The sequence below is a fragment of the Mesorhizobium sp. P2_H9 genome (assembly GCF_056403215.1).
In genome coordinates this window covers 111149-222868 of the sequence record NZ_JBFUFX010000006.1, presented here as the reverse complement: position 1 = coordinate 222868, position 111720 = coordinate 111149, and the positions used below count along the sequence as shown (strand labels likewise).

At 63.8% G+C, this 111720-nt stretch carries 110 protein-coding genes, 1 tRNA gene and 2 pseudogenes (2 of these 113 only partly in view); 37 read left to right on the top strand and 76 right to left on the bottom strand.

Features of this window, described 5'->3' with window-relative positions:
• The 4 genes and pseudogenes from AC1DXN_RS13425 to AC1DXN_RS13410 all read right to left on the bottom strand — a co-directional run.
• A protein-coding gene (locus AC1DXN_RS13425) for a TPM domain-containing protein (protein WP_477270475.1) crosses the window boundary here: on the bottom strand, positions 1-814 show its 5' portion. The gene continues 92 nt to the left of window position 1, outside the view; the window shows 814 of its 906 coding nt (coding positions 1-814); the start codon lies at positions 812-814; the stop codon falls past the left edge of the window.
• Between the two features lie 3 nt (positions 815-817).
• A complete protein-coding gene (locus AC1DXN_RS13420; RefSeq protein WP_477271460.1) occupies positions 818-1588 on the bottom strand; it encodes a TPM domain-containing protein in 771 nt (256 codons plus the stop codon).
• An 85-nt stretch (positions 1589-1673) separates the two neighbouring features.
• Positions 1674-2255 (bottom strand): annotated as a pseudogene (locus AC1DXN_RS13415) (TPM domain-containing protein); the annotation flags it as partial.
• Positions 2200-2826 (bottom strand): LemA family protein, encoded by a 627-nt coding sequence (locus AC1DXN_RS13410; protein WP_477248822.1) that lies wholly within the window; start codon positions 2824-2826, stop codon positions 2200-2202. The pseudogene AC1DXN_RS13415 and the gene AC1DXN_RS13410, both read right to left, overlap by 56 nt.
• Positions 2827-2986: 160 nt before the next feature.
• On the opposite strand from AC1DXN_RS13410, the gene AC1DXN_RS13405 reads away from it, so the two are divergent.
• The 6 genes and pseudogenes from AC1DXN_RS13405 to AC1DXN_RS13380 all read left to right on the top strand — a co-directional run bounded on the left by AC1DXN_RS13405 (position 2987) and on the right by AC1DXN_RS13380 (position 8270).
• A complete protein-coding gene (locus AC1DXN_RS13405) occupies positions 2987-3238 on the top strand; it encodes a hypothetical protein (protein WP_477270473.1) in 252 nt (83 codons plus the stop codon).
• A 7-nt stretch (positions 3239-3245) separates the two neighbouring features.
• Positions 3246-4130 (top strand): pyridoxal kinase PdxY, encoded by an 885-nt coding sequence (gene pdxY / locus AC1DXN_RS13400; RefSeq protein WP_477270471.1) that lies wholly within the window; start codon positions 3246-3248, stop codon positions 4128-4130.
• Positions 4127-4882: pseudogene (locus AC1DXN_RS13395) on the top strand (DUF429 domain-containing protein). The gene pdxY and the pseudogene AC1DXN_RS13395 overlap by 4 nt, the downstream one beginning before the upstream one ends.
• Positions 4883-5043: 161 nt before the next feature.
• Entirely contained in the window at positions 5044-5688 is a 645-nt protein-coding gene (locus AC1DXN_RS13390) for a carbonic anhydrase (RefSeq protein WP_477270469.1), read from the top strand.
• A 10-nt stretch (positions 5689-5698) separates the two neighbouring features.
• Complete coding sequence (locus tag AC1DXN_RS13385) at positions 5699-6115, top strand: nuclear transport factor 2 family protein (RefSeq protein WP_477270467.1); 417 nt, start codon at positions 5699-5701, stop codon at positions 6113-6115.
• Positions 6116-6215: 100 nt separating this feature from the next.
• Positions 6216-8270 carry a M3 family metallopeptidase gene (locus AC1DXN_RS13380; RefSeq protein WP_477270465.1) on the top strand — a complete coding sequence of 685 codons (2055 nt, stop codon included), beginning with the start codon at positions 6216-6218 and terminating at the stop codon, positions 8268-8270.
• A gap of 170 nt (positions 8271-8440) precedes the next feature.
• Here AC1DXN_RS13380 and AC1DXN_RS13375 read toward each other — a convergent pair whose 3' ends face one another.
• The 4 genes from AC1DXN_RS13375 to AC1DXN_RS13360 all read right to left on the bottom strand — a co-directional run bounded on the left by AC1DXN_RS13375 (position 8441) and on the right by AC1DXN_RS13360 (position 12980).
• The gene (locus tag AC1DXN_RS13375) at positions 8441-9916 is read right to left on the bottom strand and encodes a M81 family metallopeptidase (protein ID WP_477270463.1); all 1476 of its coding nucleotides are present in this window, start codon (positions 9914-9916) and stop codon (positions 8441-8443) included.
• A gap of 23 nt (positions 9917-9939) precedes the next feature.
• On the bottom strand, positions 9940-10767 hold the full coding sequence (locus AC1DXN_RS13370; RefSeq protein WP_477270461.1) for a carbohydrate ABC transporter permease: 828 nt from the start codon (positions 10765-10767) through the stop codon (positions 9940-9942).
• Positions 10764-11633 carry a carbohydrate ABC transporter permease gene (locus tag AC1DXN_RS13365; RefSeq protein ID WP_477248813.1) on the bottom strand — a complete coding sequence of 290 codons (870 nt, stop codon included), beginning with the start codon at positions 11631-11633 and terminating at the stop codon, positions 10764-10766. Before AC1DXN_RS13365 ends, AC1DXN_RS13370 begins: the two co-directional genes overlap by 4 nt.
• A 111-nt stretch (positions 11634-11744) precedes the next feature.
• The gene (locus tag AC1DXN_RS13360) at positions 11745-12980 is read right to left on the bottom strand and encodes an ABC transporter substrate-binding protein (RefSeq protein WP_477270459.1); all 1236 of its coding nucleotides are present in this window, start codon (positions 12978-12980) and stop codon (positions 11745-11747) included.
• 233 nt (positions 12981-13213) lie between these two features.
• Here AC1DXN_RS13360 and AC1DXN_RS13355 point away from each other — a divergent pair, with 233 nt between their 5' ends.
• Genes AC1DXN_RS13355 through AC1DXN_RS13345 form a run of 3 tightly spaced genes read left to right on the top strand, consistent with a single transcriptional unit; the run spans position 13214 to position 15946 of the window.
• Complete coding sequence (locus tag AC1DXN_RS13355; RefSeq protein ID WP_477270457.1) at positions 13214-13984, top strand: SDR family NAD(P)-dependent oxidoreductase; 771 nt, start codon at positions 13214-13216, stop codon at positions 13982-13984.
• A gap of 2 nt (positions 13985-13986) precedes the next feature.
• Positions 13987-15054, top strand: coding sequence for an ABC transporter ATP-binding protein (locus tag AC1DXN_RS13350; protein WP_477270455.1), 1068 nt, complete (start codon positions 13987-13989; stop codon positions 15052-15054).
• Between the two features lie 10 nt (positions 15055-15064).
• Complete coding sequence (locus AC1DXN_RS13345) at positions 15065-15946, top strand: MurR/RpiR family transcriptional regulator (protein ID WP_477270453.1); 882 nt, start codon at positions 15065-15067, stop codon at positions 15944-15946.
• A gap of 258 nt (positions 15947-16204) precedes the next feature.
• Here AC1DXN_RS13345 and AC1DXN_RS13340 read toward each other — a convergent pair whose 3' ends face one another.
• Together AC1DXN_RS13340 and AC1DXN_RS13335 are read right to left on the bottom strand one after the other, a co-directional pair.
• Positions 16205-16534: a DUF167 family protein gene (locus AC1DXN_RS13340; RefSeq protein WP_477270451.1), complete on the bottom strand. Its 330-nt coding sequence runs from the start codon at positions 16532-16534 to the stop codon at positions 16205-16207.
• 3 nt (positions 16535-16537) lie between these two features.
• The gene (locus AC1DXN_RS13335; RefSeq protein WP_477248807.1) at positions 16538-16828 is read right to left on the bottom strand and encodes a YggT family protein; all 291 of its coding nucleotides are present in this window, start codon (positions 16826-16828) and stop codon (positions 16538-16540) included.
• 161 nt (positions 16829-16989) lie between these two features.
• Here AC1DXN_RS13335 and AC1DXN_RS13330 point away from each other — a divergent pair.
• A tRNA-Ala gene (locus tag AC1DXN_RS13330) sits at positions 16990-17065 on the top strand.
• A gap of 78 nt (positions 17066-17143) precedes the next feature.
• On the opposite strand, the gene AC1DXN_RS13325 is transcribed toward AC1DXN_RS13330, so the two are convergent.
• Positions 17144-18532 (bottom strand): multicopper oxidase family protein, encoded by a 1389-nt coding sequence (locus tag AC1DXN_RS13325; RefSeq protein ID WP_477270449.1) that lies wholly within the window; start codon positions 18530-18532, stop codon positions 17144-17146.
• Between the two features lie 148 nt (positions 18533-18680).
• Positions 18681-19289, bottom strand: coding sequence for a TetR/AcrR family transcriptional regulator (locus tag AC1DXN_RS13320; protein ID WP_477270447.1), 609 nt, complete (start codon positions 19287-19289; stop codon positions 18681-18683).
• A 108-nt stretch (positions 19290-19397) separates the two neighbouring features.
• Between AC1DXN_RS13320 and AC1DXN_RS13315 the strand changes: the two genes are divergently transcribed.
• The 3 genes from AC1DXN_RS13315 to AC1DXN_RS13305 all read left to right on the top strand — a co-directional run bounded on the left by AC1DXN_RS13315 (position 19398) and on the right by AC1DXN_RS13305 (position 23956).
• Positions 19398-20084 (top strand): PspA/IM30 family protein, encoded by a 687-nt coding sequence (locus AC1DXN_RS13315; RefSeq protein ID WP_477270446.1) that lies wholly within the window; start codon positions 19398-19400, stop codon positions 20082-20084.
• A 65-nt stretch (positions 20085-20149) separates the two neighbouring features.
• A complete protein-coding gene (locus AC1DXN_RS13310; protein ID WP_477270444.1) occupies positions 20150-20437 on the top strand; it encodes a YiaA/YiaB family inner membrane protein in 288 nt (95 codons plus the stop codon).
• Positions 20438-20530: 93 nt separating this feature from the next.
• A complete protein-coding gene (locus AC1DXN_RS13305) occupies positions 20531-23956 on the top strand; it encodes an acyl-[ACP]--phospholipid O-acyltransferase (RefSeq protein ID WP_477270442.1) in 3426 nt (1141 codons plus the stop codon).
• A gap of 47 nt (positions 23957-24003) precedes the next feature.
• Here the strand turns inward: AC1DXN_RS13305 and AC1DXN_RS13300 are convergent, their stop codons facing one another.
• Together AC1DXN_RS13300 and AC1DXN_RS13295 are read right to left on the bottom strand one after the other, a co-directional pair.
• Positions 24004-25215: a hypothetical protein gene (locus tag AC1DXN_RS13300; protein WP_477270440.1), complete on the bottom strand. Its 1212-nt coding sequence runs from the start codon at positions 25213-25215 to the stop codon at positions 24004-24006.
• Between the two features lie 46 nt (positions 25216-25261).
• Positions 25262-26212, bottom strand: a complete 951-nt coding sequence (locus tag AC1DXN_RS13295; RefSeq protein ID WP_477270438.1) for a GNAT family protein — start codon at positions 26210-26212, stop codon at positions 25262-25264.
• A 159-nt stretch (positions 26213-26371) separates the two neighbouring features.
• Between AC1DXN_RS13295 and AC1DXN_RS13290 the strand changes: the two genes are divergently transcribed.
• A complete protein-coding gene (locus AC1DXN_RS13290) occupies positions 26372-27055 on the top strand; it encodes a cysteine hydrolase family protein (protein WP_477270436.1) in 684 nt (227 codons plus the stop codon).
• Positions 27056-27066: 11 nt separating this feature from the next.
• Here AC1DXN_RS13290 and AC1DXN_RS13285 read toward each other — a convergent pair whose 3' ends face one another.
• The 14 genes from AC1DXN_RS13285 to AC1DXN_RS13220 form a co-directional block, all read right to left on the bottom strand.
• The gene (locus AC1DXN_RS13285) at positions 27067-28014 is read right to left on the bottom strand and encodes an LLM class flavin-dependent oxidoreductase (RefSeq protein ID WP_477271458.1); all 948 of its coding nucleotides are present in this window, start codon (positions 28012-28014) and stop codon (positions 27067-27069) included.
• 126 nt (positions 28015-28140) lie between these two features.
• Positions 28141-28296, bottom strand: a complete 156-nt coding sequence (locus tag AC1DXN_RS13280; RefSeq protein ID WP_258606328.1) for a hypothetical protein — start codon at positions 28294-28296, stop codon at positions 28141-28143.
• A gap of 166 nt (positions 28297-28462) precedes the next feature.
• Complete coding sequence (locus tag AC1DXN_RS13275) at positions 28463-29407, bottom strand: ABC transporter permease (protein WP_477270434.1); 945 nt, start codon at positions 29405-29407, stop codon at positions 28463-28465.
• Positions 29404-30459: an ABC transporter permease gene (locus tag AC1DXN_RS13270; protein ID WP_477270432.1), complete on the bottom strand. Its 1056-nt coding sequence runs from the start codon at positions 30457-30459 to the stop codon at positions 29404-29406. The genes AC1DXN_RS13275 and AC1DXN_RS13270 overlap by 4 nt, the downstream gene beginning before the upstream one ends.
• A gap of 291 nt (positions 30460-30750) precedes the next feature.
• The gene (locus AC1DXN_RS13265) at positions 30751-32262 is read right to left on the bottom strand and encodes an ABC transporter ATP-binding protein (RefSeq protein ID WP_477270431.1); all 1512 of its coding nucleotides are present in this window, start codon (positions 32260-32262) and stop codon (positions 30751-30753) included.
• Between the two features lie 159 nt (positions 32263-32421).
• Complete coding sequence (locus AC1DXN_RS13260) at positions 32422-33441, bottom strand: BMP family protein (protein WP_477270429.1); 1020 nt, start codon at positions 33439-33441, stop codon at positions 32422-32424.
• Between the two features lie 331 nt (positions 33442-33772).
• Positions 33773-35842: a 3-hydroxyacyl-CoA dehydrogenase NAD-binding domain-containing protein gene (locus tag AC1DXN_RS13255; protein ID WP_477270427.1), complete on the bottom strand. Its 2070-nt coding sequence runs from the start codon at positions 35840-35842 to the stop codon at positions 33773-33775.
• 122 nt (positions 35843-35964) lie between these two features.
• A complete protein-coding gene (locus tag AC1DXN_RS13250) occupies positions 35965-36912 on the bottom strand; it encodes an ABC transporter permease (RefSeq protein WP_477270424.1) in 948 nt (315 codons plus the stop codon).
• Position 36913: 1 nt separating this feature from the next.
• Positions 36914-37894, bottom strand: a complete 981-nt coding sequence (locus AC1DXN_RS13245) for an ABC transporter permease (RefSeq protein ID WP_477270422.1) — start codon at positions 37892-37894, stop codon at positions 36914-36916.
• Position 37895: 1 nt separating this feature from the next.
• Entirely contained in the window at positions 37896-39413 is a 1518-nt protein-coding gene (locus AC1DXN_RS13240) for an ATP-binding cassette domain-containing protein (protein ID WP_477270420.1), read from the bottom strand.
• A gap of 46 nt (positions 39414-39459) precedes the next feature.
• Positions 39460-40473 carry a substrate-binding domain-containing protein gene (locus AC1DXN_RS13235; RefSeq protein WP_477248787.1) on the bottom strand — a complete coding sequence of 338 codons (1014 nt, stop codon included), beginning with the start codon at positions 40471-40473 and terminating at the stop codon, positions 39460-39462.
• Between the two features lie 97 nt (positions 40474-40570).
• Positions 40571-41464 (bottom strand): SMP-30/gluconolactonase/LRE family protein, encoded by an 894-nt coding sequence (locus AC1DXN_RS13230; RefSeq protein ID WP_477421570.1) that lies wholly within the window; start codon positions 41462-41464, stop codon positions 40571-40573.
• Between the two features lie 179 nt (positions 41465-41643).
• Positions 41644-42384: a response regulator transcription factor gene (locus AC1DXN_RS13225; protein WP_477270416.1), complete on the bottom strand. Its 741-nt coding sequence runs from the start codon at positions 42382-42384 to the stop codon at positions 41644-41646.
• Positions 42384-43670, bottom strand: a complete 1287-nt coding sequence (locus AC1DXN_RS13220; RefSeq protein ID WP_477270414.1) for a sensor histidine kinase — start codon at positions 43668-43670, stop codon at positions 42384-42386. The genes AC1DXN_RS13225 and AC1DXN_RS13220 overlap by 1 nt, the downstream gene beginning before the upstream one ends.
• A gap of 232 nt (positions 43671-43902) precedes the next feature.
• Between AC1DXN_RS13220 and AC1DXN_RS13215 the strand changes: the two genes are divergently transcribed.
• The 7 genes from AC1DXN_RS13215 to AC1DXN_RS13185 all read left to right on the top strand — a co-directional run bounded on the left by AC1DXN_RS13215 (position 43903) and on the right by AC1DXN_RS13185 (position 52636).
• Positions 43903-46314, top strand: a complete 2412-nt coding sequence (locus AC1DXN_RS13215; RefSeq protein ID WP_477270412.1) for a glucan 1,4-alpha-glucosidase — start codon at positions 43903-43905, stop codon at positions 46312-46314.
• Positions 46315-46347: 33 nt separating this feature from the next.
• On the top strand, positions 46348-47364 hold the full coding sequence (gnd, locus tag AC1DXN_RS13210) for a phosphogluconate dehydrogenase (NAD(+)-dependent, decarboxylating) (RefSeq protein WP_477248782.1): 1017 nt from the start codon (positions 46348-46350) through the stop codon (positions 47362-47364).
• 22 nt (positions 47365-47386) lie between these two features.
• Positions 47387-48763, top strand: a complete 1377-nt coding sequence (zwf, locus tag AC1DXN_RS13205) for a glucose-6-phosphate dehydrogenase (RefSeq protein ID WP_477270410.1) — start codon at positions 47387-47389, stop codon at positions 48761-48763.
• Positions 48764-48780: 17 nt separating this feature from the next.
• A complete protein-coding gene (locus AC1DXN_RS13200; RefSeq protein ID WP_477270408.1) occupies positions 48781-49485 on the top strand; it encodes an ROK family protein in 705 nt (234 codons plus the stop codon).
• Between the two features lie 116 nt (positions 49486-49601).
• Positions 49602-50057, top strand: a complete 456-nt coding sequence (locus AC1DXN_RS13195; protein WP_477248779.1) for a Ros/MucR family transcriptional regulator — start codon at positions 49602-49604, stop codon at positions 50055-50057.
• An 80-nt stretch (positions 50058-50137) separates the two neighbouring features.
• The gene (locus AC1DXN_RS13190; protein ID WP_477270406.1) at positions 50138-51238 is read left to right on the top strand and encodes an aminotransferase class I/II-fold pyridoxal phosphate-dependent enzyme; all 1101 of its coding nucleotides are present in this window, start codon (positions 50138-50140) and stop codon (positions 51236-51238) included.
• Between the two features lie 159 nt (positions 51239-51397).
• A complete protein-coding gene (locus AC1DXN_RS13185; RefSeq protein WP_477270404.1) occupies positions 51398-52636 on the top strand; it encodes an MFS transporter in 1239 nt (412 codons plus the stop codon).
• 196 nt (positions 52637-52832) lie between these two features.
• Here AC1DXN_RS13185 and AC1DXN_RS13180 read toward each other — a convergent pair whose 3' ends face one another.
• The 3 genes from AC1DXN_RS13180 to AC1DXN_RS13170 all read right to left on the bottom strand — a co-directional run bounded on the left by AC1DXN_RS13180 (position 52833) and on the right by AC1DXN_RS13170 (position 54930).
• The gene (locus AC1DXN_RS13180) at positions 52833-53465 is read right to left on the bottom strand and encodes a class I SAM-dependent methyltransferase (protein ID WP_477248773.1); all 633 of its coding nucleotides are present in this window, start codon (positions 53463-53465) and stop codon (positions 52833-52835) included.
• 81 nt (positions 53466-53546) lie between these two features.
• On the bottom strand, positions 53547-54146 hold the full coding sequence (locus AC1DXN_RS13175) for an NADPH-dependent F420 reductase (protein ID WP_477270402.1): 600 nt from the start codon (positions 54144-54146) through the stop codon (positions 53547-53549).
• Positions 54147-54177: 31 nt separating this feature from the next.
• The gene (locus AC1DXN_RS13170) at positions 54178-54930 is read right to left on the bottom strand and encodes an SDR family NAD(P)-dependent oxidoreductase (protein ID WP_477270400.1); all 753 of its coding nucleotides are present in this window, start codon (positions 54928-54930) and stop codon (positions 54178-54180) included.
• Positions 54931-55148: 218 nt separating this feature from the next.
• On the opposite strand from AC1DXN_RS13170, the gene AC1DXN_RS13165 reads away from it, so the two are divergent.
• Positions 55149-56072, top strand: coding sequence for a LysR family transcriptional regulator (locus tag AC1DXN_RS13165; protein WP_477421568.1), 924 nt, complete (start codon positions 55149-55151; stop codon positions 56070-56072).
• A gap of 92 nt (positions 56073-56164) precedes the next feature.
• Here AC1DXN_RS13165 and AC1DXN_RS13160 read toward each other — a convergent pair whose 3' ends face one another.
• The 6 genes from AC1DXN_RS13160 to hemC all read right to left on the bottom strand — a co-directional run bounded on the left by AC1DXN_RS13160 (position 56165) and on the right by hemC (position 62234).
• Entirely contained in the window at positions 56165-56881 is a 717-nt protein-coding gene (locus tag AC1DXN_RS13160; protein ID WP_477270399.1) for a glutamine amidotransferase, read from the bottom strand.
• A 14-nt stretch (positions 56882-56895) separates the two neighbouring features.
• Complete coding sequence (locus tag AC1DXN_RS13155; protein WP_477421566.1) at positions 56896-57375, bottom strand: tellurite resistance TerB family protein; 480 nt, start codon at positions 57373-57375, stop codon at positions 56896-56898.
• 36 nt (positions 57376-57411) lie between these two features.
• Positions 57412-59022, bottom strand: a complete 1611-nt coding sequence (locus tag AC1DXN_RS13150) for a heme biosynthesis HemY N-terminal domain-containing protein (RefSeq protein ID WP_477270395.1) — start codon at positions 59020-59022, stop codon at positions 57412-57414.
• Between the two features lie 10 nt (positions 59023-59032).
• Positions 59033-60499, bottom strand: coding sequence for a COG4223 family protein (locus tag AC1DXN_RS13145; protein ID WP_477270393.1), 1467 nt, complete (start codon positions 60497-60499; stop codon positions 59033-59035).
• Between the two features lie 90 nt (positions 60500-60589).
• The gene (locus AC1DXN_RS13140) at positions 60590-61306 is read right to left on the bottom strand and encodes a uroporphyrinogen-III synthase (RefSeq protein WP_477270391.1); all 717 of its coding nucleotides are present in this window, start codon (positions 61304-61306) and stop codon (positions 60590-60592) included.
• A 1-nt stretch (position 61307) separates the two neighbouring features.
• Entirely contained in the window at positions 61308-62234 is a 927-nt protein-coding gene (gene hemC, locus AC1DXN_RS13135) for a hydroxymethylbilane synthase (protein WP_477270389.1), read from the bottom strand.
• Between the two features lie 102 nt (positions 62235-62336).
• On the opposite strand from hemC, the gene tsaD reads away from it, so the two are divergent.
• The 6 genes from tsaD (at position 62337) to AC1DXN_RS13105 (ending at position 66385) form a co-directional block, all read left to right on the top strand.
• Complete coding sequence (tsaD, locus tag AC1DXN_RS13130; protein WP_477271456.1) at positions 62337-63422, top strand: tRNA (adenosine(37)-N6)-threonylcarbamoyltransferase complex transferase subunit TsaD; 1086 nt, start codon at positions 62337-62339, stop codon at positions 63420-63422.
• Positions 63419-64420, top strand: coding sequence for an NAD(P)H-dependent glycerol-3-phosphate dehydrogenase (locus AC1DXN_RS13125; protein WP_477270387.1), 1002 nt, complete (start codon positions 63419-63421; stop codon positions 64418-64420). The genes tsaD and AC1DXN_RS13125 overlap by 4 nt, the downstream gene beginning before the upstream one ends.
• Positions 64421-64445: 25 nt before the next feature.
• The gene (locus AC1DXN_RS13120) at positions 64446-64742 is read left to right on the top strand and encodes a YciI-like protein (protein ID WP_477270385.1); all 297 of its coding nucleotides are present in this window, start codon (positions 64446-64448) and stop codon (positions 64740-64742) included.
• A gap of 35 nt (positions 64743-64777) precedes the next feature.
• Positions 64778-65203 (top strand): EVE domain-containing protein, encoded by a 426-nt coding sequence (locus tag AC1DXN_RS13115; protein ID WP_477270383.1) that lies wholly within the window; start codon positions 64778-64780, stop codon positions 65201-65203.
• On the top strand, positions 65158-65856 hold the full coding sequence (locus AC1DXN_RS13110) for a class I SAM-dependent methyltransferase (RefSeq protein ID WP_477270381.1): 699 nt from the start codon (positions 65158-65160) through the stop codon (positions 65854-65856). The genes AC1DXN_RS13115 and AC1DXN_RS13110 overlap by 46 nt, the downstream gene beginning before the upstream one ends.
• Positions 65857-65962: 106 nt before the next feature.
• Positions 65963-66385: a DUF1761 domain-containing protein gene (locus AC1DXN_RS13105; protein ID WP_477270379.1), complete on the top strand. Its 423-nt coding sequence runs from the start codon at positions 65963-65965 to the stop codon at positions 66383-66385.
• 37 nt (positions 66386-66422) lie between these two features.
• Here the strand turns inward: AC1DXN_RS13105 and gcvA are convergent, their stop codons facing one another.
• A complete protein-coding gene (gcvA, locus tag AC1DXN_RS13100; protein WP_477270377.1) occupies positions 66423-67373 on the bottom strand; it encodes a transcriptional regulator GcvA in 951 nt (316 codons plus the stop codon).
• A gap of 130 nt (positions 67374-67503) precedes the next feature.
• Between gcvA and AC1DXN_RS13095 the strand changes: the two genes are divergently transcribed.
• Complete coding sequence (locus tag AC1DXN_RS13095) at positions 67504-67755, top strand: hypothetical protein (RefSeq protein ID WP_477248757.1); 252 nt, start codon at positions 67504-67506, stop codon at positions 67753-67755.
• 76 nt (positions 67756-67831) lie between these two features.
• On the opposite strand, the gene AC1DXN_RS13090 is transcribed toward AC1DXN_RS13095, so the two are convergent.
• Positions 67832-68428 (bottom strand): L,D-transpeptidase family protein, encoded by a 597-nt coding sequence (locus AC1DXN_RS13090; protein WP_477270375.1) that lies wholly within the window; start codon positions 68426-68428, stop codon positions 67832-67834.
• An 84-nt stretch (positions 68429-68512) separates the two neighbouring features.
• Between AC1DXN_RS13090 and AC1DXN_RS13085 the strand changes: the two genes are divergently transcribed.
• Both AC1DXN_RS13085 and AC1DXN_RS13080 read left to right on the top strand, forming a co-directional pair.
• Positions 68513-69196, top strand: a complete 684-nt coding sequence (locus tag AC1DXN_RS13085) for a response regulator transcription factor (protein ID WP_477248755.1) — start codon at positions 68513-68515, stop codon at positions 69194-69196.
• Positions 69197-69480: 284 nt separating this feature from the next.
• Positions 69481-69936: a cyclic nucleotide-binding domain-containing protein gene (locus AC1DXN_RS13080; RefSeq protein ID WP_477248754.1), complete on the top strand. Its 456-nt coding sequence runs from the start codon at positions 69481-69483 to the stop codon at positions 69934-69936.
• A gap of 105 nt (positions 69937-70041) precedes the next feature.
• Here the strand turns inward: AC1DXN_RS13080 and AC1DXN_RS13075 are convergent, their stop codons facing one another.
• The 8 genes from AC1DXN_RS13075 to tesB all read right to left on the bottom strand — a co-directional run bounded on the left by AC1DXN_RS13075 (position 70042) and on the right by tesB (position 79071).
• Entirely contained in the window at positions 70042-70659 is a 618-nt protein-coding gene (locus tag AC1DXN_RS13075; protein WP_477270373.1) for a GNAT family N-acetyltransferase, read from the bottom strand.
• Between the two features lie 24 nt (positions 70660-70683).
• Positions 70684-71490 carry an exodeoxyribonuclease III gene (locus AC1DXN_RS13070; RefSeq protein WP_477270371.1) on the bottom strand — a complete coding sequence of 269 codons (807 nt, stop codon included), beginning with the start codon at positions 71488-71490 and terminating at the stop codon, positions 70684-70686.
• Positions 71491-71712: 222 nt separating this feature from the next.
• Positions 71713-72378, bottom strand: coding sequence for an outer membrane lipoprotein carrier protein LolA (locus tag AC1DXN_RS13065; protein WP_477270369.1), 666 nt, complete (start codon positions 72376-72378; stop codon positions 71713-71715).
• Positions 72379-72511: 133 nt separating this feature from the next.
• Positions 72512-75163 (bottom strand): FtsK/SpoIIIE family DNA translocase, encoded by a 2652-nt coding sequence (locus tag AC1DXN_RS13060; protein WP_477270367.1) that lies wholly within the window; start codon positions 75161-75163, stop codon positions 72512-72514.
• Positions 75164-75679: 516 nt separating this feature from the next.
• A complete protein-coding gene (locus AC1DXN_RS13055) occupies positions 75680-75955 on the bottom strand; it encodes a hypothetical protein (protein ID WP_477270365.1) in 276 nt (91 codons plus the stop codon).
• Positions 75956-76251: 296 nt separating this feature from the next.
• Positions 76252-77607 (bottom strand): ammonium transporter, encoded by a 1356-nt coding sequence (locus AC1DXN_RS13050; protein ID WP_477270363.1) that lies wholly within the window; start codon positions 77605-77607, stop codon positions 76252-76254.
• 31 nt (positions 77608-77638) lie between these two features.
• Positions 77639-77977 carry a P-II family nitrogen regulator gene (locus tag AC1DXN_RS13045; RefSeq protein WP_477248748.1) on the bottom strand — a complete coding sequence of 113 codons (339 nt, stop codon included), beginning with the start codon at positions 77975-77977 and terminating at the stop codon, positions 77639-77641.
• A gap of 218 nt (positions 77978-78195) precedes the next feature.
• Positions 78196-79071 carry an acyl-CoA thioesterase II gene (gene tesB / locus AC1DXN_RS13040; protein ID WP_477248747.1) on the bottom strand — a complete coding sequence of 292 codons (876 nt, stop codon included), beginning with the start codon at positions 79069-79071 and terminating at the stop codon, positions 78196-78198.
• A 275-nt stretch (positions 79072-79346) separates the two neighbouring features.
• Between tesB and AC1DXN_RS13035 the strand changes: the two genes are divergently transcribed.
• A complete protein-coding gene (locus AC1DXN_RS13035; RefSeq protein ID WP_477270361.1) occupies positions 79347-80609 on the top strand; it encodes a ubiquinone biosynthesis hydroxylase in 1263 nt (420 codons plus the stop codon).
• Between the two features lie 263 nt (positions 80610-80872).
• Here AC1DXN_RS13035 and AC1DXN_RS13030 read toward each other — a convergent pair whose 3' ends face one another.
• From AC1DXN_RS13030 to AC1DXN_RS13020, 3 genes are all read right to left on the bottom strand, one after another.
• Complete coding sequence (locus tag AC1DXN_RS13030) at positions 80873-81400, bottom strand: hypothetical protein (RefSeq protein ID WP_477270359.1); 528 nt, start codon at positions 81398-81400, stop codon at positions 80873-80875.
• Positions 81401-81536: 136 nt separating this feature from the next.
• Complete coding sequence (locus tag AC1DXN_RS13025; protein WP_477248744.1) at positions 81537-81893, bottom strand: YciI family protein; 357 nt, start codon at positions 81891-81893, stop codon at positions 81537-81539.
• Positions 81894-81896: 3 nt separating this feature from the next.
• Positions 81897-82112: a hypothetical protein gene (locus AC1DXN_RS13020; RefSeq protein ID WP_477270357.1), complete on the bottom strand. Its 216-nt coding sequence runs from the start codon at positions 82110-82112 to the stop codon at positions 81897-81899.
• Between the two features lie 223 nt (positions 82113-82335).
• Between AC1DXN_RS13020 and AC1DXN_RS13015 the strand changes: the two genes are divergently transcribed.
• On the top strand, positions 82336-82761 hold the full coding sequence (locus tag AC1DXN_RS13015; protein ID WP_477248742.1) for an OsmC family protein: 426 nt from the start codon (positions 82336-82338) through the stop codon (positions 82759-82761).
• 216 nt (positions 82762-82977) lie between these two features.
• On the opposite strand, the gene AC1DXN_RS13010 is transcribed toward AC1DXN_RS13015, so the two are convergent.
• The 7 genes from AC1DXN_RS13010 to AC1DXN_RS12980 all read right to left on the bottom strand — a co-directional run bounded on the left by AC1DXN_RS13010 (position 82978) and on the right by AC1DXN_RS12980 (position 88524).
• Entirely contained in the window at positions 82978-83607 is a 630-nt protein-coding gene (locus tag AC1DXN_RS13010) for a YceH family protein (protein ID WP_477270355.1), read from the bottom strand.
• 227 nt (positions 83608-83834) lie between these two features.
• The gene (locus AC1DXN_RS13005) at positions 83835-84614 is read right to left on the bottom strand and encodes a succinate dehydrogenase iron-sulfur subunit (RefSeq protein WP_477270354.1); all 780 of its coding nucleotides are present in this window, start codon (positions 84612-84614) and stop codon (positions 83835-83837) included.
• Positions 84614-85051: a DUF3052 domain-containing protein gene (locus tag AC1DXN_RS13000; RefSeq protein ID WP_477270353.1), complete on the bottom strand. Its 438-nt coding sequence runs from the start codon at positions 85049-85051 to the stop codon at positions 84614-84616. Before AC1DXN_RS13000 ends, AC1DXN_RS13005 begins: the two co-directional genes overlap by 1 nt.
• A 2-nt stretch (positions 85052-85053) precedes the next feature.
• Complete coding sequence (gene sdhA / locus AC1DXN_RS12995; protein ID WP_477270352.1) at positions 85054-86889, bottom strand: succinate dehydrogenase flavoprotein subunit; 1836 nt, start codon at positions 86887-86889, stop codon at positions 85054-85056.
• A gap of 2 nt (positions 86890-86891) precedes the next feature.
• On the bottom strand, positions 86892-87287 hold the full coding sequence (gene sdhD, locus AC1DXN_RS12990) for a succinate dehydrogenase, hydrophobic membrane anchor protein (RefSeq protein WP_477270350.1): 396 nt from the start codon (positions 87285-87287) through the stop codon (positions 86892-86894).
• A gap of 3 nt (positions 87288-87290) precedes the next feature.
• Complete coding sequence (gene sdhC, locus AC1DXN_RS12985; protein WP_477248736.1) at positions 87291-87695, bottom strand: succinate dehydrogenase, cytochrome b556 subunit; 405 nt, start codon at positions 87693-87695, stop codon at positions 87291-87293.
• A gap of 448 nt (positions 87696-88143) precedes the next feature.
• Positions 88144-88524, bottom strand: coding sequence for a hypothetical protein (locus AC1DXN_RS12980; protein ID WP_477248735.1), 381 nt, complete (start codon positions 88522-88524; stop codon positions 88144-88146).
• A 275-nt stretch (positions 88525-88799) separates the two neighbouring features.
• Here AC1DXN_RS12980 and AC1DXN_RS12975 point away from each other — a divergent pair, with 275 nt between their 5' ends.
• On the top strand, positions 88800-89168 hold the full coding sequence (locus AC1DXN_RS12975; RefSeq protein ID WP_477248734.1) for a hypothetical protein: 369 nt from the start codon (positions 88800-88802) through the stop codon (positions 89166-89168).
• 1 nt (position 89169) lies between these two features.
• Here AC1DXN_RS12975 and AC1DXN_RS12970 read toward each other — a convergent pair whose 3' ends face one another.
• The 10 genes from AC1DXN_RS12970 to rplS form a co-directional block, all read right to left on the bottom strand.
• Positions 89170-90366, bottom strand: coding sequence for a GGDEF domain-containing protein (locus tag AC1DXN_RS12970; protein ID WP_477270348.1), 1197 nt, complete (start codon positions 90364-90366; stop codon positions 89170-89172).
• Between the two features lie 144 nt (positions 90367-90510).
• On the bottom strand, positions 90511-91707 hold the full coding sequence (locus tag AC1DXN_RS12965) for a GGDEF domain-containing protein (protein ID WP_477270346.1): 1197 nt from the start codon (positions 91705-91707) through the stop codon (positions 90511-90513).
• Between the two features lie 404 nt (positions 91708-92111).
• Positions 92112-93521: a 3-isopropylmalate dehydratase large subunit gene (leuC, locus tag AC1DXN_RS12960; RefSeq protein WP_477270344.1), complete on the bottom strand. Its 1410-nt coding sequence runs from the start codon at positions 93519-93521 to the stop codon at positions 92112-92114.
• A gap of 427 nt (positions 93522-93948) precedes the next feature.
• Positions 93949-94584 (bottom strand): class I SAM-dependent DNA methyltransferase, encoded by a 636-nt coding sequence (locus AC1DXN_RS12955; RefSeq protein WP_477270342.1) that lies wholly within the window; start codon positions 94582-94584, stop codon positions 93949-93951.
• A gap of 57 nt (positions 94585-94641) precedes the next feature.
• A complete protein-coding gene (locus AC1DXN_RS12950) occupies positions 94642-95457 on the bottom strand; it encodes an amino acid ABC transporter permease (protein WP_477421564.1) in 816 nt (271 codons plus the stop codon).
• A 169-nt stretch (positions 95458-95626) separates the two neighbouring features.
• Positions 95627-96424: a transporter substrate-binding domain-containing protein gene (locus AC1DXN_RS12945; protein WP_477270338.1), complete on the bottom strand. Its 798-nt coding sequence runs from the start codon at positions 96422-96424 to the stop codon at positions 95627-95629.
• A gap of 185 nt (positions 96425-96609) precedes the next feature.
• Positions 96610-97434: a class I SAM-dependent methyltransferase gene (locus AC1DXN_RS12940; RefSeq protein ID WP_477270336.1), complete on the bottom strand. Its 825-nt coding sequence runs from the start codon at positions 97432-97434 to the stop codon at positions 96610-96612.
• 127 nt (positions 97435-97561) lie between these two features.
• On the bottom strand, positions 97562-98068 hold the full coding sequence (locus AC1DXN_RS12935; protein WP_477270334.1) for a MarR family winged helix-turn-helix transcriptional regulator: 507 nt from the start codon (positions 98066-98068) through the stop codon (positions 97562-97564).
• On the bottom strand, positions 98065-98499 hold the full coding sequence (locus AC1DXN_RS12930; protein WP_477270332.1) for an organic hydroperoxide resistance protein: 435 nt from the start codon (positions 98497-98499) through the stop codon (positions 98065-98067). The genes AC1DXN_RS12935 and AC1DXN_RS12930 overlap by 4 nt, the downstream gene beginning before the upstream one ends.
• 147 nt (positions 98500-98646) lie before the next feature.
• Entirely contained in the window at positions 98647-99186 is a 540-nt protein-coding gene (rplS, locus tag AC1DXN_RS12925) for a 50S ribosomal protein L19 (protein ID WP_477248724.1), read from the bottom strand.
• 327 nt (positions 99187-99513) lie between these two features.
• On the opposite strand from rplS, the gene AC1DXN_RS12920 reads away from it, so the two are divergent.
• Entirely contained in the window at positions 99514-100266 is a 753-nt protein-coding gene (locus tag AC1DXN_RS12920; protein WP_477270330.1) for a sulfite exporter TauE/SafE family protein, read from the top strand.
• 13 nt (positions 100267-100279) lie between these two features.
• Here AC1DXN_RS12920 and AC1DXN_RS12915 read toward each other — a convergent pair whose 3' ends face one another.
• From AC1DXN_RS12915 to rimM, 3 genes are all read right to left on the bottom strand, one after another.
• Positions 100280-100867 (bottom strand): hypothetical protein, encoded by a 588-nt coding sequence (locus AC1DXN_RS12915; protein WP_477270328.1) that lies wholly within the window; start codon positions 100865-100867, stop codon positions 100280-100282.
• A 136-nt stretch (positions 100868-101003) separates the two neighbouring features.
• Positions 101004-101699, bottom strand: coding sequence for a tRNA (guanosine(37)-N1)-methyltransferase TrmD (gene trmD / locus AC1DXN_RS12910; RefSeq protein ID WP_477270326.1), 696 nt, complete (start codon positions 101697-101699; stop codon positions 101004-101006).
• Positions 101696-102295 carry a ribosome maturation factor RimM gene (rimM, locus tag AC1DXN_RS12905; RefSeq protein ID WP_477270324.1) on the bottom strand — a complete coding sequence of 200 codons (600 nt, stop codon included), beginning with the start codon at positions 102293-102295 and terminating at the stop codon, positions 101696-101698. The genes trmD and rimM overlap by 4 nt, the downstream gene beginning before the upstream one ends.
• Positions 102296-102409: 114 nt before the next feature.
• Here rimM and AC1DXN_RS12900 point away from each other — a divergent pair, with 114 nt between their 5' ends.
• Positions 102410-103348, top strand: a complete 939-nt coding sequence (locus tag AC1DXN_RS12900; protein ID WP_477270322.1) for a tyrosine recombinase XerC — start codon at positions 102410-102412, stop codon at positions 103346-103348.
• A gap of 400 nt (positions 103349-103748) precedes the next feature.
• Entirely contained in the window at positions 103749-104819 is a 1071-nt protein-coding gene (locus AC1DXN_RS12895; protein WP_477270320.1) for a TraB/GumN family protein, read from the top strand.
• A gap of 23 nt (positions 104820-104842) precedes the next feature.
• On the opposite strand, the gene AC1DXN_RS12890 is transcribed toward AC1DXN_RS12895, so the two are convergent.
• The 6 genes from AC1DXN_RS12890 to AC1DXN_RS12865 all read right to left on the bottom strand — a co-directional run.
• On the bottom strand, positions 104843-105319 hold the full coding sequence (locus tag AC1DXN_RS12890; protein WP_477270318.1) for a DUF2867 domain-containing protein: 477 nt from the start codon (positions 105317-105319) through the stop codon (positions 104843-104845).
• 893 nt (positions 105320-106212) lie between these two features.
• On the bottom strand, positions 106213-107616 hold the full coding sequence (gene lpdA, locus AC1DXN_RS12885; protein ID WP_477270316.1) for a dihydrolipoyl dehydrogenase: 1404 nt from the start codon (positions 107614-107616) through the stop codon (positions 106213-106215).
• 88 nt (positions 107617-107704) lie between these two features.
• A complete protein-coding gene (locus AC1DXN_RS12880; protein WP_477270314.1) occupies positions 107705-108460 on the bottom strand; it encodes an SDR family oxidoreductase in 756 nt (251 codons plus the stop codon).
• The gene (locus AC1DXN_RS12875) at positions 108457-108975 is read right to left on the bottom strand and encodes a hypothetical protein (RefSeq protein WP_477270312.1); all 519 of its coding nucleotides are present in this window, start codon (positions 108973-108975) and stop codon (positions 108457-108459) included. Before AC1DXN_RS12875 ends, AC1DXN_RS12880 begins: the two co-directional genes overlap by 4 nt.
• 41 nt (positions 108976-109016) lie before the next feature.
• Entirely contained in the window at positions 109017-110303 is a 1287-nt protein-coding gene (odhB, locus tag AC1DXN_RS12870; protein ID WP_477270310.1) for a 2-oxoglutarate dehydrogenase complex dihydrolipoyllysine-residue succinyltransferase, read from the bottom strand.
• 48 nt (positions 110304-110351) lie between these two features.
• A protein-coding gene (locus AC1DXN_RS12865; RefSeq protein WP_477249482.1) for a 2-oxoglutarate dehydrogenase E1 component crosses the window boundary here: on the bottom strand, positions 110352-111720 show its 3' end. 1616 nt of this gene lie beyond the right edge of the window; 1369 of the gene's 2985 nt are visible here — the last part of the coding sequence; the start codon falls outside the window, past its right edge; it ends in the stop codon at positions 110352-110354.

Sequence of the window (111720 nt, the reverse complement as noted above, 5' to 3'; positions counted from 1 at the left end):
CCGAACTTCCTGATGACCATCCACTGCCCGACGACCAGCCGCTGCCTGACGACGAACCCGATGTCCATCTGCTGCCCGAGGACGACCCGCTCGGCCCGTGGCCGTAACGAAACGTCATGCCCAGCCATTTGTACACGCCCGGCGACAGCTTGGTGCCGAAAATTGGCGGCAGGAACGCCATCGCTAACCCGCCGAAGAACATCGTCGCCCACAGGATCAGGAACACCGTGACGATGGGATCGAGCGGCGTGCTGCCGTCGGCCGGGTTGCGCTTGCCGCGCGCTTCCAGCTCCTCCGGATTGCCTTCCAGCACCATGACCATGTCGTCGACGGCCTTGCTGATGCCGCCGGAAAAATCGCCGGCACGGAAGGCCGGCACCATGTCGTTTTCGATGATCAGCTTGGTATGCAGGTCGGTCAGCGTGCCTTCCAGGCCATAGCCGACCTCGATGCGCATCTTGCGGTCGTTCTTGGCCACCAGCAGAAGCACGCCATTGTTTTCGCCGCCCTGGCCGAGCTTCCAGAAACGGAACAGCCGGTTGGCGTAGGGTTCGATCTCTTCGCCATCGAGGCTGGATATCGTCGCCACGACGATCTGGTCGGAACCCTTTTTCTCGAAATCGGCGAGCTTCTGCGTCAGCGCCGCCTCGGTCGCGGCATCGATGATGTTGGCATTGTCGACGACACGACCGGTGAGAGCAGGCAGGTCGGCGGCAAAGGCCGAAAACAGCATTGCGACCATGGCCAACAAGGCGATGCCGATGATCGCTGCGAAGCGGTCGGATACTGGCCGATTGAAGGGTCCAGCTGTCATGCCCTACCAGCTCCCCGAGGAGCCGCCGCCACCGGACGAACCCCCACCCCCCGAAAAACCACCACCGCTTGAGCCCGACGACCATCCGCCGCCGCCCGAAGACCAGCCGCCGCTGGACGATCGCTTGTGTGGCTCGAAAGTCATGCCCAGCCAGCGATAGCGGCCAGGCCCCAGCTTCTGGCCAAAAATCGGCGGCAGAATGGAGGCCGCCATGCTGCCGAAGAAGATGATCGCCCAGATGCTGATGAAGACGGCGAAGAACAGATCGTCGGTGTTGATGGGCGGCTGCTGGTTGCGCTCGCCGCGTGCCTCCAGCTCCTCCGGATTGCCTTCCAGCACCATCACCATGTCGTCGACGGCTTTGCTGATACCGCCCGAGAAATCGCCGGCGCGGAAGGCCGGCACCATGTCGTTTTCGATGATCAGCTTGGTGTGCAGGTCGGTCAGCGTGCCTTCCAGGCCATAACCGACCTCGATGCGCATCTTGCGGTCGTTCGGCGCGACCAGCAGCAGGACACCGTTGTTTTCCTTTGCCTGGCCGAGTTTCCAGAAGCGAAACAGCCGGTTGGCGTAGGGTTCGATCTCCTCGCCGTCGAGACTGGATATCGTCGCCACGACGATTTGGTCGGAGCCTTTGGTCTCGAAGTCGGCAAGCTTCTGGGTCAGCGCCGCCTTGGTGCCGGCATCGATGATGCCGGCATTGTCGACGACGCGGCCGGTTAGGGCGGGCAGATCCGCGGCGAAAGCCGCGAAGCCAATGAGCAAGACCGCCATGGCCAACAAGGCGGCGCCTGTCAGGGTGACGAAATGGCGGTGCCGCGAGGGGCTGATGATGTATGCGGTCATGTCGTCACCTGCGGCCTTCCAGCACCATGACCATGTCGTCAACGGCTTTAGAAATGCCGCCGGAGAAATCGCCGGCGCGGAAGGCCGGCACCATGTCGTGTTCGATGATCCGTTTGCAGTGCAGATTAGTGAGCGTGCCTTCCAGCCCATAGCCGACCTCGATGCGCATCTTGCGATCGTTCAGCGCCACCAGCAACAGCACGCCGTTGTTCTCCTTCGCCGTGCCGAGTTTCCACAAACGGAACAGCCGGGTGGCATAGGGTTCGATCTCCTCGGCGTCGAGGCTGGGAATCGTGGCGACGACGATCTGGTCGGAGCTCTTTGTCTCGAAGTCGGCGAGCTTGCGGGTGAGTGCTGCCTCGGTCGCGGCATCGATGATGCCGGCATTGTCTACGACGCGCCCGGTGAGGGCGGGGAGATCGGCGGCGAAGGCGGTGAGGGGAAGGAAAAGGATGAAGAGCAAGAGCGCAACCGCGAGAATGCGAATGCGGTGCCGCCCCTCATCGGCCTGCAAAATCACCACAGATGGCCCCTGGCTGTCACCCGCCCTGCTTCGTCCCGAAATCGACCTTCGGCGGCTGCATCTTGTCTTCATCGACGGTGAAGTTGGCGAACGGCTCGTTGCTGCGGAACCAGAAGGTTGCCCACAGCACCGAGGGGAAGGTCTTCAGCGTCAGATTGTAATCCTTGACCGCCAGGATGTAGTCGCGCCGCGCCACGGCGATGCGGTTTTCGGTGCCTTCGAGTTGCGCCTGCAGCGCCAGGAAATTCTGGTTGGCCTTCAGGTCGGGATAGGCCTCGGACACCGCGATCAGCCGCGACAGCGCGCTCGTCAACCCCGCCTGGGCATCCTGGAACTTCTTGAGGGCTTCGGGATCCTTCAGTGTTTCCGGCGTCACCGTTATCTGCGTCGCCTTGGCGCGCGCTTCGACCACCGCGTCGAGCGTGTCCTTCTCATGCGCGGCATAGCCCTTGACCGTCTCGACCAGGTTGGGGATCAGGTCGGAGCGGCGCTGGTACTGGTTCAGCACCTCGCTCCACGCTGCCTTGGCGTTCTCCTCCGCCGTCGGGATGGTGTTGTAGCCGCAGCCGGCAAGCAGCGGCAGCACGACGGCCATCATCAGGAAAGCGGGCAAGGTCCGGAAGGAAAGGCGTTGGGCAAGCATGGTGTGGTCCCTCGGTAGAAGTTGCATGCGAAGCATTAGCACAATCTGCCGCCAAGAAAATGACCCCCAAGCAGCTGTCCCTGGCTCGTCTCATCCGCTCGCGAGCCCCTGTGATTGACCGCGCGAACACGCTAAGCTCGTGGTCAAACAGGACGGCATCATGGCGGAGCGCCACGACAATGACAGCGAATCGCGCCGCATTATCGAGCGCGTGGCGCGCGAGACCGACCCGGGCGGCACCTCGTTCATCGCACGGACCGCGAAGGGCGCGCGCGATCACGTCACCGCGGCGGACGCCGATCGGTCGGACCCGATCGAGGTCTGGGGCACCCGCATTGGCAGGGTGCTCGGGCTCCTCATCGCCATCGGCCTGTTGATCTGGCTCGTGTTCTACATCACCCAGGGCAGCTAGGAATTCCATGGACACCGAAAAACCCGACGCGCCGCGCGCGGTCATCGTCATTTCCAGCCATGTCGCTCGCGGTTCGGTCGGCAACCGCGCCGCCGTCTTTGCACTGGAGACGCTCGGCTTTCCGGTATGGGCGGTGCCGACCGTCATCCTGCCCTGGCATCCCGGCCATGGCAGGGCGACGCGCATCGTGCCGCCGCTGGACCAATTCAAAGCGCTGATGGCCGACCTCGAGCGCGCGCCGTGGCTGGGCGAGGTCGGCGCCGTGCTGTCGGGCTATCTCGGCGAGGCCGGCCAGGCCGACGCCGTCGCCTCGCTGGTGTCAGCGGTCAAGGCCAGGACGCCGGACGCCATCTACATCTGCGATCCGGTGATGGGCGATTCGGGCGGGCTCTACGTGCCTGAACCGACGGCAGCCGCCTTGCGCGACCGGCTGATGCCGATCGCCGACATCGCGACGCCCAACCGCTACGAGCTGGAATGGATGGCCGGTGCGCCGCTGCCCGATCTGAAATCGGCGATGGCGGCCGCCCTGCATGCCGGGCCGTCGACCATGCTGGTCACCTCGGCGCCGGCGATGATGGCCGGCGGCACCGGCAATCTGCTGATCAACGGCAACCAGGCGCTGCTGGCCGAACACCGGCTGATCGACAAGCCGCCGAACGGGCTCGGCGACCTGACGGCGGCCGTCTATCTCGCCCGCATCCTGTCCGGGCAACCGGCGGTCAAGGCGCTGCAATCGACCACGGCGGCGGTCTACGAGATTCTGGCGCGCACGGCCAAACGCGGCGGCGACGAACTGCAGCTCGAAACCGATGCCCAGAGCCTTTCGCACCCGATGGCGATGGTACAGCTTCGCCACCTCCTGCATCCGGGGCGAGACAAGAGGGCGTGACTTTTATCGGCGTCGACGGCTGCAAGGCCGGCTGGATCGCCGTCCGCCGCGATCCGGATGCATCACCGTCGGTCGCCGTTTTTCCGAGCTTTGCTGCGATGCTCGACGCACTACCCGCCGATGCGACGGTGGCCGTCGACATGCCGATCGGCCTGCCTGATTTCTCACAAAAAGGCGGGCGCGGACCGGAGGCGCTGGTGCGGCCCTTGCTCGGCGACAGGCAATCCAGCGTCTTTTCGATTCCGTCCCGCGCGGCGCTCTATGCCGACACCAGTGACTTCACCACCATCGAGGCCTGGTATGCGGCGCACCGCCGGGCCAGCGAGGTGGCCAAGGCCACATCCGATCCACCGCGGGGCGCTTCGATCCAGGCCTTTGGTATCTTTGCCAAGATCCGCGAGATCGACTAGCTGCTGATTTCGCACCCCGAATTGCGCGGCCGGGTGTTCGAATCGCATCCGGAAGTCGCCTTCTGCCGGCTGAACGGCGAACAGGCAATGTCCTTGCCGAAGAAGATCAAAGGCGCCGTCAATCCGGCCGGTATGGAAGAGCGCAAGGCGTTGCTCTGCCGGCATGGCTATGAAAAAGCCTTTCTTGACCAGGCGCCGCTGCGCGGTGCCGCCGCCGACGATTTTCTCGACGCGGCCGTGATGATGCTGATCGCCGGGCGCATCGCCAAGGGCGAAGCAAAGCCGTTCCCGGACCCACCGCTCGCCGACCGTTTCGGCATTCCGGTCGCCATCTGGGCATGAGCAGCATGCGTCCAATGCGAGCCGAGCCTTGCGTCCTGCATGGCACTTGCGACCCGGCCCTTCGCAATTCGGCATTGCTCGCGGCACCGTTTTGCCGTTAGAGCCATTCTAAACTGAAAACGAGCTGCCGCCTCCAACCCGGAAAGGCTCCCGCCCCGCCCATGCCCCATCTTCCCGATCACCTTCTCGCCGGCTATCGCAATTTCATGAGCGGCCGCTATCTCACCGAGAGCGGACGCTACCGCGCGCTGGCCCGCGAAGGCCAGGCCCCGGAAACCATGATCGTTGCCTGCTGCGACTCCCGCGCGGCGCCCGAAGCGATCTTCGACGCCGGGCCGGGTGAACTGTTCGTGCTGCGCAATGTCGGCAATCTGGTGCCGCCCTATGCGCCCGACGGCCAGTTCCACTCGACCTCGGCCGCACTCGAATTCGCCGTGCAGAGCCTCAAGGTCAAGAACATCGTCGTCATGGGCCATGGCCGCTGCGGCGGCATCCGCGCCGCGCTCGACACCACCTCGGCCCCTTTGTCGCCCGGCGACTTCATCGGCAAATGGATGAGCCTGATCGCTCCGGCGGCCGAAACCGTGTCTTCCAGCACCTTCATGACTGCGACCGAGCGCCAGACCGCGCTGGAGCGCATTTCGATCCGCTACTCGATCGCCAATCTCCGGACCTTTCCTTGCGTCTCCATCCTCGAGGGTAAGGGGCGTCTGTCCCTGCATGGCGCCTGGTTCGACATCTCGACCGGCGAGCTTTGGGTGATGAACAAGGAGACCGGTGACTTCGAGCGGCCGGAACTCTCATAGGAGGCGGCGCATGACGCGGAATTGCCGGTCGATCGCGTTCGCCATTGCCGCGCTGCTGTTTTCGATCGTTTCCGCCCGCGCCGATGAAGGCGCGATCATCGACCGCTGGTATTCGGCGCTGCTGGTCGCCGACCGCACCGAATTGTCGGACCTGCTTGCCGATGACGTCCAGATCAAGCTCGACGACCTCGGTGTCGTCCAGAACAAACAGGAATTCATCGCCTCCATCGACGACTGGCAAACCGCCGTCACCGGAGCGGCGATCCGGCACCGGATCGAGAAAACCGAGGCCGGCGTCACCTCGGTGATCGCCTGCTATGATTTCCCCAGCAATGACATGCTGATGCAGGAAACCTTCGCTATATCAGGCAACCGCATCACCGCCAGCTCGCAAGCCGCGCTCGCCGAAAGCTGCGAAGGCTACTGACGAAAACCTGACTGGTTGCGGTGTTGCGCGAAGCGAACCAGCGCCCTACATCGGTGATATCCCGCCTCACCCCCTTACTGCCAATCAGCGAAAGATACCCATGCCGTCCACAAAAGCAGTCGACCTCGCCGCTCATCCGCTGACCGCATGGCAAGGGCCGCTCGGCCTGCCCGATTTCTCCCGCATCGGCGACGATGATTTTGCGCCCGTCTTCGACGCCGCGCTGAAGGCGCATGAGGCCGAGATCGAAGCGATATCGGCCAACGCCGAGACGCCGACCATCGACAACACGCTGGCCGCGCTGGAGCTTGGCGGCGAGGCGCTCGACCGTGTCTCGTCGATCTTCTGGTGCCGGGCCGGCGCCCACACCAATGAAGCGATCCAGGCGCTGGAGCGAGACATCTCGCCAAAAATGTCCAGGCATTTCTCGGCGATCTCGATGAACGAGAGACTGTTTGCACGCATCGACGACCTCTACCAGCGGCGCGCTTCCCTGAAGCTCGATGCCGAAACGCTGCGGGTGCTGGAAAAGACATGGAAAGGCTTTGTCCGTTCCGGCGCCAAGCTCGACGCCGACGGCAAGAAGCGGCTGGCGACTATCAGCGAAGAACTGTCGTCGCTCGGCACCACTTTCGGCCAGAACGTGCTTGCCGACGAGCGCGACTGGGCGCTTTTCCTAGACGAGGCCGATCTTGCCGGCCTGCCGGATTTTGTGAAGAGCTCGATGGCCGAGGCTGCCGAGATGCGCGGCCAGAAGGGCCGTTACGCCGTCACTTTGTCGCGCTCGATCTATGAGCCGTTCTCGACCTTCTCCGAACGCCGCGACCTGCGCGAGATCGCCTTCCGCGCTTTCACCATGCGCGGCCAGAATGGCGGCGCCACCGACAACACCGCTGTGGTGCGCGACATGCTGAGACTGCGCGCCGAGAAGGCAAAGCTGCTCGGTTACGCGTCCTTCGCTGCCCTGAAGCTCGACGACACGATGGCCAAGACGCCTAAGGCGGTACACGCGCTGCTCGATCCGGTCTGGGAAAAGGCGTTGGAAAAGGCTGCCGCCGACCAGACCGAACTGCAGAGGCTGGCGCTTGCTGCCGGCAGCAACGAACAATTCGCCGCCTGGGACTGGCGCTTCTATCAGGAGAAACTGCGCGCCGAGAAATTCGCCTTCGACGAGGCGGAGCTGAAACCCTATTTGCAGCTCGAGCGCATCATCGACGCCTGCTTCGATGTGGCGACCAAATTGTTCGGCACCACCTTTGAGGAGAAGAAAGGCATTGCCGCCTGGCATCCAGACGCGCGCGTGTTCGTGGTGAAAAATGCCGATGGCAGCGAGCGCGGCCTGTTCCTCGCCGACTATTTCGCCCGGCCTTCAAAACGCTCGGGCGCCTGGATGAGCGCGCTGCAATCCGGCTATCATCTCGGCCACGGTTCGAAGCCGGTGATCTACAACATCATGAATTTCGCCAAGCCGCCGCTGGGCGAGCCGGCGCTGTTGTCAGTCGACGAAGCCAAGACCCTGTTCCATGAATTCGGCCACGCGCTGCACGGCATGCTGACCGACGTCACCTGGCCGTCGGTCGCCGGCACCTCGGTCAGCCGCGACTTCGTCGAACTGCCCTCGCAGCTCTACGAGCATTGGCTGACCGTGCCGGCGGTGCTGGAAAAGCACGCGCTGCACGTCAACACCGGCAAGCCGATGCCAAAAGCGCTACTCGACAAGATGCTGGCCGCGCGCACTTTCGGCGCCGGCTTCGCCACCGTCGAATTCACCGCCTCGGCGCTGATCGACATGGCCTATCACGCGCGGCCGAACGGCCCGGAAGAGCCGCTTCGTTTCGAAGCCGAAACGCTCGACAAGCTCGATATGCCCGACACCATCGCCATGCGCCACCGCACCCCGCATTTCGGCCATGTCTTTTCCGGTGACGGCTATTCGGCTGGCTACTATTCCTACATGTGGTCGGAAGTGCTCGACGCCGACGCTTTTGCCGCTTTCGAGGAGACCGGCGACCCCTTCAACCCGGCGCTGGCTGAGCGATTGAGGAAAAACATCTACGCCGCCGGTGGCTCGAAGGATCCGGAAGAACTCTACACGGCGTTTCGTGGCAAGATGCCGTCGCCGGAGGCGATGATGGTGAAGCGCGGGCTGGTGTAGCGCCGCGTAATCTCCCCCCTCGAGGGGGAGATGGCCGCAAAGCGGCCAGAGGGGGTCGGTCCGACCGGGCGCGACCTGCCGCGGCAGAAAAAGGGTTGGCACTCAACGCGAGGCGACCCCCTCTGTCGCCTTCGGCGACATCTCCCCCTCAAGGGGGGAGATTTGCTGCGTCACACCTTCCAAGGATCCGCTACCCGCGGCCAGATCGGCCGCGTCAGCTTCGTATAATTGGTCACCGCAGGATCGCTCGGATACGAACTCGGCGCCGAGACATAGATGATCTCGGAAGCGATCGGCGCGAAGCCGGCGTAGAAGTGATTGGTCGACTTCACCAGCAGGATGTCCTTGGCCAGCGGATCGACGCCGATGTTGGAAAAAATGTCCGGCTCGAAGGTCTGCGTGCGGTTGGTGTTGAGGATGATGTCGACCTCGGTGCCTTCGATGCGCACCAGCGCCGTCGGCCCGAGCGTCACGCGGCTCGGCCCAAAGCTCTGCCAGCCCTCTGCAACGGTCATCACCACCCGCACGCGGGCGTCGATCGGTTCGCCCGCCAGCGGTCCGGCCTTGCCGCCAAAGCGCAAATCGATGACGGCGCCCTCGCCGGCGGCCTGACAGAAGGTCACGGCGATCGGATCCCAGATCGTCGCCACGCCGATATTGTTCAGGCCACGTTCCAGCATGGCGCGCAGCACGACGGTGCCGTCGCCAGCCACGCCGCCGCCTGGATTGTCCCAGATGTCGGCGATGACCACCGGCCTGGCCGGATTTTGCACACGCACGGCCAGCGCGCGCTCGATGCCGTCACTGGTGTTCAGCATGGTCATCGCCGTCTCTTTGCGCATGGCGTAAAGCTCGCGCCCCAGCCTTTCCGCCAGCGCGTCGCCCTTGGCCTTGTCATTGTCGGTGACGACCAGGATGCGCGTGCCGACTTCCGCGACGTCGGCGGCCATGAAGCCATGGATGACCGAGACCGACAGCACGCCATCCTTGCCGTGCAAGGCTTTGATGCGGTCGACGAAGGAGCGCATTGGCTCGCGGCTGGTCGGCAGCACCTGGATCATGCGGCAGTCGAAGGTCGAGATGACGGGCTTGATCTCACCGCGCGCAGCGGCCAGGCCAAGCTCGACGACATGCTCGCCGCGTTCGTAGAAATCGGTGTGCGGGAATTCGAGGAAATAGGCGAGGATATTTGAGGCGGCGACGCGCTTCGGCGTCAGATGGCTGTGCGGGTCGAGTTCGGCCGCGATCACCACATCCGGGCCGACCATGGTGCGGACGCGTTCGAGCAAATCGCCCTCGCAATCGTCATAGCCTTGCGCCACCATGGCGCCATGCAGGCCGAGGATGACGGCGTCGACCGGAAGCGCTGCCTTGAGCTGGCCGAGGATTTCGTCGCGCAGCGCCTCGAAAGTCTGCCGCTGCACCAGCCCGCCCGGCTCGGCCCAGGTTGCGGTGCCTTCGATGACGATGAGCCCCTCTTGTGCCGCGCGCTTGCGCAAGGCGATGATCGGCGAGGAGCACAAAGTCGGCGTTTCCGGATGTTTGCCCGGCCCGGCGTAGAAAGCCATGTCGAACGAGGCCCGGTCGGTCGGCACCGGCGAAAATGTATTGGTTTCCGTCGCCAGCGAGGCAGTGAAGATGCGCATGAAAGCTCCGCAGTGAAGAACGGTTACTTGACGGCCCCGAGCGCCAGCCCCCGGACGAGGTAGCGCTGCAGCCAGATGAACAGGATCGCCACCGGCAAGGTCGCCAGCAGCGTGGCGGCCATCACATGGTGCCACTCGATCGTGTAGCGGCCGGCGACCAGCGAAAACACCTGGATCGGCAGCGTGTAGCTTTCCTGGCTGCGCAGCATGGTGAGCGCGACGACGAACTCGTTCCAGGCATTGATGAAAGTGAAGATGGCGGTCACCGCGATCGCCGGCAGGCACAGTGGCAGGAACACCTTGCGCAAGGTCAGCCAGCGGCCGGCACCCTCCATCCAGGACGCTTCCTCGAGATCGCGTGGGATGGTGTCGAAATAACTTTGCAGCATCCACACCGTGAAGGCGACGTTGAAGGCCATGTAGATGAAGCCGAGCGCCGTCGTCGATTCGATCAGGCCCCAGGCGGCCATCAGCCGGAACAGCCCGAGCACCAGCACGATCGGTGAAATCATCTGCGAAACCAGCAGAAACTGGCGCAAGGCTCCATAGCCGGCAAAGCGAAAGCGCGACATGGCATAGGCGGCGGGAACCGAGATCAGGATGGCGCCGACGGTGGCGATCACCGAGACATAGAGCGAGTTGGCAAGCGCCTGGCCGAAACCTGTCGCCACCCACATGTCGGAAAAGTTCGACCAGTGGAATTCGCTCGGCCACCAGGTCGGCGACAGCACCTCTTGCCGTGGCTTGACCGCGGTCAAGAACATCACGGCGAAGGGAAAGATCGTCACCACGATCAGCGGCGCCAGCAGCAGCCAGGCGATGATAGAACGCTTCAGCTTGCCGTTCTTCATGTGCGCTGCTCCCGCATCGCCAGCCTGACATAGATCATGGTGAAGACCAGCAATATGGCGAACATCACCAGCGACACCGCCGATGCTTCACCGAGCTTGCCGATGCGGAACGCCAGTTTGTAGAGGTGGGTGACCAATATGTCGGTGGAGTTGGCCGGCCCGCCTTGCGTCATCACCCAGATGATCGGGAAGGAATTGAAGACGTAGATGGTGTTGAGCACGATCGCGATGTTGATGAACGGTTTCAGCAGCGGGAAGGTGATCTCGCGAAACTGCTGCAGCGGCGTCGCCCCTTCGAGGGCCGCCGCCTCGTAGAGATCGTCTGATATCGAGGACAGGCCGCCAAGGAAGATCGTCGTCGTGAACGGCACCGTCACCAGGATGCCGATCAGCACCTGCATCGGAAAGGCCGTCTCGGCGCGCGCCAGCCACTGGATGTTCTCATGGATCAGGCCGAGCCCGATCAGCGCCGAGTTCAGCATGCCGCTTTCACCGTTCAGCGCCCAGCGCCAGACCACCGCCGTCATGGTCAGCGACACCGCCCAGGGCAGCATGATGATGACGCGGGCGAGGCCTCGGCCGTAGAAATCGGTGTTGAGGATCATCGCCACCGGAATGGACACCAGCTGCGCGCCACCGACGACCAGCACGGTCCACACGCCGGTGCGCCAGAGTGCTGCCAGGAAATCGGGATCGGCAAGGAAGGCGTGGTAGTTGGCAAGATTGTTGAAGTCGCGCAGCTGGCCGAAACGGCTGACATCATGGGTCGAGATCTGGATCAGGTCCCAGACCGGCCAGAAGATGACGACCGCCGCCAGGAACAGGCTGGGCAAGGTCAGGAGATAGGGCAAGAAACGATTTTGCATCGGCTGACCTGCGCCCTGGTGTGGCGATTGAGAGTCACATGCCAGGCGGGATGATGGAAAGGGGCGCGCCCCGATTGAGACAGGGCGCGCCGGGCGTCGGGAGAAAACGCCCTATTTCTTGAGCACGGCGTCGGCCTTGGCCGCCGCATCCTTCAACGCCGCTTCGGGCTCAACGTCGCCGAGATAGATCTTTTGCATGGCATCCGACGTGATCTGCGCGATCTCTTCCCAACCCGGGATGACCGGTGCGAAGCGGGCATCGGGCAGCAGCGCGGTGAACGCCGCCAGATCGGCATTGTTGACGTAGTAGTCCATCTTGGCCTCTTCCTTGTTCACCGGCAGGAAGCCTTCGCCTTGCGTGAACTTGGCGCGCTGTTCGGTGGTGAACAGGAAGTCGAGCAGTTTCCAGGCCTCGTCCTTGTTCTTCGAATTCTTGAACATGATGATGGAATCGGTGACGCCATAGGTGCCGCGCGCGCCGCTCGGCCCGGCGGGAATGGCGGCCACGCCGTATTTCAGGTTCGGCGCCTCGTCCTTGATCTGGTTGGACAGGAACGGCGCGGTGATCATCATGCCGACCTTGCCTTGCTTGAACAGGTTCTGCACGTCCTCGCGGTTGTTGGAGGTGACGCCCGGCTCGGTCAGGCCTTCATCGATCATCGACTTGTAGAGCTTGGCGGCTTCGAGCGCGCCGGGCGTGCTCAGGCCCGACGTGCCGTCCTTGTTGAGGATCTCGGTGCCCTGCGACCACATCGCATAGTAGTAATAGACGTCGGTCTCGATCTCCTTGCCCTGCAGGCCGAAACCGAAGGTGCCGGAGCCGAGCGCCTTGATCTTGCGCGCATCTTCCTGCAGCTCGGTCCAGGTTGCCGGCGGGTTGGCGATGCCGGCCTTCTCGAACAATTCCTTGTTGTAGTACATCGCCCGCGCCGAAGCGGCGATCGGCAGGCCGTAGGTCTTGCCGTCCATGATCGACGGCGACAGGAAGGTGTCGATGAAGCGGTCCTTGAAGTCAGGCTTGATGTAGCCGTCGAGCGGCTCGGCGACATCCTGCTGGACGAAATCGATCAGCCAGCGTGTGCCGATGATCGACAGATCCGCATTGGTGCCGGCGGTGATGTCGGTGGTCAGCTTCTGCAGCAGCACATCCCACGGCACCACCTCGAACTTGACCGTGATGCCCGGGTTTGCCGCCTCGAATTCCTTTTTGACGCTTTCGAAATAGGGGCCGGTCTTGGCGCTATATTCGGCAACGGTGACGCGCACTTCGCCGGCGTCTGCCTGCGCCGCCAGCGCCAGCATGCTCATTCCGGCCAGCAGGCCGGCAGTCCAGTTTGCAAGCTTCATTCGATCTCTCCCATTTGACTGCGCATAACGGCTCCCGCGCCATTCGGCGGCACAAGCTTTATGTGACTTTCCTACATTATCCATCATTTTGCGGTTCGCAAGCAGATTATTCTGTTGCTTAATTACATTTCATAAAATAGCGTTTTGCGAATTGTCCCCTGCATGTCGCCCGAATGCGCAGCGGTTTGGGGCAACAGGATGTATACGTGCAAAGACCTGGAGGAGCGCGCACGGTGGTTTCGAGAGCCGAATTCGAAGGCAAAACGGTGGTTGTGACTGGCGCGGGCGGTGGCCTCGGCTCGGCGATCGTGAGGCTGATGGCCGAGCGCGGCGCGCGCGTCGTCGGCTGCGACCAGTCGAGCGAGGCGTTGGCGAGTCCGCACATTGCCTCGCGCCACGTCTTCAACCTTCTCGACCAGGCCTCGATCGAGGCGGCGATAGCGGCGATCCTGGACAAGGATGGCGTTCCCGACATTCTCGTCAACAATGCCGGCTGGACGCGCGCCGAGACGTTGCCGGCGCTAAACTCCGACAAGATCGAGCACGAGCTGGACCTGAACCTGACCGGGGTGATGACTTTCGCCGATCCGTTGGTCAAGGCGATGGCCAAGAACGGCGCGGGCAGCGTCGTCTTCATCTCCTCGGTCAACGCCATCGCCCATTTCGGCAACCCCGCCTATGCCGCGGCCAAGGCCGGCATCAACGCCTATGCAAAATCGATTGCTGTGGAACTCGGCCGCAGCGGCCTGCGCGCCAATGTCGTCTGCCCCGGTTCGATCCGCACCGCAGCCTGGGACCACCGCCTGGCCAAGGACCCCGAGATCCTCGGCAAGCTGCAACGGCTCTACCCGCTTGGCCGCATCGTCAACGCTTCCGAGGTCGCCGAAGCGGTGGCCTTCCTTGCATCCGAGCGCGCATCGGGCATAACAGGCGTGGTGATGCCGGTGGATGCCGGACTGACCGCCGGCTGCCTGCCATTCATCGACGACATATTGGGGGCGTGAGCATGACCGATGTCCAGTTTCGTGGCCTGTCGAAATCCTTCGGGCAGCACAAGATCCTTGAAGACATCAACCTCGACATCGACAGCGGCGAGTTCGTCGTGCTGGTCGGCCCCTCGGGCTGCGGCAAGTCGACCTTGCTGCGCATGCTGGCCGGGCTGGAAACGATCACCGCCGGCGATCTGCTAATCGGCGGCGTGCGCGCCAATGAGTTGCCGCCACAGCAGCGCAACATCGCCATGGTCTTCCAGTCCTATGCGCTGTTTCCGCATCTGAAGGCGGCGGACAATATCGGCTTCGGTCCAAAAATCCGCGGCGAGACCCGCACGGCTATCGACGAAAAGGTCAAGAAGGCGTCCGGCGTCCTCAACCTGTTTTCCTATCTCGACCGCTATCCCCGGGAATTGTCGGGCGGCCAGCGCCAGCGCGTCGCCATGGGCCGCGCCATCGTGCGTGAACCCTCGGTGTTCCTGTTCGACGAGCCGCTATCCAACCTCGACGCGCAGCTACGCGTGCAGATGCGCACCGAGATCAAGGCGCTGCATCAGCGGCTGAAATCGACCATCGTCTATGTCACCCATGACCAGATCGAAGCCATGACCATGGCCGACCGCATCGTGGTGATGGACCGCGGCCGCATTCAGCAGGTCGGCGCGCCGTTGGAGCTTTACGACAAGCCGGCCAACAAATTCGTCGCCAGCTTCATCGGCTCGCCGTCGATGAGCTTTGTCTCCGGAGCACTGAAGGCGACGGCCACCAAGAACTGGTTCGAGACATCGGGCGGCGGGCGCCTGACGCTTGCCGGCAAGGCGGTGTCGGATGGCGCTACGGTCGAGGCCGGCATCCGCCCCGAACACTTCGTCATCGGCGGCGAAAGCGACGCGATGGCGATCAATGTCGACGTCGTCGAGCCGACTGGCGCCGAAACCCATGTCTATGGCTCGATCGGCAGCGACACCGTGCGGGCCGTGTTCCGCGACCGGCTGCAGATCCGGCCCGGCGACAGGCTGCCGGTCTCCGTCGATCCCGGCAACATCCATCTGTTCGACACGGCAACGGGCCTGCCCCTGTGAACCCACGCGGATGAAAACACCGGCCGACATCATCACCCGCCTGCAATTGATGTCGCAGGACGGCACCAAGTCGGACCGCCGGCTGGCCAGCCTGGTGCTCTCCGATCTCGACTTCGCCTCCAAGGCGGCGATCTCCGAAATCGCCGCCCGCGTCGGCGTCAGCGAGCCGACGGTGACCCGCTTCTGCCGCAACCTCGGCTGCGAGGGCTTGCGCGATTTCAAATTCTACCTGGCGCAAGCCATCGCCATTGGCGGCCAGTATCTGTCGCCGGAACCACTGAACCGCGATGTCCGCGAACAGCGCATCGCGTCCGCCATCACCGAAGCGGCGATATCAGCCATCCAGCGCGCCAGCGAAAATCTCGACATGAAGGTGCTGGTCGGTGTCGCCGCGCGCATCGCCACCTCCGGCAACATCCTGTGCATCGGCTCGGGCGGCATTTCCTCGATGATGGCGACCGAGATGCAGAATCGGCTGTTCCGGCTGGGCCTGTCTGCGCTTGCGCAGGTCGATGGGCAATTGCAGCGCATGTATGCCGCGGTGGCGACACCCGAGACCACGCTCGTCGCCTTCTCGGTCTCCGGCTATGCCCGTTCGGTCATCGAGGCGGTGCAGGTCGCCCAGCAATATGGCGCCACCACCGTCGCCATCACCGCACCCGATTCCGCGCTCGCCAAGGCCGCCGAGACGGTGATCCATCTGCAGGCGCTCGAGGATGGCAACATCTACAAGCCGACCTCGTCGCGCTATGCGCTTTTGGCGATCGTCGACATGATCGCCACCTCGGTCGCGGAAACGCGCGGGCCAAAGGTTCTTGAGAGCCTGCGCCGCATCAAGCAGAGCGTGAACACGCTGAAGGTCGACGATCCCCGCTTGCCGTTGGGGGATTGAAGGGCTGATTTGACCGCCGCCAATAGACATTTCATCTGTTGGCGATCCTTCGCGCCCCCCCTGTCCTGCCGGACATCTCCCCCACAAGGAGGGAGATTGGCAGCTTCGGCGCGCCACTCATTCTGCGGCGGTGGAGATTAGCGAAAGCCGGGATGACGGCCGATTTCCCCCCAAGTGGGGGAGATGTCCGGTAGGACAGGGGGGGCGCTGTCCCGCCGATATCTCAAGGTTCTGAACCGCCACAGCAATTGAAGGAAACTAGGCCTTGGATTGGTGGCTGAGCACCTCAACACTCTTCGCCAGCGCCACCGGCTCACTCAGCACCCGCAATGTCTTCAGCCGGGAAGTGCCGCCGGCGACAACCGAGACCGCCGATGCCGGCACGCCCAGCGCCTTGGCGATCAGCTTCTCGAGTGCATGATTGGCGGCGCCGTTTTCCGGTACGGCGCGGACGCGGGCTTTCAGATGGCTCCGCCCGTCAGAAGCAGTCTCGACGCCTTCCAGCCGGTCCATCGCCGCCTTCGGCGTCAGCCGCACAAACAGGTCGATGCCACTATGGCCAATTCTGAAAAATCCGGTCGGTTCCACGGATCAGTAGAACAGCGACCTTACCGTGCTGTTCAGGAACCGTTCCAGGAAGAAGATAATCAGCAGAACAATGATCGGCGAGATGTCGACGCCGCCGAGATCCGGCAGCAAGCGTCGGATGGGACGGAACGCCGGCTCGGTCAGCCGATAGAGCACGCCGCCTATGTTGTTGACGACCTGGTTGCGCGAATTGACGACGTTGAAGGCGTACAGCCAGGAGAAGATCGCCGCGGCGATGATCACCCACCAGTAAAGTTCGAGCGCGTAGATCAGCGTATCGATAAGCGCGTCCATTCAAAGCTCCATTGATTGCGCGACATGTAGCCATTGCATGCCAAACCGGCAAGACCCGGCTTCCGCGACATGCCGGCTCGAAGGTTTGGCCCCGGTCATTTCGGCAAAACGCCGCCTTGACAGAAAACCGCCGCGCCCGATAAATGCGCCATCCGCTGGACGGGGCTGTAGCTCAGCTGGGAGAGCGCGTCGTTCGCAATGACGAGGTCAGGAGTTCGATCCTCCTCAGCTCCACCAGCGGATTTTTCCAAACCCTTGCCTACAGTGTGTGCCGCCTTGGTCGTTCGACCATGACTGCGACCGGCTTCCACGCCCTCACACCACTTGGACATAACTCGTCATCCCCGATTTCTGGTGCTCGATGATGTGGCAGTGCAGCAGCCAGTCGCCTTGATTGTCGGCGACGAAGCCGAGCTGAACCTTCTCATTGGGCTGGATCAGATAGGTGTCCGAGATGACCGGCTGAACCCGGCGCGTCGAGGATGACAGCACCTTGAAGCTCATGCCGTGCAGATGCATCGGATGCGATTGCGGCGTCAGGTTTTCCATGTCGATGACATAGCTTTTGCCGAGCTTCAGTTCGGCCAGCGGCGCGGTCGGGTCCGGCGTATCGCCCGGCCACGGCACCTTGTTGATGGCCCAGAAACTGTAGCCAAGTGAACCGCAGATGCCGTCGCTCGGGACGTTTTCGGCCGTGGCGCTGAGCGCCAGCGAAATATGCTCTGCGCTGCCGAGATCGACCTCCTCCACCGGATTGGCCTCCAGCGGCGCGAGATCGCGAAGGTCGCGTTTGAGCGATGCTCCGACCGCGCGCAAGGTCGCCAGCACCTTGGGCTTGGTGCCCCTGACGTCCCGCAAGCTGACGACTGCCCCATCGTCGTCGGGCATGCGGATGGCCAGTTCCATGCGCTGGCCGGGTCCCAGCAGCAAGGCATCGGGCGCAAAGCGCTGCGGCACCGGATTGCCGTCGAGCGCAATCACCGTCGCCTCGGCGCCTTCGACGACAAAGGCATAGACGCGCGTCACGTCGGTGATGGCGACCCTCAGCCGCACCAGCCCTCCCGCCGGCGCGTCATAGGACGGCTGGTCGAGCCAGTTGGCGGTGCGCACCGTGCCATAGGTGCCGGTTCTCGCCGCGTCGCGCGGCCGGAACGGATCGATGAACTGGCCGTCGTCGCCAAGGCGCCAGTCGCGCAGATTGATCACCTCCTCGGCATCGAATTTCGGATCGCCGGGGTTCTCCACCACGATGACGCCGGTCAGGCCGTGGCCCATCTGGATCAACGTGTTGCAATGCGGGTGATACCAGAAGGTGCCGGCGTCGGGCGGTGTGAACCCATAGTCGAAATGGTCCCCGGCATAGACATAAGGCTGCACCAGAAAGGGAACGCCGTCCATCTTGTTGGGAACGCGAATGCCGTGCCAGTGGATCGTCGTCGGATCGTCGATGCCGTTGACCAGCCGTGCCGCGAAGGGCTCACCCTTTTTCATCCGGAGCACCGGCGGCATGCCTGATACACCATAGGTCAGCACATCCTTGGTTGGGCCGATATCCATCAGCATCGCCTGGGTCCTGGCTGTCTTCAGCACCACCGGCTCCGGCGCTGCCCAGCTGCCGAATTTGCCCATGGCGGAAAGCCCGACCCCACTGACGCCGGCAATTGCGGCGGTCTTTAGAAGTTTGCGACGTGTGAACACCGTCATGCTGCACTCCAACCGGAAAGACGACTGCCCTGAGAGGACTACCATGGCTTAAATCATGGGCGAGGAAGCCGTCAGCTCTTCGTGATGCCCAGAAACTCAACGCCGCGTCTTGGCCCGGGCAGGCGGCGAGCACAAGAGCGGACAGCGCTCACTTTCTTTCTGTCTCGAGCCCGGTCACCAGCACATCGACAAAATTCAGCAACTCGCTTTCGAGATCGGTGGGCGCCAGGCCGATGAAGCGGTCCTCGAGCGAAATGGCGACGATGCCGTGCACTGCCGAGAACAGCGTGCGCGCACGGGCCAAAAGATCCGGCGTTTCCGCCGCTGGACGTAGCGCAGCCAGCGGCTCGACCAGATGCTGGATAAGCACCGCATGTTCCGCCAGATGCCATTCGGGCACCGCCACGCCGGGCGCCATTCGATGCTCGAACAGGGCCGCCCACAGCATGCGGTTGTCGCGCGCAAAAGTTAGGTAGGCCCTGGCCAGCGCCCTCAGGTTGGCCCTTGGTTCAACCGCGCTGGTCGCTTCCTCACGCAAGGCCGCGCCCAGCCGCGCCAGGGTTATGGAATTGACGTGCAGGATGAGCTCGTCGAGGTCGGCGAAGGCGGTGTAGAGCGCACCGAGCGCGCAGCCGGCGTCGGCCGTGATGTCGCGCGCCCGCAGCCCGCCGAGGCCCGAGGATTGAATATGCGCCTGGGCGGCCGTGATCAGCCTGCCCTTGAGATCCTCGCGCCTGGCGTCCCGTTTTGCCGTCATTAACCTTCTCACTCTGAAACTTTTGAACAGTGTTCATTTTTCTCTTGAACGCCGTTCACGATGTGATATCTTGCATTCATGAACAGTGTTCATAGAGGAGAAACCGGAATGTTGAAACAGTTTTTTGCGCTGATGCGCGGCCACAGCCACGAAGCCGCGGAAGCGCTTGTCGATCGCAACGCTCTGGTGATCCTGCGCCAGCAGATCCGCGATTGCGCCGACGCCATCGCCGCCGCCCGCCGGGCAGTCGCCATCGCCATTGCCCAGAACGAGCAGGAGATCGTGCAATTCAAGAAATTGGTAGCCCGCATCGAGGACCTGGAAAAGCGCACAATCGCCGCGATCGAGCAGGAACAGAACGAACTGGCCCGCGAGGCGGCCGAAACCATCGCCTTGCTGGAGGCCGAACGCGATGCCTCCAGCGAGGCGCAGAAAAGCTTCGGCACCGAGATCGAGCGCCTGAAGCGGATCGTGCGCGCCTCCGAAATGCGGCTGCGCGAATTGCAGCGCGGCCAGCGCATCGTTGCCGCGGTCGACACCACCCAGCGCCTTCGTGAAACCGCCCCCGGCTCCAGCCTGTCGGCGCTGAAGGATGCCGAAGAGACGCTCCTGCGGCTGCGCACGCGGCAAAAGCAGATCGATGCCACGGCTGCCGCCATGGCCGAGATGGAACAGTCGGGCGATCCGGCCGCGGTTAGCGAAAAGCTGGCCGCCGCCGGTTGCGGCGCGCCGCTGAGAAGCAGCGCCGACGCCGTGCTCGAACGCCTGGCCAGCAGGATTGCCAAGCCGGCTTGATTGTATCCGGCCTGAAACAGACCGACGCCCAAGCAACCTAACCCTGAAACGAAAGGATCATACCGATGACCCCCAACACTTACGCTCCAAAGGATTCAAGCGCCTGGAAGACATTCACCATGGCCAGCTTCGCCGTCGCCGCCTCGATGATGGCCGGCGGTATCTACTTCATGGAGGCAAGCTTTGCCGCCAAGGGGTTTTACGCAATGGCCGCCATCATGCTCGTGCATACCTCCATCACCATCACCAAGACGCTGCGTGACGCGGAAGAATCAAACCGCTTCATCAACCGGCTGGAAGACGCCAAGACCGAGAAGCTGCTGATGGATGTCAGCCGCAGTAACGAAGTGTAACCGGGTTCCCGCTAGAACAAGACCCAAACCACGCAAGACCGCTGATCAATCCAGTCAGGATTGCACCGGTCTTGCCCAATGGAAGTCGCCGCTATGGAAATCGCCCCGATCAATCGTCCGACAGCTCATCTGATGACGTCCAGGCGCTTTGCGCCGCTCTTCTGGACGCAGTTCCTGTCCGCCTTCAATGACAATTTCCTCAAGAACACGCTGGTGTTCCTTATTCTGTTCACGCTGGCGGCGGACCAGGCGGCGTCTCTGGTCACCTTGGCCGGGGCTGTCTTCATGGCCCCCTTCCTGCTGCTGTCGGCGCTCGGCGGCGAGATCGCCGATCGCTTCGACAAAGCCCTCATAGCCAAGCGTCTGAAATTCGCCGAGATCGCCGCCGCGGGAGTCTCCGTCGTCGGCATCGCGCTGTCGTCTATTCCCGTGCTGATGGTAGCGCTGCTGATGTTCGGCATCATCTCGGCCCTGTTCGGGCCGATCAAATACGGCATCCTGCCCGATCACCTCGAGCGCAAGGAACTGCCCAAGGCCAACGCCTGGATCGAGTCCGCCACGTTTGCCGCGATCCTCGGCGGCACCATTGCCGGTGGCGTCGTTTCCGCCGATGGCATCGGCGTCACGGTGTTCGGACCGATCATGATGGCGCTCGCCGTCGGCTGCTGGCTCGTCAGCCGCTATATTCCGTCCACCGGCTCGGCGGCGCCCGACCTCGTCATCGACAAGAACATCTTCCGCTCGACCTGGCGTCAGGTCTCAGAATTGCGCACCGACATGCGCATCTGGCGCGCCGGCCTGATGACCTCGTGGTTCTGGCTGATCGGCGCCATCGTGCTGTCGATCCTGCCGACGCTGATCAAGGATTCGCTCGGCGGCAACGAAATGGCGGTCACCGTTTATCTCGCCGTGTTCGCCGTCTCGATCGCCGTCGGCTCGGCCATCGCCGCCTGGATGTCGCAGGGCCGCATCGTGCTCTTGCCCGCACCGGTCGGCACGGCGCTGCTGGCGCTGTTTGGCCTGCATCTGGCCTGGACCATCTGGAGCATGACGCCTTCGCCGCAGGCCGAAACGCTTGCCCTGTTCTTCGCTGGCCCGAACACGATCCGGGTCGCCATCGACCTTGCCGGCATGGCCATTGCAGCCGCCTTCCTGGTGGTGCCGACCTTCGCCGCCGTGCAGGCCTGGTCACCTGAAGCGCGCCGCGCTCGCGTCGTTGCCGCGGTCAGCATCGTCAATGCCGGTTTCATGACCGTAGGCGGCATTATTGTTGCCGTGATCCAGGCGAAAGTCTCCACCGGCGGCATCCTGTTCGGCCTCGCCGCGGCCAACGCGATTGCCGCCTGGCTGATGCTGAAATTCCTGCCGACCAACCCCTTCCGCGACTTCGTCTCCATCCTGTTCCGCGCCTTCCTCCGCCTGGAGGTCGAGGGCATGGACAACCTCAAGGCAGCCGGCAAGGCGCCGATCCTGGCGCTCAACCATGTCAGCTTCCTCGACGGCCCGCTGGCCTTGACGCTGACCGACGAGGAACCGGTCTTCGCGATCGACTACACCATCGCCCAGGCCTGGTGGATGAAGCCGTTCATGAAACTTGCCCGCGCTTTGCCGCTCAACCCTGCCAAGCCGATGTCGACCCGCACGCTGATCAAGATCGTGCAGGGCGGCGATCCGCTGGTCATCTTCCCGGAGGGACGCATCACCGTCACCGGCGGCCTGATGAAGGTCTATGACGGCGCCGCCATGGTCGCCGACAAGACCGGCTCGATGGTCGTGCCGGTGCGCATCGACGGGCTGGAGAAGAGCTATTTTTCGCGGCTGTCGGCGCAGCATGTGCGCCACCGCCTGTTCCCGAAAGTCAAGGTGACCATTCTGGAACCGGTAAAGCTCGAGGTTGCGCCGGAGCTGAAGGGCCGCAAGCGCCGCGCCGCGGCCGGGTCTGCCCTCTATCAGGTGATGTCGGACCTCGTCTTCCGCACCCAGGACATCGACAAGACCGTGCTGGAAAAGATTATCCAGACCGCCACCGAACGCGGCATGAGAGAGCTCGCCGTGCAGGATCCGGTCACCGGTTCGCTGAGCTACGGCAAGCTGCTGACGGCTGCCGCCGTGCTTGGCGAGAAATTCGAGCACCTCTATGCCGGCCAACAGACGCTCGGCATCATGCTGCCCAACGCCAACGGCTCCTGCGCGACGCTACTCGGCGTCATGTCTTCCGGCAAGGTTCCGGCGATGATCAACTTCACCGCCGGCGCCGCCAACATCCTCTCCGCTTGCAAGGCCGCCGAAGTGAAGACCGTGCTCACCTCGCGTGCGTTCATCGAACAGGCAAAACTGGGCGCCGTGGTCGAGGAGCTTGGCCGCTCGGTCGACATCGTCTGGCTCGATGATTTGCGCGCCACCATCGGCCTCAAGGACAAGCTGCTCGGCCTGCTGCGCAAGAGCACGCCGCGCGTTGCCCGCAAGCCCGACGATGCGGCGGTGATCCTGTTCACCTCGGGTTCGGAAGGCACGCCCAAGGGTGTCGTGCTGACCCATCGCAACATCCTGGCCAACGCCGCCCAGGCGGCGTCGCGCATCGACTTCCATTCGGGCGACAAGGTGTTCAACGTGCTGCCGATCTTCCACTCCTTCGGCATGACGGCGGGCACCGTGCTGCCGCTGATCTCGGGCGTGCCGGTCTATTTCTACCCCTCGCCGCTGCACTATCGCCTCGTGCCGGAACTGATCTACGGCTCGAACGCGACGATCATCTTCGGCACCGACACGTTCCTCTCGGGCTATGCGCGCACCGCGCACCCCTACGACTTCCGCTCGATACGCTATTGCTTTGCCGGCGCAGAACCGGTCAAGGCAGCGACGCGCATGACCTATATGGAGAAGTTCGGCGTGCGCATCCTCGAGGGCTACGGCGTCACTGAAACAGCGCCGGTGATCTCGATCAACACGCCGATGTACAACCGCTCCGGCACCGTCGGCAAAATCATGCCCGGCATGGAATATCGCCTCGATCGGGTGCCCGGCGTCGACGATGGCGGCCGGCTTTTCGTGCGCGGCCCCAACGTCATGGCCGGCTATCTCCGGGCCGAGAAGCCTGGCGTGATCGAGGCGCTGGAAGACGGCTGGCATGATACCGGCGACGTCGTGTCCATCGACGAAGGCGGCTTCATCACCATTCGCGGCCGCGCCAAGCGCTTCGCCAAGATCGGCGGCGAGATGATCTCGCTGGCTGCGGTGGAGGCCCTCGCAGGCGAATTGTGGAAGGGCTTGCTGTCGGCCGTCGCCACTGTGCCGGACGCGCGCAAGGGCGAAAAGCTGATCCTCATCACCGAAGCCACTGAGGCCACACGCGCGCAATTCCTCGCCTTCGCCAAGGCCAACGGCGCCATGGACCTGATGGTGCCGGCCGAAGTGCGCGTCGTCGCGAAAGTGCCGGTGCTCGGCTCAGGCAAGCTCGACTTCGCCGGCGTGACCAAGATGGTGCGCGCAGAAGAAGACATGAAGACCAAGGCGGCTTGATCTGGAAATGACGAACGGGCCGGCGCAAATGCCGGCCCGTCTTTTCGTCACGTCTTGGCCTCGCGCTGCGCGATCAGCATCGCCATGCGCTGGACGGCGCGCAGTTCCATTTCCACGCCCGGCGATGACGCCAGCGCCGGCATGTTGAGCGCGACCACGGTCAACGGGTTGAGCGTCGCCAGCAGCACATGGGTTGCCTCATACTTCTCAAACAGCCAGGCCAGCTGTTCACGGATGTCCTGGTCGGCAAGCGATTGTGGCTGCACATCCGCGACGGAACGCACAGGGGCCTGTTCCAGCGCCCGGGTCAAAACGTTCAGATCGAAATCGCCAAGCTCGGCGGCCGGCAGGATCAAGGCGCCGTCGACAAGGCTATGGTTCTGCAGGCCGCGCAGGAAGCGAGCCGAATCCGTCAAATCGCCTTCGGCCATGTGCCGCAGCAGCGAGTCGCGGCGTTTTTCGGCGGCCAGGCTGACGCTGTCATTGTAGATGACGGCGAGCAGCGTTGCGGACAGCACGATCACCACGCCCTGCACGCTTCCCCGCCAGCCGATATGATCGATGCCGCCCAACGCCAGTCCGGCGAAGATAGAACTCAGCGCGATGACGGCGAAAGCGCCGATCGTGTCGCGATGGCTGGGGCTCGGCCGGCCGAGGCCAATCGTCAGCCAGCACAGGAACAGGATGGCGATTCCGCCAAGCCGCACCGGCACCTCGAACAAGCCGGGCCGATAGTCGGTGATCATGAACGGAATGATCAGCAGCAGCGAAAGCGCCATGCGCTCGACCGTGCGGTTTTCGGCAGCCGACAGGCTGTCGCGGTCGCGCATCACCACCAGCCAACCAATCGCCAAAAAGCCGCCGAACTGGAAAAGCAGCAGGGCCACCATCCGCCACGGCTCGGCGAAGCGTTCCGGGATCATCGCCAGCAGCAGGAAGGCTGCGGCGCCGCCGGCGGCGAGGAACTTGAGGAAGAAGGGAGCGTGCCGGCGCAGCAGGCCCTCGGTCAACAGCAGGGCTGCCAGCGGCAACAGGCCTGCGGCCACGATGGTGACGAGCCGGAAGATGCCAAAGCCGGTGATACAGTCGAGGATCCGGCAGGCCAGCAGCACGGCCAGCACCCGCAGGCCGAACAGAAAACGCCGTGACAGCGGATCGCCGGTGTCCCGCCCGCCGACGACCGCGATGACGATCAGCAGTCCGGCCAGGGCAGCCAGCGAGGTAATGGTGTCGGCGACAAATGTGTTGTCAAAAGTCATGCGTCGTTTTCCGTCAGCGTGCGGATGAACCGGCGCACCACAGCCGCTAGCGTGTCCATGGTCGCAACATATCCCATTGCCGGCCAGAGTCGGCCCAGTGGACCACCGGCAGGATGAGCCGCTGCAGTGTAGTCGCCGTACCCGCTACAGTGAGAGCCGCGAGCGAGCCGCGCGGAACGGCATCGGCGAGATAAATTCGCGCGGCCTGAAAATTCATCTGGCCGATCTGCAGCACATCGTCGCCGCGCTGATAGTCGAGCTGGTTCCGGCAGAAGTCGTTGTAGGTCTCGACCCGGTGCTTGGCCGTGTCCTCGAACGACTTTTTCAGCTCGTCCGATCCACCGGTATAGGCATTGGTGATGACAAAGCGCTCTTCATCGAAACCGGCGTCGGCACCGACACCGAAGACATGACGGTGGCGGGCCATGATCTGCCGCGCCAAAAGGACATGGGTCAGCGAGCGCCGCGCGCCGGAATGGGGATCGGGAAACACATTGGCAAAGGCCTCCGCCACCATGCCGACCACGGCAGGCACCTGTGTCACGTTGGAGATCCAGACCGGCCTGAACTGGTTACGCAGGAACATCAGGAAGCAGGTCAGGCCGTAGAGGATCCAGCTCAGGCCGCGACTGCGCTCCTCCGGATCGACCATCACCAGTCCCAGATGCAAGACCTCATAGAGCTTGCCGGCCAGCGAGATGTCCATCGGCGCCAGGGCATTGAAGGCGATCGGCCGGCCGTCGCCGCGCCGATAGACGATGGTGATGATGGCGTGTTCCAACCGGCTGCGGTCGCCGGAAAAAACACCGTAGGTCAGGCTGCCGTCCTTCAGCGTTTTCGCGGCGACCAGCCGCAAATCGTGCGTCAGTTGCTCCAGATCTGCCGGTTTCATCCAGCGTCCGGGCCGCTCGACGACACGCGTGTCGTAGTCCTTGGACGCGCGCATACGCACATCCATGAACCGACCCGGCAGCATCTGCAGAACCGCACCCAGCAAGATATATCATCCCCGTGGACCGAACGCGCATGATGAAGGCATCCACCTAAGGCGCGGTAAACCCCCGGAATGGCAAGAGTTGGTCGGTCTCGCCAAGGGGATGGACGGCGGCGACATCGCTCGCCACGATGGCCCTATCCGGAACGAGGTAAGCGGCAGATGATCAAGGCGACCCCTTTCGATTTTCCCTATGACGGCAGGCTGATCGCCGAAAATACCGCACTCATCGTCATCGACCTGCAGGAAGATTTCCTGTCGACGACGGGCTACTTCGCCAAACAGGGGTACGACCCCACACCGTTGCGGGCGATCTTGCCTGTGGTGAGCCGGCTGATCGCGGCGGCCCGTGCCGCCGGCCTCAGGATCATCCACACCAGGCAAGGCTATCGGGGCGATATGGCAGACATGACGCCCTACGAAAAATGGCGCCGCAAGCGGGCTGGCCTCGAAGGTACCGAAATCCTGCTGCGCTCAGGCCCGGGCTTCCAGATTGTCTCAGAGATCGACGTTGCGGCGGAAGACATCATCGTCGACAAGACCTGCAACGGCGCCTTCACCTACACCGACCTGGAGCTGGTCCTGCGCGCGCAAGGCATCACGCATCTGCTGTTCTCGGGATGCACGACCGATGTCTGCGTCCACACGACGTTGCGCGAGGCCTGCGACCGCAATTTCCAGTGCCTGACCATCGCGGACGCCTGCGCCAGCGGCGACCGCAAGGCGCACGAGGCGGCGCTGCACATGGTTACGGTGGAAGACGGTGTCTTCGGTGCGCTGACCGATTCAAGCACCGTGATCGCCGCCTTGTCGCAACTAAGCGGCAAGGCGGGCCAGAAGGACTGAGGACGGTCGCCTCAGCCTGCCGTATGCACATCCGGCGTTGCACGATGTGCGAACGCCCCGGGCTGGCCAACTTCCGCCTCGCGACGCGCCAGCGAATTGCGCAACAGCGCGATCGTTTCGCGCCCCGCCGCCGCGATCTCGCGCGGCCTGTCGACGCCGACGATCATGAACTCGTGGATGCCGAGGGCCGCGTAGGGCAGCAGCGACAGCGCGATCTGTGCCGGTGGCCCGAAGACGTCGACCGCCTTGTGGCCGGTGGCATTGCCTTCCGAACGAATTCGCACGGGGAGCGCAAACCGCACCTTGCCAGCGCGGCCGTGTTCGGCGGCAGCACTGCGCACGCGCTCCATCAGCTGGCGGATCTCGTCGAGCGAGCCTGGCGTCAGTTCGAAGACATCGGCATGCCGGCCGGCGACCTTGAGCGCCGTTCCGGACTGGCCGCCCATGCGGATGGTGACGTCGGCGCCATGCGGCCCCTTGCGCGGCACGTAGCCGCCCTTGACGCTGTAGAAGGCGCCTTCATGGTCGAACGGCCGGTCGTTTGACCACAGCCGCTTCAGCAGCACCAGATACTCGTCGATGCGCTGCCAGACCACCGTATGGCCGGCCGGACGTGTCTCGGCATCGTCATCGCTCAATGGCTCGCTCAGCATTCGCAGCGACAGCCGCCCGCCGCTTTTGGCGTCCAGCGCCGCCAACTGCCGCCCCGCCACCGTCGGCTCGACCACGCCGGCCCAATGCGTGAGCACCACTTCCAGCGACGAGGTACGGTCCAGTGCCTGGGCGGCAATGTCCATATTGGTGAGCAGTCCGGCCTGGTCGTCGACGACGATCTTCTGGAAACCGGCATCCTCGATCAGCGACAGTTTTGTCGCGGTCTCCAGAAAATCGTAGAAAAAGGGCACGGCCGAACCGGCGGGGTGCGTTTTACCGGGAACATGCGTGAACTCGATCGGCATCGCCATCTCCTCCATCACGTTGCAATCAGCAGGCGCGCGAAAGCGCACCGCGATTAGGGGTTCATTCAACTCCGGTTGCCTGAAAGCGGTAGGCCGCTACCCCCAGTCACCCAGGAAATAAGTCACTCAGGGAATAAGACCCAGCACCACTGCCCCGGTGAACACAAACGCGAGGGCAAAGACGAGATAGGCAAAAGCGCCCGCATAGGCCGGGCGAAAGGTCTGGGCATTGGCCAGCCTTTGGCCGTTGCGATCAGTCTGGGCGTTCTGGATATAGGACATACCGACCTCCGTCTCGGCGTTTAATCTATAAAATCAGTAGACTTTGTCGATTGCTATTTTTGAGCAATTGTTGGAACGATTTTCTCCAACTGGACGAGAAATTGGTTGTGGTTTGCTGAGCGAGGCGCGTCGCGGTCGATTGGCCGCCGATGTGAGGAGCGAGCGTCTACCGCTCTTCCCGTCGAAACGGCTTGAGCAGCGCCGATGGCGCCACCGCGTTGCGCGACATCACTGCCATGGCGACGATGGTAAAAATGAAGGGCAGCATCAGGAATGCTTCATAGGGGATATGCCCAAGGCCGCTGGCCTGCATGCGCAATTGCAAGGCATCGACGAAAGCGAACAGCAGCGCCGCACCTGCCGAGCGCCAGGGATCCCAGCGTCCGAAGACGACCAGAGCGATCGCCACCCAACCGCGGCCCGATACGACGCCGAACGTGAAGGCGTTGAACTGCGCCATGGTCAGAAACGCGCCGGCCAACCCCATCAAGGCGCCGCCGAGGATCACCGCATGGAAGCGCGTGGCAATGACGCTGACGCCGGCCGAATCGGCGGCGCGCGGATTTTCGCCGACCATGCGCACCGACAGCCCCCATGGCGTGCGGTAGAGCACAAAGGCGGCGAGCGGGATGGCGAGTATCGCCATGTAGACCAGCGAAAACTGGTTGAATATTGCTGGCCCGAGCACCGGGATATCGGAGAGGAACGGAATCGGCAGCGTCGCGAAGCCCTTGATGTTGGGCGGCACCGATTGCTGGCCAAAGATCAGCCGGTAGAGGAAGTAGGCAAGGCCCGACGAGAACAGCGTGACGCCGATACCGCAGACATGCTGGCTCAAACCCAGCGCCACCGTGAACAGCGCATGCAGCGCACCCATCAGCATGCCGGTCAGCACCGCAACCAGCACGCCGAGCCACAGGCTGCCGCTGAGGCTGGTGGCGGTGAAGCCGGTCATTGCCGAGAGCAGCATGATGCCCTCGATGCCGAGATTGAGCACGCCGGCGCGCTCGGAAAACATCTCGCCGAGCGTCGCGAAGGCCAGCGGGGTGGCAATGCGGATGATGGCGGCCAGAAAGCCGACCTGAAAGATCTGTTCGAACACCGCGTTCATCTGGCAACTCCGACGCGGCGGATGCGATAGGCGGTGAACAGCAACGCCACCAGCATGGCGAGCAGCGCCGTGCCCTGGATAACATCGCTGAGGAAGGCCGGCACGCCGGTCGCCCGCGACATCGCTTCGGCCCCGGTCATCACGGCGGCAAGAAAGATCGCCGCCGGCACCACGCCGAGCGGATTGAGCCGCGCCAGCATGGCAACGACGATGCCGGAATAGCCGTAACCCGGCGAGATGTCGCTCATCACCTGGAAATGCACGCCGCCGACCTCACCGACCCCGGCGAGCCCCGCCAGCGCGCCGGAGAGCAGCGCCGTCGAGAGCAGCACCCGTTCGACATGGATGCCGCCATAGCGCGCCGCTTCCGGGTTTTCGCCGGTGACCCTGATCTTGAAGCCGAGCGTCGTGCGCACGATCAGGAACCAGATCAGCGGTGCAGCGAGCAGCGCAACGACGACGCCGAGATGCAGCCTTGTGCCTTCGATGAGCACCGGGAAATTGGCCGAATCCTCGATCGGCGGCGAGATCGGATAGCCGCTGAAGGTGTCCTTCCACGGCCCTTCGATCAGCGCCATCAGGGCGTAATAGATGACCGAATTGAGCAGCAGCGAGGAGACGACATCGTCGACTTTGAATTTCACCCGCAGCGTCGCCGGCACCAGCGCCACCGCAGCCCCGGCGGCCGCACCCGCCAGCGCCATCAAAAGCATGGCGAGCGGCCCCGGCATCGGGATGGCGCCGACAAAGCAGCTGGCGACCGCGCCGGCGAGCAACTGGCCTTCGGCGCCGATGTTCCAGAACTTTGCCCGGAAGGCGACGGCGACGGCCAGCCCGGTGAAGATCATCGGTGCCGCGCGCACCAGCGTTTCGGTGATGGCGTAGCTGTCGCCGAACGAAGCCGTGAACATCACGCCATAGGCTTCGAGAATGCCGGCGCCGGCCAGCGCGATCAGGCCGCTACACAGGATGAGCGTTGCGACAATGGCGAGCAGGGGCAAAGCAAGGTTGAACCAGGCAGGTGTTGACGTCCGGACTTCGAGGCGGAACATCAGCTACACCTCCGCCCTCGGTACAGTCGTCGAACCGATGCATGCGCCGTTGGCGCTGCCCCTCATCCGCCTACCGGCACCTTCTCCCCGTATAGGGACGGGGAGAAGGGAGCTAGCCGCAGCCTCGGCGCCTTTTCTGTAACGCCGGAAATTGGCGAAAGCCGTGATGAGAGCGCCCCTCTCCCCGTCTCTATGCGGGGAGAGGATGCCGGCAGGCAGGTGAGGGGCAGCGCTGACGCCCAAAACGATGTGTTGTGGATGACGTCTGAGAAAGTCAGGCAACGGCATGGTTCAAGCCCTCCCCTCCGCCCCGGTCATCAGCAGGCCGAGCCGCGCTATTGTCGCATCGGCACTGTCGAGCGTGCCGGCGATGCGGCCCTCATACATCACCGCGATGCGGTCGCAGAGCACCAGCAATTCTTCGAGATCCTCACCGATGACGATGAGGCCGCAGCCCTTGGCCCGCATGTCGAGGAATTTTTCGTGGATGAAGCGGGCAGCGCCAATGTCGAGGCCGCGCGTCGGCTGCGAAACGATCAGCACCTTTGGATCGAAAGCGAGTTCGCGCGCCAAAAGCGCCTTTTGCAAATTGCCGCCTGACAGCGCCCCGGCGCGCGTCATCGGCCCGGGGCAGCGAATGTCATAGGCCTTGATCTGCTCCTCGGCAAAGGCGCGGATCGCATCCGGCTTGAGCAAGCCCCTGCTGCTGAAAGCCGCCGTATCGATGCGCGGCAGCACCATCGAATCGGCAAGCGGCAGATTGGTGACCAGCCCGGTCGTCATGCGGTCTTCCGGAATGCGCCCGAGACCGAGCCCCTGCACCTCGCGCGGTGAAAACCGCGAGACTTGTTTGCCGGCTATCGTCATCTTGCCGGCATCGGGCGCACGCACGCCGGAAATCACCTCGGCCAACGCGCGCTGGCCATTGCCGGAAACGCCCGCAATGCCGAGGATTTCACCGGCGCGGACCGAGAGCGACACATCGAGCAGCGCCATGCCGGAATGATGCGACGTGGAAATACCATCGAGGGTGAGTACCGCAGCACCTGGCGTCGATGGCCCTCTGGCCGGCGGCACGATCTCATGGCCGCACATCAGCGTTGCCATCTCGGAGGAGGTCGTGTTGGCCGGGTCATCGACGCGGCCGGCGACGCGGCCAAGCCGCAACACCACGCAGCGATGAGTCAGCGCCCTGACTTCATTGAGCTTGTGCGAAATGAAGATGATGCCGAGCCCTTGCGCCGCCATCGAGCGCAACGCCGAAAACAGCCCGTCGACCTCTGTCGGCGCCAGCACCGCCGTCGGCTCGTCGAGGATCAAGAGCCGCGCGCCGCGAAACAGCGCCTTGACGATTTCCAGCCGCTGTTGCTCGCCGACCGACAGTGCCGAGACGGGAAGGTCGGGATCGAGCGTCAGCCCATGCTGGCGGCCGATCGCGGCCAGCCGCGCCAGCCCGCCGGCACGGTCGATGCGGCCGGATTTGCCGGGAATTCCGATAAGCAGGTTCTCCAGAACCGTGAGCCTTGGTGCCAGGTGAAAATGCTGGTGCACCATGCCGATGCCGGCGGCCAGCGCATCGGCAGAACTGTTGATCTTCACCGGCCGGCCCTGGATCAGGATCTCGCCGGCATCCGGCGCATAGGCGCCGAACAGCACGTTCATCAAGGTGGTCTTGCCGGCGCCGTTCTCGCCGAGCAGCCCGAGGATTTCGCCGGGTGCGACGCTCAGATCAACGGCCTCGTTCGCCTTGACGGCGCCGAAGGCCTTGGTGATGCCGCGCATTTCGATGAGTGGGGCGGGCAACGGTGCTCCTGCGGGTCTTCACCCTCCCCCCTGTGGGGAGGGTCGGCTTACGATCGCAGCGAAGCGAAGATCGTGAGACGGGGTGGGGGGTGCGGCGCCGAAGACCCCCACCCCGCTCCGCTTCGCGGATCGACCCTCCCCACGAGGGGGAGGGTAAACCTAGTCCGAAACCGGCGTGTTCTCGTCCACGTCGACGCGGAAATTGCCTTCCAGGATCTCGGCCTTCTTCTTCTCGACCAGGTCCTTCACCTCTGCCGGCAGCGTCTTGTCGAACTTGTGGTACGGCGCCAGGAACGAACCGCCCTTGGCCATGCGCGAGAAATCGCCATAGTCCTGCGCCGTGAAGACGCCCGCCTTGACCAGCTTGATCGCCTGTTCGACCGTCGGGTACATGTCCCAGACCGGCCCGGTGATGACCGTGTCGGGGCCGAGGCTCGCCTGGTCGGACATGTTGGAAATGGCGAGGATCTTCTTCTCCGCCGCCGCTTCGATGACGCCGAAGCGCTCGGCATAGATGACGTCGGCGCCGGCATCGATCTGGGCGATCGCCGCTTCCTTGGCCTTCGGCGGATCGAAGAACGAGCCGATGAAGGCGACCTTCTTCTTGATGTTCGGGTTGACCTCCTTAGCGCCGGCAAAGAAGGCGTTGACCAGCCGGTTCACTTCCGGAATGCCCATCGCCGCGACAGCGCCGACCGTGCCCGACTTCGACATCTTGCCGGCGATCAGGCCGGAGAGATAGGCCGGCTCGTGGATCCAGTTGTCGAAGACGCCGAAATTCGGTTCGGCCGGCCCGGCGCCCGAGCCGAACAGGAAGGCGGTCTTCGGAAACTGCTTGGCCGTCTTGCGCGATTCGCGTTCGGCTGCGAAGGCGTCGCCCAGCACCAGTTGATAGCCGCCCTGCGCATATTCGCGCATGACGCGGCTGAAATCGGCGGTCTGCACCTTTTCCGACCATTTGTACTCGATGCCGAGTTCCTTCTCGGCCTTCTGCAAGGCGACATGGATCTGGTTGTCCCATGGCTCCTCGATCGGCGTGGCGAAGATTGCCGCCACCTTGAGCTTCTTGTCCTTGGCAAAGGCGCTGCCCGGCAGCATGGCCGCCGCCAGGCCGAGCGCGCCCAGTTCCAGCACGTTGCGTCGCGAAAGCCCTTGAATTTTGCTGTTGTCGTTTTTCATTGAAGTGCCCCTCTGGCTGACAGCCGTGTCGAGCCGGCTGTTCTCAGGAATGTAGACGGGGAACTATGGAACGGCGCTTGACTTTTGTCCACATGGTCAAATTTGGTGAAGCCATAGCGGAGCAGAAGTTGCAAAACGTCTGCGGACAGCGCCCCCCTCTGTCCTGCCGGACATCTCCCCCACACGGGGGGAGATCGGATGTCACCAATGCTTTCGCCAATCTCCAACGTCGCAAGAGAGGCGCTGCCGGCGAAGCTGCCAATCTCCCCACTCGTGGGGGAGATGTCCGGCAGGACAGAGGGGGGCGCGAAAGATCGCCGGCGTGGCCGCACTATCCGACTGCAGCGTCCCACGAACCGGTTTCGGCCAACCGCCTGAGCAACGGTGCCGGTTTGAAGAAATCCTTGCCGGTCCGCTCGTGCCAATACTCCAGCCGCGCGATGATCTTGCTCGCCCCTTCGAGGCCGGCCCAGAACATGGGGCCGCCTCTGCCCACGGGAAAGCCGTAGCCATTGACCCAGACGATATCGATGTCGGAGGCACGGGCGGCGATCTTCTCCTCGAGAATCTTCGCGCCCTCATTGACCAAGGGATAGAGCGTGCGCTCGATGATTTCGTCGGTAGCGATCACGCGAGGCGCTATGCCTTTCTCAGCAGCCTTGCCGCGGATCAGCGCCTCGACTTTCGGGTTGGGAGCAGGCGTGCGCGAGCCGTTCTCGTAGCGATAAAAGCCGCTGCCGGTCTTCTGGCCGAAATGCCCCTGTTCGCACAGCGTGTCGGCAATCACTGCCGTCAGACCGCGCGCCTTGCGATTGCGCCAGCCGATGTCGAGGCCGGCGAGGTCGCCCATCTGGAACGGCCCCATCGGCCAGCCGAAATCGGTGAACGCCTTGTCGATCTGGCTGGGCGTTGCCCCTTCCAGCAGCAGCGCCTCGGATTCCGAACCCCGCGCGGCCAGCATGCGGTTGCCAACAAAGCCGTGGCAGACGCCGACGACAACCGGCACCTTGCCGATGCGCCGCGCCAGCTCGACGACCGTCGCCAGCGCATCAGGCGCGGTTTTCTCGGCCCGCACGATCTCCAGCAGCTTCATGACATTGGCCGGCGAGAAGAAATGCAGGCCGACGACATCCTGCGGCCGCGACGTCGCCGCGGCGATGGCGTTGACGTCGAGATAGGAGGTGTTGGTGGCCAGGATCGCGCCCGACTTGGCCACCGTGTCGATCTTGGCGAACACCTCGTGCTTGACCGCCATGTCCTCGAACACCGCCTCGACGATCAGGTCGCAATCGGCGAGATCGGCATAGTCGGTAGACCCCATGAACAGGCCGAGCCGCTCGAGCTTGGCGTCTTCGCTCAGCGAGCCGCGCGTCACCGAAACGGCATAGTTTTTCTCGATCGTCGCCAGCCCGCGTTGCAGCGCCTCGCCGCTGGTTTCCAGCAAGGTGACGGGATAACCGCCATTGGCAAACGCCATGGCAATGCCGCCGCCCATCGTGCCGGCGCCAATGACGCCGACGCGTTCTATCTTGCGCCTGGCGACATCCCTGCCGGGACCCTTTGCCGCCTCACGTTCGGCGAAGAACAGGTGCCGCTGGGCGCGCGACTGGTCGCCGGCGACGAGTTTTAGGAACAGCGCACGCTCCGCGGCCAGCGCTTCGTCGAATGGCAGCGTCATGGCGTTGCGAACCGCTTGCGCACAGGCGACCGGCGCGTCGAGGCCCCGCGCCTTTTTCGCCAGCTCCGCCGCCTCCTTGTCGAAGGCCGGGAGATCAATTTCCTCGAGCCGCTCGTTGCGGTCGCGCACCGCTACGAACGGGCCATCCTTTGCAACCATTTCGGTGGCGAAACGAGTTGCCTGCGCGACAAGGTCGCGGTCGAAGAGGGCGTCGACCAGGCCGGAGACGAGCGCATCGCCCGCGCCGATCGGCGTCCCTGAAACGATCATGCCGAGCGCCTTCTGCGCGCCGACAAGGCGTGGCAGCCGCGCGGTGCCGCCGCCGCCCGGCAGCAGCCCGAGCTTGACTTCCGGCAGGCCGAGTTTGGCGTGGACATCGGCAACGCGGAAATGACAGCCGAGCGCCAGTTCCAGCCCGCCGCCGAGCGCCGTGCCGTGGATGGCGGCGACCGTCGGCTTGGCGATGGTCTCCAGCGTCGCCACGATGGCGCGCAGCTCCGGCTGCTGCAGCGGCTTGCCGAACTCGGTGATATCTGCGCCGGCAACAAAGGTCCGCCCGGCGCAGGCGATGACGATGGCCGCGACCGACGGATCGTCGCGCAGGGCAACCAGCGCCTGCATCAGCGGCTCGCGGACATGGAAGCTCAGCGCATTGACCGGCGGATTGTCGATGGTGACGATGGCGACGTCGTTGTCCCTGGTGACGCTGACGAAATTGGACAAGCAGAACCTCCCGTAGTAGCGAAACCGCGCCTGCGGGTGTTTACAGGGCCAATATCCCGATTGGAACCGGATTCCGGCGAGGACGGCATTCTGCCAGTGCTGGATCAGTGAGAGCCGGCGCCCTACCGCACCGCCTTCTGCCCGCCCGCCACCGTAATGACACCGACGATGATCAGCCCGGTCAGCAACAGTCGAACGCCGGCGCTGACGCCGAATGTGTTGAGCATGGTGAGAAGCAGCACCAAGAATAGTGCCGCCCCCCAGACGCCCGGCACATTGGCCTTGCCGCCCGCCACCGAGGTGCCGCCGATGACGACGACGGCGATCGAGGCCAGGAGATACTCGTTGCCGATATCGACATTGGCGCCACGGAAATAGCCGGCCAGCAGCGCCCCGTCGATGCCGCCGAGCGCGCCCGACAGCGTGTAGGTGAGGAAGCGGATGCGGCCGACATTGACGCCGGCCAGCCAGGCGGCACGGATGTTCTGGCCGATCGCCAGCACCGAGCGGCCGTAGATCATGCGTTGCAGCGCGATGGCAGCACCTATGGTGAACAGAACCGTGAGGATCGCCAGCACCGGAATGCCAAGGACCTGCCAGTTGGCGAAATCGGCGAAGCCTGGCGGCGGCTTGATCTGCAGCCCGCGCCCGTAGCTGATGTCGATCGACTGGATGATGAAGCTCGCCGACAAAGTGGCGATGATCGGCGGAATGCGCAGCGCCCAGATCAAGAGATAATTGGCGGCGCCGATCGCCATGCCGCAGGCGAGCGCCGCCAGCAGCCCGACCGCGATCATCGAATCATTGCCGTCCATCACTTTCATCGCGACCGCGCTGGCCAGACCGATATTGGCCGGCAGCGACAGGTCGACATTGCCCGGTCCGAGCGTGATGACGAACATCTGGCCGACGCCGACGATGACGGTGAAGACGGCAAGCGACAGGGCCGCCGTGATCATGCCGCCGCCGCCATAGCCGCCGGTGAAGGCGATGGTTGCCAGCCACACCAGCAGTGCGCCGAGAAACGACCAGATCCAGGGTTTGGCCAGCATTGTCCGCAGCGAGGCCATCTCATCTCTCCTTGCGGCTGATCAGCACCCGGGCCGCCAGCACGATGATGAGGATGGCGCCGTTGGCGGCCACCTGCCAGTCGGGTGGAATGTGCATGAAGGTGAGCAGCGGCGAGGCGGCGAGCGCCAGCGTCAGCGCACCGAGCACCGCGCCGATCGGCGACACCCGGCCGCCGACGAATTCGCCGCCGCCGAGGATGACGCCGGCGATCGACAGCAGCGTGTAGCCATTGCCGATATTGGCATCGGCCGAGGTGGTGATGCCGATCAGCGCCATGCCCGAGAGCACGCCGAACAGGCCGGTCAGTGCAAACAGCACGATCTTGGTTCGCAGCAGCGACCAGCCGGCGCGCCCAAGTGCAGCAGGATTGCCGCCGGATCCGCGCAGGATGACGCCATAGGACGTGCGCATCAGGCCGAAATGGACGACCGCTGCGATCAGCAGCGCGGCGATGATCGGAAACGGAATGAACGGCGGCTTGAACGCCATCAGCGACAGCAGCCAGTCCGGCGCCTTGCCGCCGGGCTTTGGCAGGATGAGGATGGCAAGGCCCTGCCAGACGAAGCTCATGCCCAGCGTCACCACGATCGACGGCAGATTGCGCAAATGGATCAGCGCGCCGAGCAGGGCGTAGACGCCGATCGAGCCGAGCAGGATGACGATGCCGGCGAGCGGCGCATCCTTCAGCCATGTCGCGGTGACGCAGCCGACGAAACCGACAAAGGTGCCGATCGACAGATCGAGCTCATTGCCTGCGATGACGAACATCTGCGCGGTCGTCGCCAGCGCAATCGGGATCGCCAGATTGAGCATCAGGCTGAAGCCGAAATAGCTGATGGCGCGCGGGTTGAGCCAGGCGATGGCCAGCAGCACCAGCACCAGAGACAGCGCCGGCAGCAGGCCGCGCAGCAGCCGCGCGCGCGCCAGTGCGCTGCGTTCGGCAGAACCTTTTGGGGCGGTCTCGACGGTTGCTGTCGTCATCTCAGGCCGCGTCGCCGAACGAGGACTGGATGATCTTTTCCTCCGTCAATTCGTCGCGCCGAAGGTTGGCGACGATGCGGCCGTTCTTGAAGACATAGATGTGGTCGCAATTGTCGAGCTCTTCGGTTTCGGTGGTGTACCAGAGGAAGGTGCGGCCGAGACGCGCCTCTTCGCGCACGAGGTCATAGACTTCGAGCTTGGTGCCGATGTCGACGCCGCGCATCGGATCATCCATCAGCACGATCTTGGCGTCGGAGCCGAGCGCCCGCGCGAACAGGGCTTTCTGCTGGTTGCCGCCGGACAGCGAAAAAATGTTGTTGTTCATATCCGGCGTGCGGATGCCGATCTTCTTTTGCCAGAACGCCGCGAGCTCGGCCTCGCGTTGCGGCGAGATCAGCAAGCCGTTGCGCAAGCGCGCCAGCGAGCGGATGCCGATGTTCTCCGAGATCGACCATTGCGGGAAAATCCCATCCGACTGGCGGTCGCCGGCCACCAGCGCCACCGGCGCGGTCACCTCGATGCCCGTCCTGGCGCGCTGGGCAGCGGCAAAGATCGCCAGCAACAGATCCGTCTGTCCGTGGCCGGCAAGCCCGGCCAGCCCGATGATCTCGCCTGCATGCGCGACGAGTTCCTTGCCGTCCTCCTGCCGTGCCGGACGGGCCCGGACCCGCAGCGGCCCGGCCGCCGGTTTGGCCGCCACCTCGGCCGCGATCTTCTCACGCACTTCCGCGCCACCCATCGCCGTCACCAGTTTTTCGCGGTCGAAAGCCTTGGCCGCATCGGCGGCGACGACCTTGCCGTCGCGCATCACCACAATGCGGTCGGCATTGTTCAGCACCTCGCCCAGCACATGCGAGATCAGGATGCAGCTGCCGCCACCAGCCACGAAGCGGCGCACGAAGGCCAGCAACTGACCGGCGGTGTGCGCGTCGAGCGAGGATGTCGGCTCGTCGAGGATGACCAGTTCGAGCGGATCCTGCGTCACCGTGAAGGCGCGCGCCACTTCGACCATCTGGCGCCGGCCGATCGAAAGGTCGCCGGCAATGTCGGCCGCCGAAATGCTGTGGCCCGGAAAGATCTCGTCGAGCTTGGCGGCGATGAGATCAGCCGCCTTGCGCCGCCAGCCAAAACCGCGCAGCGACGGGTGATTGATGCGGGTGTTCTCGGCGACGCTGAGGTTGGGGCACAGCGACAATTCCTGGAACACGCAGCGTATGCCGAGCTTTTGCGCGCGCGGCACCGAATAGTGGTCCTCGATGCCGCCGCGCACGGCGATCTGGCCGCTGTCGGGCACCATTGTGCCCGACACCATATGCATCAGCGTCGATTTGCCCGCGCCATTGTGGCCGACCAGGCCGACGCACTCGCCTGATACAACGTGGAAGTCGACGCCGTTGAGCGCCCGAACGGCGCCGAAATGTTTTTCGGCCCCGTTCAGTCTGACTATATCCAATTTGGCGGCGCCGAGATGTTTTTCGGCGCCGTCCAGTCTGACGATGTCTGCGTTGACCTCAGGCATACTCAACGATATCCGGTCGGCGATGCCAGCGGCAACAGGTCAGCCATCACTTGATGTTGGCTTTGATGGCCGCGATGGCATCTTCCTGCGTGTATTCGTGGCTGGCGACGCCGCCCTTGACGATTTTTGGCAGCTCGGCCTCGAAATCGTCCTGGGTGAAGGCGAGATACGGCACCAAGAGATCGTGCGGGATGTCGGTGCGGCCGTCGAGCACCTGCTGTGCCACCCAGAAGGCGAGTGACGATACGCCGGGCGCGATCGACGCCGACCATGTCTGGTAGCCGTCCTTGTCCTTCTGCTCTTTCCACCACTGCAGTTCGTCCTGGCGATTGCCCATGATGATGGTCGGGCGCGGCTTGCCGGCGGCGGCGAAGGCCTGTGCGGCGCCATAGCCGTCACCGCCCTGGTCGACGATGCCGACGACATCCGGCAGCGACGGCAGGATGGTCGCGACCGCCTTCTGCGCCGTGGTCTGGTCCCAATCGCCGGTCACCGAGCCGACGATCTTGAACTCGGGATGGGCAGCGACGCCTTCGAGGATGCCGGCATGGATGGCATCATCGATCGAGGTGCCGGCAAGGCCACGGATTTCCAGGAGATTGCCGCCCTTGGGCTGGAACTTGGCCATCTGCTCGACTTCCTGCTTGCCCATGTCCTTGAAGTCGACGACGACGCGGTAGGCGCAAGGTTCGGTGACGGTGCCGTCGAACGAGACGACGGTGATGCCGGCATCGCAAGCCTGCTTGATGGCGCCGTTGAGCGCATCCGGCGATGCCGCGTTGATGACGATGGCGTCATAGCCCTGCAGGATCAGGTTCTGCACCTGGGCCGCCTGGGTCGGCACTTCCTTGTCGGCGGTGGTGAAGATGTCGGCCGCGCCGACCACCTTGTCGGCGACCGCCTTCTTGGTGACGATGCCATAGCTGTCGAGCATCGCCTGCCGCCACGAATTGCCGGCATAATTGTTGGAGAAGGCGATCTTCTTGCCACTGGTGTCTGCAAGCGCCGTACCTGAGGCCAGCATGGCCGCCAGGGTACTCAAGACCAGTAGTTTCTTCATGTCATAGTCCTCCCATGTGATGTTGACTGCTGCACTTGCCACCGGCTTTCAGGCCGGCGGACCTCCCGTTCCGATTTGAGCACGGATGATCCCGGACTCAAAACAGTCTCAACCCCGGCACACGAACCCTTAGCCGGTAAAGCGACGTCGACGCGGCGATGTAGAGGCTCTTCAGATCCTCGTCGCCGAAGGTGAAATTCGCACACTCTTCCGGCGTCGCGATGACACCCAGAATGTCGCCCGAGGCATCGAAGACATGGATACCGCCGGGACCGGTGCAGTAGAGATTGCCGCGGCTGTCGATCTTCATGCCGTCCGGCGCTCCCGGCTCCGCACCTTCGGTCGCGGCCCATACGGCGCCGCCGTTCAGATCGCCATTCGCTTCGACCCCGAACACCCTGATATGGCCGCGCTCGGTGTCGTTGATGAACAGCCGCGACTCGTCGAGCGAGAAGCACAGCCCGTTCGGCTGGGCGAAATCCTCGGCAACCAGCGTCAGCCGGGCGCCGTCGCCGTCGATCCGGTAGACGCCCTGGAACGATAGCTCCTGCGGCCGTGGCACGCCGTAGAACTCTACCCGGCCATAGCCCGGATCGGTAAAATAGATCGACCCGCTGGTGGCAACGACGATGTCGTTGGGGCTGTTGAGCTGCTTGTCGCCGTGATGCGTGGCCAGCACCGTCGTGCCGCCGTTCGGTTCGGCGCGGGTAACGCGGCTTGTCGCATGCTCGCAGGTGACCAGCCTCCCCTGGCGATCGAGCGTGTTGCCATTGGCCTTGTGGCTCGGCTCCCGGAACAGTTCGACCTCACCCGAGGGGCTTCGCCGATACATGCGGCTTTCCGGTATATCGCTGAACACCAGCCATTTCTCGTAGGGGTGCCACACCGGCCCTTCGATGAAGCCGAAGCCGCTCGCCAGCCTTTCCATGGCCGCGTTGCCGACAACGTCGCCGAAACCGGAATGGCGGGCACCCACCGACGCAGCCATCATTGGCTCTTCGGTTCGCCCAGGAGCATCCATATGCTGGCGAATGGCATAAGCGTTTCCCGTATATCTTCTTGTTGTTGGGGTGAGGTTAGTCGTCGCTCCGCAGCAGCGATACCGGCCTACCCGCAACACCGACTGTGTGTTTGCACAGTCACAGCCAGGTCCGATGATTTTCTACGGGATCAATGGCCCTGCGGCGGCGGCGCGTTGGCCAGCCAGGCGTCGAGGCGGTCCTGTTCGCGGCGCAGCGCATCGACATTGATCAGCCCCCGCGCCATAGCGAGATAGATCGCCCGCGTGCGCGAGTTGAAAACCGACGCATCGCTGGCACCGTCCTCGGCCGGCACGATGCCAAGTTTTTCGTAGACATGCTTGATGCGGCTCTGCGCGCCGCGGATCGACAGCCCCCGACGCGACGCAATGGCCCGGTCGGTGAGGCCGAGCGCGATATCGATCAGGCTTTCATACTCGCCATCGGTGATGCCTTCGAAGCGATCCTGGACGCGGTGCTGGATGCCGCGGATCTCGCGGTCGATGATGCAGTGTCCCTCCCGGAAAACGCCGCGCAAGGCCGAGCGCATGCCCTCTTCCGTCGCCGATTTCAGCACATAGCCATAGACCGAACCGGGCGGCACGATGCGCGCCACCCCTCGGACATAGGCTTCGTCGGCAAAATTCGACCAGAACAGGATATGCGTGCCGGCAGAGCGGCTCCAGATCGAGCGGGCGACCTCGATCCCCGTCGCCTTGGGCAGCTGCAGGTCGAGCACGACATGCGGCGGCTGGCGTTCGGCCGCCAGGTTGATGGCGTCCTCGCCGTCGCCGGCCTCGATCACCTCGACATCGCCGGGCCATAATTGCTCGACGGTGCGGCGCGCAAACGTGCGGTGCAGCCCGTCATTCTCGGCGATCATGACCAGCATCATAGTGCCTCCGACACGACCCGGTGTTCAGCCGCTACCGCAGGCGGCATGGCCGCCGTGCCTTGCAACGGCTGGCGGTCGATCTCGATGACCACCCGCGTCCCGCTGCTCTTCCGGTTCGCCCAGCCGATGCGCAGGCGCGCGCCGATAAGCGCCGCCCTTGTATGCATATGGCCGATGCCGCCATGGGCGGCCGGATCGACCGTGCCACAGCCCTGGCCGTCATCGGTGACGACGACGCGCAGCACAGTCTCGGTGGCATCCAGCAGCACGTCGATGCGGTGCGGCGCGGCGTGACGAACCGCATTGTTGATGGCTTCCTGGACGATCCGGTATAGCGCCGTGCGCATCGGCTCCGACAGGCTGTCGGCGCTGCCGGCGCTGGTGTCGGCGATGCGCACGGCAATCGGCGGCTTGGCCCTGGCGACGCTGCGGTTGAGATGCGCTTCGACGGCATCGCGCAGGCCGAACAGCTCGAGCACGCTCGGCCGCATGTCGTCGACGATGTGGCGCAATTCGGTGAGGCAGCCGACGACCTCCTGCTCGAGATCGGCAAGCTGCGCCGCCCGCGCCACGCCCTGGCTGCGAAACGCCGACACCTGGCGCGCAATGCGGGCAAGGTCGCCAAGCGTCTGGTCGTGCAGGTCCATGGCCATGCGGCGGCGTTCCCGCTCCATGCCTTCCGTCAATTGCGAGGCGCCGACCCTGAGCAGCTCAACCCGGTTGTGCGCTTCGCTTTCGGCGAGCATGGCGCGGCGCGCCTCCTCGGTCTGGATCAGCGCAAAGATATAGGGCGCGATCAGATCGGCGCATTGCTGGGCCACCGCGACATCGGCAAGCGTGTAGCAGCCGACCTCATGCCGGCTGATATTGAGGGCGCCAATGATGCCGCCCCGCGCCTTGAGCGGCACGACGATGCGGCTGCGCAGCCTGGCGGCGAAGATCGGCCCGTCGATCGCTTTGTCGAAATGGAAGCGCTGGTCGCACAGCGCGTCGTCGGAAAGCAGATAGGGCACCTCGCCCCACAGGATCGAGCGTATCGGGCTGACCTCGGTCGGCAACGGATGCTGCGCCAGCTCGCTCCAGCTGGTGTGGAAGCCGGCCTCGTAGCAGGCATGCTTGCGCCCATCCTGCGACAGCACCGCCAGATCGACATGATCGTGCGGAATGAGCGTGCCGATCTCGATGGCGGTTGCGCGAAATGCCGAGCCCGGGTCGATATGGCCGGCCAGCGCCTGCGAAATGGCCAGCAGCCGGTCGATCAGCATGGGAGATACATCCGACATCGTTTTGAGACCCTCCCATGACACCTGAACAAACTACGCTATGCGAGCCGCGACGCTTCTCGCGCCGCCAATCCCCGAATTTCGTCAGGCCTCCCCTGCGGCCGGAATAGTGGGCACCTGTGACCGGCGCTGTCAACGACGCCTCCGTCGCGGCGGTCGATCAACTTGCGGTGCATCAATTGAAAAGGGTTCGCGTCCTGGTCTAGGGAGTAAGCTGGAGACCAAAGCAAAAATGGCAGTGACGCCGACAGTTGCGCCGGGCGCACCCGGAATCCCAGCGCGCTGGACGTCGAGCGCCAAGAGCTGCGTTGGCGCCGCCCTTTCACCGGCCAGCCGCGTCTGGTTCACACTCAGCCACGGCATTCTCAACGAAGTCTACTATCCGCGCCTCGACAGCGCCTGCACGCGCGACATGGGGCTGCTGGTGACCGGCGCTGGCGGCTATTTCTCCGAGGAAAAGCGCGACGCCGAACACCAGGTCGAACCGTTCGAGGACGGCGTGCCGGCCTACCGGCTGGTGAACACCGCGGCCGACGGCGCCTGGCGGATCGAAAAGCGCATCGTTACGGATCCGAAACGCCCCGTTTTGCTGCAGGAGATCACCTTCACGCCGCTCAAGGGCGCGGGCCACCGCGTCTACGCACTTCTGGCGCCGCATCTCGTCAATGCCGGCATGGGCAACACTGCCTGGATCGACGACCATCATGGAAAAACGATGCTGTTTGCATCGGGTCGCGGCGTCTGCCTGGCGCTCGCCTCGTCGCTGCCCTGGGGAGACTGCTCGGCCGGCTATGTCGGTGTCTCCGACGGCTGGCAGCAACTCAACCACAGCGGCCGTCTCGATCCGGCTTGGCAAAGAGCCGAGGACGGCAATGTCGCGCTGACCGGCGAGATCGGCTTTTCCCCCGCAAATCCGAAAGCCTTGCTGGCGCTTGGCTTCGGCGCCACCCCGCAAGAGGCGGCGGACCATGCCGCAGCCAGCCTTGGCCAAGGGTTTGAGCCTGCCGCCATGGCCTATGTCGAGACGTGGCGCAAATGGCAGGCCGGCCTGCTGCCGCTCGACCGCCATGACCAAACCGGCCTCAACACCTATCGCGTCAGCACGGCGGTTCTGGCAACGCACCGGTCTCTCGCCAAGCCCGGCGCGGCCGTCGCCAGCTTGTCCATCCCGTGGGGCTTCAGCAAGGGTGACGACGATCTCGGCGGCTATCATCTGGTCTGGCCGCGCGATCTGGTGGAAACCGCGGGCGGTTTCCTGGCAGCCGGCGACGCCGAGGCGGCGTTGCAGACCCTCGCCTATCTCCGCTCCATCCAGCAGCCGGACGGCCATTGGCCGCAGAACGTCTGGCTCGACGGCTCACCCTATTGGCCAGGCATCCAGATGGACGAATGCGCCTTCCCGCTGCTGCTCGCCGACGCGCTGCGCCGCGCCGGCCACTTGCCGCCGGCCGCGCTGACTTCCTTCATGCCGATGATCGAGAAGGCGGCCTCCTACGTCGTCCGCAACGGTCCGGTCACCGGCGAGGATCGCTGGGAAGAGGACGCCGGCTATAGCCCGTTCACGCTGGCAGTCGAGATCGCCGCATTGCTCGCCGCCGCCGATATGTTCGAGGCTTGCGGAAAAGCAGAGCCGGCTAATTATCTGCGTGAAACCGCCGACAGCTGGAACGACCAGATCGAGCGCTGGACCTATGTCAGCGGTACGGATTTGTGCGCCGAGCATGGCGTCAGCGGCTACTATGTCCGCATCGCACCGCCCGACGATGCCGGCGCGGCGTCGCCGAAGGACGGCTTTGTGCCCATCAAGAACCGCCCGCCCGGCGACACAGACCGGCCTGCCGAAGCCATCATCAGCCCGGATGCACTGGCGCTTGTCCGCTTCGGTCTCAGGGCAGCCGACGACCCCCGCATCGTTGACACGCTCAGGGTCATCGACGCGCAATTGCGCATCGATCTGCCGCAAGGACCTGTCTGGTGTCGCTATACCGGCGACGGCTACGGCGAACACGCAGACGGCGCGCCTTTCGACGGCACCGGCACAGGCCGGCCATGGCCGCTGCTGGTCGGTGAGCGCGCCCATTACGAGCTGGCGGCAGGGCGCAAGGACAGAGCGGCAAGCCTGCTCGAGACATTCGAGGCCTCCGCCGGGGTCGGTGGCCTATTGCCGGAGCAGGTCTGGGATGGTCTCGACTTGGCCGAGCACGAATTGCACCGCGGCGGACCGTCGGGCAGCGCCATGCCGCTGGTCTGGGCGCATTCGGAGCACATCAAGCTGTTGCGTTCGCTCAGCGACGGCGCGGTATTCGATATGCCGCCACAAGGCGTCAAGCGCTACATCAGGGACAAGACCGTGTCGCCCCTGCGGACATGGCGCTTCAACAACAAGATCCGCACCATCCCAGCCGGCAAGCTATTGCGCGTGGAGCTTCCGGCGCGCGGCGTGGTCCACTGGACAAGCGACAAATGGCTGACTGTGCAAGACAGCAAGACCGCGGAGAATACCTTTGGCATCCATCTGGTGGATCTGCCTGTTGGCGGTATTCCGCCGCGCGACACCATCGTCTTCACTTTTTTCTGGCCCGATACCGGCCGTTGGGAGAATGTCGACTTTTCCGTCGGCATAGACGCGCCGGAAAGCCCGTAAAGCTTCGATTCCTCAAGAAACCAGGACGAGACCATGCAGATCGGAATGATGGGACTGGGCAGGATGGGCGCCAACATGGTGCGCCGCCTGATGCGCGATGGCCATGAATGCGTCGTCTATGACATCAACGCGGCAAGCGTCGCCGCACTGGTCAAGGATGGCGCCATCGGTGCTGCCTCGATGGAGGAATTCGTCGGCAAGCTGTCCAAGCCGCGCAGCGCCTGGCTGATGCTGCCGGCGGCGATCACCGGCAGGATCGCCGACCAGGTGGCTGCACTGATGGAACCCGGCGACATCATCATCGATGGCGGCAATTCCTACTACCACGACGCCGTCGACCAGGCGGCTGAGCTGGCGGCCAAGGGCCTGAACTATGTCGATGTCGGCACCAGCGGCGGCGTCTGGGGGCTAGAGCGCGGCTACTGCCTGATGATCGGCGGTCCCGACGAGGCGGTGCGCCATCTCGATCCGATCTTTGCCACGCTGGCGCCGGGCCTCGATGCCGGTGCGCCGGCTCCCGACAAGGCCGCCGGAACCGCGCCGTTCGGCTATCTGCATTGCGGACCGAGCGGCGCCGGCCATTTCGTCAAGATGGTCCACAACGGCATCGAATATGGCGTCATGGCCGCCTATGCCGAAGGCATGAACATCCTGAAGTCGGCCAATGCCGGCAAAAGGCAGCGCACGGCCGACGCCGAAACCAGCCCGCTGGAGAACCCGAAATACTATCAATTCGACATCGACCTTCCCCAGGTCGCCGAGGTCTGGCGACATGGCAGCGTCATCGGTTCCTGGTTGCTCGACCTGACCGCAGGCGCACTGAAGAGCGACCCGGCGCTGGCGCAATTCGGTGGCCGGGTCTCGGATTCCGGCGAAGGCCGCTGGACGCTGAAGGCGGCGATCGACACCGGGGTGCCGGCGCCGGTGCTGTCCTCGGCGCTGTTCGACCGTTTCTCCTCGCAAGGCGAATCCGAATTCTCCGACAAGCTCCTGTCCGCCATGCGCTACGCCTTCGGCGGCCATGTCGAGAAACCGAAGGCCGGCTCGTGACGGCGGCAAGGGAGGCACGCGCATGAGCCAGGAACGCTCCGACACGCTGGTGCTCTTCGGCGCCACCGGAGATCTCGCCCACAAGAAGATCTTTCCGGCGCTTTACCAGATGGTCGCCAAGGGAACGCTGACCGAGCCGGTGATCGGCGTCGCCTTCGATCCCTGGGACCTCGGCCAGTTGCAGGCGCGCGCCCGCGACGGCATCGTCGACGCGCTTGGCAGCATCGATGACGCGGTCTTCGCCAAGCTGGCCTCGCAGCTGCGCTATGTCAGCGGCGATTACCGCAACGGCGCCACGTTCGAAAAACTGAAAAACGCGCTTGGCGCGGCCCAGCGGCCGCTGCACTACATGGCGGTGCCGCCGACCATGTTCGAGACCGTCGTCCAGGGGCTGGAGCAGTCGGGCACCGCGCATGGCGCGCGGCTGATGGTGGAAAAGCCGTTCGGCCACGATCTGCAATCGGCGCGCTGGCTGAACCGGGTGCTGCATCTGGTCTTCGACGAGCAGTCGATCTTCCGCATCGATCATTATCTCGGCAAGGAGGCGATCCAGAACCTGCTCTATTTCCGCTTCGCCAATTCCTTCCTCGAGCCGATCTGGAACCGCAATTTCGTCGAAAGCGTCCAGATCACCATGGCCGAGGATTTCGGCGTCGAGGGTCGTGGCCGCTTCTATGACGATGTCGGCTGCATCAGGGACGTCATCGAAAACCATCTGCTCAACATCCTGCTGTTGCTCGCCATGGAACCGCCGGTCGGCCGCTCCGCCGACGACCTGATCGACGAGAAGGTGCAGGTGCTCAGGGCCATCCGCACGCTGACCAAAGACGATGTCGTGCGCGGCCAGTTCAACGGCTATTTGGCCGAGCCCGGCGTGGCGCCGAATTCGCCGGTCGAGACTTTTGCGGCTGTCCGCTTCTTCGTCGACACCTGGCGCTGGCAGGACGTGCCGTTCTTCATCCGCGCCGGCAAGAACATGCCGGTGCATGTCACCGAAGTGGTGGTGCGGCTGAAGCGGCCGCCGCTCGATGTCTTCGACCCGATCAAGCCCACCGACCAGAACTATGTCCGCTTCCGCATCGATCCGCAGGTGGTGATCGCCATCGGCGCCCAGCGCAAGGCGCCCGGCGACGACATGATCGGCGAGCAGGTGGAACTGACGGCGCTCGACGACTCGAAGAGCGACATGCCGCCCTATGAGCGGCTGATCGGCGACGCCATGAACGGCAACGGCCAATTGTTCACCCGCCAGGATGCCAGCGAACTCGCCTGGCGCATCGTCGGCCCGGTGCTCGGCGACACCACGCCGCCGCATGTCTATGAGCCCAGGACATGGGGACCGGCCGATGTGATGGCCGCATTCGGGCCGCCCAATGGCTGGATCGACCCGGTGAAATGATCTCAGGAGATAACGCAATGGCCAAGGCAGTGAAACAACCGGCAGCGGGCGCCGAGCCGATCGTGCTGGCGATCGATATTGGCGGCTCGCACGTCAAGATCCTGACCAGCGCCGGTAGCGAGGAGCGCCGGGCCGATTCCGGACCCGGGCTGACGCCGCAACAGATGATCGCGACGGTGAAGACGCTGGCCGAGGGCCTGTCCTACGACGTCGTCTCGATGGGTTATCCCGGCCCGGTGCGCCACAACACGCCGCTGCTGGACCCGGCCAATCTCGGCAAGGGCTGGAAGGGCTTCGACTTCGCCGCGCAGTTCGGCAAACCGGTCAAGCTGGTCAACGACGCGCTGATGCAGGCCATCGGCAGCTATGAAGGCGGCCGCATGCTGTTCCTCGGCCTGGGAACCGGCCTCGGCGCGGCGATGATCGTCGACAATGTCGGCCTGCCGATGGAACTCGCGCACCTTCCCTACAAGAAGGGCAGGAGCTTCGAGGACTATGTCGGCGAACGCGGCCTGGAAAAGCGCGGCAAGAAGAAGTGGCGCGAATCTGTTTTCGACGTCGTCGGCCGGCTCCGCGCCGCCCTGCAGCCGGACTATGTTGTCATCGGCGGCGGCAATGTCGACAAACTCGATGAATTGCCCGCCGACTCGAGGCGCGGCGACAACACACGCGCTTTCGAAGGCGGATTTCGCCTGTGGCGCGACAAGGCGCTTATCGTCTGATATTAGTCCAGTTTAGTATAGTCGTTCAAAATAACGTGTGATTTAGCGCGAAATCATTGCGTTGTGCAGATTTGCCGACTAGGAATTCCGCCACCCCCGCCGATGGAGAAAATAGATTGTCCGACGATAGCAACAACACCAGCAAAGACGACCTGCTAGAACTGACGGCTCACATCGTGTCCGCCTATGTCGAGAAGAACCGCTTGCCAGCTTCCGGCCTGAGCGACCTTATCGCCAGCGTCAGCGCCTCGATCAGCGGGCTCGGACAACCGGTGACCCCGGTCGCCGCGCCGCTCGTCCCCGCGGTCAATCCGAAGAAGTCGGTGACCCCGGACTACATCATCTGCCTCGAAGACGGCAAACGGTTCAAATCCCTGAAGCGTCATCTCGGCGTGCATTTCGGACTGACGCCGGAGGCCTATCGCACCAAATGGAGCCTGCCGTCCGACTATCCGATGGTCGCCCCCAATTATGCGGCTTCGCGCTCGGCGCTGGCCAAGTCGATCGGTCTTGGCCGCAAGGCCGCCGAACCAGCGCCCGTCAAGCGTCAGGCCAGGAAGGCTAAGGCCTAGGCTGGCAGCAGAATCCTCGCTAAGCAGGCTGGTGGTTCTGCCGGCGGTCCCTCGACGGCAGATGTCGGGGGAGTGCCGCCATGAACTACGCCAGGATGGTGATCGAGAAAGAGGCGCCGGAGGAGTACGGCTACGACCGTATCCGCTACAACCTCTCCGAAAGCTCGATCGGCGACCAAAAACTTTCCGACATCGGCCTGTCGCTGCCCGATCTGACGCTGTTCTATGGCGAGCATCGCGGCGACAAGGAATTGCGCGCCCTGATCGCGGCGCAGGACGAAGGCATCTCGCCTGACGATGTGCTGGTCACCGCCGGTGCGGCGGGCGCGCTGTTCATCATCTCGACCTCGCTTCTGTCCGAGCGCGACCACCTCGTCGTCATCAGGCCCAACTACGCCACCAACATCGAGACGCCAAAGGCGATCGGCTGCGCCATCTCCTATGTCGATCTGAATTTCGACGAGGGTTTTGCCATCGATGTCGGCAGCGTCACAGCGGCCATGCGGCCGAATACAAAGCTGATCAGCGTCACCTGTCCGCACAACCCGACCGGCACGATGATGCGCCAGGCCGATCTCGACGCGCTGGTGGCGCTGGCCGAGGCTAGCGGCTGCCATCTGCTGGTCGACGAAACCTATCGCGACCTTTCCTATGGAACGCGCCTGCCGACCGCCGCCTCGCTGAGCCCGCGCGCGATCAGCGTCTCGTCGCTGTCGAAAGCTTTTGGCATTCCCGGCATCCGCATCGGCTGGCTGGTCACCCGCGACGTAGCACTTCAGGAAAAGTTCCTCGCCGCCAAGGAGCAGATCGGCATCTGCGGCAGCGTCATCGACGAAGGCATTGCGCGCGGCATGCTCGAACGCCGCGACATTTTCCTGGCGGCGCTGCTGCCTGAAATGGCCAGGCGACGCGACATCGTCCAGGCCTGGATCGACCGCGAACCGCTGGTCGACTGGGTGCGGCCGGAAGGCGGCGTCGTCGGCTTCCCCAGGCTCAAGGTCAATCCCGGTTTCGACCTCGACCGCTTCTATGTGAACCTGCTGGAGAACCAGGGCACCTATGTCGGACCCGGCCACTGGTTCGACATGCCGAAAAGTTTCTTCCGCGTCGGCTTCGGTTGGCCGAAGGAAGCCGAACTGCGCGGCGGTCTCGACGCGATCTCGGCGGCGCTCAGGGACTGAGTTCTGCCTGCAATCGACAGGTAGGTCGAAAATCCCTTGATCCAGCGCCGATTTTAGCGCACACGCCGCCGCGAACTGAGCTAACGTTCCCTTGGCCGGACCAGCGCCCATCGTGGAAGTGCCCCGCCGGCCAATGCCATCCCAACGGGGCCGATCTCCATGACACCTGACCAGACACCGCCCGACCAGCGCTATGCCGCCTTCCGGCATCGCGCCTTCCTCAGCTACTGGGCAGCGCGCTTCCTCACCACCTTCGCCACCATGATCGTTTCCGTCGCGGTCGGCTGGCAAATCTATGATTTGACGCGCGATCCCTTCGATCTCGGCATTGTCGGCATCGTCCAGTTCCTGCCGTCGCTGCTGCTGGTGCTGGTCACCGGTGCCGTCGCCGACCGCTTCGGTCGCCGCCTGATCATGGCGCTGGCGACGGTGATCGAGGCAGGCTGCGCGCTGGTTCTTCTGCTCCTGACGCTGCGCGGCCTCGTCAGCCCGCTGCCGGTCTTCGCCGTGCTCGCCCTTTTCGGCGTGGCGCGCGCTTTTTACGGACCGGCCTCGTCGTCGCTGTTCGCCAATCTGGTGCCGCCGGAGGATTTCGCCAACGCAATTGCCTGGAACTCGTCGGCCTGGCAGACCGCGACCATTGTCGGCCCGGTCGCCGGCGGCCTTCTCTATGGCGTCTCGGCCGAAGCCGCATACGCCGTCGCCGCCGCGCTGATGCTGGTGGCCGGCCTGCTGATCTTCACCATTCCCAAGCCCACCCAGCAGAGCGCCACCGACAAGCCGACGATGGAGACGCTGTTTGGCGGCTTCCGCTACATCTGGAGCGAGAAGATCGTGCTCGGCGCCATCTCGCTCGACCTGTTCGCCGTACTTCTGTCAGGCGCCTCGGCACTGCTGCCGGTCTATGCGCGCGACATCCTTCAACTCGGCCCCTGGGGCCTCGGCTTGCTGCGCTCGGCGCCCAGCATCGGCGCCATCTGCGTCGCCATCTGGCTGGCCGGCCACCCGCTCCGCAACCATGCGGGTATGATCATGCTGGCCGCCGCCGCGTCGTTCGGCGCCTTCACCGTGCTGTTCGGCCTGTCGACCATTACCTGGCTGTCGATCGCAGCACTCGTCTTGCTCGGCGCCACCGACATGTTCAGCGTCTATATCAGGGAGACGCTGATCCAGCTGTGGACGCCGGACGAACTGCGCGGCCGCGTCAACGCCGTCAACCAGGTCTTCGTCGGCGCTTCCAACGAGGTCGGCGAGTTCCGCGCCGGCACCATGGCGGCGCTGATCGGCACGGTCCCGGCGGTGGTGGTCGGCGGTGTCGGCGCCATCGCGGTTGTCGGCCTGTGGGCCTGGCTGTTTCCGCAGCTGCGGCGGGTGCGGCATTTGAACGGGCGGAATTGATTGGGCGCTGGATCCAGGCCACTGGATCCAATTCTGGGGCTAATCAGCTTGCGCCGGCAACGGCTGAGATGGGGCCGACAGCCTACGATCCGGTTCTAACCGATGTCTGCAGTAAGCTGTCGTTGCGAAACCAACCCACAATCGGTCGTCGCACTTGTCAAAGTCGCCGACCTCATCGTTGGCGGATAGCTCAGTGTCAGATCTTCACAAACCGATAGGCGAAGCGATCGGTCTCGCCCTTGATCGAGGGATCGAACACCTTGATCGAGTGCGCATCATCCTTGTTCGCGAGTATGGTGCTTTCCGCGTCCAGCACGAAGCCGGCCGCCTCCACCTCCTCGCGGACGGATGCAGGCTCAATCCGATGCAGCGACTGGGCGTCGCTTGTGCCCGTCCCTGCGGCGGCGGCGTGGTCGACAATAACGTAGAACCCACCGGGCTTCAGCCGCTCGTGGACAACTCGATTGAACTGGGCCGCCGTCGCGCCCCTGGCCTGGATCAGCGCGGTGTGGAGATCGTGGTAGAACAGGTGCAGCCACACGATATCGGCAGGTTGCGTGGCTTCCGGCAGCGCGACGAGGTCAGCTGAGACGGCTTCGACGTTCTCTCGGCCAGGCTCCTCCGCAAGCGTCCGCATGCGGCCGACCGGATCGCTCTTGAAGTGGGCGACTTCGGCCGGCACGAAGCTGTAGACCCGCCCCTCCGGTCCGACGGAGTCGGAGAACAGACGCGTCCAATCGCCCTCGCCTGGGTAGACGTCAATGACAGTGGAGCCCGCATCTACACGTGCGAACCGGATCAACTCGGATAGCTTGGATTGGTCGTACATCGGAATCTCCTTTACGGTTGGGCATTTCGCTTGGATCGGATCGCGCTCGATCCGATCCAGGCGGTTGGCACGTCGTGTGGTTCAGTCGAACTTGACCAAGTCCTTGAAGATCAGATGCCCCCAGCTATTTCCGCGCGCCTGGACCAGCAATCCGCCTTCCGAAAGCCGGCCAAGGTTGATCGGCGCGAAACCGAGCTTTTCCGCAAGCACGCCAATCTCCGCTGCGGCGTTTTCATCGTCGCTCGCCAGGAACACGACCCTCCTGCCACCATGAACGGCCGGATCCTGATCAAGGACGGCAGCGACCAGATGGTTGAAGCCCTTGACTAGTTTTGCGCCAGTGAATGCCTGTGCAACGAAACTGGAAGAAGGCTGTCCCCCCAGTTTTTCAGGAGGCACGCCATAGGCATTGGTCATATCGACGATGACCTTCCCCTGCCAGGTGGCGAGCGCCTTCGCGACCTCCGGGTGCGACTCGAAACGGACAGCCAAGAAGATGATGTCCGCCTTGACCGCGTCCGCCAGCTTCTTGGGGATGATCGTGCGCCCGATCGCGGCCGCATCGGCTGCAAAGCTTTCCGGGTCGTGCGTGGTTGCAACGGACACGTCGATGCCCTTGCGGGCAAACGCCTTGGCCAGTGCTCGGCCGATATTGCCGAAGCCGATGATTGCGTAGCTCATGATGCTTCTCCGATCTTGTGTTAACGCCGGGTCAGACCTGCGCCCAACCACCATCGACGGCGAGATCCATACCGGTGATGTAGGAGCTTTCATCGGAGGCGAGGAACGTGACAGCAGCCGCGATTTCCTCCGGTTTGCCCCTGCGACCCATTGGGATCTGTGAAGCAAACTGCGCGACCGCTTGCTCGGCTTGCTCAGCGGTAAGGCCGGTCGTTGTCGCCAAGGCGGGAGTCTCGATCGCGCCAGGGCTCATCGTATTGACGCGGATATTGCGGTCCTTCAGCTCCTGGGTCCAAGACCGCGAGAAGCTGCGAACAGCCGCCTTGCTTGCCGCGTAGGTGCTGAACGCTGGCAGCCCCATCACATTCGAGACCGAAGAGTTCAGAATGATCGATCCGCCGTCTTTCAAGATGGGAAGGGCCTTCTGAACCGTAAAGAACAACCCCTTCACGTTCACATCGAAGGTCTGGTCAAAATGGGCCTCGGTAGCTGCCGCGAGCGGAGCGATTGTCCCGGCGCCCGCGTTTGCGAAGAGAATGTCTATCTGACCATGTTTCTCCTTCACGACGGCATAGAGCCGGTCCAGGTCCTCCAGGCGCGACACGTCGCCGACGACTATTGTCACGTTTCTCCCGATAAGGGCCGCGGCCTCCTGTAAGACTTTCTCGCGTCGCCCAATGATCACGACCTGCGCACCTTCTTCCACGAAACGCTTGGCTGTGGCCAAGCCAATCCCGCTGCTTCCGCCGGTGATGACTGCGACTTTACCTTCGAGTGCTTTCATAATCTTTTGTCTTTCGCTGATTGGCTGTACGGTGAGGTTTCATCGAGAACCTCGAAATGGGTCCGCCGAAGTCAGGCGGTGAGTGCGGAATCGCGCACATCGGTGGTGCGAAAACGATCCAGCTGGACGATTGAACGCCGCGATATCGCGCGCACTACTACAGATCAGTGTGTTAGATATGGGGTTGGAAGGCGCACCACGTGGTGCTGGATTGCACCATGATCGACTGGGATGACGTTCGCTAYTTTCTTGCCGTCGCGCGCGGCGGCTCGGTGCGGGCCGCCGCCAAGCGCCTTGGCGTGAACCACGCGACCGTGCTGCGACGCATCGCCCAGCTCGAGGAAAACTTGGGGGCGCAGATGTTCGAAAAGCTGCCTTCGGGGTACCGCCTGACGGCTGCGGGGGAAGAGGTCCTCGATCTCGCGCACCAGATGGAAGCGTCGTCGCATTTGCTGGAGACGCGCGTCTTCGGTCGCGACCAGAGCGCGCGCGGGCTTTTGCGGGTGACGCTTCCACCGTTCCTCGCCACACACTTGCTCATGCCGGAYYTCGCCGAYTTYGCGCGTYTGCATCCGGACATCGAGATGGAAATCTTGWCGTCCGGCGAGSTGGCAAATCTGACCAACCGAGAGGCCGACGTSGCGATCCGYRTTGTCKMCGACCGCAARACCCTGCCKCTCAATCTKCACGGCCTGAAGGGACCRSAGYTGTTCRGCGGCGTCTAYATGTCYCGCGATCGACTAGCCGCGTKGMGTGCGGGCRMGCCTGATCCCATCCGGTGGATCGTCATAGACGATCATGGAATTCCGGACTGGGCGCGCGAGGTAAACGTTCACACCACGGGAGCTCCGTTCAGGACTCCTGACGCCGAGACGCAGATCATCGCGGCGCAGCAAGGGATCGGGATGACGAAACTCCCGTGCTTCGTCGGAGATACCGACCCCCTRCTGGTGAGGGTGCCGGGCACCRACCTGCMCATGYACGGRACRCTCTGGCTTCTCACGCAGGGGGAGRCACGCAAGACGAAGCGCGTGCGGCTCTTCACGGAGTTCGTATCCCGCAGGCTCGCCGCGTACRCTCCGCTTCTCGCGGGKCTGTCAGTATCGCGCGAGGCGACGGTGCAGCCGTCGCCGGCCGGATGACCGAATGGCGGCGCAAAGCGGTCGTCCACGCCTCGGCGAACGTAAGTAGTCTTTGGCTCAAGCTAGACCGTTCAGAGTAATCGGATTTTACCCTATCCCACAGCCGGCCGTCCAAAAATCGTCTGTAGGAATTCGCTGAGCCAGCGCTTGAGATGCATGTCCCAGATTAGCCGGCCGCCGAGATGGTCGCGGCCGGGCTGCGCGCCGGGCAATTCGAAACGGTGCGCGCCGCGCACCACCCAGCGCTGCATCATCATTTGGGTCAACTCGCCATGAAACTGGATGCCCCAGGCATTGTCGCCATAGCGGAAGGCCTGGTTGGGATAGGTCTCGGCCGTCGCCAGCAGCGTCGCATCCCTGGGCAGCGAAAAGCCTTCGCGGTGGAACTGGTAAACCATCTCGGGCCAGTGCAGCAGCTTTTTGCCGGCTTCGGTTGCCTTCAGCGGATACCAGCCGATTTCGACCAGCCCCTCGCCGTGACCCTCGACCTTGCCGCCGAGATGGTTGGCCAGCATCTGCGCGCCAAGGCAGATGCCGAGGAACGGCCGGTTCTCCTTCAGCGGGATTTCCAGCCAGTTGGTCTCGCGGCGGACGAACTCATCCTCGTCATTGGCGCTCATCGGCCCGCCGAACACCACGCTGCCGGCGTGGCCGTCCAGCGTTTCCGGCAAGGCGTCGCCCAGCGGCGGCCGGCGGATGTCGAGATCGAAACCTTCCTCGAGCAGCATGTGGCCGACGCGACCGGGGCTCGAATTCTCCTGATGCAGCACGATCAGGATTTTTGGCTTCGAACGCGGTCTGGGCGGCATGGGAAGGCGGGATCCTATTCGTCGCTCGACGTTCCGGTGGAGCCGGGCGCTTCAGCGGCCGCCTTGCGGCGCGCCTCGACACGGTCGCGGCGTTCGACGCCGATCAGCTCGGCGACGCGCCAGACGGTGTTGTCCTCGAGCTCGTGCAACTCGCCATCGGCGTACACGATCTCCCACATCAGGCCGATGAAAGCCTTGCGAGCCTCGGCATCGAGGTGGCGCTTCAGCACGCTGGTGAAGGCATAGAGGTCGATCGCMTCATTGTCGGCGCGCTCGCCTGCGGCGGCCAGCGCATCGAGTTCGGCGCCGCTGATCGAATAGCTTTCCGCCAGCACTTCCTTGAACCGCTCCCATTCGACGTCCTGACGCACGCCGTCGGCGTTCATCACATGATAGAGAAGGGCAGATGCCGCAACGCGCGGATCGTCCGCGTTGGCGCGGGCGCCGGCACCGCTCGGCAGGTCCTTCAGAAATGAGAGAACGCGTTCGAACATCAAATTATTCCCAATCGGCCAACGGGCCCATTCACATCAAAACAGTCGAAACCGGCGCGGTGACTTCTCGGCTTCCTCATCGGGATCGACGCCGGGGTCGTCGGGCAGCCGGGCCAGTTCCTCCGCCGGCTCGACGGCTTCGGCATCGGCCGGCACCGCGGCGAAAGCGGCGGCTGTGATCGGCGTGACCTGATCCGCCTCGGCTTCCGATGCTTCGGTCGCGACAGTCGTCTTGCCGGCGGAAACAGCCGGGTGATAGATCACGTCGGCAGGCTTTTCCTTGACCGAAACGACTGGAGCCGCAATTGCCGGCATTTCGGCCTCCGGCGTGTCCTCATGGCTGTCGATGAGCTGGCCGAGTCGCTCCATCGGTGCGCGCCATTCGAACGCGTCGAGCTTGCCGGTGACCGGCGACACCGGCGCCCAGCGCTCGGAGACGACACCATCGGCAACCCAGGCCGGATCGCGCGGCGCCCGCACTGCCTTCGACAGCAACTGCCGCACCTTGCCCTGGTCGCCGCTCTCGGCCTCTTCGATGTCGGCCAGAAGCAGATAGGCGCCTTCGCGGCGATCCATGCGGATGGCCGCTTCCGCCTCGCGCCGCGCGGTGGCGAAATCCTGCGCGTCGAGCGCCGCGCGCGCCACCGTCAGCGACGATTCGGCGTGGTTCTTCTTCATCTCCTGCAGCTTCTTCGCCCGGTTGAGGCGATCGAGCACGGCGTCGCCCGGCCTTGCGTGGGTGTACAGCTCGGCGATCTCCGGATGCGGCTCGGCCTTCCACGCCGCCTCAAGGATCTTTGAGCCCTTGCGCACATCGTTTTGCCGAAACAGCGCTGTTGCGGCAACGACCGCGGCCGGGGCGAAATCCGGTCGTAGCCGGTTGGCCTCGATAGCTGCGGTTCTTGCGGCGTTGGGGTCGCTATCGAGCAGCGCCTGCGCCTTGGCGGTGAGCAGCACGGCGCGGCGCCGGTTGGCGGCGTCGCGCTCGATCTGCCGCGTCGATTTTTGCGCATCGACCAGCTTCAGCGCGCCGTCCCAGTCGCCGCGACCGGTCAGGTCTTCCAGCGTCGATTCGGCGGCCCAGGCCAGTTGCGGCGCCATCACTGCGGCACGGCCGGCATAGTGCCGCGCCGCATTGCGGTCGCCGAGCCGTTCGGCTTCGAGATAGAGCCCGCGCAGGCCGAGCAGCCGCATTTCGGGATCGTCGAGCATGGTCTCGAACTTTTCGCGGGCGCCCTCATGGTCGCCTTCGAGCAGCGAAGCCTGCGCTTCGAGCAGATGGATCAGCGGCTCCTGGTCGGAGCGGATCAGCTTTGCCGCTTCCTTGGTCTTCTTGCGCGCCAGCGCGCCGTCACCGGCGCCGGCGGCGATCATGCCGGTCGACAGCGCCTGATAGCCGCGGTCGCGGCGGCGCACGCGGAAATAGCGCGAGATGGTGTAGGGGCTGTTCCACAGCGACTTGACCAGCCACCACAGAATCATCACCGCGGCGACGATGGTGACGATAGCCACCGCCGCCACCATCAGGCTGACCTGATACTGGTAGCCGTTGAAGGTGACGAGCATTTCGCCCGGACGATCGGCTAGCCAGGCAAAACCGAGACCGAGGGCGAAAACGACGGCGAGAAAGATCAGAATTCGGATCATCTTGACTCCCTCACGCCTTCATCGCGCCTGAGATCAGCGCGTCGACCTGGGTCTCGACCTCGATGCGCGCCTTCAGTTTGCCGGCAAAATCGGCGCCGGCGGTCTTCACCGCTTCCGGCAGCGTCGCATATTCGCTGAGCGCCTTGGCATAGTCGCCCTGGTTGACCGCAACCTCCATGCGGGCGACGGTTTCCGGCGCGCCGGCGCCTTCGACGGCGCCGATCGGCCGGACCTTGACCAGCGATTCGGCGCTCGACAACAGGTTCTGCAGGAAGCCGGCATTCTCGTCGACAGGTGTGGCAGCGGCGACCATGGCAGTGGCCGCGGCATCGGCTTCCGCTGCGATGTCGGTGCGGGTCGGAACGCCCTTTTCGGCGTAGGCCCGCAGCGTCGCGATTTGCGGCGCATCCGGTGAAATCGCGGCAAAGGTTTCGAGTTCGGCCGCGAATGGCGCGCCCCGATCGAGCGCCGCCTTCAGCGCCGAAGCGGCAATGGCGAGCGCGATCTTCGGCTGCGACGCCTGGGCTTCGACCTTGCCGGACAGCTGTGACACCGACTGTTCCAGCGCGGTCAACCGGCCTTCCTGCGCCTTTGCCGCCTCACCGGCGGATTTCACCAGCGCGTCGAGCCCGGCCAGCTTTTCGTTGAGCGGGCCGAGATCGACCGGCGCCGCATTGCCGGCCTGGCTGAGCGCGGCCACCGCCGTCTCGATCTGCTTGACCTTGTCGCCCAGGGCGGCAAGCCCGGCATTGTCGCCGGCGCCACCTTGCTCGACCGCCGATTTCAGCGCCGCGACATCGGTCTTGACCTGATCCAGCGCCGCCGACAGCCCATCCACCTTGGCCGAAGCATCGGTGTTGCCGCCTGCTTCCTTCAGTCCTGATATCTCGGTCTTCAGCGAAGCGATTTCGCCATTGACGCCGTCGAGCGACACGCCGCCTGCACCGGAGCCCGGCCCGCCGAGCAGGCCGGCAAATTGCAGCCCACCGGCGCCGACCAGCGCGATGACGCCGCCGATGATGCCGGCAGCGATGCCGTTGATCCCGCTGCGCTTCGGCTGAACTGCCATCGGTTGGTCCCTTGTTTCGGCTTTTCGTGCTGCATCTTTGGTGGCGCCCGCCTTGGGCGATGCGTCCTCGAAACTGTAATCGGAGGTTTTGGCGCGGCTCGGCGGTGCGTCCGAGCCGGGATAGGAGGATTCCGGTTCTGCGGGGCTTTTGGCCTCGGCCGGCGCTTCCGTTTCAGCCTGCTGCGAGCCACCTGCAGCGTCGGCATGCTCCCACGGCTCGAGATCGACCTGGTCGGCATGCACCGGCTCTTCAGGCACCTCCGGTTGCGAAACCGCTTCCTCTTCGTCTTCGGCCGACGCCTTGACGGCGTCCTCATCGACGATGCGCGACACGGCGCCGGGTTCGAGCTCGATGGTCACCGGCTCACGGCGGCTTTTCGAATGTCGCATCTTCGGCGTCTTGACCATGCTTGGGCTCCGCAAAATTCGCTTCGGGATGGTTCAAATGGGTCTAGCACATCACCAAGCGGTGAAAAGGGGCGGCGTGATGACACGGGGTCAGCGCCATATCCGCAAAAGCTCAAGCAACGCGTCTTCGTGAGGTTCCGTCGCAATCCGGATTTTTTCACCAGCGAATTCGTCCAGGGCTGCGGCAATACGCGCCGACAGGACGAAAACAAGCGTCTTTTCAAAGAGATCGCGCAGAGCTGACCGCTTCGTCAGGGTTTGCAGCGCTGCCGCCGCCTTGGCCGAATAGAGCAGCGCCGCCTCGACCGGCTGGCCGGACAGGCGTTCGACAATTGCATCGTCGGAATAGTCCAGCGTCACGGTGTCATAGGTCTCAACGGCGCGAACCAGCACTCCTTCTGCCTGCAGCCGCGCCTCGAACGCCGGAAACCGCACCCGCCCGCTGAGATAAACGATCGTCCTACCCGAAAAATCACCGGCAATCGCATCAGCCAGTGCCTCAGCGTTGCCAGCACCTTCGCTGACGGCCAAAAATCCCGCCGCACGCGCGGCTTCCGCGGTCCTTTTGCCGACGGCATGGCAAGGCAAGGCGGCGAGCGCGGCGATGATTTCTTTCGGCGCATGGCGCACCGCATTGGCGCTGGTGATCGCAACGGCCACAGCATTCTTGGCGACCGCGCCGGCCTCAACCGGCAACGCCATCGTATCGGTCAATGGCAACAGAATCGGCTGAAAACCCATGTCCTGCAGCCGCCGCGCCGTGCGTGACGCCCCCGGTTCCGGCCTGGTCACCAGGACGCGGACCATGTCAGGCCCAGCCGTCAAAAAATGTTTCGCCGGCCTTGGCTCGGATTGTCCGGGCCGCGTCCGCGCCGATGCGAGCGGCCTCGTGTGCCGGGCCTTGCGCCTTGATTTCGTGGGAGACTGTCCCGTTCGGCGAGATGATCAGCCCGGCAAAGAAGATGGTTTCGCCAGATATCGTCGCATGCCCGGCGATCGGCGTGCGGCACGAGCCGTCGAGCGCCGCCAGGAAGGCGCGTTCGCAGGCCAGCGCCTGGCCGGTCGGCGCATCGTGGATGGCCACCAGCATCTTTTCCACGTCACGATCGCCGATGCGGCTTTCGATGCAGATCGCGCCTTGCCCCGGCGCCGGCGGAAAGATGTCGAGAGGCATCAGATCGGTCACGACATGTTCAAGCCCGAGCCGCTTCAGCCCGGCATAGGCGAGGATGGTGCCTTCGGCGACGCCCTCGTCGAGCTTGCGCAGCCGCGTCTGCACATTGCCACGGAACATCACCACATCGAGATCCGGCCGCATGCGCCGGATTAGCGCCTGGCGCCGGAGCGACGACGAGCCGATTTTGGCGCCGTGCGGCAGGTCGGCGATCGTCTTCGCCGCCTTGCCGATAAAGGCGTCGCGTGCATCCTCGCGCGGCAGGAAGGCGCCGAGTTCCAGCCCGTCGGGCAGTTTCGTCGGCATGTCCTTCGACGAATGCACGGCGATGTCGATCCTGCCGGCCAGCAGCGCCTCTTCGATTTCCTTGGTGAACAGGCCCTTCCCGCCGGCCTCCGACAGCGGCCGGTCCTGGATGCGGTCGCCGCTGGTCGAGATGACGATCACTTCGAACGCCTGGCTCGGCATGCCATGCGCCGCCGTCAGCCGCGCCTGCGTTTCATGCGCCTGCGCCAGGGCCAGCGGGCTGCCGCGTGTTCCGATTCTCAAGATTGTTTGCATGGCGCGCGGTCCGTGGTAACCCCCGGCAGATCGAGGTCTTTCCGGGCTTTCTCCTAACGGGGAAAGGTCCGACAAACAATCTCTAGGGATAGCGACGAATTGATCCGCGTTCTGGGCATTGAGACGAGTTGCGATGAGACCGCCGCCAGCGTGGTGACGCTCGACGGCGCTTCTGCACCGGTGATTGCCTCCAACATCGTGCTCAGCCAGATCGAGGAACATGCCGCGTTTGGCGGCGTCGTGCCCGAGATCGCTGCGCGTGCCCATGTCGAGGCGCTGGATGGGATCGTCGAGGCGGCGCTTGCCGATGCGGACGTCGATCTTGCCGACATCGATGCGATTGCCGCGACCGCCGGCCCCGGCCTGGTCGGCGGGCTGATCGTCGGCCTGATGACGGCCAAGGCGATTGCCGCCGCCGCCAGCAAGCCGCTGATCGCCATCAACCACCTCGAGGGCCACGCACTGACGGCAAGGCTGACCGACGGGCTCGATTTTCCGTATCTACTGCTGCTGGTATCCGGCGGCCATACCCAGATCGTCGCCGTGCGCGGCGTCGGTGACTACCAGCGTTGGGCGACGACGATCGATGATGCCCTGGGCGAGGCCTTCGACAAGACGGCCAAGATGCTCGGCCTGCCCTATCCCGGTGGGCCGAATGTCGAGAAGGCGGCAGCCAACGGCAATGCCTCGCGCTTCGCCTTTCCGCGGCCGATGAAGGGCTCGGCGCAGCCCGATTTCTCCTTCTCCGGCCTCAAGACCGCCGTGCGCCAGGCGGCAACGGCGATTGCCCCGCTGAGCGATCAGGATGTCGCCGACATCTGCGCCTCATTCCAGGCAGCGGTGGCCGATGCGCTGGGGGACCGTGTGTCGCGGGCGCTAAACCGGTTCCGTCAGGAGTTTCCCGGCAAAGTAGCGCCGGCGCTTGTGGTTGCCGGCGGCGTCGCCGCCAACCGGACGATCAAGGCGACGCTGGAAACGCTGTGCGATCAGGCCGGCTTCGCTTTCATCGCGCCGCCCCTGAAGCTTTGCACCGACAATGCTGCGATGATCGCCTGGGCAGGCATCGAACGGCTGCGGGCGGGCCTGGCGGAAGAGAACGGCTTCGATTTCGTGCCGCGCTCACGCTGGCCGCTGGACAGCATCTCGGCGCCGATGGTCGGCTCCGGCCGGCGCGGGGCGAAAGCGTGACGGGCCGGGGCAAGACCGGCTGGCGCGTCGCCGTGCTTGGCGGCGGCGCCTGGGGCACTGCGCTGGCGCTGGCCATGCTGCGCGCCGGCCATAATGTCCGGCTCTACGCCCGCGATGAAGAGACTGTTGCCGCACTTCGCGGCGGCGCGAACCCGCGCTATCTCCCCGGCATTGCCATCGAGCCCGGCATCGAGGCGACGAGCGATATCGGCAAGGCACTAGATGGCGCCGATTGCGTGCTGGCAGTGGCGCCGGCGCAGTCGCTGCGCGCCATGCTGTCGGCAGTGAAGAGCCATATGCCGAAATCCATCCCGCTGGTGCTCTGCGCCAAGGGCATCGAGCGCGACACCGGCGCGCTACTGTCGGCGATCGTCGAAGAGATCCTGCCCGACAATCCGGTTGCCGCTTTGTCTGGCCCCAGCTTCGCCACCGACGTCGCTCGTGGCCTACCGACGGCGGTGGTGGTCGCCGCCCGTGGCGACGAACTGGCAGCGGAGCTTGCAGCCCGCTTTTCGGCTGAAAATCTGCGCTGCTATTCGAGCGACGACCTGATCGGCGTCGAGATCGGCGGCGCGCTGAAAAACGTCTTTGCCATTGCCGCCGGCGCGGTCACCGGCGCCGGGCTCGGCGCCAGCGCCCAGGCCGCCATGGTGACGCGCGGCTTCGTCGAACTGCGCCGCATCGGTGCCGCCTTCGGCGCCAGACCGGAGACGCTGATGGGACTGTCCGGCCTCGGCGATCTTTTGCTGACCTGCTCGTCCGCCCAGTCGCGCAATTTCGCCTACGGGCTGGCGCTCGGGCAAGGCAAGGCGCTTGCCGGCCTGCCGCTGGCCGAGGGCGTGCCGACGGCGGCGATCGCCGCCCGCATCGCCACCGAACGCCAGATCGACGCGCCGATCATCGCCGCTGTATCAGCCATACTGGACGGCACCATCACCATCCGCCAGGCTGTGTCGGCATTGATGACAAGGCCGCTGAAGACCGAAACCGACCTCTGATCTCGAACAAACCGGAGTTTTGAAAATGCTGTTTGCGTTGGTATGCAAGGACAAGCCTGGAAGCCTGCAGGTGCGCATCGACACAAGACCTACCCATGTCGCCTTTCTCGAGGGTCTGAACGCCGACAAGAAACTGGCTTTTGCCGGCCCGTTCCTCGATGCCGACGGCAAGCCGAACGGCAGCCTCGTTGTGGTCGAAGCGCCGGACCTTGCCGGCGCGCAAGCGCTGTCGGCTGCCGATCCCTATGCCAAGGCCGGCCTGTTCGAAAGCGTCGAAATCCGTCAGTGGAACTGGACCTTCAACGAGCCGGCGGCTAGTTAATCGCTGGCGGGCGAACCGCAAGGAGGAGCAAGAGAATGAACTACTGGCTGTTCAAATCCGAACCTTCGGTGTTCTCCTTCGAGGCGCTGAAGGCGAAGGGCAAAGCCGGCACGCAATGGGATGGTGTGCGCAACTATGCGGCGCGCAACAACATGAAGGCGATGCAGATCGGCGATCTCGGCTTCTTCTACCATTCCAACGAAGGGCTGAACGTCGTCGGCATCGCCGAGGTCTGTGCGCTCGCCCATCCCGATACCAGCACTGACGACCCGCGCTGGGAATGCGTCGACATCCGCGCCTTCAAGGACGTGCCAAACCCGCCGACGCTGGAGCAGGTCAAGGCCAATCCCAAGCTGGCCGAGATGGCACTGGTGCGGCTCGGCCGGCTTTCCGTGCAGCCGGTGACGCCGGCCGAATGGAAAGAGGTCTGCCGCATGGGCGGCCTGACGCCCGCGCCGTGACGGCGCTCACCCCCAACAGCGCGAAAAAATTCATCCTGGACAACACGGCGCTGATGGCGCCGCCGCATGTGCCGGAGATTCTTCTGCGGCTGGCCGACGAGGCGCATGATCTTTGGCAGCGGACGGAGGACGAGCTGGTCGAAATCGGCCTGCCGCCGCCCTTCTGGGCCTTCGCCTGGGCCGGCGGCCAGGGCCTTGCCCGCTATGTCCTCGACAAACCCGATACGGTGCGCGGAAAGCGCGTGCTCGACTTCGCCTCCGGCTCCGGCCTTGTCGCCATTGCCGCCGCCAATGCGGGTGCTGCCGAGGTGATTGCCGCCGACATCGACCCGTTCTGCGAGACGGCGATCCGCCTCAATGCCGAGGCCAATGACGTTGGCATCACATTCCTCGGCACGGACTGTATCGGCACCGATGCCGGCTGGGATGTGATTCTCGCCGGCGACGTCTTCTACGACAAATCCTTCGCCGACATGCTGATGCCATGGTTTGCAACGCTGAAGGCGCGCGGCGCCGACATCCTCGTTGGCGATCCAGGCCGCTCCTATCTGCCGAAGACGGGGCTGCAGCCGCTCGCCGTCTATGAGGTGGCGGTGACGCGGGCGCTGGAAGATGCCCTGGTTAAGCGCACGACCGTCTGGCGCTTCGCTTGACGCCACCGCCGAACAGGCGTTCCATCGCACACTGATTTGAGGAATATGCATGTCGTTATCCCAAGCCGCTCACACGTTTGGGCGACATGCTTGAGGGGAGGACTTTATGGATTTTTCGGTGGTGAACTGGTTGGCCGTGGTTGTCGCGGCCGTGGCGGCGTGGCTGTTTGGCGCCATCTGGTACACAGTACTCAGCAAGCCTTGGATGAGGGCGGCCAGGATCGATCCGTCAACGTCAAAGAAATCAATACTGCCCTTCATCATCTCCTTTGTCACCGAACTGATCATGGCGCTGGTCTTTGCCCTGGTCGTCGGCGCGATGACCGGCGGCGAGCCGACCCTTGTCGCAGGCCTCGTCTTCGGCTTCGTCCTTTGGCTCGGCTTCGTCGCCACGACGCTGACGGCCAACCATCGCTATGAAAATTTCGGCTGGGATCTGACCCTCATCGACGGTGGCCACTGGCTTGGCGTGCTGCTGATCATCGGCGCGGTGATCGGCTGGTTCGGCGCGCCGGTGGTTGCGGGCTGAACCCTCAGGGCTTTCTGCGCCCGGATTGGAGGGCGACCTATAACTCGTCCCAGCTTCGACGCGTCGGGTCCGGCTGCGGGTTGTGGACTTCGTTCAGCATCCAGTCCTTGAAGGCGACGATCCTGGCATCGTTCGCCGATCCCTGGGGGTAGACCAGATGATAGGCGAAGTCGGGCGAAACCTTGATGCCCAGTTCGAACGGCTGCACCAGCCTGCCCTGAGAGAGGTCGTTGGCGACCATGGCGAAATCGGCAAGCGCCACGGCGTTGCCGTCGAGTGCTGCCTGCGTTGCATCGGTTGAGGACCCGAAGACGAGGGTGCGGCTGTCGTCGAAGTCATCGACGCCGGCGGCCGCCATCCACATGCGCCAGTTCGGCCATGTCACCCCCTGGCGCGACCACTGGATATGGGCGAGCGTGTGGTGGAACAGGTCGCGCGGCTCCTTCAGCGGAGGCCCGGCGCGCAGCAAGGCCGGGCTGCAGACGGGGATGATGACGTTGTCGAACAGCCGGTCCGCGCAAAGTCCCGGGTACTTTCCGGTGCCGAAGCGCATGCCGATATCGACGTCGTCGCGATCGAAATCGCGCACTTCGTAGGTGATGTCGAACCTGAGCTCGATGCCCGGCTGATGCCGGCGAAAATCGTCCACCCGCCGCATCAGCCATTTTGTCGCGAACTGGGCATCGAGGGTTATTTTCAGCAGCGCCGTGCCGCGTGCCATCTTTTGCGCGCGCGAGACGGCCCGGCCTAACAGGTCGAGCGCATCGATCGCCGCTTCGAACAGCACCGTGCCTGCCTCGGTCAGCCGGATGGTGCGGCTGGTGCGGGTGAACAGCACGATGCCGAGCTGATCCTCGATTTCCTTGATCTGATGGCTGACCGCGGCCGGCGTCAGGCCGAGTTCGTCAGCGGCGCGGGTGAAATTGAGGTGCCGTGCCGCAGCTTCCAGCGTCCTCAGCGCACGCGTTCCGGGCAACAGGCGGGCCATGCCATCCTCAAATAAAACTTGACGATGGGAAAAGAACTACTCGTTTCCTCCTTAGATTTCAATCCGGCATGATGCATCCATCGAAGCACCATCAAACCGGATTTGATATCCGGAGGAAGCGGAGCACCTCATGTCCATCATCGTTTTGAATTCGCCAGCCGCCCGTCCAGCCTGGTTACGCGCCGTGACCGACTGGCTTCGCCACGCCAGAGTCGCGCTCAACCTGCCACGCGAGAACGTCGAGGATCTGTCGGATCCCCAGTTGCGTGACATCGGCGCCAAGCGGAAGGACGTTACGCGGGCGATGGACCGGGAACTCGGCCGGTTGGGCCTTCTCGACATCGGCTGGCAGAGAAACAAGGGAATAGGCCGCAGGCAGTAAGGAACAGGGGGAGAAGACCGCGCCGACGCGCATCCCTACTGCCCTACTGCCCTACTGCCCTACTGCCCTACTGCCCTTACCGCACCACCCTCACCACCGTCCGATCCGACAACAACGGCAGCAGCCGCGTCATGGTGCGTGCCGTCACCGCGACGCAGCCTTGCGTTGGTGTGAAGCCGGGGCGTGCCAGATGAAAGAAAATCGCGCTGCCGCGCCCGCGGCGGCGCGGCGCCATGTTCCAGTCGAGCACCAGGCAGGCGTCGTAGAGACGGTCGTCGCGTCGCATCCGCTCATGGCTGGCGCCATAGGGGATTTTGACCGGCCGGTTGTAGTTGCGGTCATCGGGCACCTCGCACCAGCCGAGATCGGGACCGATCGGCGCCATCGCCAACCGGGTTTTGCGGCCGGCCGAGAAATGATCCCCGCGGAAATATCCTGACAAGATCCGCATCGCGCCGAGCGGCGTCGCGCCGTCGCCTTCGCGCTTGCTGGCCGAGATGCCGCTGCGCCCCAGCGCGCAGGCAAACACCTTGCTGCCGGCCTGCAAAATACCCTGGCTAGGCTTGCCCGGCCGTGCCCGCACCACCAGCACACGCAGCCCTTTCGGCAAAAATGCGCCGGCTGCATTGCGCGGCCGTTTTTTCTTGTATGATCGTGTCACGGAACAAATCACTGTGATCGGCTGTTGTGCCGGTCAGCTTCAGCATAAACGGGGGGCGGTCAACTGAATATTCTTTTCAAAACAACGGATTGATCCATGACATCACGCACCATTCTGATCGTCGACGACGATGACGACCTTCGCGGCACCCTCGTCGAACAATTGGCCCTCTACGAGGAATTCGACGTTCTGCAGGAATCCACCGCCGCCAAGGGTGTCGCCTCGGCACGTGGCGGCCTCATCGACCTGCTCATCATGGATGTCGGATTGCCCGATATGGACGGCCGCGAGGCGGTGAAGATCCTGCGCAAGGGCGGCTACAAGGCGCCAATCATCATGCTGACCGGCCATGACACCGATTCCGACACGATTCTCGGCCTTGAAGCCGGTGCCAATGATTATGTGACCAAGCCGTTCCGCTTCGCCGTGCTGCTGGCCCGCATCCGTGCGCAATTGCGCCAGCATGAGCAGAGCGAGGACGCCACCTTCTCGGTCGGGCCCTATACGTTCAAGCCCAGCCAGAAGCTGCTGATCGACCAGCGCGGCGCGAAAGTGCGGCTGACCGAGAAAGAGGCCTCGATCATCAAATATCTCTACCGCGCCGACCAGAAGGTGGTGACGCGCGACGTGCTTTTGGAGGAAGTGTGGGGCTACAATTCCGGCGTCACCACGCACACGCTGGAAACCCATGTCTACAGGCTGCGCCAGAAGATCGAGCGCGATCCTTCCAATGCCGAAATTCTTGTGACAGAAAGCGGCGGCTACAAGCTGGTTCCTTAAACATTTCATGATCCGATCAGCAATTCCAGGAAAAGTGTGGGCGGTTTTCCGTCCGGAATTGCGTAAAAACTAAAGGGATAAGACGGCCGGGGCGGGGCTGTTTTCGGGGACGATCCAGTTGGAGGTGTCTGGATCGACCCCGCGCATCGGCCAAAAATCGATTCGATTTTTGGGAAGCACGATGCGCAAATTGAAAGTTGCTAGAGCGTCCTTTGCGCGTCCAAGAAGGACGCGCGGCGCTCTAAGGGAGGGATTGGACTGACCGCTCGGGGACACAGCTAGAGATGGCGTTGGATGACGACATCCGCATCCTGTCCGCCGTGAAGCTCTTCGAGGGTTTCACGCAGGAACAGCTGCGTCTGCTCGCCTTCGGCGCCGAATCCACCCTGCTCAAGGCTGACCATAAGCTTTACCGCGAGGACGACGAGGCCGATTCGGCCTATATCGTGGTCAGCGGGCGCATCGTGCTCTATCGCGAGCAGAATGGCGACCGCATCCCGATCGGCAAGGCCGGTCCCGGCACCATCCTAAGCGAACTGGCATTGATCGCCGACACCAACCGGCTGACCAGCGCGTCGGCCGAAATCGATTCAGAAGTGATCCGGCTCAGCCGCAAGATGTTCCGCCGCATCCTCGAGGAGTATCCCGAGGTGGCGGTGAAATTGCACCAGCGCATCCTGGAGGATTTTCAGGCCATGATCGCCCGCATCGAGAAGCTGGCGCCGCGGTTTGGCGGGTAGGCTAATGCATGTCGCCCAAAAGTGCGCAGCGGTTTTGGGACAACGACATGCATCAAAACAAAGACTTAAGGCGCGTTGCCGGAATCCGTTTCAATGCGACGCGCTTTAACGACCGTCTCGAACGGATTTTGGCCTGAACAGGCACCAGAATGGCTTCCCGGGCGCAAGTTCACCTTGGCCGAGGCGTTGAAACCCGCAACGCTCATAGAAAGCCAAATTCTTGCGTTGTGCGGTTTCGAGAAACGTCCCTGCCGAGACGGGATCTCCTTCGGCGAGATCGCAATAGGCCTTGATGAGCGCGCCGCCAGCCCCCTTTCCCTGCATTGAAGGGTGAACGCCCAAGACGCCAAGATAGAAATGCGGTTCCTGCGGCTTGTATTTCTCGCTGATGGCGTCAGCTCGCTCGAAGCGCGAAGCCATCGATGCCTGCCTTTGCTGAAGCAGAGCCCATCTTGCTTGGTGAGTCGGCAGCCATTCAGGCCGCTGCGTATCATAGCCCATCACCGCACCAAGGATGCGGCCCTCGCTCTTTAACAGCAGCACGGGCATGCCAAGCGCGAGGCGCGCCGCCATCAGGATCGAGAAGAACTCCGTCACCAGGTCCTGACGTAGCGGAGGATCGCCTGCGAAGAAAAACGCCATCTGCGGATCATCGGCAAAGGCAGCCGCAAGGCAGTCGGCCGCCGATGTCACATCCGGTTCTCGTGCTGCCACTATCTCCATTCAAGGACCCCTTTGACTCGTGGCCTAGTCCAGGTCGAACCTTGCGATGACCGGCACATGGTCCGACGGCCGGTCCCAGCCGCGCGCCAGCCGCAAAATGTCGTAGCCGGCAAAGCTCGGCACCAGGTTTGGCGATGACCAGACATGGTCGAGCCGCCGGCCACGGTTCGACGCTTCCCAATCCTGGGCGCGATAACTCCACCAGGTGTAGAGCTTCTGGTCGTGCGGCACGTTCAGCCGCATCAAATCGACCCAGTCGCCGGCCAGCCGCATGGCTTCGAAATTCTCGGTCTCGACCGGCGTGTGGCTGACAACATTGAGCAGCTGCTTGTGCGACCAGACATCGTGCTCGAGCGGCGCGATGTTGAGGTCGCCGACCAGGATCGAGGCCGACACCTCGTCATGCTCGGCGCGGATGGCGTTCATCTCGGCGACGAAATCCAGCTTGTGCTTGAACTTGCGGTTGATGACGGGATCGGGCTCGTCGCCACCGGCCGGAACATAGAAATTGTGAACGAGGATAATCTTGCCGCCGGCCTGGACAGTAACTGACAGATGCCGGCTGTCCTCGATTTCGCAGAAGCGCCGCTTTTCGACCACCTCGATCGGCCGCCGCGCCACCGTCGCCACGCCGTGGTAGCCCTTCTGGCCGTGGAACGCGATGTGCTCGTAGCCGAGCTTGCGGAAAGCCTTCTCCGGAAACAGCTCGTCGGGAACCTTGGTTTCCTGCAGGCAGAGCACATCCGGCGCCTGCTCGACCAGCAGCCGCTCAACGATCGGCATGCGCAGGCGAACGGAGTTGATGTTCCAGGTGGCGATGGAAAAGGGCATGCGGCGGTCCGAACAAAGGTCGCCGATCTACTGCCAGCCGAGCGCCGCAAACACAAGCCAGCGTTTGTGGGCTGCTTCCCACCGACTGCCATGATTCAGGTCAGGCCGAGTCGAGAATGCCGGATTCCGAGAACCGGAGCGGAGCGTACTTGAAGTACGTGAGCACCGGAAGCGCAGGAAGCCCGCATTCGCAGGCCGGCATCACCTGAATATCGGCGAACCTCAGCGCGTCTTGGTGTTCAGCTCACGGTTGGCCCTATAATCGATGGCAAAGGTGTCGGGGGCGAAGCTGACGCCCTCCTTGACGTTGAAGATCATCACCGTCGTGTCCTTGCCCTGCGCGTCGGTGATGGTCCACTGGCGCAGCTCATAGGATTTTGGGTCGAACATCATGGTGATCTTCGAATTGCCGAACACCGATTTGTCGGCAAGCTGGATGGTGGTCAGGTCGCTCTCTTCCTTGACGCTTTTGACGCGGTTACCGGAAAGGTCGATCTTGGTGTCGAGCAACAGCTTCAGTGGCGTCTTCGACAACGGATAGAGGTCGGACGTGTTCAGCTTCTTGTTGAGGATGACCACCGACTTGCCGTCGGAAATCACCTTGAAATTCGACTTGCCGTCATAGTTGAAGCGGATCTTGCCCGGCCGTTCCAGAAAGAACTTGCCGCCGGTCTGCTCGCCCTTGGGTCCGAACTGAACGAACTCGCCGCTCATCGATTTGACCGAGGAAAAATGGTCGGCGATCTTCTGCGCCGCTGGCGGCACCGCCGCTTGCGCCGACGCCATCAGCTGGAACCCGGGAACGACATTGACGGCGGCAGCGCCGGCCAGGACCAGGCCGAGGCCGAGCACCTGGCGGCGGGTTGGATTGAATGAAGCGTTTGTCATGGCCGGTCACTCTCGTCTGGTTCGGTTGTGTCGCAGTCCTTGGCCCCCCAGTTGGGCTTAAGTTTGGCGGCCGGACAGCGCTCAGTCGCTTGAACGCGCCAAGAGGTTCAAAGTTGCCGCCCGTCGGGCCGGATCAGAACTTGTCGTCCTCCGTCGGCACCAGGATCTCGCGTTTGCCGGCATGATTGGCCGGGCCGACAATGCCTTCCTTCTCCATCTTCTCGATAATCGAGGCGGCGCGGTTGTAGCCGATGCCGAGCCGGCGCTGGATATAACTGGTCGAGGCCTTGCCGTCGCGCAGCACCACCGAGACCGCCTGGTCGTAGGGATCGTCGGAATCCTCGAAATTGCTGTTGCCGCCGCCGGAACCGCCCTTGCCCGACGGTTCGTCATCGTCGTCCTCGCCGTCATCCTCGGTGATGGCATCGAGATATTCGGGCACGCCCTGCAGCTTCAGATGCGCGACGATCTTCTCGACCTCGTCGTCGGCAACGAAGGGGCCGTGCACGCGCTGGATGCGGCCGCCGCCCGCCATGTAGAGCATGTCGCCCATGCCGAGCAGCTGCTCGGCGCCTTGCTCGCCCAGGATGGTGCGGCTGTCGATCTTCGACGTCACCTGGAACGAGATGCGGGTCGGGAAGTTGGCCTTGATCGTACCGGTGATGACGTCGACCGACGGGCGCTGCGTTGCCATGATGACATGGATGCCGGCGGCGCGCGCCATCTGCGCCAGCCGCTGCACGGCACCTTCGATGTCCTTGCCGGCGACCATCATCAGGTCGGCCATCTCGTCGATGATGACGACGATGTAGGGCATCGGCTCGAGGTCGAGATTCTCGGTCTCGTAGATCGCCTCGCCGGTCTGGCGGTCGAAGCCGGTCTGCACGGTGCGCGAGATCTTTTCACCCTTCTTCTCGGCCAGCTGCACGCGAGCGTTGAAGCCGTCGATGTTGCGCACGCCGACCTTCGACATCTTGCGGTAGCGGTCCTCCATCTCGCGCACGGTCCATTTCAGCGCCACCACCGCTTTCTTCGGATCGGTGACCACGGGCGTGAGCAGATGCGGGATCCCGTCATAGACCGAGAGTTCCAGCATCTTCGGATCGATCATGATCAGCCGGCAGTCCTGCGGCGTCAGCCGGTAGAGCAGCGACAGGATCATGGTGTTGATGGCGACCGACTTGCCGGAGCCGGTGGTGCCGGCGACCAGCACGTGCGGCATCTTGGCGATGTCGACGATGACGGCCTCGCCATTGATGGTCTTGCCGAGCGCCAGCGCCAGCTTGGCCTTGGTGGTTTCGAAATCGCGGCTGGCCAGGATTTCCCGGAGATAGACCGTCTCGCGCTTGGCGTTCGGCAGTTCGATGCCGATGGCGTTGCGGCCGGGCACCACAGCGACGCGGCAGGCAATCGCACTCATCGAGCGGGCGATGTCGTCGGAGAGGCCGATGACCCGCGACGATTTGATGCCCGGCGCCGGCTCGAGTTCGTACAGCGTCACCACCGGACCCGGACGGACCGCGATGATTTCGCCCTTGACGCCGAAGTCCTCCAGCACGCCTTCGAGCAGGCGGGCATTCTGCTCCAGCGCATCCTTCGACAGGCTGGCATCGCGCACGACATTCTTCGGCTCGGACAGGAAATGCAGCGACGGCATTTCGAATTTTTCGGAGCCGATCAGCGAGGTCTGCGCTTCGCGCTGGACGCGGGCGCCGGGCGCCGGGCGGGGCGCAGGTGCGGCTACACGGGTGGCGGCATCGGAGCGGAAATTCTGCACCTGCGCGCGGCGTTGGACGACAGGTTCGTCGTCGTCGATATCCATGTCATCGTCATCGTTGTCGAAGACGTCGTCATCGTCCGGGTCGACCGAAACGCTGCGATCGTTGACCATGGCGGCGAAGAATTCCGGCTCGACGCGGGCGCGGCCGTCGGCGCTCATCCGCGCTTCGGCGAACTCGGCCGATTCGACCCGTTCGGCGGCACGGCGCCAGCCGCCGGCGCGTGGTTCCATCTCCGGTTCGTATTCGTCGCGCTCCTCTCGCCGGCGCGCGGCGCGGCGGCGCAGATAGGCGCGCAGCGACAGCCACCAATGGGTGATGGCGCCAAGCGCCAATATGCCCTCGTCGCCCTCGTCGTCGTCATTGTCGAAGAGCAGATCGTCCTCGCGCGGATCGGCAGCGACAGGCTCCTCCTGGACGGCAAAACCGTTCTTGCGCGCAAGCAGCGCCGAACCATAGGCAAACAACCACAGCGCCGGTGCGATGAGCAGCACGGCAAGCACGCTGGCGATGATGCCGGTCGGGTAGCCGCCAATGACCAGCCCGGGGATTTTGAGCACCATGTCGCCGAACACGCCGCCGAGGCCGGTCGGCAGCGGCCAGGTCTTGGGCGGCACCACGCAACCGGCGATCGCCGCGGCAGTCAGCGCAAAACCGAACCAGGCAAGGCCGCGCTTGGGCAGCCTGTCGACACCGCGCGCGGTAAACAAAAGGAAGCCCCAGATCACCGCCGGCACCAGCGCAGCAACAGCGGCGAGGCCGAAGAACTGCATGGCGAGGTCGGAGAAGACAGCGCCGGCATAGCCCATGGCGTTGGTGACGATGTTGTCGGTGGCGTGCGAGAAACTCGGATCGGCGACGTTCCAGGTGGCAAGGCTGGCGACGCCGAAGGCGACGGTCACGAACAGGCAAGCGCCGACCAGCCGGCCGACCTGGCGCCGCGCGAATGCCTGGATGCCGTGCCCCGTATCGGTCAGCGCGAGCGGTGCTGAAGCCCCTGAACGCATGCTCTTCCCCGTCTGTCATGGACTGGCCGGGCGCAAGACGCACTCCGGCAGATTCGAATGTCAGACTATCGGCGGGAAGGTTAAGGCCGCATTAACTATACGGAGCCTGCAACGTTAAAACACGGGATGGAGCGGTTGGCCAGACAGTGCGGGCACAGATGAAAACCCGCGCGATCGGGAGCCGGCAAGGCCTTCGCGAAAGGGCAAAAGTGAGAGGCGGTGAAACCTGACTATCCGTTCGCGGACACCACAGACGCCACCACGGCAGAGAGTTTGCCGCGCTTGTCCAGCCTTGGTTTCTCATAGATCTTCTTCATGCGTGGTTCCCTGTCCTGGCACGAGTCGCACCGCGCGACCCTGAAAGGGATACCACGCCCGTCCAGCACCCGTCATCTCCCGCGCGGGGATGATTTGGCCTTGCCCGATGTATGGAGAAAAATGGCGGGCCGCGAAGCCCGCCATCTTTTCATGGCAACGACGAAACGATCAGGCCCGTCCGGACCCGATCTTGCGCAATCACTTGTTCCCGGCGTACCGAGTGAGGTTGGCACAGAATTCGGCGTGGGGCTTGCTCATCGCCGCGTCCTGGCATTCCTTCATCATCGTGTCCTGCTTGTCCTTGGCCGTTGAAGCCCAGGCGGCCTTGAAATCGGCCTCCGACTTCATGGTCTTCATGCTGGCGTCGGTGAAGAATGGTGCCATGTTGGCCGGTTCATCGAGAGCGCCGGCAAAGGCCGTGCCGCTTACCATGGCAAGAGCGAGTGCTCCGAGGACGATGTTCTTGATGTTCATGGGTTGGTTCCTTCCCTGTTGTTTTAGCGAGCCCCTGAACGGTGGTCGCTAATCCCCAGTACGCAGCCGGAAAGCCCTATGTTTCTTCCCATTGGCAGATCACGCGAACTTGATCTCGTCGAAAAACGATTCCTCGTCGCCCTTTTGCACACGCACGTCTTTTCCAAAAAAGAGGCCCGGAGAGTGTCCGGGCCTCAATGCGTGAGCACCTTTCGGGAGCGTCACGACGGGATGCGTAGAGAGATAAGGGGACCGGCGGGAGGAGGGTTCCGCCGGTCCCGTTGGCAAAGCTGGCCTTACGGCACCACTTCGCCATGCTGGCTGATGTCGAGACCCTCGACCTCTTCCTGTGTCGTCGGACGCAGGCCAACCAGGGCCTTGACGACATAGAGGATCACAAAGGTGGCGACCGCCGTCCACACGATGGTGACGGCAACGCCGTAGATCTGCTTCCCGAGCGAAGCACCCGACGACAGGCTGTTGATCGCCGGATCGGCCAGCACGCCGGTGAGCAGAGCACCGATGACACCGCCGACGCCGTGGACGCCGAAGGCATCGAGCGAGTCGTCATAGCCGAACATGTGCTTCACCTTGACCGCCGATATGTAGCAGAGCACGCCGGCGACGATGCCGACGATGAAGGCGCCGGTCGGGTTGACGAAGCCGGAAGCCGGCGTCACCGCGACCAGGCCGGCAACGGCGCCGGAGATGATGCCGAGCACGCTGGGCTTCTTGGCGATGATCCATTCAGCGAACATCCAGGCGAGAGCCGCGGCTGCGGTGGCAACCTGGGTGTTGAGCATGGCTGCACCCGCGAGGCCGTCGGCCGCCAGTTCCGAACCGGCGTTGAAGCCGAACCAGCCGACCCACAGCAGCGAAGCGCCGATCACCGAGTAGACGAGGTTGTGCGGCGCCATGTTGGTGGTGCCGTAGCCTTCGCGCTTGCCGAGAACCAGCGCGCAGACCAGACCCGCGACACCGGCGTTGATGTGAACGACCGTGCCGCCGGCGAAGTCGAGCACGCCAGCCGTGCCGAGGAAGCCGCCACCCCAGACCCAGTGTGCGATCGGCACGTAGACGACGAGCAGCCACAGCGCCATGAAGATCAGCAGCGCCGAGAACTTAAAGCGTTCGGCGAAGGCGCCGGCAATCAGCGCAGGCGTGATGATGGCGAAGGTCATCTGGAACATCGAGAAGACGAATTCAGGAATGTTCGCGACGCCCGGCAGCCACAGCGAGGACGTGGTGATGCCGTGATGGAAGAATTTCGAGGTGCCGCCGAGATAGCTGTTGATGCCGCCGCCGTCGGAGAAGGCCAGCGAATAGCCGAACATGAACCACAGCACCGTCACCAGACAGGTGATGGCAAAGCTCTGCATGATGGTGGCGAGCACGTTCTTCTTGCGCACCATGCCGCCATAGAACAGCGCCAGGCCGGGGATGGTCATCATCAGCACCAGCGCCGTCGAGGTTAGCATCCAGGCGGTGTTGCCGGTGTCGAGCGCGGGTGCCGGCGGCGCAGCCGCAGCTGCATCGGCGGTGGCAGGAGCCGCGGTCTGCGCGAAGGCGGCGACCGTGCCCATTGCAGCGAGAGCGAGCGAGCCAAGCGCGGCCACACGTCCCGTTGTTTTCAAGGTGGAAGGTATGTTCATTGAACTCTCCATTGGAATACGTGTTCGCCGCTCAAAGCGCGTCGGTGTCTGTTTCGCCGGTGCGAATGCGCACCGCCTGGTCGATGCCGAACACGAAGATCTTGCCGTCGCCGATCTGACCGGTCTTGGCCGCCGCGGTGATGGCTTCGACGGCCTTGTCGACCAGGTCGCCGCTGACCGCGACTTCGATCTTGATTTTTGGCAGGAAGCTGACCGCGTATTCCGCTCCGCGATAGATTTCCGTATGTCCCTTCTGACGCCCGTAGCCTTTGACTTCGGTGACGGTCAGGCCCTGGATGCCGACTGCGGTGAGCGCTTCGCGCACCTCGTCGAGCTTGAACGGCTTGATGATTGCCATCACGATTTTCATAAGGTTTCACCCTTTGCTGTTGCGGGTCCCCCGCGTTTACGACTTCGCCGATCCCAATGAGAGCCGGAGAGTGCCCGCTAGGATTCAAGCTCCGTGCCAATTGCCGAAGCAGGGTGTTAACCCTCTGTAAACAAACGGATTGGGAGAGGTTTGGCGGCTAAATGTGCACAGCCGGGGTAACGCTTGTGATTAAAAAATGGGCAATTTTTCAAAAATGCCTATTCTGCGGGCGGCCGCTTCAACCTGATGAGGCCTTCCTGGGCAACCGAGGCAATCAATGTGCCGTCGCGGGCAAACAGCGAGCCGCGGGTGAAGCCGCGCGAGCCTTGTGTCGACGGGCTGTCTTGCGTGTAGAGGATCCAGTCGTCGAGCGGATGGCTGCGATGGAACCACATGGCGTGATCGAGGCTTGCCGCCTGGATGTCGCGATCGAAAATGGCGCGGCCATGCGCGAAGGTCGAGGTGTCGAGCAGCGTCATATCGGAGAGATAAGCGAGCACCGCCGCCTGTATGCCTCTGTCGGCCGGCACCGGACCGGTGGTGCGGATCCAGATGTTCTGCTTCGGCTCCAGTTTTTCGCGGCTTGTGTAATGCTTCAGCATCACCGGCTTCATCTCGATCGGCCGGTCGCGCTCCCAGTAGCGCTTGATGCCCTCGGGCACCGCCTCGCCGAACTTGCCCAGCAATTCGCGCTGCGACAACAGGCTGTCGGGCGCCGGCACGTCCTGCGGCATCGGCACCTGGTGTTCGAGACCGATTTCGTCTTGCTGGAACGAGGCTTCGAGAGAAAAGATCGCCTGGCCGTGCTGGATCGCCACCACGCGGCGGGTGGTGAAGGAGCCGCCGTCGCGGATGCGGTCGACCTCGTAGATGATCGGCACCTTGGTGTCGCCCGGCCGCATGAAATAGCCATGCAGCGAATGCACGTGGCGCTCCGGTTCGACCGTCCGCTGCGCGGCAACCAGCGCCTGGGCGATGGTCTGGCCGCCGAAGATGCGCTGCCAGTCGAGTTTGGGGCTGCGACCACGGTACAGGTTGTGTTCCAGCTGCTCGAGGTCGAGAATGCTGAGAAGCTCGTCCATGGCCGCTGTCATGTTTTTCGCGCCCCTAGTGTCGTGATTTCGAAGTTCGCTTGATTTTGATATTGCGCTCGGAGCGAACTTCGAAATCAAAACGACAACTAGAAATCGTCAGTTTGCTAGTGTCCTTACGATTCTGAAATTCGTACTGCCCTCGATATCCAACTCGGACGAATTTCAGAATCGGGACACTGGCTGCGGAAGTGTTAAGGCGGTTTCCGACAGGAATGGCGGGCAGTCAAGGCCGGAATGGCCGCCGGCAACAGCCAAGGCCACGAAAGGAATTTATCATGGCGGACCGCAAGGCGGATGCAAAAGCCCGAGGCTCACTCGACGTTCTGGTCGCCGGCGCCGGCTATGTCGGCCTTGCCGCCGCCGTATCGCTGAAACAAGCACGGCCGAGCCTCGCCGTCGCCATCGTCGATGCCGCGCCCGCCGGAGCCTGGCAAAGGGACGGCCGCGCCTCGGCCATTGCCGCCGCTGCTTGCCGCATGCTCGACCAGCTCGGTGTCTGGCAGGAGATCGCACCGGAGGCGCAGGCCATCACCGAGATGATCGTCACCGATTCGCGCACCTCCGATCCGGTACGCCCGGTGTTTCTGACCTTTGACGGCGAGGTCGCGCCCGGCGAACCGTTTGCGCATATGGTCGCAAACACGGATCTGAACGGCGCCCTGCGCCGGCGCGCGCAAAAACTCGGCATCGACATCATCGAAGGTGTCGCCGTCGGCGCCTTCGACAGCAACGGCGCCGGCATCACCGTGCATCTGGCCGACGGCGCTGCGCTGAAGGCGCGACTGCTGGTCGCCGCCGACGGCGTCAACTCGAAGCTGCGCGACATGGCCGGCATCAAGACGGTGAAATGGGAGTACGGCCAGTCCGGTATCGTCTGCACCGTGGCGCATGAGCGCCCGCACAATGGCCGCGCCGAGGAGCATTTCCTGCCCGCAGGTCCTTTCGCCACGCTGCCGCTGAAGCCCGGCAAGGACGGCAGCAATCGCTCGTCGCTGGTCTGGGTCGAACGCTCCGAGGACGCCGAAAAACTGGTTTCGGGCGACGACCTCGTCTTCGAGCATGAGCTGGAACTGCGCTTCGGGTTGAAGCTCGGCGAAATCCGCGTCGCCGACAAACCACGCGCCTGGCCGCTCGGCCTGACCATTGCCCGCGCCTTCGTCGCGCCGCGCATCGCGCTCGCCGGCGACGCCGCGCACGGCATCCACCCGATCGCTGGCCAGGGCCTCAATCTCGGCTTCAAGGATGTGGCCGCCCTGGCTGAAGTGATTGTCGAGGCCGACCGGCTGGGACAGGACATCGGCGCGCTTGACGTGCTCGAGCGCTACCAACAATGGCGGCGCTTCGACACCGTGCAGATGGGCATCACCACCGATGTGCTGAACCGGTTGTTTTCCAACGACATCGGCCCGCTGCGCGCCGTCCGCGATATCGGTCTGGGGCTGGTTGAACGCATGCCGCGACTGAAGGAGTTTTTCATTCGCCAGGCGTCCGGCCTGTCGGGCGATACGCCGCGGCTGTTGAAGGGCGAGGCGATCTGAGCGTTGCCCAACGTCGTCATCCTTGGGCGTAGCGACGCGAAGCGGAGCAAGACCCAAGGATCCATTGCGTGACCTTGGTCGAAGAATGCAGCGGACCAGAATTCTGCATCGCAGCAACGCTTTGAAGTCGCGGCATGGATCCCGGGGTCTGCGCCGCGTCGCTTCGCTCCTTGCTACGCCCCAGGATGACGAAGCGATGGGTGTTTCCGCTAATCGCCAAGGCGATCTGCCAAGGTAGCGGGCTCAGATCCCCGCCAGCGAACTTAATTCACCTCGAAACCCAGCTTTTGCCGCAGCCGCAACATCCGCTGGTCGGCAATCTCCAGGCGTTTCTCGCCGCCCTGGGCCGCGCGGTTCACCATCTGCAGCAGATCGTTTCGCTCGGCCACATCGAGACGTTCGCGCAGGAACGGCGCCAGCTTGTCGATGACGATCGTCGTGTCGTCGATCTGCGCCGCCGCCCATTTGGCATAGATCACCGCCTCATCGGTCTTCTTCTTGTCGGCAATCTCCGAGATCACCGACCGGATGACGGCTTCGCGCTGCGGCAGGATAGGCCCGTTCTCGGAAACCATGGCGGTGATCAGCGTTGCCGCCGCCACCACCGGATCGTCGATCGCCGTCAGCGGCGACAGCGCCGCCTGCTTGCGCAGCTTCTTGCGGCGGATATTGCCCTGGACCCGACCGACGACATCGGCGACTTCTCGCGCCGCCTCGTTCATGGCCTTCATCCGGTACCACCAGAACGCTGCCGCCCCAAGGACGCCAAGGATAGCAATCAAGAACGGCATGCCAACATCCCCCAAAATCGCGCCGACGATAGGAGAAGTATTGCGCTGCTTCAACACGCAAAGATTGCTTGCGGCGAAGAACCAGAGGCATTCCACCGGCCTGGAACCCCTGGTTTCAAAGTCGCCGACTTCGGGTTCACGACCCCGGCACGTCGTAGATCGCCCTGACTTCGATGGTGCCGATTTCGGCCAGCGGAATTCCGCCTGCGATCTCCAGCGCCTCGTCGAGATCTTTTGCTTCGATCATGACGAAGCCCAGCAACTGCTCCTTGGTCTCGGCGAAAGGGCCGTCGGTAATCAATCTCTTGCCCTGGCGCCGACGCACTGTTTTCGACGTTTTTACCGACTGCAGCGCCTGCGCGATGATCAGCTGGCCGCGCTTTTCCAATGACCTGTCATAGGCCAGCGACTCGGCATCGAGCTTGGCCGACCCCTCGGCGGTCAGGGCGTGAAGGTCTTTCTCCTCACCATAGACCAGGCAAACATATTGCATTTTTTATCTCCCTTGCTGCGAAACATAAGATGAGGCGATCAAAGTGTCAGCCGGGTGCTTGCCCGCTGCATGATCGATAAAGCAGAAGGCAACGCCGATGATGGCGACCGCCGCAAGCAGCCGGCCGAAGCCGGACGGCTGCTGATTCAGCCAGTCGGTTTCTTGTGCTCTGGCCTCTCGGCCGGTGTCTATCCAATGCGCGGAAAACAGATTGTTCATGGGAACCTCCATCCGCCACGAAATCCGTGGCCGCCCCCAGGACGGTCGGGGCACGGCGAAGTCGACATTTTTGCACGCACATTTTTTTCAAAATAATTTGCGAGGTGCCACGAAGAGTGGGCGATGGCCGCAAGACCGCGGTGGTCTTCCGGTGTGCCCGCGCTATAGTTGGAAGGAACGCCGGCACCGGGCCGGCGCAATCGGATCAATCAAGGAGGACTCCATGGACCGCACCGCAAACGCCATCTGGAAAGGCGATCTGAAGGGGGGCAAAGGCACGCTCGACAGCCAGAGCGGAACCCTGAAGGGCACGCCCTATTCCTTCAAGGCGCGCTTCGAGGACGAAAGCGGCAAATCCGGCACCAACCCGGAAGAGCTGATCGCGGCGGCCCATGCCGGCTGCTTCGCCATGCAGTTCTCGCATTTCCTGGCCGAGAACGGCACCCCTGCCACCGAGCTCAACGCCAAGGCCGTGGTAACGCTGGTGCCCGGCACCGGCATCACCGGCAGCGCCCTCACCGTGGTCGGCAAGGTGCCGGGCATCGATGCCGCGAAATTCCAGGAGTTGGCGGAAAAGGCCAAGGCCGGTTGCCCCGTGTCGCAAGCGCTCGGCGCCATAAAGGTGTCGCTCGACGCGAAATTGGGCTGATTGGGTGATCTTTGCCCTGGTAGCGATCCTTCACGCCCGCCTCTGCCCTACCGGGCATCTCCCCCACAAGTGGGGAGATTGGACGTCGCCTCGGCTTTCGCCAATCGCCGGCGATGAAAGAGAGCGGGACGGCGGAGCTGCCGATCTCCCCCCTCGTGGGGGAGATGGCCGGCAGGCCAGAGGGGGGCGCTGTCCCTCCGACATCTCCGCTAATTGCTAAGCCCCCAACGCGTCGAGCCGGGCGCGAAGTGCTGCGACTTCCTGCTCCAGCGATTCAATCCTCGCTTCCAGGTCGGAGACAGGCATGATCGGCGTATTGCGCTGCGCGGACAGGGCAGCAACGTCCACCGGGCCACCGAGAAGCTGCACGAAGCGGTCCTCGCGCTGGCCTGGTCCACGCGGGATTTCCTGGACGAGCGGCGGCCGGCGGCCGATCAGCATGTCGAGTTCACCGCGCAGGTCTTCGATCGACGGAAACTTGGCCATCCGCTCGCCCCGCGCCAAGAGTTCATGTGCCGTCTGCGGCCCGCGCAACAACAGCAGCCCCAGCAAGGCGGTCTGCGGCGTGGTCAGCGAGAATCGTTGCGCCATCTGATGTTCGTAGCGCTCCACGCGGGAACCGAACATCTGCCGCACCAGCCCCTTCTGCTCGAGCAGCTTCAGGGCCCGGTGCACCTCCACCTGCTCCAGCGCCATAACCGGCTCGCGCGCCGTCTTCTGGTTGGCGGCGGCGTGCGCGGCATTGAGCGTCAGCGGATAGATATCCGGCGTCAGTTCCTTCTTCTCGATCAGGCAGCCGAGTATCCGGGCTTCGACGGGGGAGAGGATGGGAAGATCGTCGCTCATTGGGTTGCAGTCCTTTCTGACGCTGGCGGGACAGCGCCGCCCTCTGTCCTGCCGGACATCTCCCCCACATGGGGGGAGATCGGTAGCTTCGCCGACAGCACATCATCCTTCAACCTTGGAAATTGGCGAAAGCCGCAGTGACGGCCAATCTCCCCACTCGTGGGGGAGATGTCCGGCAGGACAGAGGGGGGCGCGAAGGATCGCAGCAGACCGCGATCTCGCTGAAGCTACACCCGCCGTTCCACCATCATCTTCTTGATTTCAGCGATCGCCTTGGCCGGGTTGAGCCCTTTCGGACAGGTCTGGGCGCAGTTCATGATGGTGTGGCAGCGATAGAGCCGGAACGGGTCTTCGAGATTGTCGAGCCGCTCGCCCTTTGCCTCGTCGCGGCTGTCGATCAGCCAGCGATAGGCCTGCAAGAGGGTTGCCGGGCCGAGATAGCGGTCGCCGTTCCACCAGTAGCTTGGGCATGAGGTCGAACAGCAGGCGCACAATATGCACTCGTAGAGCCCGTCGAGCTTTTCGCGGTCTTCATGGCTCTGCAGCCATTCCTTGGCCGGCTGCGGCGACACCGTCTTCAGCCATGGCTCGATCGAGGCGTGCTGGGCGTAGAAATTGGTGAGGTCGGGCACCAAATCCTTGACCACTTGCATATGCGGCAGCGGATAGACTTTTACGGCGCCGGAAATGTCGTCGCAGCCCTTGGTGCAGGCCAGCGTGTTGGAGCCGTCGATGTTCATGGCGCAGGAGCCGCAAATGCCTTCGCGGCAGGAGCGGCGCAGGGTCAGCGTTGGGTCGATCTTGTTCTTGATCCAGAGCAGCGCGTCGAGCACCATCGGCCCGCAATCATCCATATCGACGAAATAGGTGTCGATGCTCGGGTTCTCGTCATCGTCCGGCGACCAGCGGTAGATGCGATATTCCCGCAAATTGGTCGCGCCTTCCGGCTTCGGCCAGGTTTTTCCCGCCTTGATCTGCGAGTTCTTGGGGAGCGTCAGTTCGACCATTACCTCAGGCCCTTTCGGATGACGAGCTTCAGCCCGGACCAGATCTCGTTCACGGCGGCAACTTTCACGTCGACAAGGTCGAGTTTCAGGGCTTCGGTGCGGATGACGCCTTCGGTGACATCGGTCGGCACCTTCGAGGCCTTTTTCGGCCAGGACACCCAGACCATGCCGTCGCGCTTGATCGCCGCCTGGATACCGGCGAGGCGATCCTCGATCTCGGCACGCTGTTTGGTGAAGGCGTGGACGGCATCGTATTTCAGGGCAGCGCCGGAAATCTCCGACCAATCGGCCAGCCGGTCGACCCGAGCGAAATCGACCGCCTCGGCGAGATCATCGAGTTCCGCCGGCAGCGCGATGAACGCCGCGATCATCCCGTCCTTCAGGCCGAGCTTGGCCGGAAGGGGCGTGCCGGAATATCCCGATGCCGCCAGCGCCATCGTCAATACACCCTGGCCTTCGGCGCGATCTTGGCGAGGCTGATGCCGCCATCCTTTTCGGCCAGCAGCGGCTCGGTGTGCACCGGCCGGTAGGAGAGCGTCACCTTGCCGTCTTCGCTGAGCCGCGCCAGCGTGTGCTTGCGCCAGACCTTGTCGTCGCGGGCGGAAAAATCTTCCCGCGCATGCGCGCCACGGCTCTCCTTGCGCGCCTCGGCGCCGTAGACCGTGGTGATGGCATTGGCCATCAGATTTTCCAGCTCCAGCGTCTCGACCAGGTCCGAGTTCCAGATCATCGAGCGGTCGAACACCTTGACGTCTTTCAGCTCTGTCCAGATCTGCGAAATGCGCTTGCAGCCGTTTTCCAGCGATTCCTGCGTGCGGAACACCGCCGCATCTTCCTGCATCGCCTTCTGCATCTTTTCACGCAACACGGCCGTCGGCGTCGAGCCGTTGGCGTGACGCAGCCGGTCGAAGCGGTCCATGATCTTCTCGACCGAGGCTTCGTTGGGCGCCGGGATAGCCGATGTGCGATCGATGACCTGGCCGGCGCGGATCGCCGCCGCGCGGCCGAACACGACGAGATCGATCAGCGAGTTCGAGCCGAGGCGATTGGCGCCGTGCACGGAAGCGCAGCCGGCCTCGCCGACCGCCATCAGCCCCGGCGACACCCGGTCGGGGCTCTTCGCCGTCGGGTTGAGCACCTCGCCCCAGTAATTGGTCGGCACGCCGCCCATATTGTAGTGCACCGTCGGCAGCACCGGGATCGGCTCCTTGGTCAGGTCGACGCCGGCGAAGATCTTGGCCGATTCCGAAATGCCGGGTAGCCGCTCATGCAGGACGGCCGGGTCGAGATGATCGAGATGCAGGAAGATATGGTCCTTCTTCGGGCCGACGCCCCGCCCCTCGCGGATTTCCAGCGTCATGCAGCGCGACACCACGTCGCGTGAGGCAAGGTCCTTAGCCGACGGCGCATAGCGCTCCATGAAGCGCTCGCCCTCGGAGTTGACGAGATAGCCGCCCTCGCCGCGCGCGCCCTCGGTGATCAGGCAGCCGGCGCCATAGATGCCGGTCGGGTGAAACTGCACGAATTCCATGTCCTGCAGCGGAAAGCCGGCCCTCGCCGCCATGCCACCGCCGTCGCCGGTGCAGGTGTGCGCCGACGTCGCAGAGAAATAGGCGCGGCCGTAACCGCCCGTCGCCAGCACCACCATCTTGGCCGAAAAGCGATGGATGGTGCCGTCATCGAGATTCCAGGCGACGACGCCGGTGCAGGTGCCGTCCGGCTCCATGATCAGGTCAAGTGCGAAATACTCGATGAAGAACTGCGCGTTGTGCTTCAGCGACTGGCCGTAGAGCGTGTGCAGCATGGCGTGGCCGGTACGGTCGGCGGCAGCGCATGTGCGCTGCACGGGCGGGCCCTCGCCGAAATTCATCATCATGCCGCCGAACGGCCGCTGATAGATCTTACCCTCTTCGGTGCGCGAGAACGGCACCCCGTAATGTTCGAGCTCGTAGACGGCGGCGGGCGCCTGCTGGACCATGTATTCCTGCGCGTCTATGTCGCCCAGCCAGTCCGAACCCTTGACGGTATCGAAGAGATGCCATTGCCAGTTGTCAGGCCCCATATTGGCAAGCGAGGCGGCGATGCCGCCTTGCGCCGCTACCGTGTGCGAGCGCGTCGGGAACACTTTGGTGATGCAGGCGGTGCGCAGGCCCTGTTCGGCCATGCCGAGCGTGGCGCGCAAGCCGGCGCCACCAGCGCCGACGACCACCACATCGAATTTGTGGTCGACATAGGTGTAACCAGCCTTGTTGGCGGTCTTCGCGTCCTTGGCCAAATTCAGCCTCCGAATGCCAGCTTGAGCAGGGCGAAGATCGAGGCGACGCCGACCACTACGGAAAAGAAAGTGTTGAGCGCGATCAGCGCCAGCTTCATGCCCTCGCCATGCACATAGTCCTCGATGATGACCTGCATGCCGAGCCGCATATGATAGAGCCCGGACAACAGCACCAGGGCAAGCACCAGCGCCACGAACGGATTGGCGAGGGCCGCGCGCACCTCGGCATAGCCGGCGCCGTTGAGCGCGATGAGGAAGCCGACGAAGAACAGCGTCAGCGGAATGTTAGCGATGGCCGTCAGCCGCTGGCGCCAGAAATGCTGGGTGCCCTCGCGGGCCGAGCCAAGGCCGCGGACCTTGGCCAGCGGCATGCGCATATCGGTGTTTTTACCGCTCATGGATCAGGCTCCCCGCGCCATGTAGCCGGCGATCCAGATCAACAGCGTCAGCGAGATCGAGCCGGCCAGCGTCGCCCAGGCGATCTTCGATGCCGTGTGCTTTTCAAGACCGGCGCCGGTGTCCCACACCAGATGGCGCACACCGCCCAGCATGTGGTGCATCAGCGCCCAGGTGTAGCCGAACAGGATGAGCCGCCCGAGCCACGAACCGAAGGCCCAGTTGACCCAATCGAAAGTGGCCTCGGAGCTCGCCGCCGCCATCAGCCATACGGCGACCAGCAGCGTGCCGAAATACAGCGCCCCGCCGGTGATGCGATGGATGATCGACATCGTCATCGTGATCGGCATCCGATAGACGGTCAGATGCGGCGAAAGCGGTCTCGCGCGGGTGGCTGGTGATTTGCTCATGGCTCCCCCAGTTCGGCGTCTCTGGAGCCACCGGCGGAAATGCGGCATTGCCGCTTCCGGATGCGACTTCGGACAGGCGGTTTCTAATGCTCTTTTTGCACCGCGTCAAAGCCAGAAAATCGTTTTGAAAACGTCATTTAGTCTGACAAAAAGGCGGCGTTTCGCTTCAATCGATTAGGGCATCGGCCCAAAGCCGGCGCAGCGTTCGCTGCAGTGCGGTATTTCGCCTGGCTCGGGCGCGGAGGGTGTGCCGAGATTCAGCTCAGGCCGAGCCGAGAATGGTGGTTTGCGAGAACCGGAGCGGAGCGTACTTCAGTACGTGAGCACCGGCCTACGCCGGCCGTAGCCTTAACTGCGCACCCCTCATGAGTGGTTCGGCCGGCGAAGGCCGGAAGCGCAGGAAGCTGCCATTCGCAGGCCGGCATCAGCTGAATATCGACACACCCGGTCAGCGCTTGCAGGTCACCGGCGTTTTCCCACCCTTCATCACCAGCGCCTCGCGTCCGTCAATCACGATTGCGTCATGGGCTGCGCCGTACCGGCTGTTCTGGTTGGCCGGCGACGCCGGCAGGTCTTCAGCTGTGCCGTCGGGGCCGAGGACATGCAGCGCCGTGCCGAGATTTTCGATCGTGATCCTGCCGCCGTCGGCGCAATTGTAGGTCGCAGTGCGCGGTTGCGGCGCGGCCGTGTCCACGATGATGGGGGCAGCAGTCGAAGGTGCGCCCGGCGCTATCGAGACAGCGGCGGCGGCGGTGCTTGCGGCCTTCGGCGCGTTGCTCTGCGGCACGCAGGCTGCTGCTACCAGCAGCGGGCCAAGCACAAGCGTCATCCGAAAAGCCCGGCGTAACGCCATATGTTGTCCTCCCGCGCGGCAAACTAGCCGCCATGCCTTGCCAAGATCAAGCGTCATGGTTGCAAGTCGACGCCGGCCGCGATGGTGCGGGCAAGCATGGCCGAATGATGGCCGCCGGGCTTTCCATTCCGACTGATATTAACCATGTTTGCCAAGAGATTGCCGCATCACCGGCTGCCCCCCTTAACAAAGGTTAATAAAAGGTTAATTTCTGATTCGAGGAGGCTTGCCTCTAGGAAACGGAGGACGCCATGCGTTCGAATTCAGGCACACTACGACTTCCGGCGCTCATGCTGGCGGCACTATCGGTCGGCTTTGCCGCACCGGCGCTCGCCGGGACGCGCCACCACGACCGCGTCTATGCCGATTCCTTCGGCAATCTCGTCATCGACAGCGCCGCCGGCTACAAGCGCATCATCGTTGGCGAAGGCAAGCTGGCGAAAGAATTGTCCGACTACACCAGCGCTGGCAACGCCGGCGAACCAGACGTCATCTACGAGAACGAATCGGACAATGTGATCCGCCGCGGCTGCTACCAGCCGCCGGTTTTCATCAAAGGCCGCTCCTATATGTACGGCCTCTCCGACGGCGAGATGCCCAACCTCAGCCCTTGCCGCTGATCTATCCGGCGTTCGCTGCTGTCGCCTGCCGGACGACCGGTCCGGCCGAGACCCGCACGCAGTCGCGGCCAGCGCCTTTCGCCTGGTAGAGCGCTTCGTCGGCGCGCCGCAGCAGGTCGGAAAACCCTTCACGCGCGGAAAGCTCGGCCACGCCAAAACTGGCGCTGCAGCGATGCTCCGCCGGCAGGCTATCGATCGGCAGCGCGCCGAAAGCGCTGCGTGTGCCCTCGGCAAACAGCCGCGCGGCGGCAAGGTTGGTTCCCGGCAGAATGATGGCGAACTCCTCGCCGCCGATGCGGCCGGCAACGTGGTGGTCGGCAGCGGCATCGCGAAGAAAGCCAGCGAAGGTCGCGATCACCCGGTCGCCTGAGGCGTGGCCATAGCTATCGTTGATGCCCTTGAAGTGGTCGAGATCGGCAATGACCAGCGCCACCGGAACGCCCTGGCGCACGGCATCGCGCAGCGCGACCTCGGCATGGCGCTCAAAACCGCCGCGATTGAGCAGCCGCGACAGCGTGTCGGTTTCGGACTTCGAGGTCGCCTCGGCCAGCACGTCGCGAACCAGGATGCCCAGCATCAGAAGCGCCAGCGCCAGGCCCAGCACGGTGCCGAGCGACTGCGACACCAGCGCGTAGCTGGTCTGCGCATAAGACTGCGGGTCAGCGCCCCAGCCACCCAGCGCATGCGCGATGAACGGCTTTGAGGCGAACTGCGCGGCGCTGGCCACCAGCACGGCCAGCAGAATTCGATCGAGCCGGTCGCGCCTTTGCCTTGACGACCAGACGATGCCGAAACCGACCAGCTGCATGGCCGCATAGGGAAGCTGGTAGGCCATCATGCGGGCAAGCGACTGGCGCGGCAGATCCTGCACGAACCAGACCGCGACGGTGGCGAAGACCAGGAAGAACAGCATCGGCGGCCAGGGCGGCGCCACGCCATACTTGCGGGCGAGCCCGGTATTGAAGGCGATGGTGGCGCCCAGGAAAACGGCGAAAGCGGTGACAACCGCAGGCCGTGCGTCGGCGAAAACCGGGATGCTGAATTCGACGGCGAAATAGACCATGCCGAGCACATAGCCGAACGCCAGCCAGCGTGCCGATACGCGTCCTACATCATAGATCGCAATCGCCATGAAGGCCGCGGCCAGCAGTCCGGCAACGAACAGATTGATGACAAGGATGAAGTCTGCGCTGCCCATTGCGTCTTTCGCACCCCGGGGCGACAGCTAACCACCGACGCGCGAAAAAGACGTTAACGTTCAGGCATGATCCCGAACCGAAGGACCGCGTCAGCGAAAAGTGGGACCCGGTTTTCGGAAAAGATCATGCCAAAACAAGTGTCTCTAACCGAGGCTGGCGTAGTCCGGCACGAACACCGTTTCCGGCCGCTCGTAGGACAGGCGCACGCTGTCACGACCGTTCTTCTTGGCCTTGTAGAGCGCCTCGTCGGCGCGACGCATCAGCGGTTCCAACCCTTCGTCGCCGGTGCGGGCGGCGACACCGAAGCTCGCCGTCACTCGGATACCCGGTGGCAGGCTGGTGACACCGCCGGACGAATAGAGCGAGCGGATCGCCTCGGCGAACAGGCGCGCCGAAGCCAGGTCGCACAGCGGCAGCAGCACCGCGAACTCCTCGCCGCCAATGCGGCCGGCAGCGCCGCGCGCGCCGGTGGCGAAATTCAGCTTGGCGGCGAAATCGGCGATGACCCGGTCGCCCGCCGCATGGCCGTGCACATCGTTGAGCGCCTTGAAGTGATCGAGATCGGCCAGCACCAGCGCAACCGGAAGCCTGGCCGAGGCGCACTGCCGCAGAAGCAGAGCCGCCCGCTCTTCGAAACCGCGACGGTTGAGCAGGCCGGACAGCGGGTCGGTAAACGTCTCGGTTTTCAGCGCCTTCATCACGTCGAGCGCGGCTGCCGAGAACAGGCAAAGTGCGATCAGCAGCGACAGCAGCGCGTGCGACAGCAGCGCCGTCGTCCAGTAGGACGAGGCGTAGAAACCGTCATAGCTGGTGAACGGCCCATGCGCGATGACGACGGCCAGCGTGCGGGCGAAGAAGTTCAGGCCCGACAGCAGCGACAGCACGAACAGGATGTTTTCCGTCGGGCCGTTGTTGCGCACCTGGCGCAGTTCAGCTGCGACCAGCAGGCTGAGGCCGCCGAAGCCGAAATTGATGGCAAGGATGCGCCAGGTCAGATCCGGCTGGACGAACAGGAACCAGCAAAACGAGGCCAGCCCGCCGCCCGCCAGAACACCGATCCCGACAAAGGGCACGCGCCGGCCATAGCGGGCCACGATGGCGCCGCAGAGGCAACAGGCGGCAAAGGTGAAGCATATGTTGGAGAGGAGCTTGGTCAGCACCATGCCGACGGGCAGCGTAAAATACTGCAGCAGGAAGCCGCCTGCCGAGACGCAGTAGCTTGTGCCCAGCACCGCCAGATAGGGGCGGTGGCGCTGATAGAACCACAGCACGAGGAACGCCGCGCCGAGCGCCAGCGCGATCGTCGGGTTGAGCAGCGCTATGAACAGGCCGGTGTCCAAGGACCGTGACTTCTCTCGCTTCCGTCACGGAAGATGTTTAAAGCGCAAGCCCAAACAAGCGGTTAAGCCGAGGCTGATGATACGGGCGAAACCCAGCTTTCCTGGAATGCAAACCTCTGAGATTAGCCGAAGCATCTCTCTCTTCGTCATCCACGGGCGGAGCAAGGAGCGTAGCGACGCGGCGCAGACCCGAGGATCCATGCCGCGACTTCAGAGCGCTCCTGCGGTGCAGAATTCTGCTCCGTTGCATTCCTCGGCTGATGTCACGGCATGGATCCCAGGGTCTGCGCTCCGCTTCGCGTCGCTCCGCCCAGGGATGACGAATCTACGGTCAAAGAAAAACCCCGAACCGTTTTGCGGTCCGGGGTTCTCGAATGCTCTGGAAACAGGGACGAAAATCCGGACTATTTCCACTCGCGGATGTCGACGAAATGGCCGGCGATCGCCGCCGCCGCCGCCATGGCCGGCGACACCAGATGGGTGCGGCCCTTAAAGCCCTGACGGCCCTCGAAATTGCGGTTCGAGGTTGAGGCGCAGCGCTCGTGCGGCTTCAGCCGGTCGTCGTTCATGGCCAGGCACATCGAACAGCCCGGCTCGCGCCAGTCGAAACCGGCGGCGACAAAGATCTTGTCGAGACCCTCGGCCTCCGCCTGTTCCTTGACCAGGCCGGAGCCCGGCACGATCATCGCATCGACATGCGGGCTGACTTTTTTGCCTTCGACCACCTTGGCGACGGCGCGCAAATCTTCGATGCGGCCGTTGGTGCAGGAGCCGATGAAGACGCGGTCGAGCGTGATGTCGGTGATCTTGGTACCCGGCATCAGGCCCATATAGTCGAGCGCACGCTGCTTGGAGGTGCGCTTGTTTTCGTCGGCGATGTCGTCCGGGTTCGGCACGATGCCTTGCACCGAGACGACGTCCTCGGGCGACGAGCCCCAGGAGACGATCGGCGGCAGTTTGGCCGCGTCGAGCACGATCACCTTGTCGAAATGCGCGCCTTCATCGGACTGCAGCGTCTTCCAGTATTCGAGTGCCGCATCCCACGACGCGCCCTTCGGCGCACGCGGCTTGTCCTTGACATAGGCAAAGGTCGTCTCGTCGGCCGCGATCAGGCCGGCGCGCGCGCCGCCCTCGATCGACATGTTGCAGATGGTCATGCGGCCTTCCATCGACAGCGCGCGGATCGCCTCGCCGGCATATTCGATGACATAGCCGGTGCCGCCGGCGGTGCCGATCTCGCCGATGATGGCCAGGATGATGTCCTTGGCGGTGACGCCTTCCGGCAGCACGCCGTCAACGCGCACCAGCATGTTCTTGGCTTTGCGCTGGATCAGCGTCTGGGTGGCGAGCACATGCTCGACTTCCGACGTGCCGATGCCATGCGCCAGCGCACCGAAAGCACCGTGCGTCGAGGTGTGGCTGTCACCGCAGACGATGGTCATGCCGGGCAGCGTAAAACCCTGTTCCGGGCCGATGATGTGGACGATGCCCTGGCGGATATCGGTCTCGGAATAATATTCGACGCCGAAATCCTTGGCGTTCTTGGCCAGCGCCTCGACCTGGATGCGGCTTTCCTCGTTCTTGATGCCGAACTTGCGCTCGGGCGAGGTCGAGACATTGTGGTCGACCACGGCCAGCGTCTTTTCCGGATGCCGGACTTTTCTGCCAGTCATGCGCAGGCCTTCGAAGGCTTGCGGGCTGGTGACTTCGTGGACGAGGTGACGGTCGATATAGAGCAGGCAGGTGCCGTCGTCCTGGCGGTCGACGACGTGCTCGTCGAATATCTTGTCGTAGAGGGTGCGCGGTGCGCTCATGTGCGTAAATCCGTCGATCTGAAATGGGGAAGCAGCGAAATGCCGGACGCCTTCGGCCCGGCGAAAGCGGTCTAGCTAAGCCGGCTGGTGAGCGCGCCGCAAACGCGCGCGGAGAACCGCGACGGCAGGCGTTTTCTGTCCTGCAGCACGAACCCTTTATAGGCCGGATCGCCAAAAAGCTCTTCCATGGCGTGGCTCATACCAATGTTTTGGGTTTTCGGCAATTGGCGCGTGGCTGGGCGCGGCTTCCCTTCTCCCCCTGTGGGAGAAGGTGGATCGGCGCGCAGCGCCGAGACGGATGAGGGGTGCGCGAAGGATCGCCGTCCTTGCCAAGTCTCCATCCTCGCCAAGCTGGAACACCCCTCATCCGACCGAGCTTCGCTCGGCCACCTTCTCCCACAAGGGGAGAAGGGAAGGGCGTCACCGCTCACATCACCTCAAACACAAACGTCTTCACCAATGCATCCGGCTCGGCGATGGCATAGCAACAGAACCATGGGCTTTCCTCGACCGGCCGCCATTTTTGCGCCTGCTCCAGCTCGTCGAACACGGCCTGAAACCCGCCGCTGTCAAAAACCTGGTCGCGCACGGTGAAGATCGCGTGGCCGCCCTTTTTCGTGATGCGGACAAGCTCGTGCAATCCCGACGCCGGCGCGTGGCTGATGGTGAACACGCCGGTCGAGAAGAAGCCGCGAAAATGGCCGTCCGGCCAGGGCAGCGGGCCGCCAAGCATCGCGTTCTTCAGGTCGTTGTAGGCTTGCCGGCTGCCGGCGATCTTCAGCATGTCGTCGGAGAGATCGAGCCCGGCAATGTCGGGGTAACCCAGCGCCTTGAGCGACGGTCCCGACAGGCCGGTGCCGCAACCGGCATCGAGCAGCGGCCCTTCGCCCGCCGGCACATGGCGCGCCACCCAGGCGGTGATCAGGAACGGCAGGAGATAACCGAGCGAGGCGGTTTCGCTGTCATAGGTCGCGGCCCATGCGGCGTAAGCCTCTGCGAGCGCTTCCGGCGTATCGGCGGTATAGACCGAATCCAGCGCCGCATTGGCCTTGTCGACGATCATGGGTTCCTCCAGGACTGCTCGCATTGTCGCAATGGTAGCGCCGACTTCGCCTGACTTCTATTCCTGATGCTGGTTGCGCAGCCGCTTCTCCAGCGCTCTGAGCGCCAGCGACAGGCCGACGGTCAGGATGAGATAGATATAGGCGACGATCGAATAGGTCTCGAAGAAGCGGAACGAGCCGGCGGCGTAGATCTTGCCCATCTGGGTGATGTCGGCGACGCCGAGCACCGAGACCAGCGAGGAATCCTTGACCATGGCGACGAAATCATTGCCGAGCGGCGGCAGGATGGTGCGGATCGCCTGCGGAAAGACGATCAGCCGGAAGCGCTGCGTGCGCGACAGCCCGAGCGCCTTGGCCGCCTCGATCTGGCCTTTCTCGACCGCCTGGATGCCGGCGCGAAACACCTCCGAGATGAAGGCCGAGTAGCCGATGGTCAGCGCCATGATGGCGCGCCAAAGCAGCGACACGTCGCGCACCAGCAGTTCGCCGAAGAAGCCGGCGCTTTGCAGCGGTGCGGTCAACGCGTTCCAGCCCGCGACGAAGGCCGGCGCGCCGGCGAAGGCGATCCAGAACAACAGCACCAGGATCGGCACGCCGCGGATGATCTCGACATAGAAGCGGGCGACCTGGCTAAGCCAGCGCGACCCCGACAACCCCATCAGCGCAAGCCCGAGCCCGATCGCGCAAGCCAGCCCGAAGGCGACGACGGTAACGAAGACGGTGATGCCGATGCCCTTGGCGACGGTGGTGAATACCTGCGCGTAGAGGTTGYTGGTGGCGATGAAGATGGCAGCGATCACGGCGATCGCCACGGCCACGGCAAGCCACCAAGGGAAATCGGATTTGGTGGTGGATGATGGGGGCGTTGCCATCAGGTTGCTTCACCCTCCCCCTTGTGGGGAGGGTCGGCGAACAAGCTTTGCATCGCAAAGCTGGTGAGACGGGGTGGGGGTGGTGACAGGGCGCCGGCGCTGGCACCCCCACCCCGCTCCGCTTCGCGGATCGACCCTCCCCACAAGGGGGAGGGTGAAGTGCCGGAACTCACTGCCCCATCTTGTAGTCAAGGAACCACTTCTTGTTCAACGCCTCGATCGTCCCATCCGCCTTCAGCGCTGCGATCGCCGCATTGACCGGCTTCACCAAGTCTGAGCCCTTCGGAAAGATGAAGCCGAAATCCTCGGTGCCGAGTGGGCCGCCGATCAGCTTCAGCTTGCCTTCCGAGGCGTCGACATAGCCCTTGCCGGCGGTGCCGTCGGTCAAGACGACATCGACGTCGCCCGACTTCAGTGCTTGCACCGTGGCGCCGAAGGTCTCGAACAGTTTGATGCGCGGATTCTGCTCATTGCCGTCGAGCACGCTGTAGACGGCGGTGTAGAACGGCGTCGTGCCGGCCTGCGCGCCGATCAGCCCGTCCTTGAAGGCGCCAAAGGTCTTGGCGTCGGTGAAGCGGCTCTCGTCGCCGCGCACCAGCATGAACTGTTCCGAGCGCATATAGGGGTCGGAGAAATCGACCTTCTCCTTGCGGTCGTCCTTGATGGTGATGCCGGTCATGCCGATGTTGTACTGGTTGTCGGAAACCGCCTGGATCATCGCGTCCCACGAGGTGTTCTGGTACTCGACGGAAAAGTTCAGCCGCTTGGCGATTTCGTTCATCGCGTCATATTCCCAGCCGATCTGTTTGCCGGTCTTGGCATCGATGAACTGCAGCGGCGGATAGGCGTTTTCGGTCACCACCACCACCTTCTTGCCGCCGAGGTCGGGCAGCGCCTGCGCCCATGCGGCGACGGGCGCGAGAAGGCAAGCCAACAGGCCGGCCAGCAGCAGTTTCGATTTGGTCATGACACACTCCCAGAACTTGAAAGGCCTCGGCACGGCCGAGGCTTGCAGGAAAATCCGACGCCGACTTTAGCCGTCCGCAAGCGCCGTGCAAGCCGGTCCGATGTGGCGCTTCAAGCAAAAGCGGATTCCAATGCTTTCCATCAGGGGATTCCGGAACGATCTTTGCCCGTAGCTGGATTCGGCACTCAGCGCCGCTTGGTTGCGCCGATCGACACGGAAAGCGGAATCTTGGTCATGCCGTCCGGCAGCGCGTAAAGCCCCTCGCCGGCCTCGACCATGTAGGGGAATTCCTTCCAGCCCAGAATGGCATGCTCGTTGAGGAAGTCGATCGTCATGTCGGACGCGATGAGGGCGTTGATGACGTCGCCCAACGGGTGGATCCACTCATAATTCAGGCGATGGGTCAGCGGCCGCTCGTCGCCGGTATAGGTGTGCGTGTCGTGCCATTCCAGCGGCGCCTGTGGCGGCGTCCGCCAATCCAGCAACAGACCGGGCTGATCGGTCTTGCGGCCGCACTGGAACATCGTCGGGTGCCCATCGAGGAAATACAGCTTGCCGCCCGGCCGCAGCAGATTGGCGACCACCTTGGCCCAGCTGAAGATGTCGTCCAGCCAAATCGTCGTGCCCCACGTCACGTAGACGAGGTCGTAATAGTCGTCGAGCGCCGCCACCGCATCATAGACCGAGGCCTCGACGAAGCTGACTTCGGCGCCGGCCTGGGCGGCAAACCGGCGCGCCGCGGCAAGCGCCTTGGGGGCGAAATCCAGCCCGGTGACGCTTTTTGCGCCGAGATGCTTCAGGCTGATCGTGTCGAGCCCGATATGGCACTGCAGGTGGGCGATGTCCTTGCCGGCGATGCGATTGCCGACTTCCCGCTTTTCCAGCGCGGTCAGGCTCAAGCCGCCGGCCAGAACCCGATCGATCGGGTAATAGCGATGGGCCTCGTCAGTGGTATGCAATTCGGCTCGGTTGTCCCAGTTGAAGCGGTTCGCCCTGGCGAAAGAATCCATCACATCACTCCAAAAAGCAGAAGGGGCAGCCGAAGCCCCATTGCTAAGCGATGTTATGTCCAATGCAAGATATATTAGTAAGAGATTGTTTACCCTATGGCGCCGGGCAGGCGTTCCAACCGGGCGATCAGTCACGCTCCGGCGCAGTGCCCGCCGCGCGCAAGCCGGCGACAAAGCGGGTTAGCGTGCGGTGCAGGGATTTCAACTCGGCCGCCTCGAGCGGCATGGCGCAGGCCAGCCCGGCGGATACGTCCTGCGTGCGTGCGCGCAGCGCCAGGCCTTTTGCCGTCGGTTCGACCAGCACGCGGCGCTCGTCGGCGGCGTCGCGCCGGCGGGTCACCAGGCCGTTCGCTTCCAGCCGTTTGAGCAGCGGCGTCAGTGTCGCCGAGTCGAGCCCCAGCGCTTCGCCGAGCGCGCCGACCGTGCTTGGCGCGCGTTCCCACAGCACCAGCATTGCCAGATATTGCGGATAGGTGAGGCCGAGCGGCTCGAGCAGCGGCCGGTAGAGTTTCGTCATCAGCCCGCTCGCCGAATAGAGCGCGAAGCAGAGCTGCTGGTCGAGCCGCGGAACGCGGAACGTCCCGGCTGATACCGCCGGGACGTCGCTGGTACTCTCTGTCGTCTTTGTCGTCATGCTGCCTTTGCCGGAAGCGCCACTGCCGAAAGCGCCACCTCGACATTGCCCTTGATGGCGTTGGAATAGGGGCAAACCTGGTGCGCCGCCGATACAAGCGCTTCCGCGGCCGCCTGATCAAGACCTTTAGTCTCCGCCTCCAGCGAAACGCCAAGCCGGAAGCCGCCCTGGCCATTGGCATGCAAGCTGACATTGGCCGTCACCGCCGCATCCTGCAGCGGCAATTTCTGCTTGCCGGCGATGAAGCGCATGGCGCTTTCGAAGCAGGCGGCATAGCCGGCGGCAAACAGCTGCTCGGGATTGGTGGCGCCGCCCTTGCCGCCGAGTTCCTTCGGCGACGCGAGGTCGAGGCTGAGCAGGCCATCATTGCTCCGGACGTGGCCGGCGCGGCCGCCGACGGCGCGAGCTTGGGTGGAGTAGAGTGCAGGCATTTCATGTCTCCATTTAATTTGTACACGATTAGATAGTGTACAAGATAATTGGAGTCAACCCGGCTGAGAGCGGATTTCCGGTTAATTCCGTTCGAAAACGAAAAAGGCGGCCGAAGCCGCCTTTCCGAAATCTGCGCCTGAAAAAACTTATTCGGCGGCGGTCGCTTCCGCGGCCTTGGCAGCCTCGTCGGCAGCCTTCTTCTCGGCGGCGTCCTGCGCGGCCTTCTCGATGGCCAGCGCCTGGGCGGCGGCCACCTTCTCGGCCTCGATGCGGGCCTTCTCGGCGTTCAGCGCATCGCGTTCGTCGTCGTTCAGCTTGCGGGCGCGCACGCCGGTGTTTTCCGAAATACGGGCCGACTTGCCGCGACGGTCGCGCAGGTAATACAGCTTGGCACGACGCACCTTGCCGCGGCGAACGATCTCGACGCCTTCAACCATCGGCGAGTAGACCGGGAACACGCGCTCCACGCCTTCGCCGTAGGAAATCTTGCGAACGGTGAAATTTTCCTGGAAGCCGGCGCCGGCGCGGGCGATGACGACACCCTCATAGGCCTGGACGCGGGTGCGGGTGCCTTCGGTCACGCGGACCTGAACGCGCACGGTATCGCCGGGCTGGAATTCGGGGAGCTTGCGCTTGGCTTCGATCTTGGCGGCCTGTTCGGCCTCGAGCTGACGGAGAATATCCATCTAAAAGTCCACTTCTTGTTCTTCCGACAGTCAGAGCGTCCGACACTCGCCTTGCAGTTCCAATGACCGCTCGGCTATGCCCTTTGTCCCCCGAGACATCATCTTTCTTCGGGACATCGGGCAGGGGCGACTACACCGTCATTGTTGACGGGTCCGGTAGATTGTTCTTCCGGTTCGGGCGGGCACATACAGCTATTTCGAGGCTTTGTCACGCCTTGGCCCTGTCTTTTTTGCTCGCATGCCACCACGCAATCGCCCAGCGCGGGGTTGCGCCGACCCTGCAAGCTTCCTAATCCGGGAGCAGCACTCTTGTCCGGCGGCCTCACAATGTCTGTTTTCGACGCAGTCCTGCTCTTTCTCGCCGGCTTTCTTTCAGGGGCGGCCAATGCGGTCGCCGGCGGCGGCACGTTCATCACCTTCGGCGCCATGACGCTGGTCGGCCTGCCGCCGATCGTCGCCAACGCCACCTCCTCGGTGACGCAGTTTCCCGGCTATGTCACCTCGACGCTCGCCTACTGGGCCGATATCAAGCATTTCTGGCGCGGCGCGTTGCTGCTCTGCTTGATCTCGGCTTTGGGCGCGCTGGCCGGCGCGCTCATCCTCTTGGCGCTCTCCAATCCCTCGTTTCGTGTCCTGGTGCCGTGGCTGCTGCTGGGCGCGACCGCTCTGTTCGCCGCCGGGCCGTGGCTGAAGCCGGCGCCGAAACCCGGGCATGAAGCGTCGGTCGGCTCGCTGGCCGGCTCCCTGGCGCAGTTCGCCACCGCAATCTATGGCGGCTTCTTCGGCGCCGGCATGGGCGTGATGATGCTGGCGACGCTGGGCCTGACGCAAGCCGGCGACTATCACCGGCTGAACGCGCTGAAGAACATGCTGGCCGTGGTCATCGCCGCCGTCGCCATCCTGGTCTTCGTTTCCGGCGGCGTCATCGCCTGGCCGCAGGCGATCGTCATGATCCCCGGCGGCGCGCTCGGCGGCTATGCCGGCGTCTGGATCGCCAAGCGCGTTCCGCAGAACGCCGTGCGCGGCTTCGTCGTCGCCGTCGGCCTGTTCCTCGCCTTCTACTACTTCACCAAGGGCTGACGAGATCCGGGCTTCAGCCGGCCGAGAAGAAGTCGACCGCAAGCACGACAAGGCCGGCGGCAAAGGCCGCACCACCGATTGCGTGCGCCAGCCCGACGGATTTGGCGGCGCGCCGGTTGGCGGCAACAGCGCCCTGCCAGTAGAGGGCAAAGCCTGCGATCACGATCAGCAATTCCAGACCTGCCGAAGCCACGGGGTAACGCCACAGGCCGAAGCCGAGCAAAGGCAGGTCGAGCGCGTTTGCGGGCAACAGCGGCAGATCGGGCCGATGCACGACCAGATCGAGCAGCCAGTGCGAAAACGCCACCGCGCCGACCACGACCGCCACCGGGCGTCCATATCGCGGCGCAAAAAACGCGCCGAACAGCGCCGAGAGCGCCAGCGCCCCAAGCAGCGAGTGCGTGTACCAGGCATGGATGAAGGCGGCGCCGTATCCGGCGTCGGTCGCGTCGGGCGCCTTGCTCAGGCCCTCGACACCGGCGAGCAGCAGCGGCACGAACACGATATCCAGCCAGGCCGTCGCCAGCATCAGCGCATAGAGCGGCACGGCTGGGCGGCGCGCCTTGACGGCGGCGGCAAGTCCAAAGTGACCGGCGATCATCGGGCTTGATCCGAGCCGCCCGTCGACCAGGCAATATATCGGTCCAGAAAGCCGAATATGCCCGCGAAAACAACGATGCCGAGGATAAACGCCATGCTTGCTCCTGATTGGTGATGGGTCGTAGCGCGCGGGCGATTCACTTTCGCGGCAGGGCCGCCAACAAATCCGGCCTTCGCTCGCCTGTCAATTTCTCGGATTCGCTGCGCCGCCACTTCGCGATTTTTGCATGGTTGCCGGAGATCAGCACTTCCGGAATCGGACGACCTTCGAACTCCTGCGGCCGTGTGTAGTGTGGATGTTCGAGCAGGCCGTTCTCAAAGCTCTCTTCCTCGCCCGACACCGCATTGCCCATCACGCCCGGCAACAGCCGCACCACGGCATCGAGCAGCACCAGGGCCGCCGGCTCGCCGCCGGAGAGGATGAAGTCGCCGACGGAGACCTCTTCCAGTCCGCGCGCTTCGATCAATCGCTGGTCGACGCCTTCGAAGCGGCCGCAGACGATGACAGCACCCGGTCCGGCGGCCAGTTCGCGCACGCGGGCCTGCGTCAGCGGTTTTCCGCGTGGGCTCATCAAAAGGCGCGGGCGCGGATCACCTGTTGGCGACGCGTGGTCGATGGCTCTCGCCAGCACATCGGCGCGCATCACCATGCCGGCGCCGCCGCCGGCCGGCGTATCATCGACGGTGTGATGGCGGTCGGTGGCGAAGTCGCGGATCTGGATCGCCTGCAGCGACCACGTGCCGGATGCCAGCGCGCGGCCGGCCAGCGACAGGCCGAGCCCGCCCGGAAACATCTCGGGATAAAGCGTCAGCACCGAGGCGGAAAAACTCACCGGTTGCCCCCGGCATCCCTCGGTCCGCGCGGCCTGCCCTTGGCGTCGAAATCCTCCTCGCGCGGCCCATCGCCATCCTCGTCCTCGACCAGCCCCGCCGCCGCCAGATCGATGCGGATGAAGGCATCGGCAATCGATACCTCGGGAACGGCGGCCTGGGTGAACGGGATCAGCACGCCTTTGCGGCCCGCCAGCGTCACGTCCAGAATGTCGCCGCCGCCGAAATTGTGCACGGCGACGACCTTGCCAATGGCGGCATTGGTGTCGTCGCGGACTTCCAGCCCGACGAGGTCGGCATGATAGAACTCGTCCTCCTCGCCATCGTCCGGCAGCATCGAGCGGTCGACGAACAGTTCCGTGCCGGCCAGTGCCTCGGCGGCGTTGCGGTCGCTGATGCCCTTGAAGCGCACGACGACGACGGTGTTGGCCGGCCTTATATCGATGATCTGGAAGGCACGGCCGTCCCTGGCGTAGAGCGGCCCGTAATCGGCCAGCGCCAATGGCTCGCCGGTAAAGGTCTTCACCCGCAATTCACCCTTGATGCCGTGGGCGGCGCCGATCACGGCCATCTGCACGGGGTTCTGGGGCTTGGTCATGGCAAACATTCCTTTGCCTTGCTCTACCGCCGCCTCGGCGTCATTTCAATGACGCAGCTCTTCACTGCTTCCTAACCCGACTGCCCGACAATGGCAGGGAACTGGAACAGCGCCATGCAGGAATTCCTCATCCCGGCCAAGCCTGACCTTCAGGCAGCGCGCGAAAGCTGGCTGAAGATGCTGGCACGCGAACGCCGGCTGTCGCCGGAAACCGTCGAGGCCTATGAGCGCGACACGCGCCAGTTCCTGCATTTCCTCACCGGCCATTGCGGCGGCTCACCCGGCATTGCCGAAATCGCCAACCTGCGTCCGGCCGATCTGCGCGGCTTTCTCGCCGCCCGCCGTAACGCCGGCGCCGGCGCCCGCACGCTTGGCCGCGGCCTGGCCGGTATCCGCTCGCTGCTGCGCTTTCTCGAGCGGCGCGGCCTCGCCAATGCAGCGGGTGCGGCGGCGCTGCGCGCGCCGCGCCAGCCGAAATCGCTGCCCAAGCCGCTGACGGCAAGCGATGCCAAACATATCGTCTCGGTGGAAGGCCAACTGGCCGAAGAACCGTGGATCGCCGCCCGCAACGCGGCCGTGCTGACGCTGCTCTATGGCTCGGGCCTGCGCATTTCCGAAGCGCTCGGCCTGTCGGGCGCCGATCTCGCTTTGGAGAGCGACACGGTGCTGCGCATCACCGGCAAGGGCGGCAAGACGCGGCTGGTGCCGGTGCTGCCGGTGGCGCTGCGGGCGATCGCCGAATACCGGCGGCTGTGCCCCTTTCATCTCGACCCGAAAGGCCTGTTGTTTCGCGGCGCCCGCGGCGGCCCGCTGAACCCGGCCATCGTCCAGCGCGACATGGCCAAGTTGCGCTCGGCGCTCAACCTGCCCGACACCGCGACGCCGCATGCGCTGCGCCACTCCTTCGCCACGCATCTGCTGGGACGCGGCGGCGATTTGCGCACCATCCAGGAACTTTTGGGCCATGCCAGCCTGTCGACGACGCAGATCTACACCGGCGTCGACACGGCAAGGCTGCTCGAGATTTACGAGTCCGCTCACCCAAGAGCGTGATCGCTGGCAGTGCGCTGCGTAGCGGGATTTGGGCGAAGCCTCTCAGCTTCGTCATCCTAGGGTGAAGCAGTCGCGAAGCGACGTCGCGGAAACCCTAGGATCCATGCCGTGACGGTCCACACGCGCACAGCGGTTCAGAATGACGGTGGCGCTCACCAGAGCCGGTATTGCACCGCCACAACGCTCCTAAGTCGCGGCATGGATCCTCGGGTCTGCGCTGCGTCGCTACGCTCCTTGCTCCGCCCGTGGATGACGAAGAGATGGGCGCTTCCGCCAACCACCAACGTGCGCGCCACCTATGAGCGCAGATCATCTTCAGAGTCTCTGCAACAGAACCGGTCAGGACAATTTCCCCCCATCAATTAACCGTTTTGCCGCTTTTTGTCCCTAGAACCGGGTCATGAAACGCGTCATCGCCATCGCCGACCGGGCGGCACTTGTGTCGCTGAAGCTGCTTGTCGCGCTCAACGTCCTGTTTTTCCTGTCTTTCCTCATCATCGCCCTCATCGCGGCCGGCAAGGCGCATGCCGAAATCCCGACCTGCAGCGGCGCCGACATGCTGTCTGCTTTGCAGAAAAGCGATCCCGCCGCCTACCAAAAGGTTGAAGCGGAAGCTGCTGCCACGCTGAACGGCAAAGGCCTGTTGTGGAAGCTGGAAAAGCCGGGCGAAAAGCCATCCTGGCTGTTCGGCACCATGCACATGACCGATCCGCGCGTGACCGTGCTGCCGCCCGCGGCGCAGACGGCCTATGACGCCGCCGGCACCATCGTCATCGAAACCACCGACGTTCTCGACAAGCAAAAGATGATGGCGGCGATGCTCGAAGAGCCGGGCCTGATGATGTTCACCGACAACACGACGCTGTCGTCGCTGCTGTCGCCGGACGATGCGGCGGCGATGAACAGCGCGCTCGACGCGCGCGGTATCCCGCCGCTGACGGTGGCCAAGATGAAGCCCTGGTTGTTGTCGGCGATGCTGGCCCTGCCGGCCTGCGAACTCGCCCGCCAGTCGGGCGGGGCACCGGTGCTCGACGTCAAGCTGGCGGAAGGTGCAACGGCTTCCGGAAAGTCGGTCGAAGGCCTGGAAACAGCTGTCAGCCAGCTGCGCGCCATGGCCTCGCTGCCGCTCGCCTTTCACATGAAGGGGCTCGTCGACACGCTGAAACTCGGCGACAAGGTCAATGACGTCAACGAGACCATGATCGTGCTCTACCAGCGCGGCGAGACCGGCATGTTCTGGCCGATGTTTCGCGCCGTGATTCCCGGCGGCGACGATGACCAGGCCGGCTACGCCGCGTTTGAGGAAACCATGATCACCAGCCGTAACAAGGTGATGGTCGATCACGCCGGGCCGATCCTTGCCAAAGGCAACGCCTTCATGGCGGTCGGCGCCCTGCATCTTCCCGGTCCTGAAGGCCTGATCGAGGGTTTCCGCAAGGCCGGATACACGGTTACCCCGGCCGGCCTTTAGGTTCCCGTTGTTGGGTCCGACGCTTACTTGGCCAGGACCTGAGCCAGCATCGCCGGCACGATAATCCGGTGAAAGGGTTTGACGATCGCGAGATACACCCGGCCGAACAGATTGTGTGTCTTGACGATCGTCGACGCGGCGACTTCCTGGCGGCCGCTGCCAAGCTCCCTGACCTCGACCAGAACGCGAAAGTCGAGATGCCGGTCGTCGAGACCGAGGACGACCTTGCCTGGGGACCGGCTGATGAGCGGAAATATCCCGACCTTGTCTTCGGGCGCTGACGCGGCATCCGCGCCTGTCTTCAGGCGAAATGGCCGGACGGCGAGATTGCGCAGCGCCAACAGCGTGCCGACCCATCGCGGCGTTCGCCCCATGACGCGTTCGGTTGCGGCTATTGCGCTCAACGACAGGCCGTTTGCGACCAGCACGTAGCGGTCGGCGAATTGCGCGCCGGAAAGAACGTCTTCGGGATTGGGAAAAATCTGTGAAAGCGGCTTCATCGCGGCCATCCTCTAAAAGCAGAATAGCAGCGGCAGTCGCGCCGCGCTGCGTGGCGAAACGTCGCCAGCCATCTCAAGGCCTGGAGCCTGATCCCGAACCGAAGGTCCGCGTTAGCAAGAAGTGGGTACCGGTTTTCGGAAAAGATTATGCTCAAAAAAGCCCCATCGCGATGAATCGGGATGGAATAGGCCCCAGTCGAGGATTTCCACAAAGCCGGCTATACTGTAAGCGTTGTCAACTGAGTCGCATGGCAGAGAGGGGGGCGGATTGCCGTGTTTTTGGCGTTTTCCAACCCTAGCGTGAAACCCATTCAACGATTGCGCGTTGATGGCTATTGATTGATATCTTTCATCCACGGAGGAGGACTTTTTATGGCGAATCCAAACGACGCTCCCAAGTCGGGTGGCGGCAGCGCATGGCTGATTGCCCTGGTTGTCATTATCCTGGCGATTGTCGCTTACTATGTTTTCGGCAGAAGTGGCGAACATCCGGCGCCAGCTGAACCGCCGGCAGCCAGCACACCGGCGCCCGCCCCTGCGCCCGCCGAGCCGATGAAGCCCGCCGAACCGGCGCCTGCTCCCGCACCAGCCCCAGCGCCCGCACCGGCTCCTGAGCCAGCGCCGGCTCCTGCACCGGCTCCAGCTCCAGCGCCAGCGCCCGCACCGGCCAACTGATCAGGCCACTGATTGCAAACGAGAACGGCCCGCTGCAAAGCGGGCCGTTTTGTTTTAGCGCCTGAAAGGCCTTTCCAGAAACTCGCTCCGGTGAGTCAGCTGGTGTGGTTTTCGGGGTCGCCGCAGGCGACGAGCGCAGCGGACATTTGGGTCCGTGAGCACCGGAAGCGGAGAAAACCGCGCCAGATGGCCGCCGGGAGTAGAGTTTATGAAAGGCCTTAAATGTGGATCGGCTTGAAGAAGGTGGCCAGCGCCGCTTCCTTCACCGCTTCCGACGTCGTGGGATGCGCGTGGCAGGTGCGGGCGAGATCTTCCGACGAGCCGCCGAACTCCATCAGCACCGCCGCCTCGTGGATCATCTCGCCGGCGCCGAAGCCGACGATGTGGACGCCGAGTACGCGGTCGCTCGCCTTGTCGGCGAGGATTTTGACGAACCCATCCGTGTGCAGCATGGCGCGCGCCCGGCCATTGGCGGTGAACGGGAATTTGCCGACCTTGTAGTCGATGCCGGCCTTCTTCAATTCCTCCTCGGTCTTGCCGACCGAAGCGATCTCCGGGCTGGTGTAGACGACGCTTGGGATCACGTCGTAGTTGACATGACCGGCCTGGCCGGCAATGGTCTCGGCCACCGCCACGCCCTCATCCTCAGCCTTGTGGGCCAGCATCGGCCCGGCGATAACGTCGCCGATGGCGTAGATGCCCGGCACATTGGTCCTGAGATGGCCGTCGGTCTTGACCCGGCCGCGCTCGTCGACTTCAACGCCGGCCTCCTTCAGCCCAAGGCTGTCGGAAAAGGCGCGGCGTCCCGTCGCGATCAGCACCGTGTCGGCCTCGATCGTCTCAGCCGCTCCGCCTTTGACAGGCTCGAAGGTGACGGTCGCGCCCTTCTTGGCCTTGGCGACGCCGGTGACCTTGGCGCCGAGCTTGAACTCGAAACCTTGCTTGGACAGCAGGCGCTGGAACTGTTTGGAGACTTCGCCGTCCATGCCGCCGAGGATGGTATCGAGAAACTCGACCACGGTGACCTTGGCGCCGAGGCGCGCCCACACCGAGCCGAGTTCGAGCCCGATGACGCCGCCGCCGACCACCACCAGATGGCCCGGAACCTTGTCCAGCGACAGCGCGCCGGTCGACGACACGATCACCTTCTCGTCGATGTCGACCTTGACACCCGGAATGCCGGCCACGTCGGAACCGGTGGCGATGACGATGTTTTTGGTCTCGATTTCCTCGACCTTGCCGTCCTCTGAGGTGACCGACACCTTGCCGGCCGCGAGCACCTTGCCGGTGCCGCGAAAGCTGTCGATCTTGTTCTTCTTGAACAGGAAGGCGACGCCGTTGACGTTGGACGTTACCGTCGCATCCTTGTGCGCCATCATCTTCTTCAGATTGAGCTTCGGCGTCACCTCGACGCCGAGCGTGTCGAAGGAATGGCTTGCCTCGGCGAACATCTCGGAAGCATGCAGCAGCGCCTTGGACGGGATGCAGCCTATGTTGAGGCATGTGCCGCCGAAGGTCGCATTCTTCTCGACCACTGCCGTCTTCAGCCCGAGCTGTGCTGCCTTGATGGCGCAGACATAGCCGCCCGGCCCCGATCCGATGATAACGACGTCATAAGCCATGATGATGTCCTTCTTGCCTAGAGCATGATGCCGAAAAGTGTGACGCGGTTTTCGGAGAACATCATGCTCGATCCCTTTGATTTATGGCTCAGCGGCCGCCGCTCACATTCAAGATAGCGCCCGTCGTATAGGACGCCTGGTCGGATAGAAGATAGAGGACCGCATGCGCAACTTCATCCGCCGTGCCGGCCCGTTTCATCGGCAGCACATCCCGCATCCGCGCCACACGGTCCGGCTGGCCGCCTGAAGCATGGATCTCGGTGTCGGTGATACCGGGGCTGACCGCATTGACGCGCACGCCTTCGGTCGCCACCTCGCGCGCCAGCCCGATGGTCATGGTGTCGATCGCGCCCTTGGACGCGGCATAGTCGACATATTCGCCCGCCGCGCCATGAATTGCAGCAACCGAGGAGAGGTTGACGATGGCGCCGCCCTTGCCGCCATGGCGGGTCGACATGCGTTTCACCGCCTCGCGGGCGCAGAGAAAGGGGCCGATGACGTTGATGCGCATCATTCGCTCCAACCGTGCCGCACTCATCTCATCGATGCGCGCCTTGACGTCGACGATGCCGGCATTGTTGACGAGCGCGTCGAGCCGGCCGAAGGCGCGGTCCACCGCTTCGAACATGGCGACGATATCGGCCTCGACGCCGACATCGCCCTTGACGGCAAAAGCCTCGCCGCATGCGGCCTTTATTTCAGCGACCAGCGCGTCGGCGGCGGCCTGGTTCGACGCATAGTTGACCGCGACGCGGTAGCCGGCCGCGGCCCCGAGCCGGCAGATGGCCGCGCCGATGCCGCGGCTGCCGCCGGTGACCAGCAGCACTTTTTTCGCCGCGCTCATTCCTGGCAACCCTTCAGCAGAAAAACATCCCACGGCACTTTCGAAAATCCGTTCTCGCCATAGGCCGCCGACATCTGCAGCGACGCTCCGAGGTCTGGAAAGATCAGGCTCCTCGGCGCATCCACTTTTTCGGCCGGCAGCAAGGCGATGTTGCCCTTGTCATCGGCGCTGTAGACGACGCCCTCCCACACCGTGCAGGCGGCAAGCTCGTCGCCGGTGACGTCGCCGGTCGGGCATTTGTACATCAGCGAGCCATGCGGCCGCGCCACGCCATCCGTCCACATGACGATGCCGTCGAGGACGACATCCTTGTCGAGCATCATCTTGAAGCTGTTGGTGACGGTTGCCGAATCCGTCGTCGGCCGGAAATCAATACCGGCCTCGCTCTCGGCATCGCCATAGACGGCGAGCGCCAGCGGGCAGGCGGCATGGGCATTCGCCGCGACCAGCGCCATGCCGACCGCGACCGATGCGATCGACAAACTTCTGAACAGGCGAAAGGAACGGGTCGTCATGCGGCGGCGCAGTCCTTCTTCGGCTCAGCCCGGGCAGCGCATTACAGATCGAGCACCAGCCGTTCCGGATCCTCCAGGCTTTCCTTGACCCGCACCAGGAAGGTCACGGCTTCCTTGCCGTCGACGATGCGGTGGTCGTAGCTCAGCGCCAGGTACATCATCGGCCGGATCACGATCTGGCCGCCAACCACCACCGGCCGGTCCTGGATCTTGTGCATGCCGAGAATGCCCGACTGCGGCGCGTTGAGGATCGGCGTCGACATCAGCGACCCGTAAACGCCACCGTTGGAAATCGTAAACGTGCCGCCTTGCATATCCGCCACCGACAGTTTGCCGTCGCGCGCGGCGATGCCCAGCCGGCCGATATCCTTCTCGATCTCGGCGATCGACATCTGGTCGGCATTGCGCACCACCGGCACGACGAGGCCCTTTTCGGTGCCGACGGCGACGCCGACGTGGGCATAGTTCTTGTAGATGATGTCGGTGCCGTCGATCTCGGCATTGACGGCCGGGATTTCCTTCAGCGCGTGCGTCACCGCCTTGGTGAAGAAGCCCATGAAGCCAAGCTTCACGCCGTGCTTTTTCTCGAACACATCCTTGTACTTGGTCCGCAGCGCCATCACCGCTGACATGTCGACATCGTTGAAGGTGGTCAGCATGGCGGCGGTCGACTGCGCTTCCTTGAGCCGGCGCGCGATGGTCTGGCGCAATTTGGTCATCCGCACGCGCTCTTCGCGCGAGGCATCGTCGGCAGAGGTCGGCGCACGGGCAACGACCGGCGCTGGTGCGGGCGCCGCCTTCGGCGTCTCCGCCGGTTGCGACGGCGCGCCCTTGGAAATCGCGTCCAGCACATCGCCCTTCAGCACCTGGCCGCGCTTGCCGGAGCCGGAGAGCTGGTCGACCGACAGATTGTTCTCGGCGATCAGTTTCGCCGCCGCCGGCGCCGGCGGCATGGAGCGCGCCTCGATGGCGCCGGCATCGCCGGCGATCTTGGCGGTTTCGGCCGCCGCCTGCTTGACCGTGGAGGCGGCGTTCGGTGACGAGGCCTGCGATACGGCTTGCGGCTTGGTCGCCGGGGCAGCGGCGTCGCCGCCAGCCGCGATCATGCCCAACAGCGCGCCGACGCCAACCGTGTCGCCTTCCTTGGCGGCGATCTCGCTCAGCATTCCCGCGGCGGCGGCCGGCACTTCCACCGTCACCTTGTCGGTTTCGAGCTCGACCAGCGGCTCGTCGGCGGCAATGGCGTCACCCACCTTCTTGAACCATTTGCCGATGGTCGCCTCGGTGACGGATTCGCCGAGAGTGGGAACGCGGATTTCGGTAGCCATTGTGCCTGTCCGTTTCTTTCGGTTCTGTTTTATTCGCCCAATTCTGTTCTATTCGCCGAGCGCGTCTTCGAGCAAGGCGGCGAGCTGGGCGAGATGCTTCGACATCAATCCGGTCGCCGGCGACGCCGCCGCCGGCCGGCCGGTGTAGCGCACCCGCTGATGCTTGGCGTCGATATGCGCCAGCACCCATTCGAGATACGGATCGATGAACGACCAGGCGCCCATGTTCTTGGGCTCCTCCTGGCACCACACCATCTCCGCGTTGCGGAAGCGTGACAGTTCGGTGATCAGCGCCTTGGCCGGGAACGGATAGAGCTGTTCGACGCGCAGCAAATAGATGTCGTTGATGCCGCGCTTCTCGCGCTCCTCGTAGAGGTCGTAATAGACCTTGCCCGAACACAGCACGACACGGCGGATCTTCGAATCCTTGACCAGCTTGATCGCCTGGCCGGACAGTAGTTGGGCGTCGTCCCACAGCAGCCGGTGGAAGGCGCTTTCGCCCGAAATTTCCGGCAGCGTCGACACCGCCCGCTTGTGGCGCAGCAGTGATTTTGGCGTCATCAGGATCAGCGGCTTGCGGAAGTCGCGCTTCAACTGCCGGCGCAAGATGTGGAAGTAGTTAGCCGGCGTGGTGACATTGGCCACCTGCATGTTGTCTTCGGCGCAAAGCTGCAGGAAGCGCTCGAGACGGGCCGACGAATGCTCCGGACCCTGGCCTTCATAGCCATGCGGCAACAGGCAGACGAGACCCGACATTCTGAGCCACTTGCGCTCGCCGGACGAGATGAACTGGTCGAACACCACCTGGGCGCCATTGGCGAAGTCGCCGAACTGCGCTTCCCACAACGTCAGCGCCTTCGGCTCGGCCAGGCTGTAGCCATATTCGAAGCCGAGCACCGCCTCTTCCGAAAGCATCGAGTTGATGACTTCGTAGCCGGCCTGCGCCGCCGACAGATTGTTGAGCGGGATATAGCGGGTCTCGTCGCGCTGGTCGTAGAGCACGGAATGGCGCTGCGAAAACGTGCCGCGCTCGGAATCCTGGCCGGACAGCCGGATCGGATTGCCGTCGAGCAGGATGGCGCCGAAGGCCAGCGCCTCGGCCGTCGACCAGTCGATGCCTTCGCCCGAATCGATCGCCTGGCGGCGGTTCTCGAGGAAGCGGATGATCGTCTTGTGCGCCTCGAACTCCTTCGGCACTTCGGTCAGCTTCTTGCCGATTTCCTTCAGCGTCTTGACCGGCACCGCGGTCTTGCCGCGCCTTTGTTCGTCCTGGTTGTCGGCCGTACGCAGGCCCGACCAGGCGCCGTCCAGCCAGTCGGCTTTGTTCGGCTTGTAGTGCTGGCCGACTTCCCATTCCTGCTCGAGATGCAGGCGCCAGTCGGCCTTGAGCTTGTCGAACTCGGCCTGGGTCAGGTGT

Excerpts from the sequence above, each read along its gene's own strand:
- AC1DXN_RS13025 (WP_477248744.1), bottom strand. The coding sequence starts at position 81,893 with ATGCAATATGTTTGCCTGGTCTATGGTGAGGAGAAAGACCTTCACGCC.
- AC1DXN_RS13190 (WP_477270406.1), top strand. The coding sequence starts at position 50,138 with ATGAACTACGCCAGGATGGTGATCGAGAAAGAGGCGCCGGAGGAGTAC.
- AC1DXN_RS12915 (WP_477270328.1), bottom strand. The coding sequence starts at position 100,867 with ATGATCGCCGGTCACTTTGGACTTGCCGCCGCCGTCAAGGCGCGCCGC.
- AC1DXN_RS13365 (WP_477248813.1), bottom strand. The coding sequence starts at position 11,633 with ATGCAAAATCGTTTCTTGCCCTATCTCCTGACCTTGCCCAGCCTGTTC.
- AC1DXN_RS13050 (WP_477270363.1), bottom strand. The coding sequence starts at position 77,607 with ATGAACATACCTTCCACCTTGAAAACAACGGGACGTGTGGCCGCGCTT.
- AC1DXN_RS13200 (WP_477270408.1), top strand. The coding sequence starts at position 48,781 with ATGGCCAAGGCAGTGAAACAACCGGCAGCGGGCGCCGAGCCGATCGTG.
- AC1DXN_RS13055 (WP_477270365.1), bottom strand. The coding sequence starts at position 75,955 with ATGAACATCAAGAACATCGTCCTCGGAGCACTCGCTCTTGCCATGGTA.
- AC1DXN_RS13285 (WP_477271458.1), bottom strand. The coding sequence starts at position 28,014 with ATGCCGATCGAGTTCACGCATGTTCCCGGTAAAACGCACCCCGCCGGT.
- lpdA (WP_477270316.1), bottom strand. The coding sequence starts at position 107,616 with ATGGCTTATGACGTCGTTATCATCGGATCGGGGCCGGGCGGCTATGTC.
- AC1DXN_RS12955 (WP_477270342.1), bottom strand. The coding sequence starts at position 94,584 with ATGATCGTCGACAAGGCCAATGCGGCGCTGGATTCGGTCTATACCGCC.
- AC1DXN_RS13030 (WP_477270359.1), bottom strand. The coding sequence starts at position 81,400 with ATGCCGTTCTTGATTGCTATCCTTGGCGTCCTTGGGGCGGCAGCGTTC.
- AC1DXN_RS13070 (WP_477270371.1), bottom strand. The coding sequence starts at position 71,490 with ATGCCCTTTTCCATCGCCACCTGGAACATCAACTCCGTTCGCCTGCGC.
- AC1DXN_RS12975 (WP_477248734.1), top strand. The coding sequence starts at position 88,800 with ATGCGTTCGAATTCAGGCACACTACGACTTCCGGCGCTCATGCTGGCG.
- AC1DXN_RS13280 (WP_258606328.1), bottom strand. The coding sequence starts at position 28,296 with ATGTCCTATATCCAGAACGCCCAGACTGATCGCAACGGCCAAAGGCTG.
- AC1DXN_RS13270 (WP_477270432.1), bottom strand. The coding sequence starts at position 30,459 with ATGTTCCGCCTCGAAGTCCGGACGTCAACACCTGCCTGGTTCAACCTT.
- AC1DXN_RS12895 (WP_477270320.1), top strand. The coding sequence starts at position 103,749 with ATGAAACGCGTCATCGCCATCGCCGACCGGGCGGCACTTGTGTCGCTG.
- AC1DXN_RS13370 (WP_477270461.1), bottom strand. The coding sequence starts at position 10,767 with ATGAAGAACGGCAAGCTGAAGCGTTCTATCATCGCCTGGCTGCTGCTG.
- AC1DXN_RS13175 (WP_477270402.1), bottom strand. The coding sequence starts at position 54,146 with ATGAGCTACGCAATCATCGGCTTCGGCAATATCGGCCGAGCACTGGCC.
- AC1DXN_RS13185 (WP_477270404.1), top strand. The coding sequence starts at position 51,398 with ATGACACCTGACCAGACACCGCCCGACCAGCGCTATGCCGCCTTCCGG.
- AC1DXN_RS13260 (WP_477270429.1), bottom strand. The coding sequence starts at position 33,441 with ATGAAAAACGACAACAGCAAAATTCAAGGGCTTTCGCGACGCAACGTG.
- AC1DXN_RS13120 (WP_477270385.1), top strand. The coding sequence starts at position 64,446 with ATGCTGTTTGCGTTGGTATGCAAGGACAAGCCTGGAAGCCTGCAGGTG.
- AC1DXN_RS13110 (WP_477270381.1), top strand. The coding sequence starts at position 65,158 with ATGGAAAGAGGTCTGCCGCATGGGCGGCCTGACGCCCGCGCCGTGACG.
- AC1DXN_RS13095 (WP_477248757.1), top strand. The coding sequence starts at position 67,504 with ATGTCCATCATCGTTTTGAATTCGCCAGCCGCCCGTCCAGCCTGGTTA.
- AC1DXN_RS13010 (WP_477270355.1), bottom strand. The coding sequence starts at position 83,607 with ATGAGCGACGATCTTCCCATCCTCTCCCCCGTCGAAGCCCGGATACTC.
- AC1DXN_RS12875 (WP_477270312.1), bottom strand. The coding sequence starts at position 108,975 with ATGACGACCCGTTCCTTTCGCCTGTTCAGAAGTTTGTCGATCGCATCG.
- AC1DXN_RS13380 (WP_477270465.1), top strand. The coding sequence starts at position 6,216 with ATGCCGTCCACAAAAGCAGTCGACCTCGCCGCTCATCCGCTGACCGCA.
- AC1DXN_RS13215 (WP_477270412.1), top strand. The coding sequence starts at position 43,903 with ATGGCAGTGACGCCGACAGTTGCGCCGGGCGCACCCGGAATCCCAGCG.
- AC1DXN_RS13320 (WP_477270447.1), bottom strand. The coding sequence starts at position 19,289 with ATGACGGCAAAACGGGACGCCAGGCGCGAGGATCTCAAGGGCAGGCTG.
- AC1DXN_RS13310 (WP_477270444.1), top strand. The coding sequence starts at position 20,150 with ATGACCCCCAACACTTACGCTCCAAAGGATTCAAGCGCCTGGAAGACA.
- AC1DXN_RS13360 (WP_477270459.1), bottom strand. The coding sequence starts at position 12,980 with ATGAAGCTTGCAAACTGGACTGCCGGCCTGCTGGCCGGAATGAGCATG.
- pdxY (WP_477270471.1), top strand. The coding sequence starts at position 3,246 with ATGGACACCGAAAAACCCGACGCGCCGCGCGCGGTCATCGTCATTTCC.
- AC1DXN_RS13375 (WP_477270463.1), bottom strand. The coding sequence starts at position 9,916 with ATGCGCATCTTCACTGCCTCGCTGGCGACGGAAACCAATACATTTTCG.
- sdhD (WP_477270350.1), bottom strand. The coding sequence starts at position 87,287 with ATGAGCGGTAAAAACACCGATATGCGCATGCCGCTGGCCAAGGTCCGC.
- AC1DXN_RS13115 (WP_477270383.1), top strand. The coding sequence starts at position 64,778 with ATGAACTACTGGCTGTTCAAATCCGAACCTTCGGTGTTCTCCTTCGAG.
- AC1DXN_RS13085 (WP_477248755.1), top strand. The coding sequence starts at position 68,513 with ATGACATCACGCACCATTCTGATCGTCGACGACGATGACGACCTTCGC.
- AC1DXN_RS13245 (WP_477270422.1), bottom strand. The coding sequence starts at position 37,894 with ATGACGACAGCAACCGTCGAGACCGCCCCAAAAGGTTCTGCCGAACGC.
- leuC (WP_477270344.1), bottom strand. The coding sequence starts at position 93,521 with ATGAGCGCACCGCGCACCCTCTACGACAAGATATTCGACGAGCACGTC.
- AC1DXN_RS13005 (WP_477270354.1), bottom strand. The coding sequence starts at position 84,614 with ATGGTCGAACTGACGCTCCCCAAGAACTCGCAGATCAAGGCGGGAAAA.
- AC1DXN_RS13410 (WP_477248822.1), bottom strand. The coding sequence starts at position 2,826 with ATGCTTGCCCAACGCCTTTCCTTCCGGACCTTGCCCGCTTTCCTGATG.
- gcvA (WP_477270377.1), bottom strand. The coding sequence starts at position 67,373 with ATGGCCCGCCTGTTGCCCGGAACGCGTGCGCTGAGGACGCTGGAAGCT.
- AC1DXN_RS13300 (WP_477270440.1), bottom strand. The coding sequence starts at position 25,215 with ATGACTTTTGACAACACATTTGTCGCCGACACCATTACCTCGCTGGCT.
- AC1DXN_RS13015 (WP_477248742.1), top strand. The coding sequence starts at position 82,336 with ATGGACCGCACCGCAAACGCCATCTGGAAAGGCGATCTGAAGGGGGGC.
- AC1DXN_RS12970 (WP_477270348.1), bottom strand. The coding sequence starts at position 90,366 with ATGGGCAGCGCAGACTTCATCCTTGTCATCAATCTGTTCGTTGCCGGA.
- AC1DXN_RS13045 (WP_477248748.1), bottom strand. The coding sequence starts at position 77,977 with ATGAAAATCGTGATGGCAATCATCAAGCCGTTCAAGCTCGACGAGGTG.
- AC1DXN_RS13345 (WP_477270453.1), top strand. The coding sequence starts at position 15,065 with ATGAAAACACCGGCCGACATCATCACCCGCCTGCAATTGATGTCGCAG.
- AC1DXN_RS13145 (WP_477270393.1), bottom strand. The coding sequence starts at position 60,499 with ATGGTCAAGACGCCGAAGATGCGACATTCGAAAAGCCGCCGTGAGCCG.
- AC1DXN_RS13060 (WP_477270367.1), bottom strand. The coding sequence starts at position 75,163 with ATGCGTTCAGGGGCTTCAGCACCGCTCGCGCTGACCGATACGGGGCAC.
- AC1DXN_RS13000 (WP_477270353.1), bottom strand. The coding sequence starts at position 85,051 with ATGGCGCTGGCGGCATCGGGATATTCCGGCACGCCCCTTCCGGCCAAG.
- AC1DXN_RS13350 (WP_477270455.1), top strand. The coding sequence starts at position 13,987 with ATGACCGATGTCCAGTTTCGTGGCCTGTCGAAATCCTTCGGGCAGCAC.
- AC1DXN_RS13390 (WP_477270469.1), top strand. The coding sequence starts at position 5,044 with ATGCCCCATCTTCCCGATCACCTTCTCGCCGGCTATCGCAATTTCATG.
- AC1DXN_RS13275 (WP_477270434.1), bottom strand. The coding sequence starts at position 29,407 with ATGAACGCGGTGTTCGAACAGATCTTTCAGGTCGGCTTTCTGGCCGCC.
- AC1DXN_RS13150 (WP_477270395.1), bottom strand. The coding sequence starts at position 59,022 with ATGATCCGAATTCTGATCTTTCTCGCCGTCGTTTTCGCCCTCGGTCTC.
- hemC (WP_477270389.1), bottom strand. The coding sequence starts at position 62,234 with ATGCAAACAATCTTGAGAATCGGAACACGCGGCAGCCCGCTGGCCCTG.
- AC1DXN_RS13035 (WP_477270361.1), top strand. The coding sequence starts at position 79,347 with ATGGCGGACCGCAAGGCGGATGCAAAAGCCCGAGGCTCACTCGACGTT.
- zwf (WP_477270410.1), top strand. The coding sequence starts at position 47,387 with ATGAGCCAGGAACGCTCCGACACGCTGGTGCTCTTCGGCGCCACCGGA.
- AC1DXN_RS12935 (WP_477270334.1), bottom strand. The coding sequence starts at position 98,068 with ATGACGACAAAGACGACAGAGAGTACCAGCGACGTCCCGGCGGTATCA.
- AC1DXN_RS13325 (WP_477270449.1), bottom strand. The coding sequence starts at position 18,532 with ATGACGGTGTTCACACGTCGCAAACTTCTAAAGACCGCCGCAATTGCC.
- AC1DXN_RS13385 (WP_477270467.1), top strand. The coding sequence starts at position 5,699 with ATGACGCGGAATTGCCGGTCGATCGCGTTCGCCATTGCCGCGCTGCTG.
- AC1DXN_RS13075 (WP_477270373.1), bottom strand. The coding sequence starts at position 70,659 with ATGGAGATAGTGGCAGCACGAGAACCGGATGTGACATCGGCGGCCGAC.
- AC1DXN_RS13290 (WP_477270436.1), top strand. The coding sequence starts at position 26,372 with ATGATCAAGGCGACCCCTTTCGATTTTCCCTATGACGGCAGGCTGATC.
- sdhC (WP_477248736.1), bottom strand. The coding sequence starts at position 87,695 with ATGAGCAAATCACCAGCCACCCGCGCGAGACCGCTTTCGCCGCATCTG.
- AC1DXN_RS12930 (WP_477270332.1), bottom strand. The coding sequence starts at position 98,499 with ATGCCTGCACTCTACTCCACCCAAGCTCGCGCCGTCGGCGGCCGCGCC.
- rplS (WP_477248724.1), bottom strand. The coding sequence starts at position 99,186 with ATGGATATTCTCCGTCAGCTCGAGGCCGAACAGGCCGCCAAGATCGAA.
- gnd (WP_477248782.1), top strand. The coding sequence starts at position 46,348 with ATGCAGATCGGAATGATGGGACTGGGCAGGATGGGCGCCAACATGGTG.
- AC1DXN_RS13170 (WP_477270400.1), bottom strand. The coding sequence starts at position 54,930 with ATGAAAGCACTCGAAGGTAAAGTCGCAGTCATCACCGGCGGAAGCAGC.
- AC1DXN_RS13230 (WP_477421570.1), bottom strand. The coding sequence starts at position 41,464 with ATGATGGCTGCGTCGGTGGGTGCCCGCCATTCCGGTTTCGGCGACGTT.
- AC1DXN_RS13315 (WP_477270446.1), top strand. The coding sequence starts at position 19,398 with ATGTTGAAACAGTTTTTTGCGCTGATGCGCGGCCACAGCCACGAAGCC.
- AC1DXN_RS12940 (WP_477270336.1), bottom strand. The coding sequence starts at position 97,434 with ATGGATTCTTTCGCCAGGGCGAACCGCTTCAACTGGGACAACCGAGCC.
- AC1DXN_RS13220 (WP_477270414.1), bottom strand. The coding sequence starts at position 43,670 with ATGTCGGATGTATCTCCCATGCTGATCGACCGGCTGCTGGCCATTTCG.
- AC1DXN_RS12945 (WP_477270338.1), bottom strand. The coding sequence starts at position 96,424 with ATGACCAAATCGAAACTGCTGCTGGCCGGCCTGTTGGCTTGCCTTCTC.
- AC1DXN_RS13105 (WP_477270379.1), top strand. The coding sequence starts at position 65,963 with ATGGATTTTTCGGTGGTGAACTGGTTGGCCGTGGTTGTCGCGGCCGTG.
- AC1DXN_RS12880 (WP_477270314.1), bottom strand. The coding sequence starts at position 108,460 with ATGAGCGCGGCGAAAAAAGTGCTGCTGGTCACCGGCGGCAGCCGCGGC.
- AC1DXN_RS13305 (WP_477270442.1), top strand. The coding sequence starts at position 20,531 with ATGGAAATCGCCCCGATCAATCGTCCGACAGCTCATCTGATGACGTCC.
- AC1DXN_RS13020 (WP_477270357.1), bottom strand. The coding sequence starts at position 82,112 with ATGAACAATCTGTTTTCCGCGCATTGGATAGACACCGGCCGAGAGGCC.
- AC1DXN_RS12900 (WP_477270322.1), top strand. The coding sequence starts at position 102,410 with ATGCAGGAATTCCTCATCCCGGCCAAGCCTGACCTTCAGGCAGCGCGC.
- AC1DXN_RS13405 (WP_477270473.1), top strand. The coding sequence starts at position 2,987 with ATGGCGGAGCGCCACGACAATGACAGCGAATCGCGCCGCATTATCGAG.
- rimM (WP_477270324.1), bottom strand. The coding sequence starts at position 102,295 with ATGACCAAGCCCCAGAACCCCGTGCAGATGGCCGTGATCGGCGCCGCC.
- tesB (WP_477248747.1), bottom strand. The coding sequence starts at position 79,071 with ATGACAGCGGCCATGGACGAGCTTCTCAGCATTCTCGACCTCGAGCAG.
- AC1DXN_RS13240 (WP_477270420.1), bottom strand. The coding sequence starts at position 39,413 with ATGCCTGAGGTCAACGCAGACATCGTCAGACTGGACGGCGCCGAAAAA.
- AC1DXN_RS13065 (WP_477270369.1), bottom strand. The coding sequence starts at position 72,378 with ATGACAAACGCTTCATTCAATCCAACCCGCCGCCAGGTGCTCGGCCTC.
- AC1DXN_RS12890 (WP_477270318.1), bottom strand. The coding sequence starts at position 105,319 with ATGAAGCCGCTTTCACAGATTTTTCCCAATCCCGAAGACGTTCTTTCC.
- AC1DXN_RS12920 (WP_477270330.1), top strand. The coding sequence starts at position 99,514 with ATGTCTGTTTTCGACGCAGTCCTGCTCTTTCTCGCCGGCTTTCTTTCA.
- AC1DXN_RS13180 (WP_477248773.1), bottom strand. The coding sequence starts at position 53,465 with ATGTACGACCAATCCAAGCTATCCGAGTTGATCCGGTTCGCACGTGTA.
- AC1DXN_RS13225 (WP_477270416.1), bottom strand. The coding sequence starts at position 42,384 with ATGCTGGTCATGATCGCCGAGAATGACGGGCTGCACCGCACGTTTGCG.
- odhB (WP_477270310.1), bottom strand. The coding sequence starts at position 110,303 with ATGGCTACCGAAATCCGCGTTCCCACTCTCGGCGAATCCGTCACCGAG.
- AC1DXN_RS12980 (WP_477248735.1), bottom strand. The coding sequence starts at position 88,524 with ATGACGCTTGTGCTTGGCCCGCTGCTGGTAGCAGCAGCCTGCGTGCCG.
- AC1DXN_RS13335 (WP_477248807.1), bottom strand. The coding sequence starts at position 16,828 with ATGGACGCGCTTATCGATACGCTGATCTACGCGCTCGAACTTTACTGG.
- AC1DXN_RS13140 (WP_477270391.1), bottom strand. The coding sequence starts at position 61,306 with ATGGTCCGCGTCCTGGTGACCAGGCCGGAACCGGGGGCGTCACGCACG.
- AC1DXN_RS13235 (WP_477248787.1), bottom strand. The coding sequence starts at position 40,473 with ATGAAGAAACTACTGGTCTTGAGTACCCTGGCGGCCATGCTGGCCTCA.
- AC1DXN_RS13160 (WP_477270399.1), bottom strand. The coding sequence starts at position 56,881 with ATGCCGCCCAGACCGCGTTCGAAGCCAAAAATCCTGATCGTGCTGCAT.
- AC1DXN_RS13080 (WP_477248754.1), top strand. The coding sequence starts at position 69,481 with ATGGCGTTGGATGACGACATCCGCATCCTGTCCGCCGTGAAGCTCTTC.
- AC1DXN_RS13420 (WP_477271460.1), bottom strand. The coding sequence starts at position 1,588 with ATGGCGGTCTTGCTCATTGGCTTCGCGGCTTTCGCCGCGGATCTGCCC.
- AC1DXN_RS13250 (WP_477270424.1), bottom strand. The coding sequence starts at position 36,912 with ATGGCCTCGCTGCGGACAATGCTGGCCAAACCCTGGATCTGGTCGTTT.